At 68.0% G+C, this 114100-nt stretch carries 99 protein-coding genes (1 of these 99 cut by a window edge); 48 read left to right on the forward strand and 51 right to left on the reverse strand.

Translation table 11 applies throughout. The features are described 5' to 3' along the window. Positions 1-443: 443 nt before the first annotated feature. Positions 444-1670 (reverse strand): TerC family protein, encoded by a 1227-nt coding sequence (locus AB0O44_RS14300; protein ID WP_364138487.1) that lies wholly within the window; start codon positions 1668-1670, stop codon positions 444-446. Between the two features lie 317 nt (positions 1671-1987). Between AB0O44_RS14300 and AB0O44_RS14305 the strand changes: the two genes are divergently transcribed. After that, the gene (locus AB0O44_RS14305; RefSeq protein ID WP_364138490.1) at positions 1988-2881 is read left to right on the forward strand and encodes a glucose 1-dehydrogenase; all 894 of its coding nucleotides are present in this window, start codon (positions 1988-1990) and stop codon (positions 2879-2881) included. 107 nt (positions 2882-2988) lie between these two features. Here the strand turns inward: AB0O44_RS14305 and AB0O44_RS14310 are convergent, their stop codons facing one another. From AB0O44_RS14310 to AB0O44_RS14325, 4 genes are all read right to left on the reverse strand, one after another. Then, entirely contained in the window at positions 2989-4599 is a 1611-nt protein-coding gene (locus tag AB0O44_RS14310; protein WP_364138493.1) for an alkaline phosphatase D family protein, read from the reverse strand. Between the two features lie 143 nt (positions 4600-4742). Further along, on the reverse strand, positions 4743-4946 hold the full coding sequence (locus AB0O44_RS14315) for a cold-shock protein (RefSeq protein WP_208747914.1): 204 nt from the start codon (positions 4944-4946) through the stop codon (positions 4743-4745). A gap of 208 nt (positions 4947-5154) precedes the next feature. Next, positions 5155-6384, reverse strand: coding sequence for an acyltransferase (locus AB0O44_RS14320; RefSeq protein WP_364138496.1), 1230 nt, complete (start codon positions 6382-6384; stop codon positions 5155-5157). A 20-nt stretch (positions 6385-6404) separates the two neighbouring features. Further along, positions 6405-6893: an SRPBCC family protein gene (locus AB0O44_RS14325; RefSeq protein ID WP_364138499.1), complete on the reverse strand. Its 489-nt coding sequence runs from the start codon at positions 6891-6893 to the stop codon at positions 6405-6407. 186 nt (positions 6894-7079) lie between these two features. On the opposite strand from AB0O44_RS14325, the gene AB0O44_RS14330 reads away from it, so the two are divergent. From AB0O44_RS14330 to AB0O44_RS14340, 3 genes are all read left to right on the forward strand, one after another. Continuing rightward, positions 7080-7532: a DUF4383 domain-containing protein gene (locus tag AB0O44_RS14330; protein WP_364138502.1), complete on the forward strand. Its 453-nt coding sequence runs from the start codon at positions 7080-7082 to the stop codon at positions 7530-7532. 211 nt (positions 7533-7743) lie between these two features. Beyond that, entirely contained in the window at positions 7744-8124 is a 381-nt protein-coding gene (locus tag AB0O44_RS14335; RefSeq protein WP_364138505.1) for a TfoX/Sxy family protein, read from the forward strand. Positions 8125-8126: 2 nt separating this feature from the next. Then, the gene (locus tag AB0O44_RS14340; RefSeq protein WP_364138508.1) at positions 8127-9392 is read left to right on the forward strand and encodes an NAD(P)/FAD-dependent oxidoreductase; all 1266 of its coding nucleotides are present in this window, start codon (positions 8127-8129) and stop codon (positions 9390-9392) included. 52 nt (positions 9393-9444) lie between these two features. On the opposite strand, the gene AB0O44_RS14345 is transcribed toward AB0O44_RS14340, so the two are convergent. Continuing rightward, complete coding sequence (locus AB0O44_RS14345) at positions 9445-11976, reverse strand: DUF4268 domain-containing protein (RefSeq protein ID WP_364138511.1); 2532 nt, start codon at positions 11974-11976, stop codon at positions 9445-9447. Between the two features lie 261 nt (positions 11977-12237). Here AB0O44_RS14345 and AB0O44_RS14350 point away from each other — a divergent pair, with 261 nt between their 5' ends. After that, positions 12238-13485 carry a competence protein CoiA family protein gene (locus tag AB0O44_RS14350; RefSeq protein ID WP_364138514.1) on the forward strand — a complete coding sequence of 416 codons (1248 nt, stop codon included), beginning with the start codon at positions 12238-12240 and terminating at the stop codon, positions 13483-13485. 454 nt (positions 13486-13939) lie between these two features. Here AB0O44_RS14350 and AB0O44_RS14355 read toward each other — a convergent pair whose 3' ends face one another. The 3 genes from AB0O44_RS14355 to AB0O44_RS14365 are packed head-to-tail and all read right to left on the reverse strand — an operon-like array spanning position 13940 to position 18665. Beyond that, positions 13940-16366: a hypothetical protein gene (locus AB0O44_RS14355; RefSeq protein WP_364138517.1), complete on the reverse strand. Its 2427-nt coding sequence runs from the start codon at positions 16364-16366 to the stop codon at positions 13940-13942. Further along, a complete protein-coding gene (locus AB0O44_RS14360) occupies positions 16363-18036 on the reverse strand; it encodes an Eco57I restriction-modification methylase domain-containing protein (protein WP_364138520.1) in 1674 nt (557 codons plus the stop codon). The genes AB0O44_RS14355 and AB0O44_RS14360 overlap by 4 nt, the downstream gene beginning before the upstream one ends. Next, positions 18033-18665 carry a hypothetical protein gene (locus tag AB0O44_RS14365; protein ID WP_364138523.1) on the reverse strand — a complete coding sequence of 211 codons (633 nt, stop codon included), beginning with the start codon at positions 18663-18665 and terminating at the stop codon, positions 18033-18035. The genes AB0O44_RS14360 and AB0O44_RS14365 overlap by 4 nt, the downstream gene beginning before the upstream one ends. Before the next feature lie 230 nt (positions 18666-18895). On the opposite strand from AB0O44_RS14365, the gene AB0O44_RS14370 reads away from it, so the two are divergent. The 3 genes from AB0O44_RS14370 (at position 18896) to AB0O44_RS14380 (ending at position 21144) form a co-directional block, all read left to right on the forward strand. Then, the gene (locus AB0O44_RS14370) at positions 18896-19063 is read left to right on the forward strand and encodes a hypothetical protein (RefSeq protein ID WP_364138526.1); all 168 of its coding nucleotides are present in this window, start codon (positions 18896-18898) and stop codon (positions 19061-19063) included. Positions 19064-19211: 148 nt separating this feature from the next. After that, the gene (locus AB0O44_RS14375; protein ID WP_364138529.1) at positions 19212-19898 is read left to right on the forward strand and encodes a hypothetical protein; all 687 of its coding nucleotides are present in this window, start codon (positions 19212-19214) and stop codon (positions 19896-19898) included. Between the two features lie 244 nt (positions 19899-20142). Beyond that, entirely contained in the window at positions 20143-21144 is a 1002-nt protein-coding gene (locus tag AB0O44_RS14380) for a serine/threonine-protein kinase (RefSeq protein ID WP_364138531.1), read from the forward strand. A 479-nt stretch (positions 21145-21623) separates the two neighbouring features. Here the strand turns inward: AB0O44_RS14380 and AB0O44_RS14385 are convergent, their stop codons facing one another. Then, entirely contained in the window at positions 21624-24779 is a 3156-nt protein-coding gene (locus AB0O44_RS14385) for a DUF3427 domain-containing protein (protein ID WP_364138534.1), read from the reverse strand. 74 nt (positions 24780-24853) lie between these two features. Between AB0O44_RS14385 and AB0O44_RS14390 the strand changes: the two genes are divergently transcribed. Next, entirely contained in the window at positions 24854-25849 is a 996-nt protein-coding gene (locus tag AB0O44_RS14390; protein WP_364138537.1) for a hypothetical protein, read from the forward strand. A gap of 276 nt (positions 25850-26125) precedes the next feature. Here the strand turns inward: AB0O44_RS14390 and AB0O44_RS14395 are convergent, their stop codons facing one another. Together AB0O44_RS14395 and AB0O44_RS14400 are read right to left on the reverse strand one after the other, a co-directional pair. Next, positions 26126-26752, reverse strand: coding sequence for a hypothetical protein (locus AB0O44_RS14395; RefSeq protein WP_364138539.1), 627 nt, complete (start codon positions 26750-26752; stop codon positions 26126-26128). Between the two features lie 212 nt (positions 26753-26964). Beyond that, a complete protein-coding gene (locus tag AB0O44_RS14400) occupies positions 26965-28254 on the reverse strand; it encodes a hypothetical protein (protein WP_364138542.1) in 1290 nt (429 codons plus the stop codon). 249 nt (positions 28255-28503) lie between these two features. Here AB0O44_RS14400 and AB0O44_RS14405 point away from each other — a divergent pair, with 249 nt between their 5' ends. From AB0O44_RS14405 to AB0O44_RS14415, 3 genes are all read left to right on the forward strand, one after another. Then, positions 28504-29283: a DinB family protein gene (locus AB0O44_RS14405; protein WP_364138544.1), complete on the forward strand. Its 780-nt coding sequence runs from the start codon at positions 28504-28506 to the stop codon at positions 29281-29283. 114 nt (positions 29284-29397) lie between these two features. Then, positions 29398-30597: a TerC family protein gene (locus AB0O44_RS14410; protein WP_364138547.1), complete on the forward strand. Its 1200-nt coding sequence runs from the start codon at positions 29398-29400 to the stop codon at positions 30595-30597. 85 nt (positions 30598-30682) lie between these two features. Continuing rightward, positions 30683-31261 carry a histidine phosphatase family protein gene (locus tag AB0O44_RS14415; protein ID WP_364138549.1) on the forward strand — a complete coding sequence of 193 codons (579 nt, stop codon included), beginning with the start codon at positions 30683-30685 and terminating at the stop codon, positions 31259-31261. Positions 31262-31316: 55 nt separating this feature from the next. Here the strand turns inward: AB0O44_RS14415 and AB0O44_RS14420 are convergent, their stop codons facing one another. Continuing rightward, a complete protein-coding gene (locus tag AB0O44_RS14420; protein WP_364138552.1) occupies positions 31317-31751 on the reverse strand; it encodes a hypothetical protein in 435 nt (144 codons plus the stop codon). Positions 31752-31999: 248 nt separating this feature from the next. Here AB0O44_RS14420 and AB0O44_RS14425 point away from each other — a divergent pair, with 248 nt between their 5' ends. Next, positions 32000-32716 (forward strand): YoaK family protein, encoded by a 717-nt coding sequence (locus AB0O44_RS14425; RefSeq protein ID WP_364138555.1) that lies wholly within the window; start codon positions 32000-32002, stop codon positions 32714-32716. A 26-nt stretch (positions 32717-32742) separates the two neighbouring features. Here the strand turns inward: AB0O44_RS14425 and AB0O44_RS14430 are convergent, their stop codons facing one another. Beyond that, on the reverse strand, positions 32743-34107 hold the full coding sequence (locus AB0O44_RS14430; RefSeq protein ID WP_364138557.1) for an MFS transporter: 1365 nt from the start codon (positions 34105-34107) through the stop codon (positions 32743-32745). Positions 34108-34285: 178 nt separating this feature from the next. Between AB0O44_RS14430 and AB0O44_RS14435 the strand changes: the two genes are divergently transcribed. Beyond that, positions 34286-36070, forward strand: coding sequence for a RecQ family ATP-dependent DNA helicase (locus AB0O44_RS14435; protein WP_364138559.1), 1785 nt, complete (start codon positions 34286-34288; stop codon positions 36068-36070). A 47-nt stretch (positions 36071-36117) separates the two neighbouring features. Here the strand turns inward: AB0O44_RS14435 and AB0O44_RS14440 are convergent, their stop codons facing one another. Next, positions 36118-36435: an acylphosphatase gene (locus tag AB0O44_RS14440; RefSeq protein ID WP_364138561.1), complete on the reverse strand. Its 318-nt coding sequence runs from the start codon at positions 36433-36435 to the stop codon at positions 36118-36120. Positions 36436-36598: 163 nt separating this feature from the next. Here AB0O44_RS14440 and AB0O44_RS14445 point away from each other — a divergent pair, with 163 nt between their 5' ends. Together AB0O44_RS14445 and AB0O44_RS14450 are read left to right on the forward strand one after the other, a co-directional pair. After that, on the forward strand, positions 36599-36868 hold the full coding sequence (locus AB0O44_RS14445; protein WP_364138563.1) for a DUF1508 domain-containing protein: 270 nt from the start codon (positions 36599-36601) through the stop codon (positions 36866-36868). A 70-nt stretch (positions 36869-36938) separates the two neighbouring features. Beyond that, positions 36939-38126, forward strand: coding sequence for a mechanosensitive ion channel domain-containing protein (locus AB0O44_RS14450; RefSeq protein ID WP_364138565.1), 1188 nt, complete (start codon positions 36939-36941; stop codon positions 38124-38126). 363 nt (positions 38127-38489) lie between these two features. On the opposite strand, the gene AB0O44_RS14455 is transcribed toward AB0O44_RS14450, so the two are convergent. Both AB0O44_RS14455 and AB0O44_RS14460 read right to left on the reverse strand, forming a co-directional pair. Further along, positions 38490-39365: a glycosidase gene (locus AB0O44_RS14455; RefSeq protein ID WP_364138567.1), complete on the reverse strand. Its 876-nt coding sequence runs from the start codon at positions 39363-39365 to the stop codon at positions 38490-38492. 131 nt (positions 39366-39496) lie between these two features. Next, the gene (locus AB0O44_RS14460) at positions 39497-40363 is read right to left on the reverse strand and encodes a DUF1295 domain-containing protein (RefSeq protein WP_364138569.1); all 867 of its coding nucleotides are present in this window, start codon (positions 40361-40363) and stop codon (positions 39497-39499) included. A gap of 142 nt (positions 40364-40505) precedes the next feature. On the opposite strand from AB0O44_RS14460, the gene AB0O44_RS14465 reads away from it, so the two are divergent. Together AB0O44_RS14465 and AB0O44_RS14470 are read left to right on the forward strand one after the other, a co-directional pair. After that, positions 40506-40949 (forward strand): DUF2177 family protein, encoded by a 444-nt coding sequence (locus AB0O44_RS14465; protein ID WP_364138571.1) that lies wholly within the window; start codon positions 40506-40508, stop codon positions 40947-40949. Positions 40950-41057: 108 nt separating this feature from the next. Continuing rightward, entirely contained in the window at positions 41058-42032 is a 975-nt protein-coding gene (locus AB0O44_RS14470; protein ID WP_364138574.1) for an aldo/keto reductase, read from the forward strand. Between the two features lie 23 nt (positions 42033-42055). On the opposite strand, the gene AB0O44_RS14475 is transcribed toward AB0O44_RS14470, so the two are convergent. Beyond that, a complete protein-coding gene (locus AB0O44_RS14475) occupies positions 42056-43189 on the reverse strand; it encodes an adenosine deaminase (protein WP_364138577.1) in 1134 nt (377 codons plus the stop codon). Between the two features lie 48 nt (positions 43190-43237). Between AB0O44_RS14475 and AB0O44_RS14480 the strand changes: the two genes are divergently transcribed. Together AB0O44_RS14480 and AB0O44_RS14485 are read left to right on the forward strand one after the other, a co-directional pair. Further along, a complete protein-coding gene (locus AB0O44_RS14480) occupies positions 43238-45895 on the forward strand; it encodes an excinuclease ABC subunit UvrA (RefSeq protein WP_364138579.1) in 2658 nt (885 codons plus the stop codon). 220 nt (positions 45896-46115) lie between these two features. Continuing rightward, on the forward strand, positions 46116-46769 hold the full coding sequence (locus AB0O44_RS14485) for a transglycosylase family protein (protein ID WP_364138582.1): 654 nt from the start codon (positions 46116-46118) through the stop codon (positions 46767-46769). An 83-nt stretch (positions 46770-46852) separates the two neighbouring features. Here AB0O44_RS14485 and AB0O44_RS14490 read toward each other — a convergent pair whose 3' ends face one another. Beyond that, positions 46853-47425 (reverse strand): hypothetical protein, encoded by a 573-nt coding sequence (locus AB0O44_RS14490; protein WP_364138584.1) that lies wholly within the window; start codon positions 47423-47425, stop codon positions 46853-46855. A 144-nt stretch (positions 47426-47569) separates the two neighbouring features. Here AB0O44_RS14490 and AB0O44_RS14495 point away from each other — a divergent pair, with 144 nt between their 5' ends. The 7 genes from AB0O44_RS14495 (at position 47570) to AB0O44_RS14525 (ending at position 53144) form a co-directional block, all read left to right on the forward strand. Continuing rightward, on the forward strand, positions 47570-48472 hold the full coding sequence (locus AB0O44_RS14495) for an MSMEG_6728 family protein (RefSeq protein WP_364138586.1): 903 nt from the start codon (positions 47570-47572) through the stop codon (positions 48470-48472). 145 nt (positions 48473-48617) lie between these two features. Beyond that, positions 48618-49520, forward strand: a complete 903-nt coding sequence (locus tag AB0O44_RS14500; RefSeq protein WP_364138588.1) for a nuclease-related domain-containing protein — start codon at positions 48618-48620, stop codon at positions 49518-49520. Positions 49521-49617: 97 nt separating this feature from the next. Then, entirely contained in the window at positions 49618-50532 is a 915-nt protein-coding gene (locus AB0O44_RS14505) for an SDR family oxidoreductase (protein WP_364138591.1), read from the forward strand. A gap of 47 nt (positions 50533-50579) precedes the next feature. Continuing rightward, complete coding sequence (locus AB0O44_RS14510) at positions 50580-50969, forward strand: DUF1622 domain-containing protein (protein WP_364138593.1); 390 nt, start codon at positions 50580-50582, stop codon at positions 50967-50969. Positions 50970-51028: 59 nt separating this feature from the next. Continuing rightward, on the forward strand, positions 51029-51808 hold the full coding sequence (locus AB0O44_RS14515) for an isocitrate lyase/phosphoenolpyruvate mutase family protein (RefSeq protein WP_364138596.1): 780 nt from the start codon (positions 51029-51031) through the stop codon (positions 51806-51808). Further along, complete coding sequence (locus tag AB0O44_RS14520; protein WP_364138599.1) at positions 51808-52557, forward strand: DUF2071 domain-containing protein; 750 nt, start codon at positions 51808-51810, stop codon at positions 52555-52557. The genes AB0O44_RS14515 and AB0O44_RS14520 overlap by 1 nt, the downstream gene beginning before the upstream one ends. Positions 52558-52676: 119 nt before the next feature. After that, positions 52677-53144: a hypothetical protein gene (locus AB0O44_RS14525; RefSeq protein ID WP_364138602.1), complete on the forward strand. Its 468-nt coding sequence runs from the start codon at positions 52677-52679 to the stop codon at positions 53142-53144. A 22-nt stretch (positions 53145-53166) separates the two neighbouring features. On the opposite strand, the gene AB0O44_RS14530 is transcribed toward AB0O44_RS14525, so the two are convergent. The 5 genes from AB0O44_RS14530 to AB0O44_RS14550 all read right to left on the reverse strand — a co-directional run bounded on the left by AB0O44_RS14530 (position 53167) and on the right by AB0O44_RS14550 (position 59741). Next, positions 53167-54993, reverse strand: coding sequence for a gamma-glutamyltransferase (locus tag AB0O44_RS14530; RefSeq protein WP_364138605.1), 1827 nt, complete (start codon positions 54991-54993; stop codon positions 53167-53169). Between the two features lie 2 nt (positions 54994-54995). Further along, positions 54996-55139: a hypothetical protein gene (locus AB0O44_RS14535; protein WP_364138608.1), complete on the reverse strand. Its 144-nt coding sequence runs from the start codon at positions 55137-55139 to the stop codon at positions 54996-54998. A 1-nt stretch (position 55140) separates the two neighbouring features. Then, the gene (locus tag AB0O44_RS14540) at positions 55141-56535 is read right to left on the reverse strand and encodes an OFA family MFS transporter (protein ID WP_364138611.1); all 1395 of its coding nucleotides are present in this window, start codon (positions 56533-56535) and stop codon (positions 55141-55143) included. Positions 56536-56736: 201 nt separating this feature from the next. Next, positions 56737-59145, reverse strand: coding sequence for a Tex family protein (locus AB0O44_RS14545; protein WP_364138614.1), 2409 nt, complete (start codon positions 59143-59145; stop codon positions 56737-56739). 14 nt (positions 59146-59159) lie between these two features. Then, entirely contained in the window at positions 59160-59741 is a 582-nt protein-coding gene (locus AB0O44_RS14550) for a heme-binding protein (RefSeq protein ID WP_364138617.1), read from the reverse strand. A 136-nt stretch (positions 59742-59877) separates the two neighbouring features. Between AB0O44_RS14550 and AB0O44_RS14555 the strand changes: the two genes are divergently transcribed. Then, a complete protein-coding gene (locus AB0O44_RS14555) occupies positions 59878-63531 on the forward strand; it encodes a TM0106 family RecB-like putative nuclease (protein WP_364138619.1) in 3654 nt (1217 codons plus the stop codon). 76 nt (positions 63532-63607) lie between these two features. Here AB0O44_RS14555 and AB0O44_RS14560 read toward each other — a convergent pair whose 3' ends face one another. The 3 genes from AB0O44_RS14560 to AB0O44_RS14570 form a co-directional block, all read right to left on the reverse strand. After that, positions 63608-64678 carry an alkene reductase gene (locus tag AB0O44_RS14560; protein WP_364138621.1) on the reverse strand — a complete coding sequence of 357 codons (1071 nt, stop codon included), beginning with the start codon at positions 64676-64678 and terminating at the stop codon, positions 63608-63610. Positions 64679-64809: 131 nt separating this feature from the next. Then, positions 64810-65286, reverse strand: coding sequence for a hypothetical protein (locus AB0O44_RS14565; protein WP_364138623.1), 477 nt, complete (start codon positions 65284-65286; stop codon positions 64810-64812). A 455-nt stretch (positions 65287-65741) separates the two neighbouring features. After that, positions 65742-66443 (reverse strand): DUF6318 family protein, encoded by a 702-nt coding sequence (locus tag AB0O44_RS14570; RefSeq protein WP_364138625.1) that lies wholly within the window; start codon positions 66441-66443, stop codon positions 65742-65744. A gap of 135 nt (positions 66444-66578) precedes the next feature. Here AB0O44_RS14570 and AB0O44_RS14575 point away from each other — a divergent pair, with 135 nt between their 5' ends. From AB0O44_RS14575 to AB0O44_RS14585, 3 genes are all read left to right on the forward strand, one after another. Continuing rightward, positions 66579-67013 (forward strand): pyridoxamine 5'-phosphate oxidase family protein, encoded by a 435-nt coding sequence (locus AB0O44_RS14575; protein WP_364138627.1) that lies wholly within the window; start codon positions 66579-66581, stop codon positions 67011-67013. A 74-nt stretch (positions 67014-67087) separates the two neighbouring features. Further along, the gene (locus AB0O44_RS14580; RefSeq protein WP_364138630.1) at positions 67088-67552 is read left to right on the forward strand and encodes a very short patch repair endonuclease; all 465 of its coding nucleotides are present in this window, start codon (positions 67088-67090) and stop codon (positions 67550-67552) included. 288 nt (positions 67553-67840) lie between these two features. Continuing rightward, entirely contained in the window at positions 67841-68098 is a 258-nt protein-coding gene (locus AB0O44_RS14585) for a hypothetical protein (protein WP_290258644.1), read from the forward strand. Between the two features lie 15 nt (positions 68099-68113). Here the strand turns inward: AB0O44_RS14585 and AB0O44_RS14590 are convergent, their stop codons facing one another. The 11 genes from AB0O44_RS14590 to AB0O44_RS14640 form a co-directional block, all read right to left on the reverse strand. Then, complete coding sequence (locus AB0O44_RS14590) at positions 68114-69310, reverse strand: restriction endonuclease (RefSeq protein ID WP_364138847.1); 1197 nt, start codon at positions 69308-69310, stop codon at positions 68114-68116. Positions 69311-69383: 73 nt separating this feature from the next. After that, positions 69384-71615: an AAA family ATPase gene (locus tag AB0O44_RS14595; RefSeq protein WP_364138634.1), complete on the reverse strand. Its 2232-nt coding sequence runs from the start codon at positions 71613-71615 to the stop codon at positions 69384-69386. Positions 71616-71707: 92 nt separating this feature from the next. Further along, entirely contained in the window at positions 71708-71962 is a 255-nt protein-coding gene (locus AB0O44_RS14600; RefSeq protein WP_290258646.1) for a hypothetical protein, read from the reverse strand. A 183-nt stretch (positions 71963-72145) separates the two neighbouring features. Next, a complete protein-coding gene (locus AB0O44_RS14605) occupies positions 72146-72565 on the reverse strand; it encodes a thioesterase family protein (protein ID WP_364138637.1) in 420 nt (139 codons plus the stop codon). A gap of 53 nt (positions 72566-72618) precedes the next feature. Further along, the gene (locus AB0O44_RS14610) at positions 72619-74559 is read right to left on the reverse strand and encodes an ABC transporter ATP-binding protein (protein ID WP_364138849.1); all 1941 of its coding nucleotides are present in this window, start codon (positions 74557-74559) and stop codon (positions 72619-72621) included. A 134-nt stretch (positions 74560-74693) separates the two neighbouring features. Then, positions 74694-76427 (reverse strand): ABC transporter ATP-binding protein, encoded by a 1734-nt coding sequence (locus AB0O44_RS14615; RefSeq protein WP_364138639.1) that lies wholly within the window; start codon positions 76425-76427, stop codon positions 74694-74696. A 210-nt stretch (positions 76428-76637) separates the two neighbouring features. Further along, entirely contained in the window at positions 76638-78788 is a 2151-nt protein-coding gene (locus AB0O44_RS14620) for an MFS transporter (RefSeq protein WP_364138642.1), read from the reverse strand. 4 nt (positions 78789-78792) lie between these two features. Next, positions 78793-79278, reverse strand: a complete 486-nt coding sequence (locus AB0O44_RS14625) for a MarR family transcriptional regulator (RefSeq protein ID WP_290258649.1) — start codon at positions 79276-79278, stop codon at positions 78793-78795. A gap of 178 nt (positions 79279-79456) precedes the next feature. After that, positions 79457-81121 carry a thiamine pyrophosphate-binding protein gene (locus tag AB0O44_RS14630; protein ID WP_364138645.1) on the reverse strand — a complete coding sequence of 555 codons (1665 nt, stop codon included), beginning with the start codon at positions 81119-81121 and terminating at the stop codon, positions 79457-79459. Next, positions 81118-82209: an agmatinase gene (speB, locus tag AB0O44_RS14635; RefSeq protein ID WP_364138648.1), complete on the reverse strand. Its 1092-nt coding sequence runs from the start codon at positions 82207-82209 to the stop codon at positions 81118-81120. Before speB ends, AB0O44_RS14630 begins: the two co-directional genes overlap by 4 nt. A gap of 346 nt (positions 82210-82555) precedes the next feature. Beyond that, the gene (locus tag AB0O44_RS14640) at positions 82556-83131 is read right to left on the reverse strand and encodes a cupin domain-containing protein (RefSeq protein WP_364138650.1); all 576 of its coding nucleotides are present in this window, start codon (positions 83129-83131) and stop codon (positions 82556-82558) included. A gap of 270 nt (positions 83132-83401) precedes the next feature. On the opposite strand from AB0O44_RS14640, the gene AB0O44_RS14645 reads away from it, so the two are divergent. After that, the gene (locus AB0O44_RS14645) at positions 83402-84931 is read left to right on the forward strand and encodes a sodium:solute symporter (protein WP_364138652.1); all 1530 of its coding nucleotides are present in this window, start codon (positions 83402-83404) and stop codon (positions 84929-84931) included. Between the two features lie 87 nt (positions 84932-85018). On the opposite strand, the gene AB0O44_RS14650 is transcribed toward AB0O44_RS14645, so the two are convergent. Together AB0O44_RS14650 and AB0O44_RS14655 are read right to left on the reverse strand one after the other, a co-directional pair. Next, positions 85019-85252: a hypothetical protein gene (locus AB0O44_RS14650; protein ID WP_364138655.1), complete on the reverse strand. Its 234-nt coding sequence runs from the start codon at positions 85250-85252 to the stop codon at positions 85019-85021. Positions 85253-85450: 198 nt separating this feature from the next. Then, on the reverse strand, positions 85451-87352 hold the full coding sequence (locus AB0O44_RS14655; protein WP_364138657.1) for an FAD-binding monooxygenase: 1902 nt from the start codon (positions 87350-87352) through the stop codon (positions 85451-85453). Between the two features lie 245 nt (positions 87353-87597). Here AB0O44_RS14655 and AB0O44_RS14660 point away from each other — a divergent pair, with 245 nt between their 5' ends. The 8 genes from AB0O44_RS14660 to AB0O44_RS14695 all read left to right on the forward strand — a co-directional run bounded on the left by AB0O44_RS14660 (position 87598) and on the right by AB0O44_RS14695 (position 96349). Then, the gene (locus tag AB0O44_RS14660; RefSeq protein ID WP_364138659.1) at positions 87598-89076 is read left to right on the forward strand and encodes a fumarylacetoacetate hydrolase family protein; all 1479 of its coding nucleotides are present in this window, start codon (positions 87598-87600) and stop codon (positions 89074-89076) included. After that, positions 89069-89749, forward strand: a complete 681-nt coding sequence (locus tag AB0O44_RS14665; RefSeq protein WP_364138661.1) for a GntR family transcriptional regulator — start codon at positions 89069-89071, stop codon at positions 89747-89749. The genes AB0O44_RS14660 and AB0O44_RS14665 overlap by 8 nt, the downstream gene beginning before the upstream one ends. Before the next feature lie 32 nt (positions 89750-89781). Next, positions 89782-91308 (forward strand): 5-carboxymethyl-2-hydroxymuconate semialdehyde dehydrogenase, encoded by a 1527-nt coding sequence (gene hpaE, locus AB0O44_RS14670; protein ID WP_364138663.1) that lies wholly within the window; start codon positions 89782-89784, stop codon positions 91306-91308. Positions 91309-91359: 51 nt separating this feature from the next. Further along, positions 91360-92445, forward strand: a complete 1086-nt coding sequence (hpaD, locus tag AB0O44_RS14675) for a 3,4-dihydroxyphenylacetate 2,3-dioxygenase (protein WP_290258660.1) — start codon at positions 91360-91362, stop codon at positions 92443-92445. 2 nt (positions 92446-92447) lie between these two features. Further along, positions 92448-93233: a 2-oxo-hept-4-ene-1,7-dioate hydratase gene (gene hpaH, locus AB0O44_RS14680; RefSeq protein ID WP_290258661.1), complete on the forward strand. Its 786-nt coding sequence runs from the start codon at positions 92448-92450 to the stop codon at positions 93231-93233. After that, a complete protein-coding gene (locus AB0O44_RS14685) occupies positions 93218-94069 on the forward strand; it encodes an HpcH/HpaI aldolase/citrate lyase family protein (protein ID WP_364138667.1) in 852 nt (283 codons plus the stop codon). Before hpaH ends, AB0O44_RS14685 begins: the two co-directional genes overlap by 16 nt. Positions 94070-94220: 151 nt before the next feature. Next, the gene (locus tag AB0O44_RS14690; protein WP_364138670.1) at positions 94221-95390 is read left to right on the forward strand and encodes a VIT1/CCC1 transporter family protein; all 1170 of its coding nucleotides are present in this window, start codon (positions 94221-94223) and stop codon (positions 95388-95390) included. Continuing rightward, positions 95390-96349: a matrixin family metalloprotease gene (locus AB0O44_RS14695; protein WP_364138673.1), complete on the forward strand. Its 960-nt coding sequence runs from the start codon at positions 95390-95392 to the stop codon at positions 96347-96349. Before AB0O44_RS14690 ends, AB0O44_RS14695 begins: the two co-directional genes overlap by 1 nt. Positions 96350-96352: 3 nt before the next feature. On the opposite strand, the gene AB0O44_RS14700 is transcribed toward AB0O44_RS14695, so the two are convergent. Further along, on the reverse strand, positions 96353-97486 hold the full coding sequence (locus AB0O44_RS14700; protein ID WP_364138676.1) for a Rossmann fold nucleotide-binding protein: 1134 nt from the start codon (positions 97484-97486) through the stop codon (positions 96353-96355). Between the two features lie 6 nt (positions 97487-97492). After that, on the reverse strand, positions 97493-97996 hold the full coding sequence (locus AB0O44_RS14705; protein ID WP_364138679.1) for an SRPBCC family protein: 504 nt from the start codon (positions 97994-97996) through the stop codon (positions 97493-97495). Positions 97997-98070: 74 nt separating this feature from the next. Between AB0O44_RS14705 and AB0O44_RS14710 the strand changes: the two genes are divergently transcribed. Beyond that, positions 98071-98847 (forward strand): gamma-glutamyl-gamma-aminobutyrate hydrolase family protein, encoded by a 777-nt coding sequence (locus AB0O44_RS14710; protein WP_364138682.1) that lies wholly within the window; start codon positions 98071-98073, stop codon positions 98845-98847. Here AB0O44_RS14710 and AB0O44_RS14715 read toward each other — a convergent pair. Then, positions 98844-100130 (reverse strand): MFS transporter, encoded by a 1287-nt coding sequence (locus AB0O44_RS14715; RefSeq protein WP_364138685.1) that lies wholly within the window; start codon positions 100128-100130, stop codon positions 98844-98846. The genes AB0O44_RS14710 and AB0O44_RS14715 overlap by 4 nt on opposite strands. 169 nt (positions 100131-100299) lie before the next feature. On the opposite strand from AB0O44_RS14715, the gene AB0O44_RS14720 reads away from it, so the two are divergent. From AB0O44_RS14720 to AB0O44_RS14730, 3 genes are all read left to right on the forward strand, one after another. Next, the gene (locus AB0O44_RS14720; RefSeq protein ID WP_364138688.1) at positions 100300-100749 is read left to right on the forward strand and encodes a MarR family transcriptional regulator; all 450 of its coding nucleotides are present in this window, start codon (positions 100300-100302) and stop codon (positions 100747-100749) included. 196 nt (positions 100750-100945) lie between these two features. After that, positions 100946-101305, forward strand: coding sequence for a metalloregulator ArsR/SmtB family transcription factor (locus AB0O44_RS14725; RefSeq protein WP_364138691.1), 360 nt, complete (start codon positions 100946-100948; stop codon positions 101303-101305). Further along, positions 101302-101784 carry an SRPBCC family protein gene (locus AB0O44_RS14730; protein ID WP_364138693.1) on the forward strand — a complete coding sequence of 161 codons (483 nt, stop codon included), beginning with the start codon at positions 101302-101304 and terminating at the stop codon, positions 101782-101784. The genes AB0O44_RS14725 and AB0O44_RS14730 overlap by 4 nt, the downstream gene beginning before the upstream one ends. Before the next feature lie 4 nt (positions 101785-101788). Here the strand turns inward: AB0O44_RS14730 and AB0O44_RS14735 are convergent, their stop codons facing one another. From AB0O44_RS14735 to AB0O44_RS14750, 4 genes are read right to left on the reverse strand one after another with little or no spacing between them, the layout of a single operon-like run. Beyond that, positions 101789-102280 carry an RpiB/LacA/LacB family sugar-phosphate isomerase gene (locus AB0O44_RS14735; RefSeq protein ID WP_364138695.1) on the reverse strand — a complete coding sequence of 164 codons (492 nt, stop codon included), beginning with the start codon at positions 102278-102280 and terminating at the stop codon, positions 101789-101791. Next, entirely contained in the window at positions 102277-104028 is a 1752-nt protein-coding gene (locus AB0O44_RS14740) for a dihydroxyacetone kinase family protein (RefSeq protein ID WP_364138697.1), read from the reverse strand. Before AB0O44_RS14740 ends, AB0O44_RS14735 begins: the two co-directional genes overlap by 4 nt. Before the next feature lie 37 nt (positions 104029-104065). Beyond that, complete coding sequence (locus tag AB0O44_RS14745; RefSeq protein ID WP_364138700.1) at positions 104066-104839, reverse strand: SDR family NAD(P)-dependent oxidoreductase; 774 nt, start codon at positions 104837-104839, stop codon at positions 104066-104068. Positions 104840-104865: 26 nt separating this feature from the next. Beyond that, positions 104866-105693 (reverse strand): sugar phosphate isomerase/epimerase, encoded by an 828-nt coding sequence (locus tag AB0O44_RS14750; protein ID WP_364138702.1) that lies wholly within the window; start codon positions 105691-105693, stop codon positions 104866-104868. 184 nt (positions 105694-105877) lie between these two features. On the opposite strand from AB0O44_RS14750, the gene AB0O44_RS14755 reads away from it, so the two are divergent. The 4 genes from AB0O44_RS14755 (at position 105878) to AB0O44_RS14770 (ending at position 110009) form a co-directional block, all read left to right on the forward strand. Next, the gene (locus AB0O44_RS14755) at positions 105878-107215 is read left to right on the forward strand and encodes an MFS transporter (protein ID WP_364138704.1); all 1338 of its coding nucleotides are present in this window, start codon (positions 105878-105880) and stop codon (positions 107213-107215) included. Further along, positions 107216-108208: a transketolase gene (locus AB0O44_RS14760; protein ID WP_364138706.1), complete on the forward strand. Its 993-nt coding sequence runs from the start codon at positions 107216-107218 to the stop codon at positions 108206-108208. After that, positions 108205-109230 carry a transketolase C-terminal domain-containing protein gene (locus AB0O44_RS14765; RefSeq protein WP_364138708.1) on the forward strand — a complete coding sequence of 342 codons (1026 nt, stop codon included), beginning with the start codon at positions 108205-108207 and terminating at the stop codon, positions 109228-109230. Before AB0O44_RS14760 ends, AB0O44_RS14765 begins: the two co-directional genes overlap by 4 nt. Before the next feature lie 113 nt (positions 109231-109343). Further along, complete coding sequence (locus AB0O44_RS14770; RefSeq protein WP_364138709.1) at positions 109344-110009, forward strand: GntR family transcriptional regulator; 666 nt, start codon at positions 109344-109346, stop codon at positions 110007-110009. A gap of 90 nt (positions 110010-110099) precedes the next feature. Here the strand turns inward: AB0O44_RS14770 and sucD are convergent, their stop codons facing one another. The 4 genes from sucD to pcrA form a co-directional block, all read right to left on the reverse strand. Further along, on the reverse strand, positions 110100-111002 hold the full coding sequence (sucD, locus tag AB0O44_RS14775) for a succinate--CoA ligase subunit alpha (RefSeq protein WP_290258672.1): 903 nt from the start codon (positions 111000-111002) through the stop codon (positions 110100-110102). 10 nt (positions 111003-111012) lie between these two features. Next, positions 111013-112182, reverse strand: coding sequence for an ADP-forming succinate--CoA ligase subunit beta (sucC, locus tag AB0O44_RS14780; RefSeq protein ID WP_290258673.1), 1170 nt, complete (start codon positions 112180-112182; stop codon positions 111013-111015). A gap of 224 nt (positions 112183-112406) precedes the next feature. After that, the gene (locus tag AB0O44_RS14785) at positions 112407-113114 is read right to left on the reverse strand and encodes a hypothetical protein (RefSeq protein WP_364138711.1); all 708 of its coding nucleotides are present in this window, start codon (positions 113112-113114) and stop codon (positions 112407-112409) included. A 55-nt stretch (positions 113115-113169) separates the two neighbouring features. Next, a protein-coding gene (gene pcrA / locus AB0O44_RS14790; protein WP_364138713.1) for a DNA helicase PcrA crosses the window boundary here: on the reverse strand, positions 113170-114100 show its 3' end. 1577 nt of this gene lie beyond the right edge of the window; the window shows 931 of its 2508 coding nt (coding positions 1578-2508); its start codon lies beyond the right edge, outside the window; the stop codon is at positions 113170-113172.

The raw sequence follows: 114100 nt of genomic DNA on the forward strand, positions 1-114100 counted from the left end.
GCAATTTCAACCAATCAATAAAACAATCGGTATCAACAAACTTGGCACACTATTGAGTTCTCAAACAACAGACACACCCGGCACCACCACAACCCATTCAGGATCATGACTCGCTCCGGAGCAACTTTTCAAACTTACCCGATCACCAACCGCAATGCAAACCGGCATATTCGCCGAATCCCACGCAATGGAAAGGGTCCCCACCCGAAAAACCGGCGCACAATTCCGCACCATTTTCCAGGCTGTTCAACAAGGGGGTCGGTCGCTATCTTTCCGCTTCAGCGGCGGCGACTCGAATAACTTTACACACGAACACCGGACCACACAAATCGCACCCCGGCGGGGCCCCTTGCCCTCCAGTCCCCCGGGATTCCGGGGAACTGAAGGGTTCGGGGGGGTGCCCTGACAGCCCGCCTGAGGCTACGCGACCGGTATGAGCTGCGTCACCGCGGCGTGGCCTCGGCGCCCTCCGGGGTACCCGTACCCCCGTCGCCCGGGGCACCCGTTCCCGCGTCGCCCGGGAGACCCGGGCCGGCGTCCTCCGCGGCACCCTTGCCGGCGCCCTCCGCGAAACCCGTTCTCTCGTCGCCCCTGGCCCCGGTCCCCGACTCGCCCGTCGCGCCCGGCGGCGCCGTCGTCGTTCGAGTCCTCCCGCTTCCGCCGCGTCCGCGTCGCCACAGCGGTTCCAGTTCCGCCAGGTCCGCGTCCGTGGCCGTCCCGAAGGGGGCGACGGCCGGCCCGTCGGGGGCCTTGCGCTCCTGGCCGCGGGTGGCCCAGAGGCTCGCACCGATGGAGACGGCCAGGATGGTGGCGATGACGCCCAGGGAGAGCGGTGTGGGGATGTAGTAGATGTCGATCTTAAGGAGCATCTTGATGCCCACCCACACCAGCACCAGCGCCAGGCCGATCTTCAGGTAGATGAACCGGTGGATCAGGTCGGCGAGCAGGAAGTACATGGCGCGCAGGCCCAGGATCGCGAAGGCGTTGGCGGTGAAGACCAGGAACACCTCGTCGGTGACGGCGAAAATCGCGGGGATGGAATCGACGGCGAAGATGATGTCGGTGACCTCCACCAGGGCCAGGACTGCCAGGAGCGGGGTGGCCAGCACCACACCGCTCTTCCGGACCAGGAACCTTTGCCCGTGGAATTTGTCGGTCATGGGAACGAACCGGCGGAAGAGTGCGAGCGTCCGCGACTTCTCCGGCTCCGGGTGCTGGTTTCGCTGCCGGATCATTGTGTAGCCGGTGTAGAGCAGGAACGCCGCGAACAGGTAGAGCACCCACCCGGCGCTGGCAATGATGGCCGAGCCGGCCGCGATGAAGATGCCACGGAACACCAGGGCGCCCACCACACCGAGGAACAGCACCCGGTGCTGGAACTCGCGGGGTACCGCGAAGTACGTGAAGATGATCGCCCAGATGAAAACGTTGTCCACGGCGAGGGATTTCTCGATCAGATAGCCGGCGAAGTACTGCTGGCCGAACTCGGCCCCGAACAGCTGCCACACCAATACGCCGAAGCCGACGCCGAACGCGACCCAGACGGCGGACCACAGCGACGCTTCGCGGACGCCGATCACGTGCGCCTTGCGGTGGGCGAACAGATCCACCGCCAGCATCAGGACGATCACGCCAAGGACGGCCAACCAGGCCCACAAAGGAACATTCATCGAAGAGCACCCGCTTCCAGTCAGTCACTACCAACTGGAGGTCTCTCCCGGCCCGAAGACCTGCCCGCCGGGCCGCTCAGGGGCGGCCGTACTGACGACGGAACATGTGGGGGATACTCCCCTCCGTCCAAAAATTGAAGCACACTCCCCGGGTTTCAGACAACGGTGGGATCGGCATCGGCACCGCCCGCGTTGCGCGCTCCCCGCCATCGAACTAGGGTGATTGATAAGCATGCTTAGCATGCCGTGGGATCCACCCGCCGCCCGAGCCCGGGCCGCCTGATGGCCGGGCCGCACGCACCTATCGGAGGAGAACTATGACTGACCAGTACACGTTCAGGAACCCCGTCACGGCGTATGACCAGATTGAGCCGCCGGAGCAGAGCCAGCCGGAACCCGGCCTGGACGCGAAGATGGCCCCCAAGGCCGACCTCGGCGAGGAGACCTACCGCGGCACCGGCCGGCTGGAGGGGCGCAAGGCACTCATCACCGGCGCGGACTCGGGGATCGGCGCCGCCACGGCCATCGCCTTCGCCCGCGAGGGGGCCGACGTCGTCATGTCCTACCTCCCGGAGGAGGAAGAAGACGCCGCCCGGATCGCCGACCTAATCGAGAAGGCCGGCCGCAAGGCGGTCAAGGTCCCCGGCGACCTGAAGGATTCGGCCGTCTGCCGCGAGCTGGTCGAGACGGCCGTCCGCGAGCTCGGCGGCCTGGACATCCTGGTCAACAACGCCGGCAAGCAGATGGCGCAGAAGGCCCTGGGCGACATCACCGACGTCGAGTTCGACCACACGTACAAGACCAACGTGTACGCGATGTTCTGGCTGACCAAGGAGGCGCTGCCGCACCTGCCGGCCGGCGCGACCATCATCAACTCCACCTCCATCCAGGCGTACAGCCCCTCGGAGACGCTGGTGGATTACGCCTCCACCAAGGCCGCGATCAACAACTTCACCAAGGGCCTGGCCCAGCAGCTGGCGCCCAAGGGCATCCGTGTCAACGCCGTGGCCCCGGGCCCCATCTGGACCCCGCTGCAGCCAAGCGGCGGCCAGCTCACCGAGGACCTGCCTGAGTTCGGCAAGGAGACCCCGCTGGGCCGCGCCGGCCAGCCGGCCGAGCTCGCCCCGGCCTACGTATTCCTGGCCTCCCCCGAGTCCAGCTACGTGATCGGCGAGACGCTGAACGTCAACGGCGGCATGCCGACGCCGTAACGTCCCAGCGCCAAACGCCAGTGGGCCCCTCCCGGGATTCTCCGGGTGGGGCCCACTGGCGTTCTGGGGATCAGCGCACGACGGCGGCTCCCAGGCACCCGACGGGGTTAGCGCTGCGGCGGGAGGGACTTGCTCCAGACCACGGTGCCGTTGGCGTCGCGGAGACTGACGGTGAAAACGTCGTCCGCGCCCAGGTCCACGTGGCCGAAGAACTGGCTGGTGCCGCTGCGCGGGGACTCGTTGGCGTAGGCGCCGGCCTTGAAGAACTCCACCTTCGGGCCGAAGGTACCGTCCAGGGCATTGGGCCCGAAGCTGCCGGCGTTGATCGGGCCGGCCACGAACTCCCAGAACGGGTCGAAGTCGGTGAACGCGGCCCGGTCCGGCGAGTAGTGATGCGCGGCGCAGTAGTGCACGTCGGCGGTCAGGAAGACCACGTTTTTAACCCGGTTGCGCTTGAACGCGGAGAGCACCGCGGCGAGCTCGAGCTCCTTGCCCAGCGGGGCGCCGTCGTCGTGGTTGGACAGCGATTCCTCGTTCACCGGCCCGTCCGGGACCACCAGGCCCAGCGGCAGGTCGTTGGCGATCACCTTCCAGGTGGCCTTGGAGCGGCTGACCTCGCGGATCAGCCAGTCAGTCTGCTCCTGGCCCAGGATGTGGGTCAGGTGCGTTTCCTTGCCGTCGGTGTTCGGGTCCTTGAAGCTGCGCATGTCCAGGCAGAAGATGTCCAGCTGCGGGCCGCGGGAGATCTTGCGGTAGATCCGTTCGGGTTCGAACCCGGTGCCGCCGGCGCTCACACCGGCGATCGGCTGGTATTCCTGCCAGGCCTGCCGGCCACGGGCGGCGAGGACGTCCACGCGGCGTTCGGTGTAGCGGATGTCGGTGAGGACCTGGCCGGGGTACCAGTTGTTGTGCGTCTCGTGGTCGTCCCACTGGGCGATGACGGGTACCTCGGCGTAGAGGGCGCGGATGTTCTTGTCCATCAGGTTGTAGCGGTGCCGGCCGCGGAAGTCGTTGAGCGTCTCGGCCACCTTGGAGACCTCCTCGGTGACCAGGTTGCGCCAGATCTGCCCGTCGGGTTCGGTGACCTGGGCGCTGATGGGCCCGTCCGCGTAGATGGTGTCGCCGGAGTGGATGAAGAAGTCCGGGCGGGTGGCGTGCATGGCCGCGTAGCCGCGCATCCCACCGATCTCCTCGTTGATGCCCCAGCCCTGGCCGGCGGTGTCGCCGGTCCAGACGAAGCTCTGGCCGCGGGCTTCCCGGCCGCTGGCCAGCAGCCCGGTGTCCGCCGCGGTGCTGAAGGAGCCCTGCGCGGTATCGCCGGCGAGGCCGTCAGGGTCCTCGAAGTGCATGCTGACGGCGAAGCGGGTGCCTGCGGGGAGGTGGCTGGCGTCGATCCGGGCGGTGAAGTCGGTGGCTTCGGTGGCGGCACTCCCCCGCAGCACGCGGCGGAAGGCGCGGCCGCCTCGCAGCGGGGACCCGCCGTCGTCGACCGCCAGCAGCTCCGCCACCAGGGTGCCGGGGCCGGACGCGCGGGACCAGAGGACGCCGGAGCCGGTGGTGACGTCGCCGGTGGAGATGCCGGAGGGCAGGGTCAGGCGGTTGCGGACCAGGGCGACGCCGGACGCGCTGGCGGCGGTGGCGGCTCCGGGGACGACGGCGGCGGCACCGGCGGCGGCCAGGGCACCCTTGAGGACAATGCGGCGGCTGAATTCAGTCATGCCTCCACCGTTGCCGGTCCGGATGAACCGCTGGTGGCGCCGGCGTGAACGGGGCGCGGGTGGCCTCCTCAGGGCACAAAAAAGCAGGGCCCGTCCGGAGACGGGCCCTGCTCGAACCCTAACGGTCCCGGAACTCTAAGGAATTAGAGGCCCTGGATGTTGGTTGCCTGCGGGCCCTTGGGGCCCTGCTCGACGTCAAAGGAGACCTTCTGGTTCTCTTCGAGGGAACGGAAGCCGGAGGAGTTGATCGCGGAGTAGTGCGCGAAAACGTCCTGCGAGGAGTCATCGGGGGAAATGAAGCCGAAGCCCTTTTCAGCGTTAAACCATTTGACGGTACCAGTAGCCATTATTTATGTCCTTCGTGAAGGTGGAAGGAAAATCCCGACTTTCGGGCCTTCCGGTGTGGGGTGCTCAAAACCGCTGCTTCAGAAGAACACGGACTTTCGACCGCGCGTACTGCCTGAACTACGAACTGCAAACACAACAACAAGTTCAACACTACAGGAGTTACAGGCCGCCATTTACCACATGACGCGAAGTGCCAACGCCGGGCGGCTAGGACTGGGGCTGGGTCTGCCGGGTGTCCGCGGCCGACGGCGCCGTCCCCGGCCGGGGGTTCGACGTCACGGCAGCGGGCTCGGTTGCGGCGACCGCCGCCGCGCGGTTGCCCTTGGTGATCCGCCGCTCGACGGCGCGGCCCGCGGCGACCGAGAGCCGGTGCGCGGGGCCTTCGACGTAGCGGAAGAACAGCTCGGCGACGCCGAATGACGCCGCCACGCCCAGGACGAGCCCCAGCGGGAGCGAGACGCCGCGCAACAGCGTGGCGGCGGCCAGGATGATCGGCAGGTGCACCAGGTAGAGGCTGAAGGAGACGCGGCCCAGCCACTGGGCGAGGGCGGTGTCGCCCAGCTTCTTGGCCGAGCCGGAGAGCAGGAACACTAGCACGATCAGGGTGGCGCCCACCGTGATGACGGCTTCGATGCCGGAGATGGGCGGTTCGGGGCTGATCCACTCGGCGTTGGCCAGGTAGAGCCCGACGGCGGCCAGCAACAGCCAGATCACCCGCGGCCAGGCGCTGGTCAGCTCGCGGATCCGTTCCCGTTCGGCGCCAAGGATGGAGCCAATGGCGAAGATCGGCATGTAGATCAGGGCTTCTATGTGGAAGACGCCGCCGATGACCGCCAGGCCCAGGGCGATGGCCAGCTTGAGGTGCCAGAACCGGCGCCAGCGCAGGGCGAGGAAGACGTAGAGCGGCAGCAGCAGCGAGAACGCCACCTCCCAGCGGAGCGTCCAAAGCGGGGTGTTGATGGTGCTGGCGTTGAGCAGCAGCAGGGCGTCACGGAAGACCTGGCCCGGGTCCGGGGTGGTGACGTACATGTCCGCCCACGGGCTCTGCAGCGGCGACGGGGTGCGCGGGATCAGCAGCATCAGGACGACGGCGAGCGCCAGCGCCGCCCACGCCGGAAGGTAGAGCCGCAGCAGCCGTTTGGCATAGTACGGCGCCCAGCTCCTGCCGGGAAGTGACTTGGTGAACGGCAGGATCAGGACGAAGCCGGAGAGCACGAAGAAGACGTGCACCGCGGGGGTGCCGTTCCAGAGGACGTGGAGCGGGGAGAACACTGCCCACATCTCGGAGCTGGTGAGCCGGGTAGACCGGTCGTTCGAGACGACGCGGCCGACCCACGGGAGCGTGGAGAGCGCGTGGCAGGCGACCACCACCAGGGCGGCCAGCCCGCGGAGGCCGTCCAGTTGCGTGACTCGGGTGGATCCGTGCTGGTTTGGCATCGATCCATGTTACCAGTCCGTTACATTTGGGCGGCGGGAACGCATTCTGCGATCTGCTTGATGGCGGCGAGGGTTTTCGGGATGCCGTCCAGCGCCTGCCGGGTGCGGTCGGCGATCTGGGCGTCGGCCTTGTCGCCGAATTTCTCCTTGAACATGGCGATCCCCTCCGGCAGGAATTCCCACGACTCGGTCAGGATGGTGCCGGACTCGGCCGGGGTCATCGTGAAGCCCCAGCGGACGTACTTGCCACCCACCACCCAGGCGAACTCCCTGCCGCGGTCGGCAGCTATCACCTGCGACCGCGTTTCCCACGTCCGCCCCGGAACCTCGTTGCGTCCGGTGAACCAGGCGCCGACGTCGCCGGCGCTGTCCTCGTTGTCCCACCAGCAGGTTTTGCAGACGGGGCTCCATTCGCCGGTGCGGGTGACGTCGGAGACGAGGTCGTACAGCGCCTCGGCGGAGGCGTTGACCGTGACGGATTCCTGGTGCTGGCGGGTGTTCTGAGTCATGGCTCCATCCTTGCAGACGCTTGCGATCATCTCCGCGGGCCCCGGCGGACTCCCCCGCCCTCGGCAGAAAGCCCAAGCACCCCGGGCAATCCACGGCCAGGTGTTCTCCGAATAGTTGGCATAAGCAACGGTCCGGCCACACCCCGGCGGGGCCGCCACCGCAAGTCCGAACCCAAGGAGCCCCGCATGGCAACCCCAACCCACTCCCGCACCACTGCCCGTACCACCGTCCAGAAGGCAAGCCTCGCCGTCGGCGCCGTATTCCTGCTGGTCGGCATCCTGGGCTTCGTCCCGGGCATCACCAGCAACTACGACTCCCTGCAGTTCGCCGGCCACCACTCCGAGGCCATGCTGCTGGGCCTGTTCCAGGTCTCGGCCCTGCATAACATCGTCCACCTGCTCTTCGGCGCCGCCGGCCTGCTGCTGGCCCGCACCGCCACCGGCGCCCGTTCCTTCCTGCTCTACGGCGGCATCATCTACCTGGTCCTGTTCGTGTACGGCCTGGTAGTTCCGGAAGATTCGGCCGGTGACTTCGTGCCGCTGAACAGCCTGGACAACATCCTGCACCTGGTGCTCGGTGCCGCCATGATCGCACTGGCGGTCATCCTCACCAAGGGCCGTGCCAAGGCCCGCGCCTAACAAACCGCAGAGTTCCATCGAACGCGCCCACCGGCTTCCGGTGGGCGCGTTCGTCGTTGCGAGCCTGTCCGGCGGCGTCCCGACGCCTTTCTATGGACGCCACCACCTTGGCTGGGCGGGGCTAGCCCAGCGGGGAGCCTATCCCCCGCACAGCCGCGGGCATATCCTGCAGGAAAGCCCGCTCGTGGCCCGCAGCGTCCCGGAGGTACCCATGGAAATGCCGAAAGCATCCGACGCCGACAAGGCCCGGTTCCGCTCGCTGGTGCCGGATCTCCCGGAGGTGGTCATCAAGCCGATGTTCGGGAATCTGGGGGCGTTCGTGAATGGCAACATGTTCGCCGGCCTGTTCGGCCCCACCATCGGGGTGAAGCTGTCCGAGACGGACAAAACGACGCTCGAACGCACCGAGCCGACCGTCCCGTTCGGACCTGCCGAGCGCCCCATGGGCGGCTGGACCGGGTTGCCGGAGACTTGGAGCGGCGAGGGCGACGACGCCGAGGCGCGCGCCAGGGCTTGGGTGGAAAAGTCGTTCGAGCATGTGGCCGGGCTGCCGCCCAAGGCGCCCAAGGCTCCCAGGGTTTCGAAGAAGTAGTCATGTCCTCCCCCGGCGCAGGCCCAGTCCAGGAGGTCGACACCCTGGTCATCGGCGCGGGGCAGGCCGGCCTGGCGACCAGCTACTGGCTGGGCCGGCACGGCGTCGACCATCAACTGCTGGAACGGCGCGACGCGCTGGGCGGCGCCTGGCAGGACCGCTGGGATTCGTTCTACCTGAACACCCCGAACTTTGCGTTCCTGCTGCCGGAGCTGAGCTACGACGATCCCGACCCGGATGCCTTCCTCCCGCGGGACGAGGTGATCGAGCTGTTCCGTGACTACGCCGCGCGGATCAAGGCGCCGGTCCGGCTCGGCACGGAGGTGACCCGGGTCGGCGTCGTGGACGGCCGCTTCACGGTCGAGACCAATCAGGGCGGCTGGCTCGCACGGAACGTGGTCCTCGCGAACGGAGCCTTCCAGCGTCCGCGGATCCCGGCGTCGGCCGCCACACTCCCCCGGCGCGTCCGCCAGCTGCACAGCCACGACTACCGCAACGCGCAGCAGCTTCCCGACGGCGCCGTGCTGGTGGTGGGCACCGGGCAGTCCGTCGGCCAGATCACCGAGGACCTGCTCGACGCCGGCCGGGAGGTCCACCTGTCCGTCTCTACCTGCCCCGAGGCTCCGCGGCGGTACCGCGGCCAGGATGTCTTCTACTGGATCCTGCAGCTCAACCTGCATGGCCCCGCGTTCGGCATCAACGGCCTCCAGGCGGACCAGCTGCCCTCACCGGCCGCGCGTTTTATGTGCAACCCACTGATCTCCGGAAACGGCGGCGGCCACAGCATCCACCTCCGCGGCCTTGGCCGCCGGGGCGTCCGCCTGCATGGTCGGTTTGAGGGAACGGACGACGACGGCCTCGTCTTCAGCGACGACCTCCCCGCACGCCTCGCCCTGGTGGAGACGGGGTTCCGCGAGAGGCTGGGACGGATGGTCGACGCCTACATCGCCGCGGCAGGCATCGACGCCCCGCCCGCCGAGCCCATGCCGGCGGACGACTGGCTGCCTGCGGACTCCGGGACGCGGCTGGACCTGGAGGCCGAGGGCGTCACCTCGGTCATCTGGTGCACCGGCTACGGCCTGGACTTCGGGTTCCTCGATGTGCCGGTGCTCGACGAGTGGAACTACCCGCGCCACAGCCGCGGCGTCACCGCGGTCCCGGGCCTCTACGCCGTGGGCCTGCCCTGGCTCACGAAGCACCTGTCCGCCACGCTGTCCGTGGTGGGCGACGACGCGGAGTTCGTGGCGGGGCACATCGCGGGGCGGTGACGGGGCGTGCAATCGGTGATCCCAAGCGGATGTTCTCTTGGGGGCGCAACCGTCATAGGTATTTCGACAAGACCCCCGCCAGCCTGTCTCCCGTAGTCACTAGCCACTCGACGAGTTCTTGCGACTGAGCCTCGTCCTGGAAATCGCCAGTACGGCTGATAACCAGTTTGGACGCCTTGCGGTCCGGCTTGTCGTCCCACTCGAGGGCGAAACCGAGGTCTGCTTCGATGGCAGCGCGCTGGGACAACAACCTCTGGTAGAGGTCTTTGTCATGGTTGATCCAAAAAATCGTTGTGACGAGCTTCTTCTGCGAGTTGGCCTGAAGGGAGACCACGGCACGCGAGTCTCCGATGCCGGCGTCGTACCAATTCAGCGGGGCGGGCTTGCGCCAGGTACTGATATGGGTCGCATTCGCCAAGCCGTAGTCTCGTACCCGCTCGAAGAACGCGAGCTGGGCGTCTCTTACTGACGTTCGGATTCCGCTCCCAATGTCACCCTTGGGTTTCTTGCGGCGTGCGGCGATAGCGTCGTCGTCGACGTCCAGGCCGGCGGCTTCCGCGAGTTCTTCTGCACCAATGAACTGCTCAGGATCCGCCTGGCCGTGTGCATCGAACTGGAGCCCCTCTGCCTCAAGCACGAGGCGTGGGTCATCGTTGCAGCCTGGCTTGGTCCAGCGGAAACCAGGTGAGATCGTACCGCCGCTCTGCAAGACTCGCCATGCGTTGGCCATCGGGTAGTTCGCGATAATCGCAGCCAGCGGCTGGGCCCATGTGCCGGCCACGAGCGCGACGTCGCCGTACGTAGTCCAGCGCCCTGCTGGAATCTCGGCGACGATCGCAGCTATTTGGCTGCGCAGCGCTGACGGCTCGTCGCGGACCGCGACGATACTCTCGTCCGGTCCCGGCCACAGCTCTATGATCTTCTCCGCTAGTTCAGCGCTACGGGTGTTGATCTCGTCGACGCCCCAAGTGGCGTGCGCCGCGATTGCTAGGTTCATCGACAGGCCGCTCTTAGCCAGCATCTCGCGCTTCTCTTCGAACGGTTTGTTGCTGAGCTCACTGTTGTAGCCACTCAGAGTCAAGTTTCCGAGCGTATGAACGACGCGCTCGTGTTCGTAGTCAATGTCCGCTTCTGCGCTGAAACCCGCGGCGAACGTCTTGCGCACGGAAGCCGTCATCGTTTGCGGCAACACATGCTCAATTGTCAGGTGCCTAGGGTCGACGTCGACGATCTCTTTCGGGCGGAACGCCTGTTCGAGCCACTGCAGGATGAGCTTCTTTTGCGCTCCGCGGCCCTGCCAGTAAAACGCGATCGTCTTGGCAGCCTCGCGAACCTCCATGTCGGTCGCGAAGTGTTTGCGGCCTCGGGACAGGTATTCGCGCAGCGCGACGTCGATGTGGTCTGCGTCGCTGATGGCGCTTACCGCCTGGAGTAGCGTTCGGTTCAAGTTCGCGGTGGCGCGCCCGATAACAATGCGCCGCACGAAGTAGGATTCCAGATACGTCAGCGCGCGCACAACTTCATCGTCAGCCGCGGTGCCGGCAGCACGTCGGGCGAGGATCTGCATCACCACCGGGTACGCGGTGGTCGAGCCCCAAGCTTTGATCCTGGTGAGGCGACGGCGGATCTCAGGGTGCTTCTCCCCCGCCGGCTTGAGAATCGTTGCCAGCACGTCACCCAGCTTGGCGATACGGATCACCTCCGTTTCTAGCTCGTAGACGTTCCCTAGACTCTCGAGTCGACGCTGTTGTCCGACGTAGGTATCCGACTGCTTCGCCCGCTCGTCGCGCTGAGCGAGGTCGAGCCAGAACAACAGCTCGAGATTCTCAGCATCAAGCGTCCTCTCCAATGGGAGCCAAATGTTCTCGTAGACCGTGTCTGCCCGATCACCGAGCCGCATGAACAAATAGTTCTTGAGCAGGTCGCTCTGCGTCAGGCGGAGGCCAGTGTTGTTCAGCGATTCAAAGATGCGGTGCGCGTTGTCGGAGGGCTCGGCCGTAACAACGACAAGCGCCAGACCACGCACGACAGCGGCTTCGAGCAGCTCCAGGTTTCGTGGATCGTCCGGGTCACCGGCCGCGGCAATTTTGGAGCGGAAGAACCGGTACGCAGCGCCGACTGCATCCTCGCCGCCAGCTTGTGGCGCACGATTGAGTACCGCCATATAGGCAGGCCGATCTGTCTGGGTCGGCATGACCTTGAGCGGCTTTCCGCTGTCGAAGACATTGATCAGGTACTGCGCGTCGATTCCGTTGGCGCGTTCGGAATGCCCCGCTTCGACCAGGTGATCACGGAGCGCAGCCAGAAGGAGCGTAAGCGTGGTCAGGCGCTGCTGACCGTCGACGACGAGGAACTTGTTGACGCCGATGGCGCCAAAATCAGGACTGCTCGCCAGCACGAGGGAGCCAATGAAGTGAGAAGCCTTCGGGTCGTCTCCAATGGCGCGCTCCAGCTCGACGACGTCCGTCCACAGTTGGTCGAGCTGCTTCTTCCCCCAGGAGTAAACGCGTTGATAGAGCGGAATCTGGTACTGCTTCTTGCCTTCTAGAACACCCGCAAGCGTCCCGTTCTCCGCCCGAACCACTCATGCCTCCTCTGGATCTCAGCGGTGATGGGACCGCCTGCCACCGTTACAGGGTAACCGCGAGTCTGGAGTTCCCCGTGTGGCAGACGAGCTCGAGGCCTGAAAATTCGCCCGAGACGGGCAGAGAGCCGTAGAAGCCCTACATGCGCTGGAAAATCGAGGCTTCCAGAACCCGGCGCCCAGAATCTCGACAAACTCGATCACACTCCGGCCATCGAACAATGGAATGCGCCTATGCACTAGGCCGGAAGGTTCGTGTGATTGAATCTGTCCATTGAACGGCTTAGTGAGACGCCGAAGGAAACTGTCACGGGGGTACAGGTGCCGCTGATTGCGATGTTAGACGGCGAGCGGGTCGACGCCACGACGCATGACGCGGAATCGTGGGCAGCGCTTCAGGCATCAAGAGACCGGAAGCGGCTCTTGATGCCTGTGTGCAATATCCGGGCAGTCGCGAAGACCCGCGGACAGGCCACGAGGTTTTTCGCTCACCACCGACTAACCGACTGCGCCGCTGACCACGGCGGAGAATCACCTCAGCACCTTGCCATGAAAGAAGCCATAGCCCAGGGGATCTCAGGGACACCAGGATGGCATGCCGTCATCGAGTACCCCCATCCCTCCCGCGAGTGGATTATCGACATCCTGGCAGAGTCCGACGACATGCTCCACCGCGTCGCCTTCGAAGTACAGCTCTCTTCGCAGACGCCGGCGGACTACTTCCGCCGAACTCAAAGGTACTTCGACAGCAACGTCTTCCCGGTCTGGTTGGTACCCCGGGCCCTCGAATTCAGTCACATCCAGCTGCCCGTGGTGGTCACCGGCTTCGGCAAGACCTCAGAAGTCCCCGACACTCCCGCGCAGCTCCTTGATCTAGATACAAAGCACAACTTGCCTGTGGAACACGATGGCTTGGGCGACTTCATTAGGGACCTGTTGAGTAACGGCCCACGCTGGAGATCAGGGACCCCGAAGAAACAGCAGGAGGACTGGGAGGCCGAACAGCGCCGACGCGTCGAGGAGCAGCTGGCCGAAGCTGAACGTATCGCGAGGTCCAAGGTAGCCGTTGAGAAGACGAACCTCGGTAGTATCGCCCCCGACAAAGCATTCGAACCCCACACCGTCCATACCGAATCCGGGCCCTTTGTCTGGGCGACCTTGACTGACTGCTGGAAATGCAGCCGACAGATGATGGTCTGGGAGGCAGCCAGCAGCCGCGCGGGTGAGCAGTATTCCTCGGCGGGGCCCGTCAGCGTAAAAAGCAAGGTCGGACCAACGCGATACGAAAACCACCCAGACGTCCATCAGGCGGTGAACACATGGATTACACAGTCTGGTGCGACCGTGACAAAGGCCAGAATCGAGCTGCGAAACAGTCAGGGTAGAGGAGAGCCCTACAGCGCGTTCGTGTGCCCAAATTGCAGCGCGCTCATGGGTCAAGTTTTCGTCGCGCAGATCAATGCAGAACACTGGTCCGTCATCTGCGCTCCACTGCTCCGAAGGAACTGAACGCTGGAGCAGGTAATCCGAAAAGGCTGTAACCCCCTTAGGCCGCTGGTTCTCTCTCCCAATCCGCCCCGGGCTCTCTAATCCTTTGGGAATTGCCACCCCGAGGGCCGGGACACCCGAGCTATGAGACACCAACGCGCGCTGGAAAAGAGGTCGCCGCCCACGGGCGCCCTCCACCGGAAGGGTGGCTGTGGTTGACGGCCACCAATCCAGACGCCCACAGTTGATGTCCCTGGTGTCGCAGGAGTCCGTTTGGATGGATGCAGTTACGGCTCTCGTCATCCCACGCTGCAACTTGCTATTGCCCTCCTGGGATGCGATCGATGAGTTTTAGAGGAATTCGGTCGCAACTCTGTCAAATGACTCCATGGCACCTTGCTCCACCGCCTCGTCGATCGTCGTTACGACGCCTTCCTGGGGCAAAACCCATATGCGAAGCGTGCAGAATGGCCGCTTAACCGAGTTCGCCGCGGACCATCCCTTCGATGCTCTGCTTTTCGAAGTAGCGGAACTTCTGAATCGCGTCCGTCATGTTACCTACGTCAATGACGCCCAGCTCAGTGAGCTTGCGGTAACTCGGCAAGCTGAGGCCCGTCGAGCGGAGAAACAGCTCGGTGTCGAGGGACTCGACCACATGCGCGAGTCGCTCTTCGCGGACGTCTGTCAAATACATGAAGATGAGCACCCTTGCGCTGACTTTCTTGAGCTTCTCCCGGATGCTCCTGCGCTTCTGGGCGATCTCCTTCTTGGCCGGGCGCTGCTTGTCCTCACCGCCGCCAGCTCGCTTGATGCCTTTGAGTTTTTCGGAGTTAGTGACGATTTTCTGGGCATCCTCACGGATGGTGCGGAAATCCTCGATCTGCGCGAGTTCGGCCAAGAGCTCCTCGTCGGCCAAGAGCCGTCCCATCGTCACCCCGTTGAGGTTGTAGAGGTCTACCGACTTCCACCGGCGCGCGAGGGAGTTCGCGCTCATGCCGCCGTGCGCCCAGTCTAGGATCGCGTCAACGCTGAGGGATTCCATGTGGCCGCCGTCGATGGCGAAGATCGGCAGGAAGTTGATCAGCTCGCCGAGCACGCTACGCTGCGTTGCCTGCCGGTCAGACGAGTTATTCGCTAGCTCGGTGCCGTAGAGCGCGACGAGGCTTAGCGCTCGGTTGGGGTCGAACTCGAAGATGTATGCGGTCTTCTTTTTTATAACCCCGTCTTGCTTCCACGGCGACTGGACGCGAAAGGCAGCCTGGAAGTAGGACTCTGGCGCTTTGAGCGAACGGAGCATGAAAATCGAAGACCATTCCGGGACGGTGACACCGGTCATGAGCTTGCCGCAGGACAGCGTGATCGATCCGGACTTGCCTGTCGTCTCCGCGCGCCGGATCGCCTTCTGCAGAGGATCCAGCGCGGCGGCGCCGATTTTCGCTTTCGTCCCTGCGGCGACGTAGATTTCGTAGGACGCGAAGAACGGGTCGGACCCCAGCAATGCGGCCATTGCCTCGCATGCGGCGACGTCGTTCAAATACCAGACCGAGTGCCTGACGGCTTCCTTGAATTCGGCGGCTTCGTAGGGGAACGGCGCTGCCACTTGGTCATCGCGGAGCCGCTCTGGCAGTGCTTTCTTGCCTCGGACAAGGTCGAGGAACGAGGCGACGTAGTCGGGCTTCTCGAAGGTGTAGCCGTCGCCGACCTTCTTCGCTTTGAAGTAGGTGTTCAGGTCGAAGCCGTCGAACTCGCCGTCCTGGGACCATTCGCCGGCCGGGACGCCCATTGCGTAGGTGTACATCTTCATCTGCGGCAGCTCGTCGTACTGGTTGGGACCATTGGCCGGGTCCCAGTCGCGCTTGGCCCGCTGTTCGTCGATGTAGGTCCAGTTGTAGACCTCTGAGTCGTCGTAGTCGCCGTTGGTGATCGCTTTGAACGGAGTTCCGGACAAGTGCAGGTGGTGCTTCGTTGTGAGCCCGAAGTCGGGCTCTATGACAACGTCGGCGTCATTCTCGTTCGACTCGTCCGTAGCCTTCTGGAACATCTGGGCGATGGCGGCTTCGGCCTTGTCCTGAGGGTCATAGACCTCTCGGGCGGCCGCCGTCGAGGCGCCGAAGTGGAACTCGTCAATGACAATGCAGTCCCAGTCGATGATGTGCAGCGTCTCGTTCCGCGGTTTCGGCTTGCCCTGCGCGTCACGGCCGATGACGTCTTGGAAGGAGGCGAACCACACGGTCGGCCGCCCGTTGTCTAAGAGGGCATCGGCGTCCCTGAGTGGGGTATCCCGGTCGATGTACTGCCAGTCGACGAAGTCAACATGGCTGAGCAGGTCATCACGCCAAGCACTACGCACGGCTGGTTTATAGGTAAGGATGAGCAGCTTTGTCCAGCCCATTGCGTTCGCGAGCTTGTAGGCGGTGAAGGTCTTCCCGAAGCGCATCTTCGCGTTCCAGAGGAACTTCGGGCTGCCACTCGGGTGGGCGCGGAAGAAGGCCGCAGTCTGCTCGACCGCGTTGCGCTGCTCCCGACGCATCTCGAACGACTTAGTCCGCGTCGGATTAAACGGGACGCCGCGCTGCAAAGCGACGACGGCGCCCCGCGCCTCGTCGGGAGTCGCTTCAAACCACTCCCCGCCCGCACCCGCGACCCCGACGCCGGTCAGGACGCGATGGACGTCATGGTCGCTGAACTTTGTGCCGTCCGGCCGTGTTGCAGGCTGCGAGTGGAAAAGGATCGAGACGCCCGCAAGACCGGGGAAAGCCGTGCCAACCTGCTGGCGTACGCGCTCGATGCCTGCGTGTTGCGTCTGACCAATTTTGATCCAGTAGTCGCCGCACTGCCCCGTAGACCGCGTCCACGGCTTGGCGTGACCGACGTGCGTGTATGCGTAGATATAGTTGTTCACTCGTCCTCGTCGTCCTCATCATCCGACTCGGTAGGGTCGTCGCTGGCGCGATACTTGCGGCCGCCGGGGAGGTGTGTCGCGGGGACCGGCGAGTCGAGAGAAAGTATCGGTTCACGGGGCGCGATCACGCGCTCGATGTAGTCGACCTCCTCCTCGCTCAGCTTGAAGTGCTTGTAGAGGTCGGCGTCCGTCCAGCGGCGGGTCCAGTCCATCGCAGGAACAAACGCAAACCGGCTAGGCGTGAGATGCTGCGATATCTTTCGCTGCAGTACGAGGAATCTGCAGAACTTGGTTGTCAGAAACCACGCGTAGTTCTCGGTCTCTTCACGGGTGTCGAATGTACCCGCAACGAGGTAGCTCTGCGTGCAGGCAGAGCCCGGCGCTAGCGCGAGGGGCTCGCCGATGACGAATGAGACCTCTCGACCGTGCCCATCGCCTGCCATAGGGACGAGAACTTTCCAGCGGTCGACCCAGCCGTCGTTCCGTTCGAGCTGCCCACGTCGGATGTAGCCGACCTTGTTATTGAAGATGAGCGGGGTTGACCCTTCAAATGGGGCAGCCCGGGCGCCTTTGAAGTTGGTCTTGATCGATTGTCCAAAGGGGTCCGTGGTCGATACCACGTCGGCCAGGGTCCGCTCTGAAATGGGGTCTCCGGAGACTCTTCCCACAATACCGGCCGCGAAATTGTCGCGCAGAACGACACCCTTGCCTTGACGAAGGTCCCGCTTTACCGTGTCCCGGACTGCGCCGTCAATGCGGGTGGAGAACTCGCAGTCGCCGCTGTAGTCGCGATCCCAAAGGAAGTACGAAACGCCGCCCTTAATCTCAGCCTGGGGAAAGACGTCGTAGAGCTTAGGGTTGTCGACTATCACCCGCAGCCGCCGGTCGGCGATCATCAGATCTCTGTAAGCACCGAGTCCTTTGCCACCGGCGAACCACCTCGACGGTGTGATCATAACGATGTACCGCGGGCTCATCGCAATGGCCTTCTCGACGAAGAGATTGTAGAGCGGAGTGATGTTTGCGGTGCGGTTACCCTTCCCGTCGTCCATGCCGATCTGGTACGGCGGGTTCCCGACGATAACGTCGAACTGCATGGCGGCTAGCTCCTCTGTGGGGTAGGTGCCGTGGATAAACGAGTAGGCGAACTCTTCGCGCCGTTCGCGGATGAGTTTTGCTGGGGCACGGCAGATGGTGCAGAACTCACCCTTTCGGTCCAGCGTGTGCTCGGTTGCGACGAACGGGACGTTTCCGTTTGGGCCGTGAAAGCGCACAACGAGTTGGCGAAGCGAATCGTCCTCGATTTCGCGGCCGGTCGCATTTTTCGTCTGGTACAAGGTGCGTCGGGCGATCTCGCCGTTGATCTGCGTTGTCGCTGCGCCGTACAGCATGTTCCGCAGGATGTGCTTGCGGCGCTTTGTCCCGTCCGGCTCCCAGTCGGCGAGACCCGCCATCAGGCGCCTGTAGACCTCCCGCAAATAGATGCCCGACTTCGTTGCCGGGTCCAGCCATTTGTAATCAGGCTTCGCCCAGACTTGCTCCGGGAGAAGATCCAGCATCGCGTCGACGATCTTAGGAGGCGTGTAGACGTCGTCGTTGGGAAGCTGCGCGATCGTCTCTAAGACATCCGGCACGTGGGTCGGGTGCGTCGACTCCGTTACCGCGGTCAAACCGTCCCCAGCTCGGAATAGTGGACGGTTGACATCAACGCTGGCGGCTCATAGAAGAGGTCCATCTTCGGATCTTCCAGGTGAGAGGCCTGACGCGCGAAGTGTTCACCGTCAAGTGGCGTGTATTCGACGAAGACAATCGCTTCTGCGGCGTTCAAGGAGTCTCCAACAACGAGATTTGTCCGCAGGATCGTTTCCACCGCAGTTGAGAATCCCGCAGTCGCGGGCCTGCCGCTGAAAACATGCGCCGAATCGATCACGGCCGTCACTCGTTCACGGGCCTCAAGGACGTTCTCCTCGTTGATATCGACGCCGTATGTGGAGGCGAGGCAGCGCAGCAAGGCGAACTCGTACCAATTAGCCGTACCGCCGTGGATTGCCTCGTCGAGGAGGGCAATCTTGCGCTCCAAGATCGCAACGACAAAGTTGCCGTTTCCCGCAGCCGGCTCGAGGAATCTGGTGTCGATGCTGCGGAAGGCGTCGGGGATAAGTGCTAGCATCGCATCGACCTCGCGAGCCTGCGTGTAAACCTCGCCTAAGTCACGCTTGCGCTCACGCGACTTGATATGGCGCACCTCGATATTTGCCTCCCCACGGGGCGCGTGGCGTCGCGTATCCGTGATCGTCATCGCTCCCCCAACTGTAGTTTTCCCTAAGGTCCCGCATGGCAACAACGCCGCCCCGATCATATCGCGGAGTGTCCGCTCATCAGGTTCCAGCTGGCAACTCATACCCTTCTGGACCAGTTTCGCTCGCCGAGTCGCTGCGCGGGTCTTTCTGGCATTCATGCCCGGGCTCGTGGGCTTGGCCACGAACGTGCTGGGGAGGGCGCCCGGTCTTGTCCGATCCTGAGTTGTGCATGAACTTCCTCGCGGGCCGACAAACCTCCAAAGCCGGCAGCCAGCTCCTGGCGGCGCTCGGCCTGCCGACGAATGCCGTTCAGGGGCTGGCCGAATGGGGAACGGAAATGGTCTGCGCTCATCAGCACTTAGATTTCCACCAGTCGCGATTCGAAAACGGTTTCTGAATGTGGAATCACGTCAGCAGCGACGTTGCAGACCTAGCCCCCCCCCGCACCTCTCGCTCTACGCCATCTGCCAAGATGTTCGACAGATCTGGGCGTTTCTCCCGGCTTGACGGTGCGGTGTAATTAGTCTTGTGTGAGGGAGAGTCAAATGGACCTGTTTGAACTAATGCGGCATGGAGACGAGAAAGTCCACGCCCACGACAGCTTTGGCAATCTGGCCGAGTCCGCGCGTTCATTTCTTGCATGCGTCTCTGAGTGGAAGCACTTCACCGTCGAGCCCGCGAGCCCGGCGGCAGAACGGCTGCTGGGCGCGGCTATGATGCTGGATCCGTCGTTGCGCGGTGGCCGTTCGGCCCGCACGGTGGTGCTCGACGTCAACATCGCCAGCGGAACCTTAGTTGCCAACGCCGCCCAACGGGTTCGGGACGCTGTCGAACCCGAATGGTTGATTGCGGTCGTCATCAATTCTCTGACGGATTTGGACCTGCAGTGGGCTATTGACGGGGTCGACACCCTCATCGTCTGCGACCCCTCGTCAGTCGTCGCGGCCAAGACTCATAGCGGACAAACCAGCGATTATGGCGTCAGCGTTCGCGCCGTCCAGCGTCAACGCGAGCCTCGCAGCAAGATCGTCCAGGGCAGCGCGCTTGAGGCCAATGGCGCGAGCCGCGCCATTCGGATCAACGACACTGATGGGCTTACCAAGTCCTTCGCGGAGCACGAACAGCAAGGACCCCTCGCAATGTGCCCGCGAGAAGGCGGCCTTAGACCTGCGACCAACTGGCGTTGTGCCGGCACTGCGGATACCAGCGGCACTGATGTTCTGACTACCTAGTTTCCCGCTGAGCATCCTGGCAAGATCGACTGCCTGTTCGGATGGTTCGAGCGCTGATGTTCGGACGTCGAAGCAGCTGGTCGCAATCGGGTCATCGAGCGATCCCTCAAGGATGACTGCATGGACGCGAGGATGTTTTCCGCTAGGGACGACTACGACTCCAAGAACGCGCATATGGCACAGTATCCTATTCGATGTGGGGGACACGGAATATCCAAGCGGCACGACGGTGAACGATCGGTATGTGCTGGAGAAGAAGCTCGGCAGTGACGGTCAGGTCTACAAGGCGCACGATAAGCACCTCGACCGCACCGTGGCATTCAAGCTGCTCGAACCCACCTCCGGTGGTCAACCGCAGACGTGGGACGAGGCAAGGCGACTTGAGCGGCTTCGCAGCACGTTTATCGTTCCAGTCTTAAACGCTGACATTGTGCTGAACAGCGACCTCCGTTACATCGTCACCCCGTTAGTGGAGGGGGGCGACCTCGAATCGCTTGCGCGCCCTGACGGACTGCCTGTCAGTCTCGCCGTCCGCTACGGTCATCAAATCGCTGCCGGCATCGACACCGTGCATGCTTCCGGCATGGTGCACCGAGACATCAAGCCCGCTAACGCACTTGTGAACGGTGACAACGTTTTTGTCTCCGACGTTGAATTCTGCAACATCCTTGACGGAGATGGCCTCGCTCCCCGTAACGGTAGTTGGTGCACCCTCGCGCCAGAAGCTGCGCCCGACAGCGGATTCTGCAGCATCGCCACGGACGTGTACTCAATTGCAGCTACAGTCTTTTTCCTCCTGTCGGGCGAATACCCAGTGGATCATCGCATCCCACGAGCAGAACAACAGATCTTGATCGCTGCAGGCCGCATTCGGAACATCACCGACGCAGCTCCGCACGTACCTCGGTCCGTAGCCGCGGTCGTACGACGTGGCCTGAGCATGGCGCCGGCCGCTCGGCACGCGTCGGCTGCTGCTTTCGGCAATGCATTAGCGACGTCGCTCGGTAGTCGCCGCGACTGGCATCGTGTCCGTCACGACGGCCACGAGTACTGCGCCCTGAGCACGGCGACCCGCAGACGCGGACCGCTCGGTGTGTGTTCCGAACACATCAGCCGACGGGAGGTTATAGTCCGGGCGTTTCACATGCCAAGTGGGCGGGCAGTTTCCGGAGTCGCCACGCGAACAGTGATCAACTCGTCTCTGTCTACATCTCTGCGGTCGTTGTTCACGGACCTATCGGATTAGACGCCCCTTAGTCAGATTTCGAAGCATAGGGGTAGCTGGCAGTGGGCCGGTGAACCTTATGCAATGAAGGGCAGCGAGGGACACCTCAACGAGCGAAGCTCGCCGCGACCCTAACCACCCAATCGAATGAGTCAACCTTAGCCGCAACGAGGCTAAGACCGGTTCCCATGGGTGAATCCGTGGTTTTGATGTTGAAGATTATGCACCACGCTCTTGTAGAGACAAGCTACCCCGTTCGGCTCCCCGGGGAACGCTCACCTACTCTTTGTGCCTGCGTAGACACGGAGGGTTCTAAGAGGGCCGCGGGCCCCTCCGGCCGAGCCCCCCCCCTGCTGAAGGACGACGCGTGCCAACCGGTCGTTCGGGCCTTTCCCGGTGGGCTTACAACGGCAACCCCAGTACCTGGCGGAATCCGGAGGACTGACCTGGTCGTGCAGGAGAGGCTTAGTTTCCCAGGCGTAGAGCGGGCACGCGCGACGTTACTGCGCCACTGCGGCCGCCGTCGCGAACACATCAGCCGGCATAGGCCGGTGCAGCTTCCACGTGATAGCGATCGGCTTCTCCCCCGCGTGCTGCACGTAGTCCACCTGGCCGAGGCACGAGTACGGAACAGTCAGGCCGGTCTCGTCCTCTGAAGTATTTCGAGTGAAGATAAGGATCTTCGAGCCGTGCGCGGCCCGGTCCAGGTAACGCTTGCCGGTCGGGCTTCCGGGGGACGTCGCGTTCTGCGATTCCCAGTGGAACAGCTCCGGGCTGATGGCGTAGTCCCTATACATGGTGGTCGCGGAGTGCTTCTTGTCGTCCTTGTTGAGCGTGACGAAGAAAGCGTCCGTGGACGTCGCAGGGCACCACGCCACGCCTTCCCGGTGCTGCACGTTCTTGCCGAGCTCCAGCGAGCCGTACTGCAGCGCCGCCAGGATTTCCTCACGCCGGTAGGTGGCGTGCGAGAGCAGCGGAACGTGCTGCAGCCCCGCGCCCAAACCCTTGGCCGCATGCTTGGACGCGGCCACTCCGAGCCTCACAACTTGGCGGATCTCGTCGCAAACGAACTGGTAGCCGCGCAGATAGTCCAGCCCGGCGTCGTACGACTGGAACCCGCCGCCGTCGTCCCAGAGTATGTAGAAGAGCATGCGGGCGAACGTCTGCTCACGCATTCCGAGCTCGGCGTAGCAGGGCGCGTCGGGGCCGACGAGCATTGAGTATGCCTCGGCGCGTTCCCGATCGTCCACATGGATCAGCGCGGCCATCCGGCCGAGGAGCCTATTTTCGTCGGCGCCGGAGAGCTCCCGGATCCTTCCGCTGAGGACCCTCTCCAACGGCGAGAACCCGTCGATCAGGCCGGCCTGGCGAAGGTAGCCGGTCCACGAGTCCTTGACGGACCGGTAGATCGACTTCACATGGTTCCCGGACCGCTGCAGATAGGCTTCCAGCTCCGTCTCCGCATATGAAGCGATGTCCCGTACCAGTTGCGCACGGTTGAACCGCAGCTGCACCTTGATGTTGTCCAGCACCACCTTCTGCGCCACTCGGTCCAGCACGATCTGCGAACCCGACGGCAGGTACGGGAACTCGTCCTCGACAGCCTTTTCCAGTTCCTTGCGCCCGTAGCCGGTGAGCGCCCGGTAGCGCAGGTCGAAGCGGAACTCACGGCGCTGCTGGCCGATAAAATCCAGAACGGTTAGCACCGCCTTGTCCTCGGCGCGGCGCAGCCCGCGCCCCAGTTGCTGGAGGAAGATCGTGGCGCTCTGCGTGGGCCGGAGCATCAGGATGGTGTCCACCTGCGGCAGGTCCAGACCCTCATTGAAGAGGTCGACGGCGAAGATGCAGTTGATCTCGCGTGCGGCGAGACGGTTCAACGCCGCCGCCCGCTCGGCGTCGTCGGTGCTGCCGTCGACGGCGACGGAGGCGATCCCGGTTCGGTTGAAGACCTCCGCCATGTAGTGGGCGTGCTGGACCGAGACGCAGAAGCCGATGGCCCGCATCTGCTCGGTGCTGGTGACCTTGTCGCGGAGTTCGCGGATCACCTTTGCGGCGCGGGCGTCGTTGCCGGTGTAGAGGCTGCTCAGCTGGGCGGTGTCGTAGTTGCCGCGTTTCCATTCCAGCCGGCTGAGGTCGACGTCGTCGGAGACGCCGAAGTAGTGGAACGGCACCAGCAGATCGGCGTCCAGGGCGTCCCAGAGACGCAGTTCGCTGGCGGTGCGCCCGTCGAAGAACTGCTGAGCGACGTCGACGCCGTCGCCGCGTTCCGGCGTCGCAGTCAGTCCCAGGAGTTGCTGCGGCTGCAGGTGGTCCAGCAGCCGGCGGTAGGTGGGCGCCATGGCGTGGTGGAACTCGTCGATGACGACCACGTCAAAGAAGTCGGGTGCCAGCTGTTCAATGCCGAGGGAGGACAGCGACTGGACGGAGGCGAAGATGTGCTTCCACTGCCCGGGTTTGTGTTCCCCGACGTAGAGTTCGCCGAAGGCGCCGTCCTGCATCACGTCGCGGTAGGTGCGCATGGCCTGCTTGAGGATTTCCTGGCGGTGCGCGACGAAGAGCAGCTTCAGGGTCTTGCCGGCCGCTTTACAGAGTCGCTTGTAGTCCAGGGCGGCGATGACGGTCTTGCCGGTGCCGGTGGCGGCGACCAGGAGATTGTGGTTGAAGCCCTTGAGCCTTTCGGCTTCCAGGTCTTCGAGCATCTCTTCCTGATGAAGGAACGGCTGGAGCTCAAGTCCCGTGGCCGCGCCGGGCACCGCTGTACGCCGGCCCCCGTTGCGTTCCAGTGCGGCGTCCAGCTTTTCGCCGTCACGTTCCGGATCGTAGCTCTGGAAGGCCCGCTGCTCCCAGTAGCTGTCGAAGGTGACTTCGAACTTTTGCAGCAGGGTCGGTGTGCCGACGGAGCTGAGCCGGACGTTCCATTCGAGGCCGTCCAGGAGCGCGGCCTGGCTGAGGTTGGAGCTGCCGACGTAGGCGGTGTCGAAGCCGGAGTTGCGGCGGAACAGCCAGGCCTTGGCGTGCAGGCGGGTGGCCTGGGTTTCGTAGTTGATCTTCACCTCGGCGCCGTACCGGTTGACGAGTTCGTCGATGGCGCGGCGTTCCGTGGCACCCATGTAGGTGGTGGTGATGACGCGGAGTTTGGCGCCGCGCTCCCTGAGTTGCGCCAGCGCTGGTTCGAGAAGTCTCAGCCCGGTCCACCGGACGAAGGCGCAGAGCAGGTCCACGGTGTTGGCGGATTCGATTTCGGTCCTGAGTTCCGCAGCGAGGTTGGGATCGTCCTTGCTGTTGGTGAGCAGGGCGGAGTCGCTCAGCCTGGTGCTGGGGCGGCGCAGGCTGCGGCGCTTGAGCGTGTCCGGGCGGTGCAGGGACTGGAGTTGGGTTGGGCCCGGGGCGATGCGTTCCTCCGTGTTCAGTTCCTGGAGGAGCCTGTTCGCGAGGGCGACGCGGTCGGCTGGTTTGGCTGCTGAGAGAGCTCGGCGGACGGCTTCTGCTATGTGGCGGGAGAGGATGTCCGGGGAGTCTTCGTCGTCGATGTCTGCGAAGACTGGCTGCAGTTCGTGCACTTGGCTCAGATGGTCACCGAGGGCATCCGTGTTGAGCAGTTCGTACAAGCCTTCGGGCAACTGTTCCGCCGCCGCTCCCCCAATGGAATCAGTCACTGCGCCAGGGTATTTGGCTGGGCCGCCAAATACCAACAAGTCGTTCTGTCCGGGGTGTCCCCTAACATTGGCAAATGACCATTTCAGTGGGGGACCTCTTTATAGAATGTGGGCTCAACCCGGGCGGCGTTGTGAAGTGGGGAGATCAAATTCCATTGGATCGGCCCGGTGTCTATGTCGTCGCATCCACCCCTGATCTCGGCGATCCAATCGGACGGACGGGGACGTATCATCCCGACCCCAAGGCGTTATATTCGCTCAAGACAGCATGCCCGTCGGTAACGATCGATGGCAGGCCCGCAACCCATGATGAACTTTCAGAGAGAATCGGCTCCTTTTGGATCCCTGATACCGCAATCCTTTACATCGGCCTCGCCGGCATCTCTGTCCGGAAGCGGGTCAACCAGTATTACGTCACTCGCATAGGTCAGCGATCACCGCACGCGGGTGGTTGGTGGCTGAAGACTTTGCTCGATCTAGAGACGCTTTTTGTCCACTACGCATCAGCTGACGTCCCGAAATCTAAAGAGGCGTTGATGCTTAGGACGTTCTCCGCCTCTGTGCCGCCGTCGGTGCGGCAAAACCTTCACGATTCCGAGCGAATTGCGCCGTTTGCGACCGTCGATGTCCAAGCGGGGCTTCGGAAGAGACACGGACTACACGAGTACAAGACAAGGCGCACCAACCCGGCTTCTTCACCCATTACTGTTGAACACGAAGAACCTGTGTTTCCCCTAGCTGCCCCCATTTCCGCACGTCCGGCGCTGACATCTTCGCGTGCCGAGGGCTCCGAAATTGGGACACGCATTGAGTCGCAAGTCATTACGGAAAAGGATCGCGCCGGCTCTAATCTGCGTATTCCGTCGCGCTCAAAATTTGCGCTGCCGGCAGCCGATGGCTTCCTATCTGTGACCTATCTGGGACAGATTATCGAGGCGCGCTGGCGGGTGAACGGGTCGCGATCAGGAACCATAGGACTTGGAAGGTCCATCATGAGTTCGATCGGCAGACCAAATAGAAGCATTTGGTTGCAGGTCAACGGGAGCTCCGTCGTCATCGATGAGGCTTGATCCTATTATGCGATCTCATTCGTTCACAGCTATGGCTGATAGCTTGAATTTCCGACGTTACGCATGGCTATTGTCAATGGAATCAAGCGCTCGCGCTTAGCCGCATTGGCTCAAAACTCATCCAAACTGCGGATGCTGGCGGCATCTTCGGTTTCTGCTGAATTCCGAGAAGGGTTCACCTCGTCCGAACCACTCTTACCATGGTTGCCGGGCTCACCAATGCCTTCAGTTAATTACTCGGCGGCCGACCCAGCGCGGAGGTGGCGTCGCGGACATCTACCCTGCGAACTCAAAGTCCACGGTGACCTCGGGATCGACGCCGCTAATGATTCCCGAGTAGAACACCTTGGCCTGTTCTTTCAAGGCATCTTCATTCTGAGCGATGTACTTTTGCTTGTTCTCATCACTGAGGATGTTGTTGACCATCCGTGTTTGGACAGCTGGCTCGGCCAACCAGCCGAGAGTGTTGTTGCTCTCCACCGGGTCCTTGAAGTTGGGGTTGTCAAAGCCGATGCCAGTGAACTGCGGGATAGTCACCTGGAACGATTTGGGGCCGGTGGTTTCAATCTTCACCTTGGACCCATCGATGCCCAATTTGGCATCAAACTCATACTGAAGCATCGTCGCTTTCTCGCTCATAGGCACGACTACGCCAAAAATCTCCCTATTGCTTTCAAACCTGTCGATGCCCTCGATGTGAAGACTAAGCAAGGCGACTTCCTGAACGCGCGTGACGGCCCGAACCACTTGAGAATCGCGTTCGCTGGAGCTGCTGCTGAAGAGGGGCTTGAGAGCGAGTGCGTTAAGCCCGCCTGACGCGAATGCGCCGACCGCTCCACCGCCCAGCAACACCAAAAGCAACAAGGCCGGCCAAAGCAATACTCGTGCTTTCAAAAACTTCATGACGATTCAATCCCCAGTTTCTCTTGACATCAAGACCTTCAAATCAAGCAGGCTTGCCTGGCCGCACCAGACAGTCAAAACACGTCCCCTGGAACCATGTTTGGATCTGACGGGAAGTCGACAGGGGCCCGCCAATCCGGTCCCCTGGCCGGAGGCATCGCCGCCTTTGCGGACGCATTAGGCCCACCGCGCTCCACGACTTTATTGCAGGTTCACTCTTTAATCGGTTCCTCGACACTTACGGCGGTCCCTTCAGCAGCCTGTTCGCCGCGCTTCTTTCGTTTGAAGAGACCCGCCACGTTCCCGCCGATGTTGCCCGCCGTTCCGGCGATAGCACCGCCGACACCCTTGACTGCCGTCAGCGCCTGGGGCTCGTCCGGAATTCCGTCGCCGTCGATGTCAACGCTCCGAAATACCCTCGACACGGTGCCGGCCGCTGTAGCCACTCCGGAGCCGACCACCGCAGCGCCCGTGGCTACGCCGCCTCCCACCGTGGTGGCAGTATCCGCTATCCAGTTTCCCGTCAGCTTCGCGGCATCCTCCATGGCTGCGAGAGCACGGTTCTGATCTGGATCGCCATCCTCGCCCTCGGGCCCGGCGGGGATGTCGAGGTGTTCGGGGAATACCTCGGGGGCTTCGGCAAACGCGGCCCGGGCCGCATTCACGACTTCGCGCCCGAACACGAAGCGCGTGACGCCGCCGGTGATGGCTCCGACGCCGTATTCGATCGTGGCCTGCTGCTTCCCGCTCAAATTTTGGCGGACGGTATCCAGCTCACCGGTCTCGATGGTGCGAACCAGACTCTGAGCTGCGCCTCCCGGAAGGCTGTCTGCGAGGGTGTTCGCCCAGTGCGACCAGTCCGATCGACCAGCCGTGGCCGTGTTGCTACTCACGATGGCGCCTTCGGCCGACGCGCTCGATAGGTCCGTGGCCATCGTCGCAATTTGTTTCTGGCTAACGCGTTCGTTTGAAAGCCCGTAGACGAGAGCCAGGGCTTGATCTTTGTCGAGATCCATCCCGTGGATATCGGCAATGGCGAGCGCGAACACCGCCGTGATTTCAAATTGCAGCTGCTCATCGCCAGCTGGAAGGAGAGCCGCAGCTCGTTGAGCACCGTTCTTCGCAGTACTCATCGCCATATTCTTTGCCGCCTGTTTCGCGGCGCTCTTTGCGGCAGTCTGGAGCGATTTCTTGGCGGCCTGTTGCCCTGCGATTTTCACTCCGGCTGCAGCGGCCCCTGCCCCGGGGATCATGGAAATGCCGATGTCAGCGGCGATCGCACCGGCGCTGATAAGGGCACCAGCGGTGGTGATCGACGTCGCGTAATGACGCTCCAGCATCTGAATGACCTCGGCCGGCGTGGCCTCAGGATGCCGCCGTCGGAGCCTCATGACGTACTTACGAGCAATGGTGTGACGGGCGCTCACTGCCTTTGCGATATCACGCGTGGCGTCTTCTCCGTCGAGCTCCGCCTCCAACGTAATGTTCTCGATGTCGGGCATCGCTGACTCCTTGGGTTGCGCCTCTAAGAGAGGTGAAAGTGGTACGGACGAGCTTTCCTACGGTCCGCTTCAGATCTTTGGCGATTCTATGGGGCACCTCCGACCACCAAGGTACGGCGCGCCTTACACGCTCAAATGACGCAAGCCTCTTGTGATATCGGCGCTTTGCCTAGGGATGCGAACGCTATTTTCGACACCCCGGAAGGGTGCCCTTCCACCGCCAAGCCCAGCCGTGCCACAGTAACCGCCATGAAAACCTTCGATCACACGGACGATCTCCACGGTGCCACCTTCACCGCCACCAACCTGCGCGGCGCGAAATTCATCCGGGCGGACCTTTCCGGCGCGGTGATGCGGGGCGTGGATCTGTCCGGGGCGGATATTGACGCGCCTTGGCTGGCCGAGGACGGGAGCACGCTGCTGCTCAACGGCGTCGACATCGTGCCGCTGGTGGAGGCCGAACTCAACCGCCGCTTCCCCGGCCGGGCCGAACGCCGGGCCACGGACCCGGACGGGCTCCGGCACGCCTGGACCCGGCTGGAGGAGGCCTGGGAACAGGCGCTGGAGCGGGCAGCGGCTCAGCCGGCCAGCGCACTCGAGGTACAGGTGGACGGGGAATGGTCCTTCGCCCAGACCCTACGCCACCTGGTGATGGCCACGGACACCTGGCTGCGCAAGGCCATCCTGGAGATCGAGCAGCCGTACCACTCCCTGGGGCAGCCCAACGCAGAATTCGAAACCGACGGCTACGACCTCTCCGTCTTCGCCGCCGAACCGCCGCGGTACCAAGAAGTCTTGGGAGCGCGACAAGACCGGCAGACGATGGTCCGGGACTTCCTCGCCGCCGTCGCGCCCGCAAGACCTGGACGCAGAGCGTCGGAACCCGTGGGCGCCGGACCACGCGGTCACCGTCCGCTCCTGCCTGCACACCATCCTCAACGAGGAGTGGGACCACCTGCGGTACGCCCTCCGCGACCTCGACGCCGTCGAACACGGCGCCGGCGGCGCCCCGAGCACGGAGTCACATAGCAAACAAATCTGATGAAAAACGGGAGAAAAACCCGGCACTGACAGGGAACCGCGTTCGTTGGCCTAGGTACCACGCCCCCGCCGACCACCCCGGCCGACACCTAATGAGGCAACATGCAGGTTCCCACCACCGTCTGGATACTGACCATCATCGGAATTGTGGGCCTGCTGGCCTTCGATTTCTTTTTCCACGTCCGCAAGGCCCACACCCCCAGCCTGAAGGAAGCGACCATCTGGTCCTCCATCTACGTGGGCCTGGCGCTGCTGTTCGGCGTCGGCGTGCTGATCTTCGGCGGCGTGGACATGGGGACCGAATACTTCGCCGGCTACGTCACTGAGAAGGCCCTCTCCGTGGACAACCTCTTCGTCTTTCTCATCATCATGTCCAGCTTCCGGGTGCCGCGGGCGGACCAGCAGAAGGCGCTGCTGTTCGGCATCGTCTTCTCCCTGATCGCCCGCACCGCGTTCATCTTCCTGGGCGCGGCCCTGATCAGCAGCTTCTCCTGGGTGTTCTACATCTTCGGCCTGATCCTCCTTCTCACCGCCGGCAACCTGCTCAAGCCCGACTCCCACGAGGACGACGAGAAGGACGGCCTGATCGTCCGGCTCACCAAGAAGTTCCTCCCGGCGTCGTCCAACTACGACGGCGACAAACTCTTCACGGTCGAGAACGGCAAACGCGTCCTCACCCCCATGCTCCTGGTGATGGTGGCGATCGGCGGCACGGACATCCTCTTCGCCCTCGACTCCATCCCCGCCATCTTCGGCCTGACCCAGAACGTCTTCGTGGTCTTCACCGCCACCGCGTTCTCCCTGATGGGCCTGCGGCAGCTCTACTTCCTGATCGACGGGCTGCTGGACCGGCTCATCTACCTCTCCTACGGGCTGGCCGCCGTGCTGGGCTTCATCGGCGTCAAGCTGGTGCTGCACGCCCTGCACGAGAACAACCTGCCGTTCATCAACGACGGCGAACACGTCAACGTGATCGAGGTCAGCACCGGCGCGTCCCTGCTGGTGATCCTGGGCGTCCTCACCATCACGGTCCTGGCCTCCATCTTCAGCCCCAAGGGCAAGGCCAAGAACGCCGTTTCCGGCGCCAAGCGGCACGCCGTCGAATACCTGGACCTCAACTACGAAACCGACATCACCGAGCGCGAGCGGATCTTCGCCAAGATGGTGGCCGAGGAACAGCAGCTCCAAGCCCTGCCGGAGAAGTACAAGTCCCTGGTCCACCACGAGACCGAGTTCAAGGACCTGCTGCGCCGCGCCCACGCCGAACACGACAAGGCGCTGCAGCGGGAGGGGTTGCGGTAGGTCCCACTTCCTGCTGCCCCGCTGCCCGGCCGCTTTTCACCGGCCATTTTTCACGGGCCCAGCGGCGGCGCGGCAGAATGGAAGCATGACCCTCACAACCTTCGCCCTCATCCGCCACGGCCAGACCGACTGGAACGCCGAGCGCAGGTTGCAGGGGTCCACCGACATCCCGCTCAACGACGTCGGCCGCGCCCAGGCGCGCGACGCCGTCGCCGCCCTCTCCGCTTACCGGTGGGATGCGATTGTCTCCTCGCCGCTGAGCCGGGCCGCCGAAACCGCGGACCTGATCGCCGCCGGGCTGGGCCTCAGCGTGGCCCGCCGTGTCCCCGAGCTCACCGAACGCGCCTACGGCCCCGCCGAGGGCATGACCGACGGCCCCGAGCTGGACAAACTGCGGATCCCCAACGGCTTCCGCGGCGCCGAGAGCGAGGAGGACGCCGCCGGGCGCGGGCTCGCCGCCCTGGAGGCCCTGGCCGAGGAGTACCGCGGCGGCCACGTCCTGGTGGTGGCACACGGGTCCCTCCTGCGGGTCAGCCTCAGCCGGGCAGCCGGACGCCACCTGGACAGTGTGGAGAACGCCGCCCTCAACCTGGCCCACCACCACCCGGAAGACGGCTGGAAGCTCGAATACTTCAACGGCGAGCGCCTCAGCACCATCGTGTAATCCGCCGCGTCACACTCGTGGCTGCGGCAATCCCAATTTTCATCGTCTTCTCGAGTCAGGAGATGGACACATCGGCGTCACGTGATACCCAAAAAACTGAGATGCCTAGCCCGGAAAGTGCCGGCTGAATTTTTCCAAATGACATCCGGTGTAAGGCATTATCGGGCAGAGCGATTCCAGCTTCGGCTCCCCGGGAAGCCGCGTGCAAAGCTTTGTAGGTCGCCATGGCAACATGCGTAGTGACCTGGCTGCCGTTGAAAGGGCTCCCGAATCTCTTGCTCAGCGGATCTGAGCTTCCCTCACCCTTAGCCTCGATAATAAGAAGGCGATCAGCTTGCTGGGCAACTATGTCGTCGCCGTGTACCCGTCCCAACGCAGGAGCCCAGCTCTTCACGGTCCAGCCCTCGCCCTCAAGATGAAAACGCACGGCCAGAGAAACTTCGTCCTCGGTAAGTAGTTCAGCTGACTCCCGGCGAAAGTAAGGGCTCATGACTCGAGTATGGCCCAAGGCTCCGGCTCGGACGGTGGTCAACTTCCAGTGGAAACCTGATTACCGCCCAACACGCGCCGGCCCTCTCCCTGCCACTCGTCACACCCGGCGGGCTGCCCTGCGGCGTGAGTATTGTGGGACCCGTACACCGTGACCTGGACCTGCTGCGCCTGGCCCGCCGGCTCGGCCCCCGCTGAGCCCGCCACCCGCACGCCGCCCGACCGGCCACCGCACCGAAAGACAACACCATGCTCAAGCGACTGAAATCCACCGAACCGGACCGGCTGAACCTGACCCTGATGCTGGTCCTGACCTTCTCCACCGGCATCATCGACGCCGTGGGTTACCTGGGCCTGGACCGGGTGTTCACCGGCAACATGACCGGCAACGTGGTGATCCTGGGCATGGCGCTGATCGGTGCGGACAACCTGCCCGTGGTGGGCCCGTCGATCGCGCTGGCCTGCTTCATGGTGGGCGCGGTGATCGCGGGCCGGACGCTTCGTCCCGAGGCCGCGGGCTGGAGCCGCCGCACCACCGTGCTGCTGGCCGCCGTCGGGCTCACCATGAGCGCGATCGCCGTCGTTCTCACCGTCCACGCCCCGCACGCCGGGGACCCGGTGACCCTGACCATCACCGGCGCGCTGGCCGTGGCAATGGGCATGCAGGCCGCCACCGCCCGGCATCTGGCCGTCAAGGACGTCACCACCGTGGTGGTCACCTCCACCCTGACCGGTCTGGCCGCCGACTCCCGGCTGGGCGGCGGCACCGGCGCGCACACCGGCCGCCGGCTGGGCGCCGTGGTGCTCATCCTGGCCGGCGCCACCGCGGGCGCGGGGCTGCTGCACATCCACCCCGGCCTCGGCGTGATGGCGACGGCGGCGCTGACCCTGCTGGTGGCGCTCACCGGGGAGATCGCCCGGGAACGCGCCGTCCACGACGCCGAGCTGGAGCCGGCCCCGCGCTGACCGTTTCCGGGCCGCGGGCCTTGGGCTTAGCGGGTCTTGGGTTCCCGCCAGGCGAGCGAGACCATCAGCACCACGGCGCCGAGGCCCAGCATCACGAACACCATCAGCCCCCAGTTGGCCTGGTTCACGCCGCTGCCGTAGAAGATGCCGATCAGCACGGTGGCGGTGATCGCGCCCAGGTACCGGCAGGTCTGGTAGATCCCGGCCGCGACGCCGCGCTCCTCCAGCCGGGTGGACGAATACATGCCCTGGCTGGAGGCGATGCTGACCACGCAGTACGGCACGCCCAGCAGTGCGGTCATGGCGAGGACCAGCGGGACGGCCAGGGACGCGGTCAGCAGCCACATGGCCCCGGACGCGGCGAGCAGCAGCACGACGCCGGCGATCAGCACCCGCCGCACGCCGTACCGGTCGATGCCCTTGACGGCGGCGGGGGTGCCCACCACGGAGATGGCCGCCAGCGGCAGCATCAGCAGGCCGACGACGCCCGGGTCGTACCCGCCGGCGGTTTGCAGCAGCTGCGGCAGGCCGAAGAACGCGAAGTAGTAGACGCCGCTGAACAGCACAAAGCCCAGGTACACCAGCAGCAGCGGCCGGTTCCGGCCGAGCAGCCGCAGGTCCAGGAACGGCGGGCTGAACCGCAGTTCCCGCACGGCGAACAGCACCGCCAGGACCACTCCGGCGCCCAGCAGCCACCAGCGGTAGCCGGGCAGCACGTTCAGCAGCGCCATCATCACCAGCGTCAGGGCGCCGATGAACGCCCCGATGCCGGGCAGGTCCGAGTCCCGCACCAGGTCCGCCACCTTGCCGCGTTCCCGTTCGCCGTCCGCGGGGGCGAAGCGGCGGACGATCAGGATGGAGGCCAGGGCCAGCGGCACGTTGATCAGGAACAGCGCCTCCCAGCCCACCAGGCTCACCAGCAGGCCGCCCACCACCGGGCCGACGGCCGCGGCGGAGGTGTTGGCCATCTGGATCCGGCCCAGCGGCCGGGTGGAGGGCACGTTGGCCTGCTTGGCCAGGGCGGCGACCATGACGACGGCGCTGGGATAGGCGCTCGCGGTGCCGAGCGCCATGAAGGCCCGGGCCACGCAGAGCAGCGCGAAGTTGGGCGCGAACGGGGCGAAGGCGCAGGTGGCCGCCACCAGGACCATGCCCAGCAGGAACAGCCGGCGCGGGCCGAACCGGTCCGCCAGCTTGCCCATCAGCGGCTGCCCGGCGGCGGACGTGAGGTAGAACGAGGTCACCACCCAGGTGACGGTGGCGACGTCGAGCTGGAAGTCGGCCTGCAGCACCACCAGGGCGACGGCGATCATCGAGGAGTTCAACGGGTTCAGCGCGGTGCCAAGGCTGAGCCCTGCGATGGCCAGACCGGTCCGGGGAGAGTTGCTCACGGCAACAGTCTGTCCCATGCGGGGCGCTGATTCGAAACGGTGTCCACGGGCGGGTTCGGCTTGCCGCGGGCCGTCCCCGTTGCGGCGGCACGGTCCCCGGGTGGGCCTTGCGGGCGGCGTTACGCTGGGAGTGCAGCTGCAGCAGCCGGCCGCCGGAACCGTTCAGCGTGGAGCATCCATGACCCAGGCCACCGCAGACCCGCCCGCCGACGCGCCCGGCGCCCACGCCGTCGAGCCCGCTGTGACCGGCACGCCCGCAGCTCAAGCCAGCCCCGGCACGCCGGGGCCCCGCGACGCCGACCTCCAGCGGATCGCGGCGGAGACCTTCGGCATCGGCACCCTGCGCGGCGGCCAGCTCGAGGGCATGGCCGCCCTGGCCGCAGGCCGCGACCTGCTGGCCGTGATGCCCACCAGTTACGGCAAGTCGCTGACCTACCAGGTCCCCGGCCTGCTGCTGCATCGCTCCGGCACCCGCTGCGGACCCACCCTGGTGATCTCGCCGCTGATCTCGCTGCAGGAGGACCAGCTGGAAGGGATCAACGGCGCCGCCGGGCCGGGCACCGCCGTCGCCATCAACTCCGCCCACACCGCCGCGGAACAGGACCGGGCCTGGGCCGCGGCGGAGGACGGGACCGCGGCCTTCCTCTTCCTGGCCCCGGAACAGCTGGCCAAGGACAGCACCGTGGAGCGGCTCGCCACGCTGGGGCTTCCGCTGCTGGTGGTGGACGAGGCGCACTGCGTCACCTCCTGGGGCCACGACTTCCGCCCCGACTACCTGCGCCTGGGCGAGGTCCGCGGGCGCCTGGGCAACCCGACGACGGCGGCCCTCACCGCCACCGCGGCCGCCCCGGTCCGCGAGGAGATCCAGCAGCGGCTGCACCTGGACCGGCCGCTGGTGCTGGTCCGTGGCTTCGACCGGCCGAACATCCACCTGGCCGTGACCCGGCATCACGAGGACAAGGAAAAGCGCCGGTCCGTGACCGCGCAGGCTGCCGGATTCGTGGCGGAGCTGCGCGGCCCGGGCCTGATCTACGCCGCCAAACGCAAGGACACCGAAAAGTACGCGGCGAAACTGACCCGGACCGGGATCCGGGCCGCCGCGTACCACGCCGGCATGCCCGCCTCCGAGCGCACCCGGGTGCACGAGGCCTTCCAGGCCGGAACCCTGGACGTGGTGGCGGCGACCACCGCGTTCGGCATGGGCATCGACAAGCCGGACGTCCGCTTCGTGCTGCACGCGGACATCCCGGAATCCCTGGACAGCTACTACCAGCAGTTCGGCCGCGCCGGACGTGATGGCCGACCCGCCCGGGCGGTGCTGCACTACCGGTCCGAGGACCTGGGCCTGCGCCGCTTCTTCACCACGCACACGCCGAACCAGCCCTCCCTGCGGGTGCTGCTGGCGGTCCTGGCCGCCAAGGACACGCCGCTCGCCCGCGACGAGCTCGCGTCCCGGACCCACTTCCCGTCCCGGCGGATCACCGCCCTGCTGAACCAACTGCAGGACACCGGTCTGCTTAACGCCGACGACGGCGGTGTGCGGCTCACCGGAGACCCGGAGGCGGCGCTGGCGCTGGCCGTCGACCTCGCCGAGACGCGGGGGCGGGTGGACCGGTCCCGGGTGGAGATGATCCGCGGCTACGCCGAGACCCACCACTGCCGGCGGCAGTTCCTGCTGGGCTACTTCGGCGAAGAGCTGCCCGGGCCCTGCGGTAACTGCGATACCTGCCAGTCAGGAGAGGCTGCTCCGGGTGGGGCCGCGGACGACGGCAAGGATTCCGGGGGCGGCGAGTCCGGGGACGGCTTTCCGGTGGGGTCCGCGGTGGTCCACGCCGACTGGGGTCCGGGCCAGGTGATCCAGTGCGACGGCGACGTCCTCACCGTGCTGTTCGATTCCGAGGGCTACAAGACCCTCTCCCATCGGGCCGTCCTGGAGCGGGGCCTCCTGAAGCGTGCCTGCTGACACCGGGCAGCTGAACATGAACGCGGCCGAAAAGCCCACTCCAAGTCTCAGTACGTAACGTCGAAGCCGGTGAACTCGCCGGTGGCCGGGGAGAGGGACTCCTCCACCTGGTCGACCCGGCCGGGCGCGTCCGGGGACCGCAACCAGGCCCGGAGCTCCAGCACCACCGACTGCGGCCCCTCCGCCACGAGCCGCACCGAGCCGTCGTCGTCGTTCCGGACCGTGCCGGTGAGCCCCAGCTTGGCGGCCTTCCGCACCGTCCAGTACCGGAAGCCAACCGCCTGGACCATGCCCGTGACCCGGGCCGTGAGCCGCACGCCGGCGCCGCCGTCGGGCCCGGACCGCTCCCCCGCATTCTCCGCCATGGACCCAATCTAGCCCCGCCCCGGAGTGTCCGGTATCCGGGACCTTCGCCCCTTTCAGCCCCCGCACGGCATTGCGGAGGGTGGAAGAAGACCCTCCGGCGGGGTCCCGGGGACACCATCCGACGTCCCGCGCACGCCCCGGATCGCCTGAAAGGAAAAGACAATGGCAGGACAATTCGAGATCTTCACCGACACAGATTCGAACGTCCGGTTCCGGCTGTTGGGGGCGGACGGCACAGTGCTCGCTGTCTCCAAACCCTTCACGGACAAGCGCTCCGCCGCGGACGGCATCATGGCCGTCCGCGAATGCGCCGGAACCGGCCTGATCCGGGAATCACACGCCACCCCCTGGGGCGGCACCACGTGGACCAAGAGCAGCCAGGCCGCCCGGGCCGGGCACCACCACCTCCGGAGGCACCTGCCCGCCGTGTAAACCGTGAGCGGACCCACGTTGACAGGGCCGCGATTTCAACCGGAGCGGGAATCCTTGCTACACCTTGACGATGCAAGAGTTCCTCTCCTCCGCAATGCCCTTCCTGGCCGTGGCCCTGGCCATCATCGCCGGGCTGGCCGCCTCCTGGCTGGTGCGCCGCATCGTCCTGCGGCTCAACCGCAAGCAGGAGGCGCTCCGGGAAACCTCCCGCGTGGCCCGGCTGCCGCTGCGCTTCGCGCTCTGCCTGATCGGCGTGCGGATCGCCCTCGCCGCCACCACCAACGACGCCGACTGGCGCCGCACACTGGACCACGGCCTCGTGATCGCGTTGATCGCCTCCGTCGCGTGGCTGGCAATCGCCGTGCTGCTGATCATCGAGACCCTGGTCACCACCCGCTACCGGGTGGACGTGGCGGACAACCGGCGGGCCCGGCGGCTGCGCACCCAGGTGATCCTGGCCCGGCGGATCGGCGCGGCCCTGGTCGCGATCGTGGCGCTGGGCATCATCCTGCTGACCTTCCCCGCGGTCCAGGCCCTGGGCGCCGGGCTGCTGGCCTCCGCGGGCCTGATCTCGATCGTGGCCGGCCTGGCGGCGCAGACCTCCCTGGTCAACGTCTTCGCCGGGATCCAGCTGGCCTTCACCGACGCCATCCGGGTGGATGACGTGGTGGTGGTGCAGAAGGAGTGGGGCCGGATCGAGGAGATCACCCTCACCTACATCGTGGTGCACATCTGGGACGACCGGCGGCTGATCCTGCCCTCGACCTACTTCACCACCACCCCGTTCGAGAACTGGACCCGGCGGCAGTCCGAGGTGATGGGCACGGTGGAGTTCGACCTGGACTGGCGCGCGCCCGTGTCCGCCATGCGGGCCGAGCTGAAGCGGGTCCTGGCCGGCACGGAGCTCTGGGACCAGCGGGTGGGGATCCTGCAGATCACCGACGCGACCGCCGGCTACGTCCGGGTCCGGATCCTGGTCAGCGCCGCGGACAGCGCCGCGCTGTTCGACCTGCGCTGCCTGATCCGGGAGGAGCTGGTGCTCTTCCTCCAGGAGAAGCACCCGACGGCGCTGCCGCACTTCCGGCTCGAGTCGCTGCCGGCCGCGATCGTGGCACCGGATGCCCGGACCCCGGCCGACCCGCACGATTCCCAGCTATTCACCGGATCCCTGGAGGCGGTGGAGCGCTCCAAGGCCTTCTCCGGCCCGGGCGAGGACGTGTTCGAGGACCGGGACAAGTCCGCCGCCTCGCAAAACTAGGGGCTCTTCCCAGCGAAGGTGTACGGGCAGATAATCGGGGGCATGACCATCCCCCCGCCGCCCGGACCCGATCCGTTCCCGCCGGAACCCGGCCCCACCTCGCCGGAACCGCAGCCCGGGGACCCGTTCCCGCCCGAGCCCGGTCCCACGCCGCCGCCAATCCCCCAGCCGACGCCGAGTCCGGCTCCCGGGCCCGCCCCGGAGCCGGGACCGACGCCGCCGGGGCCCTTGCCGATCCCCGACCCGGGACCGGTCCCGCCGCCGTCACCGATTCCGCCGGGGCCTGACCCCACGCGGTTCTAGGCCATAAAGAACAGGCCGAGGCCCTGTGCGGGACCCCGGCCGGTTCATGGTTCTTGCGCGTTACTCCGTGACGATGTCGCGGGTGCGGTGGTCGTAGCGGATCACCAGGGGTCCGCCGCGGTGGTGCACCTCGTGGTTGGCGCCGTCGAAGGCGCCGAACCGGCCGTAATTTTCGTCCCAGGAGCGGTTGATGGCGATCTTGAAGCTGTAGGCACCGGCCGGCAGGTCCGCGGCGAGCTTCCACAGCTGGTCCACCTCGTCCAGCTGCATCTGGGACTCGTCGTACTGCGGGGCCCAGTTGGCCGGGGCGCCGAGCAGGACGTTGAAGTCACCGGCGACGGCGACCTCGGCGGGCTGCTCGACGGCGGGTTCAGCGGGGGGCGCCGGGGCTTCGGCAGGAGCCGCCTTGTCCGCGGCCTTGCGCTTCCGGACGGCCTTCGCCACCGGGGCCACGGCCTCCTCAACCAGCTTCGCGGCGGTGTCCGCCACCTTTTCGGCAACCTTTTCGACAGCCTTCACGGCCTTCTCCGCCCCATGCGGGGCAGCCTTCGGTGCGCTGTGCCCGGCCGGTGCCGCGGGAAGCGGGGTGTCGGCCGGGACCGGGGTGCCGGCGTCGAGCGCGGCCGTGAAGGCGGCCGGGTCCGCGAAGGCGACCGTGGCGCGCTGGCCGTCCTCGGTAATGGTCCAGCCGGAGCGGCCCTTGATCAGCCAGCCGGCCTTCACCAGCTTCGCGGACGCGGTGGTGAGCGCCTTGTGCCCGCGCGGAATGCCGCCGCTGAGCAGCTCCCGCTCCTTGTCATTCAGCGGGACCCGGGCGATCGCCTCGCCGAGGACGACGCCGGCGTTCAGCTTCTCCCCGGACCACACCCCCTCGGTCAGGACGTCCAGCACAGCTTTCAGGCGAAGGTTAGTGTTTTCCGCAGCGTTCGCGCCCATGGGTCTCCTCTAGCAGCTATTGATCCACCTGCATTTTGCCAAGGTTCCACGGCATCCGCGACCGGGCGCGGCGATTGGACCGTTGCTGTGACCGGATATGACGCGGCGAAGCGACGTGGACGGGAAGTGGATCAGAGCTTGGGGATGAGCACCGGGGTGTTCTTCTTGTACTCCTCGTAGTCGGCCTGGCCGCCCCATTTCTTGTCCGCCTTCTTCTCCAGGTGTGGGACGCCGCTGACCTTGGTGATCAGGAGCGCGACGAACACCGGGGAGATCAGGGCCACCCACTGCCAGCCCTGCAGCACGGGCAGGGCGATGATGGCGACGCCCACCCAGAGCAGGATCTCGCCGAAGTAGTTGGGGTGCCGGGATTTCGACCACAGGCCGGTGGAGATGAACTTGCCCTTGTTGGCCGGGTCCGCGCTGAACCGGCCCTTCTGCCGGTCCGCCACCGCCTCGATGCCGAACCCGGCGATCCAGACCAGCACGCCGATCAGGGCGAACCAGTCCAGCCCCACGCGGTTGGCCGAGGTCATGGCCACCCAGGCCGCGGCGGCGGTGAAGGCCACCCAGATCCCCTGCATGGTCCAGGTGGTGAGGAAGCGGATGAATGAGGGCTTGATCTCGTCGAAGCGGTCGTCCTTGCCGGCCTTGCTGATCCGGCGGAACAGGAAGGAGCCGAGCCGAGCGGCCCACACCAGCACCAGCAGTGCCAGCAGGAAGCCCCGCGCGTCGATGCCGGGCGTGAGCAGCACCAGCAGCAGGGTGACGGCGATGTAGGTCAGGGAGCCGGTCAGGTCGTAGAACCGCTCCGTCTGGCGGAGGTAGGCCGGGATGAACGCGAGCCACTGGATGATGAACGCGGCCGCCACGGCCAGGGCGAACACCGGGATGCCACCGGCCGTGGCCCCGTTCTGGCTGCCGGCCCAGGCGAGCCCGGCTCCGAGCAGCACCACCACCGGAATGACGGCGAGGGCCTTGCGTTCGGACTCATTCATGGAGCATTCCTTCCCTAGGCGGCCCGGGTCCCGGTGCCGGCACTGACTACTAAGCCTACGAACTAGTATTGAGGAAAGTTCCGTATCCACCGGCCATGCCCCGCCCACCGTCGACCGCGCACCACGCCCCGAAGGAGCTCCCATGACCCGTCCGCTCAGGAAGTGGCTGCTGGCCTACGCCGTGACCGCCGTGATTTTCGCCGCCGTCGACGCCGTCTGGATCCTCACCGTGGCCACCCCGCAGTACCGCAGCCAGATCGGCCATCTGCTTCCGGCCAGCTTCAACGCCGCCGGCGCCGTCCTGTTCTACGTCGTCTTCGTCGCCGGGATCGTCCACTACGGCGTCCGCCCGACGGACAGCCGCGCCAGCCTCCGGAGCCGGGCCGGGTCCGGAGCGCTGTTCGGCTTCTTCACCTACGCCACCTGGGCGCTCACCGCCTTCGCCGTGCTCAAGGACTTCCCCGCCGTCGTCGCCGTCACGGACATCGCCTGGGGCGCCGCCGTGTGCGCCGCCGTCAGCCCGCTGGTGGCCCTGATCCTGCGGCTGCACCACCCCCGCGCCGGCGCCGTGACTCCCGGGGACTGAACGACCGTTGCTCCGGGCAATCAGGCTGGCTACAGTGGCCTGATCGCCGCCACCCCCGCTCCCCAGGGGGCCGATCCGCGGCCCTCCCACTGTGTCAGGAGAACCCCCATGGAACACCGCACGCTTGGTTCGCTTACCGTCTCCGCCCTGGGCCTCGGCTGCATGGGCATGAGCGAGTTCTACGGCAAGGGCGATGAGCAGGAATCCGTCGCCACCATCCACGCTTTCCTCGACGCCGGCGGCACCCTGCTGGACACCGCCGACATGTACGGGCCCTTCACCAACGAGAAGCTGGTGGGCGGCGCGATCAAGGGGCGCCGCGACGACGTGGTGCTGGCCACCAAGTTCGGCAACGAACGCCGCGAGGACGGCTCCTGGGTGGGCATCAACGGCAAGCCCGAGTACGTCCGGGCCGCGTGTGACGCGAGCCTGCAGCGCCTCGGCGTGGACCACATCGACCTGTACTACCAGCACCGGGTGGACAAGACCGTGCCGATCGAGGAGACCGTCGGCGCCATGGCCGAACTGGTCCAGGCCGGCAAGGTCAAGTACCTGGGGCTCTCGGAGGCCAGCGCGGACACCATCCGCCGGGCACACGCCGTGCACCCGATCACCGCGCTGCAGACCGAGTACTCGCTGTGGGAGCGGGAGCCGGAGACCAAGGTGTTCCCGGTCCTGGCCGAGCTGGGCATCGGCTTCGTCCCCTACAGCCCGCTGGGCCGCGGCTTCCTCACCGGGCAGCTGCGCAGTGAGGACGACTTCGCGCCCGACGACTTCCGCCGCCACTCCCCGCGCTTCCAGGGCGAGAACTTCACCCGCAACCTGGAGCTGGTGGACCGGGTGACCGAGCTGGCCACCGCCAAGGGTTGCACCCCGGCGCAGCTGGCGCTGGCGTGGTTGCTGGCCCAGGGCGAGCACATCGTCCCGATCCCCGGCACCAAGAAGCGCGACCGGCTGCAGGAGAATCTCGGAGCCGTCGACGTCGAACTCACCGCCGAGGACCTGGCCCGGCTGGAGGAGCTGGCACCGGCAGGGGTGGCCGCCGGCGGACGCTACCCGGACATGGGCAGCATCGACGCCTAGGCTCTCCCGGCCCCGCCTCCGGCTTAGCGGCCGGAGGCGGCGAGTTCGGCCAGCAGCTCGGTCTTGCGCTCCTCGCTGGCGAACGAGGACCGGATGGAGTTCGCCGCGAGCCGGACACAGTCGAACTCAGAGAGGCCGATCACGCTCCGGAGCTGGGTGAAGTTGTCGTCCACGTACCCGCCGAAGTACGCCGGATCGTCCGAGTTCACGCTGACGTTCAGGCCCGCGGCCAGCATGCCCGGCAGCGGGTGCTCGGCCAGGGTGTCCACCGCGCGAAGCCGGACGTTGGAGAGCGGGCACACGGTCAACGGCATCAGCTCCTGAACCAGGCGCTCCACCAGGTCCGGGTCCTCCATGCAGCGGATGCCGTGATCGATCCGCTCAACGTCCAGGACATCCAATGCCTCGACGATGTACGACGGCGGCCCCTCCTCGCCGGCGTGCGCGATCCGGTGCAGCCCGGCGTCCTTGGCCCGGGCGAAGAGCCGCTCGAACTTCGACGGCGGGTTGCCCACCTCCGCGGAGTCCAGGCCGATCCCGGCGATCGGGGCATCCATCGCCAGCAGCTTTTCCAGCACCTCCAGCGCGGACTCCTCGGAGAGGTCCCGCAGGAATGCGGCGATCAGCAGGGTGGAGATGCCGAACTCCTCCTGCGAGGTCGCCAGCACGGCGGCCACGCCGTTGACGCAGGTTTCCAGGGCGACGCCGCGGGAGAGGTGCGCCTGCGGGTCCAGCATGATCTCCGCGTGCCGGACCCCGGCGGTGGCGGCGCGGGACAGGTAGGCCCGGGTCATGTCCGCGAAGTCCTGCTCGGTCTGCAGCACGGCCATGTTGGCGTAGTAGAGGTCCAGGAACGACTGCAGGTCCGTGAACTCGTAGCGGGCCCGCAGCTCGTCCAGGTCCGCGTACGGCAGGGGGATGTTGTTCCGCTCCGCGAGCGCGAAGATCAACTCCGGCTGCAGCGTTCCCTCGATGTGCAGGTGCAGTTCTGCCACGGGCAGCGGGCCGTGGACCTCCTCCGGGACCTCCGCGAAGTCGGGGACCCCCTCGGGCCGGGCCTCTGCTGGGTTCTCCGCTGCCTGTCCCGTTGGCTCCTCCGCCTGCGGCGCCCCATCAACTGCCTGCGGCGCCCCAGCGCCGCCGTCGTAACTTTCCATTCGGTAAGGATATGCCCGCCGCGGGCCGGGCCGGATAGAGTCAATACAATGCAGAATGATCAGCAGGCTTCCGATTTCCCCGGCCTCGCGCCCGAGGCGCCCTCGGACGGGTTCGTCCGGGTCCGCGGCGCGCGTGAGAACAACCTGCGCAACGTCGACGTCGACGTCCCCCGCGACGCGATCGTCGCGTTCACGGGGGTGTCCGGCTCGGGCAAGTCCTCGCTGGCCTTCGGCACCATCTACGCCGAGGCCCAGCGCCGCTACTTCGAGTCGGTGGCGCCCTACGCCCGGCGGTTGATCCAGCAGGGCCACAATCCCAAGGTGGAGCTGATTACCGGGCTGCCGCCCGCCGTCGCGCTCCAGCAGCGCCGCGGCACGCCCAGCTCCCGCTCCACCGTGGGCACGGTGACCACCCTGTCCAACTCGGTGCGGATGCTCTTCTCCCGCGCCGGCACGTACCCGGCCGGTGCCGCCCCGCTGGATTCGGACGCGTTCTCGCCCAATACCGCCGCCGGCGCCTGCCCGGAATGCCACGGCCTGGGCATCGCCCACACCGTTTCGGAGTCCTCGCTGGTCCCGGACGCCGACCTGAGTATCCGCGACGGCGCGATCGCCGCGTGGCCGGGCGCCTGGCAGGGCAAGAACCTCCGCGACATCCTCAGCCACCTCGGCTACGACATCGACACCCCCTGGCGGAAGCTCCGCAAAAAGGACCGTGACTGGATCCTCTTCACCGAGGAACAACCCGTGGTGGAGGTGACGCCGCAGCGGGACCGCGTCGCCAAGCCGTACAAGGGCCGGTTCTGGAGCGCCCGCAGCTACGTGCTGCACACCCTGGCCGACTCGAAGAGTTCCACCATGCGCGAGAAGGTCCTGAAGTTCATGGAGACCGGTCCGTGCCCGCGCTGCGGCGGCAGCGGCCTGCGGCCCGAGGCCCTCGCCGTGACTTTCGCGGGCCGCACCATCGCCGAGCTGAACGCGGTCCCGATGAGTGAACTCGCCGACATCATCCGGCCCACCACCGAGCTGACCGGCGCCGGGACGGCGTCACGGAAACAGTCGTCCGGGGAAACCAACGAGGTGGCGGTCGCGATCACCCGCGACCTGTTGCAGCGTGTCACCGTGCTGCTGGACCTGGGCCTGGGCTACCTGGCGCTGGGCCGCTCCACCCCCACCCTCTCCCCCGGCGAGATGCAGCGGCTGCGGATCGCCACCCAGCTGCGGTCCGGGTTGTTCGGTGTGATCTACGTCCTGGACGAGCCCTCCGCCGGACTGCACCCGGCCGACGCGGAGCCGCTGCTGGCCGTGCTGGACCAGCTGAAATCCGCCGGTAACTCGGTGTTCGTGGTGGAGCACAACATGGACGTGGTGCGGCGGGCGGACTGGCTGGTGGACGTGGGTCCGCGGGCCGGCGAGGGTGGAGGCGAGGTGCTCTACAGCGGGCCTGTGGACGGCCTCGCCGGGGTGGACGCCTCGGTCACGCGGCCGTACCTGTTCCCCGACGCCGCTTCGCCGACCGACGACGGCGGTGCGGGTTCGCGCGGCGACGGCGGCGCACGCGACGGCGACGGCGGTGGCTCCAGGGAACCGAACGGGTGGTTGAAGCTCCGCGATATCAGCCGCCACAACCTGCAGCACCTCGACGCTGACTTCCCGCTGGGCGTCCTGACTGCCGTGACCGGCGTCTCCGGGTCCGGTAAATCCACGCTGGTCAGCCAGGTCCTGGCCGGGGTGACCGGCCGCTGGCTGCACGGGGACAACGGCGGTGCTGACGGCGACGGCACGTCCGGCGGCGCTGCCGGCACCACCGTCGGTTCCGCCGCCGACCCGGAGGACGCCGGGGACGCCGGGGACGCCGGGGAGCTCACCGAACCGCTGACCGTCGGGCCCGTGACCGGCCTGGAACTGATCGACCGTCTCGTCAAGGTGGACCAGAAGCCGATCGGCCGGACGCCGCGCTCCAACCTGGCCACCTATACCGGCCTGTTCGACGCGGTCCGGAAGGTCTTCGCCGGCACGGACGAGGCCAAGGCCCGCGGCTACGGCGCCGGCCGGTTCTCCTTCAACGTCGCCGGCGGCCGCTGCGAGACCTGTCAGGGCGAGGGCTTCGTCGCCGTCGAACTGCTCTTCCTGCCCGGCAGCTACGGCCCGTGCCCCGAATGCCACGGTTCCCGGTACAACCCGGAAACCCTGGAGGTCACCTACCGGGGCAAAAACATTGCGGAGGTTTTGGGCATGACGGTGGACGCCGCCGCCGAATTCCTTGCCCCCGTTCCGGCCGCGGCCCGCGCCCTGCAGACCCTCCGCGAGGTGGGCCTGGGCTACCTACGCTTGGGCCAACCCGCCACCGAACTCTCCGGCGGCGAGGCGCAGCGGATCAAGCTCGCCACCGAACTCCAGCGTGCTCAGCGCGGGCATTCGCTCTACCTGCTGGACGAGCCCACCACCGGGCTGCACCCTGCCGACGTCGAGCTGTTGATGGCGCAGCTGCACCGGTTGGTCGACGCCGGAAACACGGTGGTGGTGGTCGAGCACGAGATGGACGTGGTGGCCGCCGCCGACTGGGTGATCGACCTCGGCCCGGCCGGCGGGGACGCCGGCGGCAAGATCATCGCCGCGGGCGAACCGGCCGCCGTCGCCCGCTCCGCCAAGAGCCGCACCGCGCCCTACCTGAAGTCCGCCCTCGGAAGCCGCGCCCGGCGCTAAGGGAAGCGCCGGGGCAGGCGGCCGGGTTGAAACCTGCTGCGGTCTGTCCTAGCGTGGGCGGATGCCCGAAATCGGGCGATCGCATGCCCGGTGCTGCCACCACCAGAACTGCCCGACCGGCAGACACCGCAGATGACCTCTATTGTCAGGGGCGGGCAGTGGCGCGACAACGCCCGGGGACGGGCCGAGCGCAGGTGGCCCTCAGGAGCAGCTGAACCACATGAAGACCTCAACCCTCACCACTGCCGCGCGCCGCGGCGCCGCCCTGGCCGCCATCTCCGCCGCCGGCGTCGCACTTTCCGCCACCGCCGCCAGCGCCGCGACCCCCGCCGCCACGTCCACCTCCACCTGGGACGCCCTGGCCCAGTGCGAGAGCGGCGGCAACTGGAGCACCAACACCGGCAACGGCTTCTCCGGCGGCCTGCAGTTCACCCAGAGCACCTGGGCGGCCAACGGCGGCACCGGCTCCCCGGCCAACGCGACCCGCGAGCAGCAGATCGCCGTCGCCCAAAACGTCCAGGCCAGCCAAGGCTGGGGCGCGTGGCCGTCCTGCGCCGCGCAGCTTGGCCTCAGCGGAGGCGGCGGTGCCAGCGTCCCCGTCCAGTCCGCCCCTGTCCAGAGCACCCCCGTCAAGGCCGCACCCCAGGCCGCCCCGATCCAGGCACCCGTGCAGGCACCCGTTCCTGCCCGGCACGCGGCCCCGGTGGCCCTCAGCGGCGAGACCTACACGGTGCAGAGCGGCGACAGCCTCAGCACCATCGCCGAGCACCTGAACATCAAGGGCGGCTGGCAGGCCCTGGCCGACGCCAACACGGACACCATCAGCGACCCGAACCTGGTCCTCGCCGGGCAGGTCCTGCAGCTTCCGGCCTAGCTTTCAGGGCGAGACAAAACGACGACGCCGGCGCGGCCTTGGGGGGCCGCTCCGGCGTCGTCGTTTGTTGTCTTTGTCGCCGTTCAGGCGGTGCGGGGCAGTTCGCGGATGATGCGGACCTTCCACGCGGCGTCGTCGCTGGTGTCCAGCAGCGCCACCGTTCCGTGGGCCAGGTTCAGGGCCACGCGCTTGGCGGCGAGGAGCTCGAGGTAGAGCTGTTCGTTCATCCGGGCGGGGGTGTCGATGACGTACTTCACGGCGTCGCGGACCTTGCGGTAATTGTCGCTGCGCTCCCGGTGCAGGTGCAGTTCCAGCATCCGGCGCTGCTTCAGCCGCGGCTCGTGCCGGTTCAGCCAGGTCACCGCGGCGTGGACGGCCACCACCAGGGCCACGGACACCACGTAGATTTCCCAGCCGCTGGAGAGCAGGAACAGCGGAAGGTTGGCGATGGCGACCAGGGCGATCAGCATCCGGAACGCCAGGATTCTGCGCATCGTCAGAGCCACCGACGCCAGGGCCGCGCGGAAGCCGTGCTGTTCCTTGCGGGCCGCGGCCGGATCCAGGGTGAATTCCTCGAGCACCAGGATGCCGTTGGCTTCCGGGCTGAGCATTTGTCCGTATTTGGGCGCAAAAGGCGCCGTCGTTTCAGGGGTCATGGCGGATCTTCCGTGAAGCGGGGTGGTTCCGATCCATGATAGAACTCCCGGCTGGGAGCTGTCTGTAGGCGCCCGGCATGTGAACACGCTCACCCCGGGCGGCCCGCAATTGGTGATGCGGGCCCGCGGCCTCAAACTGGAGAGATGCAAACTTTCCTGCCCTACTCCGATTTCCGGCAAAGCGCCGCGGCCCTGGACCGTGCCCGGCTGGGCAAGCAGCGCGTCGAGGCCCTCCAGGTGCTCCGCGCCCTGGTCATCCCCCAGTACGGCTGGCAGACCCACCCGGCCGTCCGGATGTGGATGGGCCACGTCCCCGCGCTGACTATGTACGGTCTGGCGATGGTGGATGAATGGGTGGCCCGCGGCGGGGAAGACACCACCCGCGGCCGGATCCTGGAGTTCGCGCCGCAGGCCGGCCACCCGGACTACGCGGACCGGATCCAGATGCCATACTGGCTGGGCGACCCCGGGTTCCACCTCGCCCACCGCTCCCGCCTGCTGGCCAAGGAGCCCTCGTTCTACGCCGACGTGTTCCCCGGCACGGACCCGGACCTGGAGTACCTCTGGCCGGAGCCCAAGCTCGAGCTGCTGCCGGAGGACCCCGAGGGCGAGAAGATGTGGATCCTGCGGCTGCCCGTCGAGGGCACCGATCCCTCGGACCTGTTGACGGTGAGCCTGCCGCCCGGGCGCGGCAAGGGCGCGGCCCCGGACGACGGCGAGTACCAGTTCGTCTACGCCGAGCCCACCTCCCGCCGGCCGGAGAAGAACGCCAAGAAGCGGCCCGCGAAGGCGCAGCCGAAGAAGCCCACCCGCAAGCGTCTGGCCCAGGAGGAGGCGTTCACCACGCTCCCGGGCAAGTCCGTGGTGGCTGTCCCGTTCGACGCCGGCCGCACCTTCGCCGTCGGCAAGGTCGTGGGCCGTCCGATCGAGGTGGAGGGCCGGTTCGCCCGCGACTTCGAGGTGGACGAGGTCATCGCACGCGAGGAGTTCGACTACCCGGCCCTGCTCCAGGATCCCCGGCTCTTCTTCCCGATCCCCGCGCGCTAGGCGGGCGGGGCGGCTCGCGCGGGCCGAACCCGCGAGCCAGTCCGTTGATGTGACTGGTGGGACCAGCCCCTGTGACGTATGGTGTCAGCCACCGTCCCATCGCTTCGGCGACGGGCATCACGCCAGACGCTGCTTGGGGGAAGTCATGGCTGCAGGAGAAGGAGCCGCGGAGAAGTCGCGGCTCGCAGCTGAACGGGTTGCACGTTTGCGACGGGAGCTGGAGCACGCCGAGCGGAACGCCCACGCCTGGTCCCTGGGTGCGGCGGGCGAAGCAATTCTCGCTGAGAAACTCAGAGAGATTGCGCCGCTTGGCTGGCAGGTCATCCACGATGTCCACTGGCCGGGGCGGCCCCAGGCTAATCTTGACCACGTCCTGATCGGTCCGGGCGGCATTGTGGTGGTGGACGCCAAGAACTGGAACGGGGAGGTCACTCTCTCCGGCGGAACTCTCCGGCAAAACGGATACGCCCGACACCACAGCGTCGCCGGGGTCGGTCAGCAGGCGGCCGCCGTGGCGGCGGTCCTGGAACCGGGGCATCGGCGGTTGGTACAGGGATGGATCTGCCTGGTAGGCCAGCCGGAGCTCAGCGGTACGGCGAGCGGTGGAACACGCATCGAGGGTCTCAACACCATCGCGCGGGCGGTCGCCGAGCTGCCGACGGTCCTTGATGCGGCCCTGATTCCAACAATCCATGCCTATCTGCAGTCTCTCCTGGGTGGCGCCACCAGCCCGCAGCTGCTTTCCACGGCGCAGTTCACAGCGTCCAGCACCACAGCATCGCGGCCGCCCGGTGCCGCCACCGTGCAACCCAAAAGCCGGGGCTCCCGGCGACCCCAATCTGCGCGGCCGAAGGCGCCAGCACGGAGTCGACGCCGCGGTGGCCAACAGAAGGTGAGCTGCATCGGGGCGCTCTTCAGGTTGGCCGTCCTCATGATTCTGCTGTCCTTCATCTTCAGCTTTCTCTCCGGCCTCAGGCCTACAGCGCCGGCTGGCCCGCCAGCTCCACAGCCGACACCTACCGTGGTCCAGCCCGTTCCGAAGCGCTAACCTCGTCCACTCGCCGAGTCCCCGCAGCGGCGCGTTCCCAACCGGCCCGATCCGACCCGGCACAGAGCCCCTCCGATTTGCTGGCAGACTTGCCGGTATGACTGTTCTGCTTGCCGGATGCGGCGACCTGGGGACTGAGGCCGGGCTGCGGTTTGCCGCCGCCGGACACCGCGTGGCGGGCTGGCGACGCTCGCCGGAGAAGCTGCCTGCCGGGATCGAAGGCTTTGCGGCGGACCTGACCCGTGGTGAGCTGCCGCCCGTCCCGGCGGACACCACCGCCGTCGTCGTGGCCGTCGCCGCCGACTCGCCCACCGAGGAGGCCTACCGCGCCGCCTACGTGGACGGCCTGTCCCGGGTGCTCGACGCCGTCCTCGCCTCCGGGGCTCCCGTGCGGCGGGTGTTGTTCGTCTCCTCCACGGCGGTCTACGGCGATGCCGACGGCGGCTGGGTGGACGAGGCCTCCGCACCGAACCCCGGCGGCTTCTCCGGGCGCATCATCCTCGAGGCCGAACGGCTGCTGGCCGACCGGCTCGAGGGCACCGGCATCGCCCCGGTGGTGCTGCGCCTCGGCGGGATCTACGGCCCGGGCCGGACCCGGCTGATCGACATGGTCCGCGGCGGCAAGGCCACACTGCCGGCAGGTTCCAAGCTCACCAACCGCATCCACCGCGACGACGCCGCCGCCGCGATCGTGCGCCTCTGCACGATGGAGGCCGAACCAGCTCCGCTCTACCTGGGCGTCGACAACGAACCGGCCGAGATGGCGGACGTCCTGACCTTCCTCGCCGCGGAGCTGGGCCTGCCCGCCCCGCAGCCGGCGGACCCCGACGGCGGCGGCCGCACCGGCAGTGACCGCCCCACCTCGGGCCGTTCCTCCGGGGAACCGTCCCGCGGCGGCAACAAGAAGGTCAGCAACGCCCTGCTGCGCGGCACCGGCCTGGAGTTCACCTACCCGAGCTACCGTGAGGGCTACCGCGCCGTGCTGGCCGGCGTCGGCGTCCGCCACCCCTAACTCGGACCGCAGCAGAACCACGCCACCCACCCGTCCCAAGGAGCAGCATGGACTTCAGGAGCATCATCGAGGCCGTCGGCGGCTTCATGGACTTCGCCGGGGTGGCGGTGATGGTGGTGGGCGCCCTGGTGTCGCTGCCGATGGCGCTGCGGGGCGTCCAGCCCCGCGGTCTGCCCGCGGATTCGGAGCCGCTCTCGAAATACCGGTCCTACCGGCAGCTGCTGGGCCGCTCGATCCTGCTGGGCCTGGAACTGTTGGTCGCGGCGGACATCATCCGCACCGTGGCCATCACCCCCACCTTTGAGAGCGTCGCCGTCCTCGCCATCATCGTGCTGATCCGGACGTTCCTGAGCTTCTCGCTGGAACTGGAAATCACCGGCCGCTGGCCCTGGCAGAAGCCCTCCTCCGGCAGCCGGGCCGAGACCGGCGCTGCCTGACCGTTCCTCCCTGAGCAAAACCCCTTCTCCGGCCAGCCGCACCCGGTTAGGCTCGCGAAATGACGGAAACCACAGCCTCCAAAGCCACCGAACTCCTCCGCCTGCACCAGGCACCCGAGATCCTCCAGGTCGTCAACGTCTGGGACGCCATCAGCGCCAAGGTCATCGGCGACGTGCCCGGCACCCGGGCCCTCGCCACGGCCAGCCACTCCATCGCCGCCTCGCTCGGCTACGAGGACGGCGAGAACATCCCGCTCGATGAGATGATCGCCGCCATCGGCCGGATCACGGCCGCCACGGACCTGCCGGTCAGCGCCGACCTCGAATCGGGCTACGGCACCCCCGGCGAAGCCGTGCGGAAGGCGATCGGCGTCGGCGTCGTCGGCGCGAACATCGAGGACCAGATGCGTCCCCTCGCGGACGCGGTCGCCCAGATGCGCTCGGTGACGGAGGCCGCCGCGGACGAAGGCATCGACTTCGTTCTCAACGCCCGCACGGACGCGTTCCTCAAGGGCAAGGACCGGGACCAGCGCGAGGTCCTGACCGACGCGATCGAACGCGGCCGCGCCTTCCTGGACGTCGGCGCCACCACCGTGTTCGTGCCGGGGCTGCTGGACGAGGGGACCGTCGCCGCGCTGGTGGACGGGATCGGCTGGAACAAGGTCTCCGTCATCAACGTCCCCGGCTCCCTGGCCCCGGCCCGGCTGCAGGAACTCGGCGTCGCCCGGATCTCCTACGGCCCGTGGACCCAGCGGGTGGCGCTGACCGCCCTGGCCGACACCGCCGCCCAGCTCCTCGCCGGCGGCGCCCTGCCCGACGGCACCCGGCCGCTGAACTGATGGATCCCTGGCCCGCGGCGCCGGAGCTGCCCCGCCCGGTCATTATGGACCAGCGCTGGAGCCACGCCGTGTTCCTGCACTGGCGCATCCCCCGGCCCGCCGCCGCGCGCTTCATGCCCGCGGGGGTGGAGCCGGACGAGTTCGACGGGTCCGCCTGGGTGGGCCTGATCGGCTTCCGGATGCAGGGCGCTGGCATCGGCACCGGCCCGGCCATCCCGTATTTCGGCAGCTTCACCGAGATCAACGTCCGGCTCTATTCGCGGGAACCGGACGGCACCCGGGGCGTGGTGTTCCTGTCCCTGGACGCTTCCCGGCTGGCGGTGGTCCTCGCGGCGCGGGCCGCGGGCATCCCCTACGTCTGGTCCCGGGACGGCTACCGCCCGCAGACCCCGGAGGACCCCGCCACCGGGTACACGGTGCGGCGGTTCCGGGGCGGCGCGGCCAGCGACTTCGCCGTGGTTCCGGACTACGACGGCGCCGCCGGAGACCCGCTGTCCGTGCACCTGACGGCGCGGTTCGGGCTGCACTCCCGGTTCCACGGCCAGACCCTCTACATCCCCAACACGCACACCCCCTGGCCGCTGTACCCGGCGCGGATCGCGCGGCTGGAGGACGGGCTGGTGGCCGCGGCCGGGATCGCGGTGGACGGGCCGCCGGAGTCGGTGCTGTACTCCCCCGGGGTCCGGACCCAGTTCGGCCGGCCCCGGGCACTGACGGGTTCCGGCCGGGCGAGCTCCGGCCGCGGCTGAGGCGCTCCCCGATCCGTCCTGACGGGCTTCAAGGGTCTTTCTTCCCTGTCCGTCGCGCCCGGGGAGGCGTGTAGTGGATGGGGTCCGGTCTCCACCCCGGGAGCCAAGGCAGGCACATCATGGAGCACATCTCCCCACCTCTTAGACGCCGCATGGTCGCCCTGACGGGAGCAGCCGTCCTGTGCGGATCATTATTCGCGGCCGCGGATCCCGCCCGGGCCGACGACGGCGGTCCGGTCAGCATCGAGGCGGCGGCCCTCCGCAGCCACGGCGCGGACGTGAGGGTCAGGCTCAGCTACCGGTGCGACGAGGGCCGGAGCGCCGGCGTCGGGATCGTCCTCAGCCAGGCAACACCGTCCGGGCCGGATGTCGTCGGCGGCGCCGGTACGGGCCAGCGCCCCTGTACCGGTGAGACAGAGACCGTCACGCTCACGTTGCCGGCCGCAGGCGGCCGCTTCGCTTCCGGAGAGGCCTCGGCGGCCGTGTCGCTCTTCACCAACGCGCCCGGGACACCGGACACTATCGAGCAGTTCACGACGACGGTCTGCCTGGAGCACGGCGGCCCCGGTAGCCAGACCGGTCCTTGACCGTCCTGCCGCCGCGTCCGGGTTACCGTCCCGCGGCGTACCCTTGCGCGCCCCGCGGGTTCGCGGCCGCCTGCAGCACGCCGGTTTCCGGGTCCCGCGCGACAGCAGAGATCCGGCCCAGGCTCCAGCCCGGCGCCGTCGTCACCGCGTGTCCGCGGCGCTTCAGCCCGGCGATGACCTCGTCGCCCAGCCGTTCCTCGACCACCGCGCCGCCGGGTTCCCAGGTGCGGGGCCAGAAGGAGCCCGGCATCGACGTCGTGTGGAAGGTGGGCGCGTCGATGGCCTGCTGCGGCGTGTACCCGCCCACGATGGTGCGCAGCAGGTACGGCAGCTGCCACTGGTCCTGCTGGTCGCCGCCGGGTGAGCCGAGGGCGGTGACGGCCTGCCCGTCGCGGAGCACCAGGGTGGGCGTCAGCGTGGTGCGGGGCCGCTTCCCCGGCGTCAGGGTGGAGGGGGTGTCCTCCTCGAGCCAGGTCATCTGCAGCCGGGTGCCCAGGCAGAATCCCAGCTCCGGGATGGCCGGGGAGGACTGCAGCCAGCCGCCGGAGGGGGTGGCGGAGATCATGTTGCCCCAGCGGTCGACGACGTCCACGTGGCAGGTGTCGCCGCGGGTCTCGCCGGTGCGGGCCACCGTCGGTTCCCCGGCGCCGAGCCCCGCCGGGCCCGGCCCGGCGCCGTCGTGGACCAACGCGGGCGGCGTGTACTCGGTCCGCAGCGGCGGCAGGTAGGGTTCCCGGCCGGGCACCGTCCCGGGGCGGAACTCGTGGGAAGCCCGCTCGGTGATCAGCGCCCGCCGCTCGGCGCAGTATTCGGGCGAGAGCAGGTAGTCCAGCGGCACCTCGGTGTCGCCGTAGTAGGCCTCCCGGTCCGCCAGCGCCAGTTTCTGCGCCTCCAGGATGGTGTGGGCGCCGAGCTCGGTGGACGGGTCCAGGTACCGGTCCTCGAAGCCCTCCAGGATTGCGAGCGTCTGGAGCAGCGCCGGCCCCTGTCCCCAGGGACCGGTCTTGGCGATGGTGTAGCCGCGGAACTCTACCGTGGCGGCGGGCTCGTACCCGGCGCGGAATCCGGACAGGTCCCCGGCCGCCAGCACGCCGGCGTGGTCCGTTCCGGAGGAGTGCCGGTGCGGGAGCTGGACGGAGGCGACCATGGCGCTGGCCACGAACCCCTCGCTCCACTCGCGCCGGGCCGCGTCGATCCGGTCCTCGCGGGAGCCGCCGTCGGCCTGCCCGGCCGTGACCAGGCGCTCCAGGGTGCGGGCGTAGGCCGGGTTGCGGAACAGCTCCCCCTCGGCGGGGATGGTGCCGCCGGGCATCCAGAGCTCGGCGGAGCTGGGCCAGTGCTCGCGGAACAGCTCGGCCACGGTCGCGATCGTGGCGCCCACCCGGCTCAGCAGGGGGTGTCCGTCGCGCGCGTAGCCGATCGCGAACTCCAGCACCGCGTCCAGTTCCCACGTGCCGTGGTCGCGCAGCAGGAGGAGCCAGGCGTCGACGGCGGCGGGCACGGCCGCGGCGAGGGCCCCGGACCCGGGAACCAGGTCCAGGCCCTCGCTGCGGTAATGCTCCACGGTGGCGGCGGCCGGCGCCGGGCCCTGACCCATGAGCACCACCGGGGTGTCCGGGTCCGCGGCGGTGACCAAGACGCCGGTCATGTCCCCGCCGGGACCGTTGAGGTGCGGCTCGACGACGTGCAGGACGAAGGCGGCCGCGACGGCGCCGTCGAACGCGTTGCCGCCGCGTTCCAGCACCGCCTGCGCGGCCGCCGTCGCCAGCCAGTGCGTCGAGGCACTCATGCCGAAGGTGCCCTGCAGGGTGGGCCGGGTGGTGAACAGATCCGGAGCGGTAAACGTCATGCTCAGCCGAACAGCGCCGTCACTTTGGTCAGCGTCTCGTAGACGCCGTAAGCCAGCGGCAGGCCCACCAAGGCCCACGCGATGGTCAGCCGGGCGGGGGACGCGTTGACGGGGCTGTCGGCTCCGTGCGGGTGCTGGGTGCTCATCTCAGGCCTCCATGGCGGGTTCGGTGGAGCGGTTGCTCTCGGGACGGGGTTCGTGGAAGCGGGCGGCGACGGGCTTGACCATCAGGTTGGCCACGAAGCCCACCACCAGCAGGGCCACCATGGTCAGCAGCGCCGGCTGGTAGGACGCGGCGTTGAGCTTGCCCGGGGTGCCCTGGGCGTCGAGGAACGCGTTGACGATCAGCGGCCCGGCGACGCCGGCGGCGGACCAGGCGGTCAGCAGCCGGCCATGGATCGCGCCCACTTGGAAGGTGCCGAAGAGGTCCCGCAGGTAGGCCGGGGCGGTCGCGAAGCCGCCGCCGTAGAAGGAAATGATCAGGAACGCCAGCGCTACGTAGAGGATGGTGGTGGAGGACCCGGCCAGGGCCAGCAGCACGTACAGCACGGCGCCGACGCCCAGGTACACCATGTAGATGCGCTTGCGGCCGGTGACGTCGGAGGTGGCGGACCAGGCGAAGCGGCCGGCCATGTTGCCGATGGACAGCAGCCCCACGAAACCGGCGGCGACGGCCGCGCTGACCAGTGAGGTGCCGCCGGGCTGGCGGAAGAAGTCCTGGATCATCGGGGCGGCCTGCTCCAGGATGCCAATGCCGGCGGTGACGTTGCAGAACAGCGCCACCCAGACCAGCCAGAACTGCGGCGTCTTCACCGCGTTCTTGGCCGAGACGTTGTCCGTGGTGACCAGCTTCGCGGCCTTGACCTTGGACGGGTCGAAGCCGACGGGCTTCCAGCCGTCGGCGGGGACCTTGATGGTGAACGCGCCGAAGAGCATGTAGGCGAGGTAGACGACGGCGAGGGTCAGGAAGAGCTTGCCGACGGCGTCGCCGCTGGCCACCCAGCCCTGGGCGCTGGAGTTGGGGTCGTAGGCCTTCAGCAGGGCGGTGGAGACGGGGCTGGCGATCAGCGCGCCGCCGCCGAAGCCCATGATGGCCATGCCGGTGGCCAGGCCCGGCCGGTCCGGGAACCACTTGATCAGGGTGGACACCGGCGAGATGTAGCCGATGCCCAGGCCAATGCCACCCACCACGCCGTAGCCCAGGTAGACCAGCCACAGCTGGCGGGTGAAGATGCCGAGGGAGCCGATCAGGAAGCCGCTGGCCCAGAACATGGCCGAGGTGAACATGGCCTTGCGCGGGCCGTTCTTGTCCACCCAGGTGCCCATGATGGCGGCGGAGAGGCCCAGCATCACGATGGCGATGGAGAAGATGATACCGATCTCAGTCAGGCTGGCGCCAAAGTGTTTGACCAGGGCGGTCTTGTACACGCTGGTGGCGTAGGCCTGGCCGATGCACAGGTGCACGGCGAGCGCGGCGGGCGGAACCAGCCAGCGGTTGAACCCCGGAGGGGCGATTGTGCGGTCACGGTCCAGCCAGCCCATTGGTGCTCCCCTTGCTCAGTCGGGGACGACGCCGTCCCCGCAGTTTGATCTGCGCCTCCCCGGGGCACAGAGGCGAAAGGCCTCACTTGGGCCGTTGCCTCCGGCAATCATGGTGCAGATCACACGTCGGCGTCGAGGTTCCGAAGTCACGACGGGCGGTTTCACGATGAGCGGTAGCATTTTCGCGACGAACGGTAGGCGCTACTTCCCGAGTCCCGCCCGCCGCAGGGCTTCGGCCATCGCGGTGTTCCCCGGCGCCGGGGCGGCAGGTCCCTTGGGAGCCGACGTCGGGCGTGGCCCGTGCTGGCCCCGGCGGTCGCCGTCGGCCGCGCCCCGCCGGTCGCCGCCGCCCTGGCGCGGTGCACCGCCGTGCCGGCCCCCGCGCTCGCTCCCGCCGCCCTGGCGCGCGGCACCGTCGCCGGGTTCGTCGTCGAGCCGCAGGGTCAGGGAGATCCGCTTGCGGTCGGGGTCGGCCTCAAGCACCTTGACCCGGACCACCTGGCCGGACTTGACCACCTCGTGCGGGTCGGAGACGAACCGGTTGGCCAGCGCGGAGACGTGGACCAGCCCGTCCTGGTGCACCCCGACGTCGACGAACGCGCCGAACGCCGCCGCGTTGGTGACGGTCCCCTCCAGCACCATGCCCGGCACCAGGTCCGAGATCTTCTCCACGCCCTCGCGGAAGCTCGCCGCGGCAAACTCGGGCCGCGGGTCACGGCCCGGCTTTTCCAGTTCGGCGATGATGTCCCGCACCGTGGGCAGGCCGAAGCTGCCGTCCACGAAGTCCTGCGGGTTCAACGCCGAGACGCTGCCTGCACCGGCGGCGGCCTTGATCCGGCGCGCCAGCGGGTAGGACTCCGGATGGACGCTGGAGGCATCCAGCGGCTCCGCTCCCCCGCTGATCCGGAGGAAGCCGGCGCACTGTTCGAAGGCCTTGGCACCCAGCCGCGGTACCTTCTTCAGCTCGCTGCGCTTAGCGAAGGGCCCGTGCTCGTTCCGGTACGCCACGATGTTCTCGCTCAGCAGCGGCCCGACGCCGGCCACCCGGCTGAGCAGCGCCGGGGAGGCGGTGTTGACGTCCACGCCGACGGCGTTCACGCAGTCTTCGACGACGGCGTCCAGGCTGCGGTCCAGCTTCGACGCCGTCACGTCGTGCTGGTACTGGCCGACGCCGATCGACTTGGGTTCGATCTTCACCAGCTCCGCGAGCGGGTCCTGCAGCCGCCGGGCGATCGAGACGGCGCCGCGCAGGGAAACGTCCATTCCGGGCAACTCCGCTGCGGCGAGCGCCGAGGCGGAGTAGACGGACGCACCGGCTTCGGAGACGACGAGCTTCTGCGGGGAGGCGCCTCCGGCACCGAGCTGCTTGATCAATTCGGCCGCGAGCTTGTCCGTCTCCCGGGAGGCGGTGCCGTTGCCGATCGCGACCAGCTCTACCTCGTGTTTGCGGGCCAGGGCGGTGAGGGTGCGGAGCGCCTCGTCCCATTTCCGGGCCGGTGCGTGCGGGTAGACCGTGTCAGTGGCGACGACCTTGCCGGTGCCGTCCACGACGGCGACCTTCACACCGGTCCGCAGTCCCGGGTCCAGGCCCAGGGTGGCCTTGTTCCCGGCCGGGGCGGCGAGCAGCACGTCGCGGAGGTTCGCGGCGAAGACCCGCACGGCCTCGTCCTCCGCGGCGGCGAACATCCGGCTGCGCAGGTCACCGCTCAGCCGGGTCAGGACCCGGGAGCGCCACGCCTGCTGCGCGGTCTGCAGCAGCCAGGCGTCGGCGGGCCGGCCGCGGTCGGCGACGCCAAGGAACCTGGCCACGGCGGCCTCGTAGCGGGCGCGGGCGGCGGCCAGGGCGGCGTCGTCGTCCGGGGCCGCCTCGCTCAGGTCCAGCTCCAGCACGCCGTCCTTCTCGCCCCGCAGCAGCGCGAGGACCCGGTGGGAGGGCATGCCGGCCGGAGCCTGGGCGAACTCGAAGTAGTCCTTGAACTTCTGGCCCTCCGCCTCCTTGCCCTTCTTCACGCGGGAGACCATCCGGCCCTGGGTCCAGAGCCGCTCCCGCAGCGTCTCGGCCAGATCGGCGTCCTGGGCGACGCGTTCGACCAGGATGGACCGGGCGCCGGCGAGTGCGGCGGCGGCGTCCCCAACGGCGTGCTCGGGGTTGAGGTAGCGGGCCGCCTCCCGCTCCGGGTCGCGGTCCGGGTGCCGGAGCAGCGTGTCCGCGAGCGGCTCCAGACCGGCCTCGCGGGCGGCCTGGGCCTTGGTGCGGCGCTTGGATTTGAAGGGCAGGTAGATGTCTTCGAGCCGGGACTTGGTCTCGGCCCCGACGACGGCTGCCTCCAGTTCCGGGGTGAGGGCGCCCTGGGCGGCGATCGCTTCGAGGATGGTCCGGCGGCGGTCCTCGAGTTCGCGCAGGTAGCGGAGGCGCTCCTCCAGGGTGCGCAGCTGCGTATCATCCAGGGTTCCCGTGGCTTCCTTGCGGTACCGGGCGATGAACGGCACCGTGGAGCCGCCGTCGAGCAGGGCCACCGCCGCCGCCACCTGCCAGGCTTTGACGCCCAGCTCCTCGGCAATCAGGGTCTCGATGGCGGTGACTGGACGGTGCTGGGAGCTGGAGTTCACCCAGCCATTTTGCCCTATCCGGGCTCCCGCACGTCCTGGACCACCTCGTTATGGCGGAGGAACCAGGGCTTGAACGGCGGGTCGAACCGGGCGAACCGCGGCGGTCCCACGGTGGTGAGGCCGGCGAGGGCCAGCGCCGCGTGCAGGCCCTCGAGGCGGCGCCGGAACGCGTCCTCGGTGCCCGCGCCGGAGAACCGCACCGCCGCGGCCAGGGACCCGGGCACGGAACGGATGTGCACCTCGGGGCTGGTGGGCACCGGCGCCGTCTCCGCCGTCATACCGGCCGGGAGCACGAACGCCACGGCGAAGTCCGCCGGGCCGTCGCTGCCCGGCAGGGGACCCTGCTGCAGCACGGGTGCGGTCATGGCGATTTTCTGCCCGGATCCGGAAGCCTGCAGTACCGGGGCGGTCATGGCCACCTTCTGCCCGGCGGTGTTGGCGCCGCTGATGTAATTGAAGAGGTAGCGGAAGGCCGCGTTTCCGGCCCGGTCGAACCGGGCGTTGACCTGGACCTCGGCGACAACGTGGGCTGGGTAGCGGCGGAGTTCGAAGTGCGGATAGCTCCGCACCAGGTCAAAGGGCTGCTGTTCGGTCATGGTCATCCGACCCTACGCCGGTCCTCGCGGCGCGGCCAGACCTGGCGGCGTGCCAGGGGCCCGGAGGCCTTGTTGTCGGTGGGCTTTGGTAGCTTGGCAAAAGAGGCACGGCGGACAGAGACGAGGTGGGGACACAGTGTTTTTCCTTGAACCGGGAGTACCCGGCGCGGCCCCGGACCTGGTCTACTCTGCGAGCGACCTGGTGGTGGCCGCAGAGTGCGAGTATCAGTTGCTGCGCAAGCTGGACGAGAAGCTCGGCCGGGCGGCGAAGGCCGACTTCGGCGCCGACGAGATGCTCCGGCACGCGGCTGCGCTGGGCGACGTGCACGAACACACGGTGCTGGATACCTTCGTCGCGGAGTTCGGCCCCTGGGATGCTGCCCGCGGGGCCGGGGTGTACGACGTCGTTGCCGCCGAGGGCATGGAGCGCGCCACCCTGGTGGCCAAGCACGAGGAGTCGATCGCAGCGCTGCGGGCCGGCGCCGACGTCGTCTTCCAGGCCGCCTTCTTCGACGGGCAGTTCCACGGCCGCTCCGACTTCCTGGTCCGTCAGGACGACGGCGCCTACGCGGTGTTCGACACCAAGCTGGCCCGCCACGCCAAGGTGACCGCCCTGCTGCAGCTGGCCGCATACGGCGACCAGCTGCTCAAGGCCGGGATCGACGTCGCCCCGAACGTCACCCTGGTCCTCGGTTCCACCGTGCCGTTGCCCGGCGGCGGCTTCGACTACGTCCGCAGCCACCACAAGCTGGCGGAGATCCTGCCGGTCTTCCGGGAACGGCGCGAACGGTTCCTTACCCTGACCGGGGCGCACGCGGCCCGGCCCGGGACCGTCGCCTGGGGCGCGGAGGGGATCAGCGCCTGCGGACGCTGCGACTACTGCCGGGAGCAGGTGGCCGCCACGGACGACCTGCTGCTCGTGGCGCGGATGAACGCGGTGCAGCGGAAAAACCTGCACGCACTGGGTATTTCCACGGTGGCGCAGCTCGCGGAGGCCAACCTGACCGGCGCCTCCTCCACGCTGCTGCGGCTGCAGGAACAGGCCCGGATCCAGAGCGGGCGCGGCCCGGTAGACGGGGAAGTCACTTACCGCAAGGACGGCGAGGAGCACACGCTGCGCTACGCCGTGCTGGGTCAGAACACGCTGGCGGAACTGCCGCCGCCCAGCCCCGGGGACATCTTCTTCGACTTTGAGGGCGACCCGCTCTGGCAGGACGCGGCCACCGGGATATGGGGGCTGGAATACCTCTTCGGCGTCATCGAGGCGCCCGTCTCGCCCGGCGTACCGGGGGTCTTCCGTCCGTTCTGGGCACACAGCCGGGAGGCGGAGAAGCAGGCGTTCCTGGACTTCCTGGACTACGTCGAGAAGCGCCGCAGCGAGTTTCCCGACATGCACGTCTACCACTACGCGCCGTACGAGAAAACGGCGCTGCGGAAGCTCTCGGTGCAGCACGTCGCCGGCGAGGACACCGTGGACCAGTGGCTGCGCGACGGGCTGCTGGTGGACCTGTACCAGACGGTCCGCAACAGCATCCGGATCTCGGAGAACTCCTACAGCATCAAGCGGCTCGAGCCGCTGTACATGGGCAGCAACCTCCGCACCGGGGACGTCAAGGACGCGGGCGCCTCCGTGGTGGCCTACGCCCACTACTGCGAGGCGCGCGACGCCGGCCGGGACGAGGAGGCGGCGGCGATCCTGGCCGGAATCTCGGACTACAACGAGTACGACTGCCTCTCGACCCTGGAGCTGCGGGACTGGCTGCTGCGGCGGGCGGCCGAACGCGGCATCTCCCCCGCGGCGGACGGTACGGACGGTCCGGCGACGGCTGCCGACAGCTCGGCTGCGGGGTCCGGCTCCGCCGGAGCGGTAGCTGCCGACGCCGGCGGAGATGAGGCGGGTGCCGCGGAGCCGGTGGGACCGGCCGAGGCCACACTCCTTCGTTTCGCCGCACCCGACTCGGGGCTGGCCGAGGACGACCGCAAGGCCGTCGCCATGCTGGCCGCCGCCGTCAGTTACCACCGGAGGGAACGGAAATCGTTCTGGTGGGCTCATTTCGACCGGTGCGAACTGGGACCGGACACCCATGGTGAAGACCGGAACGTCTTCCTGGTCGAAACCGCGGAGATCCTGGACGACTGGCATCGGGAAGGCCGGAAACTGCCGGAGCGCCGGGTGAAGTTGACCGGCACCATCAGCCCGGGATCGGACCTGCGCGAGGGCAGCAAGTGGTTCCGGATGTACGGCCACCCGCTGCCCGCCGGACTTGAAAGCACCGGCAAGAGCGGGACCGGCCGCAACGGCTGGTTTGGCACCGAAGTCCTGGAACTGGGCGACGAGGACGGCAAGGACACGGTCATCATCCGGGACCGGCTGCACCGAAACATCGAGCCTTACGCTGACCTGCCGATCGCGCTCACCGAGGACCAGCCGATCGCCACCAAGAGCCTGGAGCAGGCGCTGGAAACGTTGGCCGCCGACGTCGCCGCGGGGCTGGAGTCGGGAACCCTACCGCGGCACCCGGCCCTCGATCTCGTCCGCAGGCTGCCGCCCCGGCTGGCTGGAGGCTCACCGTTGCCGCAGCCCGGGGAGGGGCCGGACCGGTTTATCGACGCCATCACCGGCGCCGTGCTGAGCCTGGACCGCTCCTACCTAGCCGTGCAGGGCCCGCCCGGGACGGGAAAGACCTACGTGGGTGCCCGCGTCATCGCCCGGCTGGTCGAGCGCGGCTGGAAAATCGGCGTCGTCGGACAATCCCACTCCGTCGTGGAACACCTCCTCGGCACCGCCGTCGCCGCTGGCGTCAGCCCCGCCCTCGTGGCCAAGGACGTGAAGCACTCCGAGCCGCTCCCCTGGGAGGCCCGGAGCGCCAACGACGTGTCCGCGCTACTCGCCGCGCGGGGTGGGGCACTGATCGGCGGCACCGCCTGGACCCTCACCGGCTCCACCGTCCCGGCCGGAGCCCTGGACCTGCTGGTGATCGACGAGGCCGGGCAGTTCTCGCTGGCCAACACCCTGGCGGTGGCGCAGGCCAGCAGCAGACTCTTGCTGCTCGGCGACCCGCAGCAGCTGCCGCAGGTCAGCCAGGGCCAGCACCCGGAGCCCGTGGACGAATCGGCGCTCGGCTGGATCTCCGCGGGGCACGCGACACTCCCGCCGGAGCTCGGCTACTTCCTGGCCGACTCTTGGCGGATGAACTCGGCGCTCTGCCGGGCCGTCTCGGAGCTCGCCTACGACGGCCGGCTGCGGTCGGCTCCGGCAGCCGACCAGCGCCACCTCGACGGGGTCCCGGCCGGAATCGAGACGGTCATGGTCCCGCACGCCGGCAACACCACTTCGTCCCCGGAGGAAGCGGCGGAAGTCGTCCGCCAGGTCCGGCGGCACCTCGGCCTGATGTGGCACTCCCCGGAGGGCGGCAGGCCGTTGGGCACCGAGGACATCCTGGTGGTGGCCGCCTACAACGCGCAGGTCAACCTCATCCGAGAGGCGCTGGGCTGTGCCGGCCTGGGCGGGGTCCGGGTGGGCACGGTGGACAAGTTCCAGGGCCAGGAGGCGGCGGTGGTGCTGGTGTCGATGGCCTGCTCGGCCGTGGCCGACGCACCGCGCGGCATGGAATTCCTGCTTTCCCGCAACCGGATCAACGTGGCTGTGTCCCGGGGGCAGTGGCGCGCCGTGATCGTCCGGGCGCCGGAGCTCACCCACTATCTGCCGCCGCAGCCGGCGTCGCTGGAGCAACTGGGAAGCTTCATTGCCCTGTGTCAGCGCTCGGTCGGAACCGGTACCGGGGGTTAAACGCCAGGCGGCGGGGAGGAAGGCAATTCCTCTCCGCCGCCTGCTGGCGCCCCGTTGCATTCGGGGCCGCCGGGATTTAGTTCTGGTAGAACGGGTAATCCGTGTAACCCTCGGCGCCGTCGGCGTAGAACGTGGACTGGTTCGGCTCGTTGACCGGCAGCCCTTCACGCCAGCGGCGGGCCAGGTCCGGGTTCGCGATGGCCGGGCGGCCCACGACGACGGCGTCGGCGTGGCCGTCGGCGACCAGCGAGACGGCCTCGTCACGGGTGGTGATGACGCCGAAGCCCGTGTTCAGCAGGAACGGGCCGTCGAAGCGGGCGCGCAGGTCCTTGACCAGCTCGCTGTCGGCGTCCTTGTGCAGGACGCTCAGGTAAGCCAGCTTCAGCGGCGAAAGGGCGTCCACCAGGATGCCGTACGTTTCGCGGACGTCGGCTGCATCGGTCTCGGTGGCACCCTGGACGTTGTGCTCCGGGGAGATGCGGATGCCCACGCGGTCCGCGCCCACGGCGTCGACGACGGCCTGGGCCACCTCGATGACGAAGCGTGCACGGTTCTCGGGGGAACCGCCGTAGTTGTCATCGCGCTGGTTGGCGGCGGGGGTCAGGAATTCGTGCAGCAGGTAGCCGTTGGCGGAGTGCAGTTCGACGCCGTCGAATCCGGCCTCGATGGCGTTGCGGGATGCGCGGACGAATTCGTCGCGGATAGACGGCAGTTCGTCGGTGGTGAGGGCGCGCGGTACCGGGAAGGACTGCTTGCCTTCGTAGGTGCGAGTGACGCCGTCGATCGCGATGGCGCTGGGGGCGACGACCTCGTGGCCGCCGGTGGTGGCCTCGTGGGTGACACGGCCGGCGTGCATGACCTGGGCGAAGATGCGGCCGCCCTCAGCGTGAACGGCGGCGGTGACGTCGGCCCAGCCCTTGAGCTGTTCCTCGGTGACCAGGCCGGGCTGGCCCGGGAAGCCGCGGCCGGCTTCGCTGGGGTAGGTGCCCTCGCTGACGATCAGGCCAAGCGATGCGCGCTGCCGGTAGTGCTCAGCCACCAGCGGGCCCGGGACGCCTTCCTTGCCGGAGCGCAGGCGGGTCAGCGGCGCCATGACGAGTCGGTTCGGGAGCTCCATTTGGCCAACGGTCAAAGTGGAAAACAGCATGCGCGGTTCCTTTCGCTGTGGATGATGTCCACGTAGAACAGCAAGGAGGCGCGTGCAACTATTCCGGCTGAGACTCGAATCACTTTCCGGCCGGACTCGGGTTACAGGTCGATCAGGGGGACGGCGGCCTGTCAGGGGGACGGCGGGGCTCCGGCGGGACAGCCCTGGCCCTGCGGGTTGCGGAGGCAGTCGTCGGCAAAGTTCCGGGTGATGGACCGCCACACGCTGACGGTCTGCGAGGGACCGCTGAACTGCCCCTGCCCGGGGATGGGCAGCGGGGGCCCGCCGTTGACGGAGTACGTTCCCTGGAAGTGGGTGGTGAGGACGACGCCGAAGTCACCGGTCTCGGCGTACGCGTGACTGGTGGAGGTCTTCTCTCCCCAGCGTTCCTGCGGCAGCGGGCCGCCGGCCGCCGGGGTGGGTCCCAGCGAGGTGCCGTCGCCATACGTCCAGGTGTACTGGACGGGGGTGGCGGTGACATGTACGGACTGGTTCAGGATGGTGATGTCGAATTGTTGAGCCGCCGACTGGGCGAAGAAATTGGTCTCGGCTCCGCGGAGCGTATGCGGGCTGGGTTGTGCGGTGGCCTGCCCGGGATTGATCGGCAACTTTTGAAACTCGGTTTGAATCATCGCGGCGATGCGCGGCAGCAGATCCTCCGGTTTTGGATCGAAGAGGCAGGTCGGCCCGGAATGGAAGCTCCACGTCGGGTTGGGCACCCCCGCAGGAGCCTTGAGCCACACCACGGGAATTCCCGGTTTGCCGTCGGGCCCGGATTTGCAGTCAACCAGATCGCCCAGGCAGACGGTATCGAACTCTCCACCGCCAAGATGACATTGGAGTTCGTATTTGTATTGGTAGGGGTCGTTTGCGGGGATACCCGATCCAAGTGGTGCGAATTGCCCCGTTTCAGGGTCCAGCCGCCAGCCACCTACATTTACCCCCTGATTTCCAAATCCTGCGTCCGTCCCTTCGTCGGCAAATGCCGCGCCGGGAGCCTGGCAGAGCAGAGTTAGACCCAGCGCCAGCAATATGAAGAGCCGGAATCGGCGTCCCCTTGGTCTCATCGGATCGGGTGCAAGCCCGCCACCCGCCACGCGGCGTCCTTATAGACGGCGAGCATCACGTTGCCGGTGTCGGAGGGCGGGGTGGCGGCACGGAATTCCGAGCCATCACTTTTGTAATAGGCGATCGCGGACTGCCGAACCTGCACCACGACCTGAAAATTGGCGTTCGTATCCGGACCAGCGTTTGCGGTGACAGAGGGAGTCGCGATTTTCCCTCCGACGAGCCACCTATCGGTTTGATAGTTAGTGCTTATGGACTTGGAAACATTCGCGCAAAGCTGGCAGTCGGCGGCTGTGATCGCATCCAGCCGGCTCACGTCTCCGGTCTCGTAGCCGTAGCTGAGCACCTCGAACCAATACTTCGCGAAGGCCTCGAGTCCTTCCTTGGTCTCAGCTTTGGCGGCCTCGGGCAAGACCGGGACGGGGACATTCTGGGCGCGGCCGGAGGCATCGGCCGGTTTGTAGGCGGGAGCGGCAGTGGGCGTGGCCGACGTCGTTCCCGGCGATGCGGACGCGGTCGACTCCACGGGGGCCGCCGTCGTCGGCGCCGGCGGGGACTGTCCGCCCGAGCAGGCCGTCGTACCGACCAGGGCGGCAAGAAAGAGGGCGACTGCGGCGCAGAGCCGGCGGGTCTTTGGACTATGAAATGGCATGTTCAGCTGATCCCCCAATAGAAAATCATGACGCCTGAAATCCAAACAATGCCTAAGGGTAACTGAACCGCAGGCCCCCGGTAAGAGTTATCCACAGATCAATCGGACCGCCCCACATCCCGGCCAAACAGTTCCTTTCGGCCTCTGGCGCCCCTCTACACCGGATAGAAGAATGGGCCCATGATGTTCGAACACGCTGAAGGTCAACCGATCCTGACTCTGACCGAGGATCAATGTTGGAAACTCGTCGAGGGCACTAAGCACGGGCGTCTGGTGGTCACCGTCGGCGGCGAGCCGGACATCTTCCCGGTGAATTACGCCGTCGCAGACCGAAAGCTTTATCTCCGCACCGCCCCCGGCAATAAACTCGCCGAGCTGACCATCAACGCCAAGGTCCTCTTCGAAACAGACGGCATCCTCTCCGAAGAAGCGTGGTCGGTGGTGGTGCGCGGCACGGCCCGCACCCTGGAACACTCCGCCGAGATCGCCGCCGCAGAGGCCTTGGAGCTCAAGCCCTGGGTCCCCACCCTCAAGGACTTCTACGTCGAGATCGCCCCCACCGCCGTCAGTGGACGCCACTTCCAGTTCGGCGAACATCCGGAACGGGACATCTAAGGCCGAGTCGCAGGAAGAACCAACCACCAGAGGCAGGGCCGGCCGCAGCCGGCAGCCCTGCCTAGACTTAACGCATGGCGGACAGTCTGACCCCGGAGCGGCGCAGCTGGAACATGTCCCGCATCCGGGGCAAGAACACCAAACCAGAGCTCCTGGTCCGCAGGCTGCTGCACGCCAAGGGCTACCGCTACCGCCTCCACGGCACCGCCCGGGGCGGCAAGCTCCCGGGCAACCCGGACCTCGTCTTCGCGGGCCGGCGCAAGGTCATCTTCGTCAACGGCTGCTTCTGGCATTTCCACGACTGTCGCGTGGGACAGCACGCGCCCAAGAGCAACGCCGAATTCTGGGACACCAAACGCAGCCGCACAAAGGCCCGCGACGCCGAACAGCGCCAGCGGCTCGAAGAGCTGGGCTGGGAGGTCCTCACCCTCTGGGAGTGCGGCATCAAAGATCTCCCCGCGCTGGAAGCCGAGCTGGAATCCTTCCTCGGCCCGGAAACGGCCGGCACCACAAAGCACCGCGCCCCGTTGCCAACGTGACGCACGACACGCCGTCGAACCCTTCGCGCACCGCCTCCGCGTCCTAGGCCCTACCGGCCGGTAATCTCGGCTTCGCCGGCACTGCCCCAGCGCCGGTTTGCTGCAACCCGCCGTCGTGGATTCGTGACGATTTCGGGGGAACTGATCTGTGCCGGTATGCTCGCGACGGAAATATCTGGGCTATGCCCAGAGACAGTCCTGCGCACCTGGGCTAAACTCGGCATTCGGGGAACTAGGACTCTATCGGTCAGTACGTGGGGGTACTACTCACTCCTCAGGAGAAGCACGATGCCACACCTATTGTTGTCCACCGAGGCCCGCCCGCTGCACGCGGTTCGCAGTCCGGAGGCCGCGTCGGAGCTCGATCCCCTCCGCAGGCAGGTGACCGACATCATCGACGCCATTCTTTCCGACGAGAACCCCGATGAGGCACTCGTCCGCGAACGTCTCCGCCAGCACGTGGCGGACAATCCGGGCCAGCCTGAGAAGGCCCTGCTGAACCACCTGCTCTCGGTTTCCACCACCGTGCAGGACGGCACGGCCTAAGCACAGGCCACCGGCCTAGCGGCTGATGGTTGCCTGACGCACGACTTCGCCCCAGGACTGCTGGGCCAGGTCTGCCACGGAGGCGAGAATCTGCGCCGGCGGCTGGGACAGGTCAAGCGGGAACTCCACGACGTCGATGTCCGTGTTCAGGATCCGACGCAGCTTAATTTCCCCCGACCCGGGGTAGATCAGCCACGCGGTGGGCACCCGCAGGGACGTGCAGTAGGCCAGCATCCGGTAGTGGTCCCCCGAGAGGGACGCGCCAACGTCGGAAGCGGCCTGGTACTTGGCGTCGTACACCATCACGGGGCGGCCGCCGAGCAGGTGCACCGCGCCTGGCTGGACCATGATCCGGTCCGCGTCGTCCACCGCCTCGTTCAGCATGGCGTTGTACCGCAGCCGCATCTCCCCCGGGAATGCACCCATCGCCTCGCGCAGGGCGACGCCCACGAAGTCGGAAAACACCTTGGACATGTCGACGACGAACGACGCCGCCTGCTGCTTTCCGTCGCCGGCCTCGGCCGAGGCGTTGCGCAGGATGAGTTCGGCCAGGCGCAGCGCCGGGTGGTAGCGGACATTCATCCGACTGGCCCGCCACGGCGGCAGCGGCGCCCCGGACTGCAGCCGGGTGACCGCGTCGAGCTTGCCCTTCAACCGCCGCAGCCGGCTCAATACGTCCGCCCGGACCCCCGGCACCTGCGACATCCGCTCCAACGCCGCGCGCAGGATCCGGTTTTCCGGGATGTCCTCGGTGAATTCGTCGTAGGAGACCTCCAGCGGCACCAGCATGCCGGGCCGGCGGGAAATCTGGTCCGAGATCCTGATCCGGCCCTTGACCGTCCGCAGCGATTCGTCCACGTTCAGGTACCCCTGCAGGACACCGCGACTCAACGCCCGGTCGGCGAGCTGGGCCAGGGACTCGGCCAGGGCGCTCCATAGTTCGGCGTCCTCCACCGCGGCGACGGCGTCATCGCGGAAGCCCTGGTTCTCGGTGTAGCCGAGCAGGAACAGCAGCCGGGCCAGGCCGAGGCGCTCCTTGGGCCGGACCTCCAGCTGGACGGTGGGGGTCCGGACCGAGCCGACCTTCCCGACCGGTTCGATCCGGAACAGGCCCATGCCCAGCGGCGACGCCTTGGCCAGGCCGCTGCCGTTGATGTACGCGGCGCTGCCGGGATCGAGGCGCTCCACCACACCCTGGGACAGCTCGTCCATGGCGATGTGCCGGACGGCCGGCTGCCCGGCGGCCAGCCCGGCTCCCGGCTTGGCGTACCCGTCCCGGAGGGCGCTAGACGCGGGCAAGGCGACCCATCAACTGCTCGAGCCCGAACCGCTCCTGCAGCTGGGCGCGGTTCAGCTGACCGTGGTAGTGCTCCTCGAGCAGCGGCATCAGTTCGTACTTCCAGATCCGCCGCAGCCCGGCGGGGGTCTGCGCAGCCTTCTTCATGAAGTAGGACGGCCCGATCATCAGGTCCCGGTCCCACTCGTCGATCGCGTTGTTCAGCTCATCGAGCAGCAGCGCCGGCGTCGTGTCGAGGCCGCGGGCCTGCAGGAACCGCAGCAGCGTCCCCTTCACCGGTTCGGTGCTGGGGTGCAGCTCGATGAAGGAGAACCGGCGCCGGATCGCGGCGTCCATCATGGCGATGGAGCGGTCTGCCGTGTTCATGGTGCCGATGATGTAGAGGTTGTCCGGCAGCGAGAACGGCTCGGTGGGGCTGTACTGCAGGTAGATCCGGTCGTCGCGGTACTCCAGCAGGAAGTACAGCTCGCCGAAGACCTTCGCCAGGTTGGCGCGGTTCATCTCATCGATGATCAGGAAGTAGGGCTTCTTCTCGTTGCCCGGCTTCGCGGCTTCCTCGGCCAGCCGGCGCAGCGGACCGGCCACCAGCTTGAAGGAGACCTGGCCCTCGTCGGTCTTGTCCGGCCGGTAGCCCTCGAAGAAGTCCTCGTAGGCGTAGGAGGGGTGGAACTGCACCAGCTTGACCCGCTCGTCCCCGGTGTCGCCGGCGAGTTCGGCGGCGAGGTGCTTGGCCAGGTAGGTCTTGCCGGTGCCGGGCGGGCCGTACAGCACCAGCTGCCGGTTCTCCTCCAGCATTTCGGCGATTTCCTGGAGCGGCTCCAGGTCCATGTGCAGGGTCGCGGCGAACTCCGGGGTCAGGGGACGGAAGCCCTCGCACGGGGGTTCGACGACGGCGGCCGGCTCGGCGCCGTCTGCGGCATCGCCCTCCGCCTCGGCCGGGAGCAGCGCCTCGAGCGCCTGGATCACGCGGGTGACGTCCACGACAACGCCGGAGCTGGCCAGCTGCCGCTGCACGTGCCGGGGCAGCTCGGCGAGCTGGTGGTCGCCGTCGAACCAGCGGACCTTGCGGCGCAGCCGGCGGTTGTCCTCGTTCTGTTCGGGTTCGCCCAGCACCACGCCCACGCGGACCGCGCCGGCGCTTTGGTAGAGCGTGAGGTCGCCCGGCTTCATGACGGTCAGAAAGGCGAAGACGGCGGTCTTGGTGTCCTCGCGCTCGACGTAGCTCAGGTGCTTGTAGTCCTCGTCAACGGCGTGCTGGACCAGGCCCGCGGTGACGCCCGGGTCGAGCTGGCGGAGGTGTTCGACGTCGAGCGTCACCGCTTCCTCGTCCTGCCACGCGGCGAGCAGCTCGGCATTGTCGTGGTGGCTGCGCAGCAACCAGGCGCGGCGGCCGGGGTCCCCCACCTTGCGCCACTGGCTGACCAGCTGCCGGGAGTACCAGTCGATCCGCTGGCCGGCCTGTTCGTCCAGGTGCAGGCGGATCCGGTGGATGTCGGCGGAAATCTCCTCATCCGTATCGCCCTTCGCGCCGCCGACCAGGGAGGCGAACGCGTCGCGGATCTCCTGGCGTTCGACGTCGGCCACGATCGGTTCGAAGTAGGCCGGCCAGACCAGGAATTCGATGCTGCGGCGAATCGCCGGCTGGTCATCCGGGGTGCCCATGGTCAGCTCGTGGAACGCCAGCGGGTCCTTGATGGCGGCCTGCACGACGCCGGCGGGACGCTGCGCGACGTGGCGGACGAAGCGGCAGAGCCACTTCAGGTGGTCCCAGATGGTCCAGTTGAACTCTGCGGTGCGGTCCCGGATCACACCGTGGTCCGTCATGCCGGCGTAGAGCTCCTCCGGCAGGTCCAGCGGAGGCTCAAGCCAGGACGCGGCCTCGGCCACGCGGGCACGCTTGACCTTGAGGGACTTCACCTCGTGGGCCAGCGGGAGGGACTGAAGGAAGAGCAGTTCGACGGCGAGCTGCTTCGCGCCGCGGGTAGCCCCCTCAAGGTTTTCCCGCAGGTTGGTCATCATGGGTGCCTTGGGGTCCGGGATGCCCCGTTCCAGCCGCTCCAGCAGCTCCGAGGCGGCGGCCACGGACCAGGTCCGGGTGCGGCCATCCAGCGGGGAGGCCTTGCCGAGCAGACCCGGGCCGAGCACAAACCACGCCGCGTCTTCGATTTCCTTGGAGATGCCGAGGGCGCGGTGCATGGCAGGCTTTTTGTGGGGGGTCATGCCCTCCAATTTACAGGCCTAAGCTGAACGCCCGCATCACGGGCCGGCCCGTCGCCGGGCCGTCCGGGGCGTTCTCCAGGCGCCCGGGCGGGCTACTTGCCGCCGGCCCTGCGCTTCACGCCGAAGGTGAAATAGCTGCCGGGTCCGACGAAGTTCACCAGCGTGGCTACCCGCCAGAGCGCCTTGCTGCCGCGGATTTCCTCCGCCGGCCGGCGGGAGATGTCCCGCTGCGCCGCGACCAAAAGGGAAAGCTGCACGAGGGCCGCCGTGACGGTGCCGAACTTCGCCATCGGCGAGAGTTCCTTCCACGTCTTCTTTTTGCCCGCCGCCTTGCTGCGCTTGGCCATGGTCCTGCTCCTCGCTCTGGTCGGTTCTGTGCCGATGCCCGTGGGGCGCGTCCAGTCTAGGGCGGGGCGGGCGGCCGGGGTAAGGGCCTCCCGCCCCATCCCTCTTGGTCAACTGACTCGCAGCCGGGGCCGTTCCGGAGCCTCAAAACGGCCTGAGGTGCGAGTCAGTTGGGGTCCGCGCGGTCAGCGGGCGGTGAACTGCTCCAGCTTGGCCTTCTGCTCCGGGGTCAGCCGCACCACCCGTCCGGTGGCTTCGTCCACGAAGGCCAAGTGGCTGCTGGCCTTGACGCAGTCCTCGCCGGTGACGGGGTCCTGGACCAGGTAATGGATGTCGAAGCTGGCACCCTTGACCGCGCCGATCCAGAGCTGCACGAGGGCCGGGATGTTGCGGTACTCCAGGGTCCGGACGTAGCGGATGCGGTGTTCGACCACCAGCGCCAGGATGCCGGCGGGGACCTCGCTGAAGAGCGGGACCACCGGCTCCAGGCCGGGCAGCCCAGTGCCGCCGGGCGGCCCGAAGGCGGCGATGCGCGCCTCCTCCAGGATCCGGACCAGCTGGACGTTGTTGATATGGCCGTAGGCGTCCATATCGCCCCAGCGCATCGGCACCCGCACCTCCAGCCGGCGCGGCTCCGCTCCCCCGGCCGCCGCGGCGCTCAGCTGCGCACCGGCGTCGGGCCGCCCGCGGCGTCGGCCAGGGCCGCCTCCGCGTCCTCACCGGCGAACTGGGACATGTACAGCCGGTAGTAGGCACCCTGGCTCTCGAGCAGCTCGGCGTGCCGGCCCTGCTCCACGATCCGGCCTGCCTCCATCACCAGGATGGTGTCCGCGTCCCGGATGGTGGAGAGCCGGTGCGCGATGACAAAGCTGGTCCGTTCGGTCCGCAGCGCGGCCATGGCCTTCTGGACCAGGGCCTCCGTTCGGGTGTCCACGGAGCTGGTGGCCTCGTCCAGGATCAGCAGCAACGGGTCGGCCACGAAGGCGCGGGCGATGGTGATCAGCTGCTTCTCGCCGGCGCTGACGTTGTTGCCTTCCTCGTCGATGACCGTGTCGTAGCCGTCCGGCAGCGCCCGGACGAAGCGGTCCACGAAGGTGGCCTTGGCGGCGGCCATAATCTGATCCTCGGTGGCGTCCAGCTTGCCGTAGCGGATGTTCTCGTAGATGGTGCCGCCGAACAGCCAGGCGTCCTGCAGCACCATTCCCACCTTGGAGCGCAGCTCGGCGCGGCTGAGCCGGGTGATGTCCACGCCGTCCAGGGTGATGGTGCCGGCGTTGAGCTCATAAAAGCGCATCACCAGGTTCACCAGCGTGGTCTTGCCGGCGCCGGTTGGTCCGACGATCGCGACGGTGTGGCCGGGTTCGGCGGTGAAGGACAGGTCCTCGATCAGCGGCTTGTCCGGCGTGTAGCTGAAGGTGACGTGGTTGAACTCCACGTGACCGTCGGTCCTGGCCGGCAGCTGGTCTGTGGCGGTCTCCGGATCCTGCTCGTCGGCGTCGAGGAACTCGAACACGCGCTCGGCGGAGGCGACGCCGGACTGCAGCATGTTGGCCATGCCGGCCATCTGCCCCAGCGGCTGGGTGAACTCGCGCGAGTACTGGATGAACGCGGTGGCGTCTCCCAGGCTCATCCCGCCGGAGGCCACGCGCAGGCCGCCGACGACGGCGATGCCCACGTAGCTGAGGTAGGAGACGAACTGCATGACCGGCATGATCATGCCGGAGACGAACTGGGCGCCGAAGCTGGCCTTGTAGAGTTCCTCGTTCCGTTCGTCGAAGCGGGCCAGCATGTCCGCGTCGCGGCCGAAGACCCGGACCAGGTCGTGCCCGGAGAAGGACTCCTCGATCTGGCCGTTGAGTTCGCCGGTGTTCTTCCACTGCGCGGCGAAGAGCTTCTGGCTGCGCGCGCCGATGACACCGGCGGCCACCCCGGAGAGCGGCAGCGCGATGAGGGCGATCAGGGCCAGCTGCCAGGACACGATGAACATCATGATGACGATGCCGATCACGGTCAGTGCCGAGTTCACCAGCTGCGCGAACGCCTGCTGCAGGGCCTGCTGGATGTTGTCGACGTCGTTGGTGACGCGGGAGAGGATGTCGCCCCGCTGGCGGGTGTCGAAGTAGTTCAGCGGCAGCGCGTTGAGTTTCTCCTCGGTGTCATCCCGCAGCCGGCGCACCACCCGCATGACCAGGACGTTGAGGACGTAGCCCTGCAGCCAGAGGAAGATGTTGGCGACGAAGTACATCACCAGCACCACGCTGATGAGGAACGCAAGCTTCTGGAAGTCGATGCCGACGCCGGGGATCACGTCCATCCGGGAGAGCATGTCCGCGAAGTTGTCCTGGCCCTGGGCGCGGAGCCCGGCGATGAACTGGTCCTTGGTGGCCCCGGCCGGCAGTTGCTTGCCGACGACCCCGCCGAAGATCACGTCCATGGCCTGGCCGAGGATCCGGGGTGCGACGACGTTGAGGACGACGGCGACCGTCACCATGGCCAGGACGGCGATGATGCCGGCGCGTTCGGGTTTCAGCAGGCCCATCAGGCGCTTCGCCGAGGGCCAGAAGTGCTGGGCCTTCTTTGCCGGGACCGCGCCGAACATGCCGCCGTCGGCCTCGCCGGGGGTGAATTCCTCCTCGACGAAGTCCTCGTCGGCGGTGTCCGGTGCGTCCTGCGGGCCGGTCACAGCGCCGGCCGTTTCGTCGGGCGCGTTGCGGCCGAGCTTTTCGTTGGTGCTCACGCGATGGCCTCCGCGGTCAGCTGGGATTCGACAATTTCCTGGTAGGTGCTGGAGCTCTCGAGGAGCTCCTCGTGGGTGCCGCGGTCCACGATCCGGCCCTTGTCCAGCACCAGGATCTGGTCCGCGTCGGCGATGGTGGAGACCCGCTGACCGACGATGATGACTGTGGCGTCAGCGGTCTTGGCCTTGAGGGCCTTGCGTAGCCGGGCGTCGGTGGCGACGTCGAGCGCGGAGAACGAGTCGTCGAAGAGGAAGACCTTGGGTTCGGTGACCAAGGCCCGGGCGATGCAGAGCCGCTGGCGCTGGCCGCCGGAGACGTTGGTGCCGCCCTGGGCGATCCGGGCGTCGAGGCCGTTCTTCTTCTCGCGGACGAAGTTGGCTGCCTGCGCCACGGTGAGGGCGTCCCAGAGCTCGGCGTCGGTGGCTTCGGACTTGCCGAACCGCAGGTTGTGCCCGATGGTTCCGGAGAACAGGTAGGGCCGTTGCGGGACCATGGCGACGCGGCTGGTGATCTCGGCCCGGTCCAGGTTGGTGACGGGGACGCCGTCCAGCAGGACCTCGCCCGAGGCGGCGTCGAACAGGCGGGGCAGCAGGGCCAGCAGGGTGCTCTTGCCGGCGCCGGTGGACCCGATGATGGCCACGGTCTGGCCGGGTTCGGCGGTGAAGCTGATGTCGCTGAGCACGGGGGCCTCGGCGCCGGGGTAGGCGAAGGAGACGTTCCGGAATTCCACCCGGCCGGCCCGGGCGGCGGGAGCCACGGGGGTGCCGGGCTCGTGGATGGAGGGTTCGACGTCGAGCACCTCGCCGATGCGGTCCGCGCAGACGGAGGCGCGCGGGATCATCATGGCCATGAAGGTGCCCATCATGACCGCCATCAGGATCTGGAGCAGGTACTGCAGGAACGCGGTCAGCGACCCGACCTGCATCTCCCCCGCGTCCACCCGCTGGCCGCCGAACCAGAGCACGGCCGCGGTGGAGATGTGCAGGATCATGCCGATTGCCGGGAACATCAGGACGAACAGCGAGCCGATCTTGAGCGAGACGTTGGTCAGGTCCTGGTTGGCGGCGCCGAAGCGCTGCTCCTCGTGCGGTTCGCGGACGAAGGCGCGGACCACGCGGATGCCGATGATCTGCTCCCGCAGGACGGCGTTGAGCCGGTCGATCTTGGCCTGCATGGAGCGGAACAGCGGCATCAGCCGGACCACCAGGTAGCCGACCACCACCACCAGCAGCGGGACGGCGACCCACACCAGCCAGGAGAGGTTCAGGTCCTCGCGGAGGGCCATCACGATGCCGCCGATGCACATGATGGGGGTGGCCACCATGAAGTTGAGCGCCATCAGCATCAGCATCTGCACCTGCTGCACGTCATTGGTGCCGCGGGTGATCAGCGACGGCGCCCCGAAGATGTTGACGTCGCGGGCGGAGAAGCTGCTGACCTTGCGGAAGACCCCGCGGCGCAGGTCGCGGCCGAAGGCCATAGCCGCGCGGGAGCCGAAGTAAACGCCGGCGATGGCCGTGACCACCTGGACCAGGGCGACACCGAGCATCAGGGCGCCGGTGCGCCAGATGTAGTCGGTGTCGCCGCGCGAGACGCCCTCATCGATGATCTGCGCATTGAGGCTCGGCAGGTACAGCGCGGCGATGGTGGAGGCCAACTGGAAGACGACGACGGCCGCGATGAACGGCAGGTACGGCCTCGAGTAGCGCCGGATGAGGGTGAGAAGCATGCCCACTGGTCCTTCTGGAAGAAGCGGTTAATCCAAATACATGACAAAAGTAAAGCAGCAGGGGCCGACAGCCTTAGCCGTCCAACTCTACGAGGTCTTGGGCGCCGGCGGAACAGCGTCCGGAAAGGGAGACCAACGGCCCCGCACCTCCCCTCGCGGGAAGGTACGGGGCCGCCGGATCCTGGCTGCGACGCCTGGCGGTGCGCGGGGCTATTCGCCGCGGTGCCGGCCGTGCGTGGCGATGTAGTCCGCGGCGGCGCGCTGCAGCTTCCGTTCCTTGGCCAGCTGGCGGCGGAGCGTGGTGAGCTGCTCGGCCACGCGGGCCTGTTCAGCGGCGATCGCGCGCTGCTCGGCGGCCTGGTCATGCACCGTGCGGAGGGCGTCCGCGAGCTGGACCTGCTGCTCGGCGAGCAGCCGCTGGGTCTGCATGAGCAGCTGCAGCACGTCGGCGTCGTCGGCCTTCGCGTCCGCCACCATGGTCCGGGACCGGAGGCGGGCACCCTCACGCTCCGCGCGGGCGTCGGCGTCGTCGGCCGGGCCCTGCTCGCGGGCCGCGGCGGGGAACCGGGTTCCGCCGTTCCGCTGCCGGCTCAGGACCTCGATGAACTCGCGGTCCAGGTCCACGATCCCGGTGGGGGTGGTGTCCGTGGACGGCTCGCCGGGACCCTGGGCGGAACCCCCGCCGGCAGGACCGTGGGCGGCGACGGCGTGGGCGGCAGCCCCGGCGTCGATGTCCGCACCGGATCCGGTGATGGCTCCGGACGCCGCGGTCTGGGCGGCGGGCTCGGGCTGGACATCCACGGTGCGGCGCAGCGGCTTCTCCTTGATGAACAGGACGGAAACCAGCGCTAGGATGCCCACGATCGCCGAGATCATGAAGATTTCCGCCGTGGCATCACCGTAGGCGGCGCGCATGATGTCGCGGATCTGCGGGGGCAGGTCCTTGAGGTCCAGGCTGCCACCGGAGGAGCCGCCCTGAACGGGGATGCCGGCCGCGGCCAGGCCTTGGGTGGCGAGTTCCTTGACCCGGTTGCCCAGGACGGCGCCGAGGACGGAGACGCCGATCGCGCCGCCGACGGAGCGGAAGAACGCGACCGAGGCGCTGGCGGTGCCGATGTCCGTGGCCCGGACGGTGTTCTGGACGGCGAGGACGAGGTTCTGCATCAGCAGGCCCAGGCCGAGGCCGAGGACCGCGGTGTAGAGGCCGGTGATCCAGAGTTCGGTGGTGTGGTCGATGGTGCCGGCGAGGCCCAGGCCGCCGATCAGCAGGATGGAACCGGCGATCAGGTAGCGCTTCCACTTGCCGGTGCGGCTGATCAGCTGGCCGGAGAGGACCGAGCCGATCAGGTTGCCGGCGATCATCGGCAAGGTCAGCAGGCCGGCCTCGGTGGGGCTAGCGCCGCGGGCCACCTGGTAGTACTGGCCCAGGAACGCGGAGGAACCGAACATCGCGACGCCGACGGCGACGGAGGCCAGGATGGCCAGGGCCGTGGTGCGCTCGGAGATGATCTTGAGCGGGATGACCGGCTGCGCGACGCGGCCTTCGACGAAGACCAGCAGGGCCAGGAGGGCGATGCCGCCGCCGACCATGGCGACCGTCTGCCAGGACCACCAGTCGTAGTAGTCCGGGTTGCCGGCGAAGGAGACCCAGATCAGCAGCAGGCTGACGCCGGAGGTGAGCAGGATCGAGCCCAGCCAGTCGATCTTGGCGGGGCGCTTGACGTGCGGGAGCTTCAGCGTGATCTGCAGCAGGATCAGCGCGATGATGGCGAGCGGGACGCAGACAAAGAAGGTCCAGCGCCAGCCCAGCGGGCTGTCCACGATGAAGCCGCCCAGGAGCGGGCCACCCGCGGTGCCGACGGCCATGACGGCACCCATGTAGCCGGAGTACTTGCCGCGGTCACGCGGCGGGATCATCGAGCCGATGATGGCCTGGGCGAGCGCGGTCAGGCCACCCATGGCGATGCCCTGGATGACGCGGGCTGTGAGCAGGAACGGGATGGTCTGGGAGAAACCCGCCATCACGGAGCCGGCGACGAAGACAACGATGCTCAGCTGGACCAGGAACTTCTTGTCGAAGAGGTCCGCGAGCTTGCCCCAGATGGGGGTGGTGGCCGCGTTGGCCAACAGCGCGGCCGTGATCACCCAGGCGAAGTCGGTCTGGGTGCCCTTGAGCTCCGACATGATGGTCGGCAGGGCGTTGGCGACGATGGTGCTGCTGATGATCGCGGTGAAGAACGCTGCCAGCAGGCCGGTGAGGGCCTCCATGATCTGGCGGTGCGACATCACCACCTGGGGTGCGGGCTGGGGATTCTGCGTGGCTGTCGGGGATGGCCCGGCGGCCGCTGCGTGACTGGCCATATCTTTACTCCTCAACAAAGGTGGTGGTATCGGTGGATCCGGCCGTCTTTGCCCGGGCCGAGTTCCGAAGGGACTCGGCAAGTTTTTTCAGTGAGCGGGCGGTCTCTTCAACGTCGTCCTCGCTCCAGTCCTGCAACAGGGACTGCAGGCTGGCCGCCCGGTGTTCCTCGATGACGCGGAGCTTCTCCACGCCCGCCGGGGACAGCGCCACGAGCTGGGCGCGGCCGTCCTCGGGATCGGGCCGGCGTACGACGTAGCCGTGGTCGACCAGCTCCGAGAGGTGCCGGCTGAGGACCGGGGCGCTGACGCCGAGCCGTTCCGCCAGGTGGGTGGCGCGGGTCTCGCCCTCCCCAACGAAGCGGAGGACGCCCTGAAGCGCGACGCCGGTATCGTCGCCGCGCAGGCTCGCGGCGGCAACGCACCGGACGGCGCGCTGAAGATCAAAAATGTGGTGGACCAACTTGGCTGCAGTGGTCGATGCGACTGACATGTGAGGATGCCCCCTTATTTGCTTGCCCGAAGCAACAATACATGAAAATGATTGCTTTGGGAAACTAAGGGCGTTCGTGATGGGCTTCGCGGACCTGCCATGGGGCTGCCATGAGGGTCCTCCGGAGACGGCGAAAGGCCCCGATCCGGGTGGATCGGGGCCTTTCGTTCTGCTGGTTTTAGACGTCCAAGTGGGTAGGGGCGAACATCTTGAGCAGGGTCTCGACGACGACGACGTTGGGGCCGTCCGCGGCGAAGCCGGCCTTGAGCGCCTCCCCCACGTTCTCGGGGGCCACCCGCACCGCGGGAACGCCGAACGCCTCGGCGAGCTTGACGAAGTCCGGCCGCGCGAGTTCGGTGGCGGTGGCCTTGCCGAAGGCGCCCACCATGTACTCGCGCAGGATGCCATACCCGCCGTCGTCGACGATCAGCCAGGTGACCGGGACGTTGTGCTGCTTGGCCGTGGCGAGCTCGGAGATGGAGTACATTGCCGAGCCGTCGCCGGAGACCGCCAGGACCCTTGCCGAGGCGCCGGACCGCCCTGTCGTCTCGAGGCCCACCGCCCCGCCGATCGCGGCGGGGAAGCCGAAGCCCAGGCCGCCGGCGCCCTGCGCGGAGTGGAACTGGCCCTCGCGGGCGTCCCAGCAGCTCCAGGCCCAGTAGGCGGAGATGGTCATGTCCCAGAAGGTCTGCATGGTGGCGGGGACCGCCTCGCGGATCTCCGCCATGAACTGCAGTTCCTTGCCGAGGTCCTGGGACTCCAGCCGGGCGCGGACCTTGGCGAGGGTGTCCTTGACCAGGGTTTCCGGCGGGGTGCCGTGCCAGTCGGCGCGTTCCCCGTGGGGTTCGGTCAAAGCCTCGTCCAGGGCGGCGAGGGCCTGCCCGGCGTCGGCCCGGATGCCCAGGCCCGGCCGGTTCGACTCGAGCACGCGGGGTTCGGCGTCGATCTGGATGATCCGGCCGCGCGGCTCGAAGGTGAAGTAGTTGGAGGTGACCTCGCCCAGCGAGGAGCCGATGACGATCAGCACGTCGGCGTCCTCGAGCAGCTCGGTCATGTGCTGGTCTTCGATCCAGGACTGCAGCGAGAGTTCATGGGTCCAGGGGAAGGCACCGTTGCCGCCGGGGGTGCAGATCACCGGAGCGCGGAGCTTCTCGGCCAGCGACAGCAGGGACTTCTCCGCGTGGCCGCGGCGGGTGCCGCCGCCGGCGATGATGGCCGGGCGTTTGGCGTCCTCGAGCCACTTCACGGCCTCGCGGACCAACTCCACCCGGGGCGGGTTATCGGCGGCCTCGGCGAGGGCGTCCTCCACCGGGGGCACCATGATCGGGTCCAGCAGCACGTTCTGCGGGATTTCGATCCAAACCGGGCCCTGCGGGGAGGAGATGGCCTCGGTCCAGGCGTCCTGGATGGCGGAAGGAATGCCGGAGGCGTGCTGGATCAGCCGCTGGCTCTTGGTGACGTTGGCGGCGGAGGCCTTCTGGTCATCGAGCTGGTGAAGCATGCCCTTGCGCCGGGCACCGAGTCCCTCCAACGGGATCTGGCTCGCGACCACGACCATCGGCACGCCGGTGGCGTAGGCCTCCTGCAGGCCGGCCAGGGAGGTCAGGGCGCCCGGGCCGGTGGAGAGGAAGAGCACGCCGACCTCGCCGGTGGCGCGGGAGTAGCCGTCCGCGGCGAAGGCGGAGTTGTTTTCCACCCGGGAGGAGACGAACTGGAGGTTGCCGCGGCCCATGGCGTCGAACAGGCCCAGGGCGTGCTGGCCGGGGATGCCGAAGACGGTTTTGGCGCCGAGCGCTTCCAGGGTTTCGACGACGAGGTCGCCGCCGTTGCGGACGCCGCTCATCGGGCCGCCTCCGCGGATGCGGCCGGGGCCTGGGCGGGAGCGGCAGCAAAGCCGGCCGGGCGGCGGTTTTCGCGGCCCAGCGCCTGCGCCCCGTAGCCGTTGCCCGACGTCGGGCCGCCGTCGGCCGCGTTGTCCGCCATCAGGGTCACCAGTTCGTAGGCGACGTGGCTGCCGGCGACGCCGGTGATGTCCGCGTGGTCGTAGGCCGGGGCGACCTCGACGACGTCGGCGCCCACGAGGTTCATGCCGCGGAAACCGCGGATGATCTCGATCAGCTCGCGGCTGGTGAGGCCGCCGGCCTCCGGGGTGCCGGTGCCGGGGGCGTGGGCCGGATCGAGGACGTCGATGTCAACGGAGATGTAGAGCGGGCGGTTGCCGATCCGGTCGCGGACCTTGGCGACGGTTTCCAGCACGCCCTGGTAGTAGACGTCCGCGGAGGTGACGATGCCGAAGCCGAAGCGGTGGTCGTCGTCGAGGTCCTTCTTGCCGTAGAGCGGGCCGCGGGTGCCGATGTGGCTGATCGCCTCGGTGTCGAGGATGCCCTCCTCGACGGCGCGGCGGAAGGGGGTGCCGTGGGTGTACTCGGCGCCGAAGTAGGTGTCCCAGGTGTCCAGGTGGGCGTCGAAGTGCAGCATGGCGACGGGCTGGCCGGAGCGTTCGGCGGCGGCGCGCAGCAGCGGCAGGGCGATGGTGTGGTCCCCGCCGAGGGTCAACAGCTTGCTGCCGGCGGCGGTCAGGTCCAGCGCGTTCTGCTGGATGGACTCGATGGCCTCGTTGATGTTGAACGGGTTGACAGCCATGTCGCCGGCGTCGGCCACCTGGAGGTTCTCGAACGGGCTGACGTCCCAGGCCGGGTTGTAGGGCCGCAGCAGGCGGCTGGCCTCGCGGACGTGGTTGGCGCCGAAGCGGGCGCCGGGCCGGTAGGACACCCCGGAGTCGAAGGGCACGCCCACCACCGTGACGTCCGCCTTGGCCACCTGGTCGAGGCGGGGCAGGCGGGCAAAGGTGGCCGCGCCGGCGTACCGGGGGATGCGGGCGGAATCGATGGGGCCAAGGTTTCCGTTGGCCTCGATGCGCAACTCTTCCAAGCGGGCGTCTCCTTCTGGATACAGGGGTGGATGTGACTGCCATCATACACTCGGAGTTGCCTGCTGCGCACCTGTTGTTTACTTCTGACTGGCTCCGGGTGGCTCCGCGCATCGCACGCTGGACCGGGCGGAGGAGGCCCCGGAGTTGTCCAGATAGGCCCGCTCCCCCTTTCCGGGCTGGCTCGTGGTCCGCGGGAGGCGCGCTCAAACAACGTACGCTCCCGCCCGGTTACCCGCTCCCGCGCCAGAGACCACCCGCGGAGCGGCGGGCGCCACCCATGACCGCCGCCCAACCCCAAACCCGGCCGGGAGGAGGTAACCGGGGAGGAACGTACGGGGAGGGGAGCTACTGGCTGGCGGCAGGGACCAGCACCCAGAGCACCTCGACGGGCTCGTCGGTGGGGTTGATCCAAGTGTGCGGTTCACGGCCCGGGAAGGTGACAGTGTCGCCGGCCGCCAGGTCGAAGGACTCATTGGTCAGGACCAGCCGGATGCTGCCCTTGACCACGTGCAGGACGTCGACGTCGCAGTCCACGGCGTACAGTTCGGACTCTCCGCGGCCGCGGGGTTCGATCACGGCCTGGATGATCTGCAGCCGCCGCTCGGAGCGGGCCGTGAGCAGCCGCTCAACGATTCCCTCGCCGCCGAGGGAGATCCGCGGACCCTCGCCTCGTCGGGTCAGGTGCGTCTCCGGGGCGGCGAAGAGGTCGCCGATGGAGATGGAGAGGACCTGGCAGAGCGTCACGAGGGAGCTCACCGACGGGGAGGTCAGGTCCCGCTCCACCCGGCTCAGGAAGCCCTTGGTCAGGCCGGTGGCGTCGGCGACCTGTTCGATGGTGAGCCGCTGGGACTGCCGCGCGGCGCGGATTCTGGAGCCGATGGCAACCGGAACGTTGCTCGGTTCAACAGGGAGAGCCTTCATTTGGGAACCTTTCACGGCCGGCCGCGCGGCCCCAGCATTGGTGCCAATCCTAGCCGTTGCCCCGAGGCCGTTCCCCGCTGGGACACACGGCGTTCACAGGTTGACTGTAAGCACCATCACAATCTAGCGTTTGGCAACAGGTGTTGCCTATTTGGCAATGAACGTTACACCTCGCACCCTCCGCATGTTCTTCCGTCCAGCAGATCCGGCGGCCGCTTCGCAGTGCCGCGGCCGGCCCGCGGGCTGCCACAACCGCTCCAAGGAGCCTCTATGGATGCACAATTCCTCAACATCGCCATCGTGGTGGTGTATCTGATCGCAATGCTGGCGTTCGGCTGGTGGGGCAAGTCCCGCACCAAAAACAACAGCGACTTCCTCGTAGCCGGCCGCCGGCTCGGACCCTTCCTCTACACCGGCACCATGGCCGCCGTCGTCCTGGGCGGCGCTTCCACCGTCGGCGGCGTCGGCCTCGGCTACAAGTTCGGCATCTCCGGCATGTGGCTGGTGGTGGCGATCGGCGCCGGCGTCCTGCTGCTGAGCCTCCTCTTCGCCGGGACCATCCAGAAGCTGAAGATCTACACCGTCTCCCAGATGCTGACCCTGCGCTACGGCAGCCGCGCCACCCAGGCCTCGGGCATCGTCATGCTGGCCTACACCCTGATGCTCTGCGCCACCTCCACGGGCGCTTACGCCACCATCTTCGTGGTGCTCTTCGGCTGGGACCGGGCGCTCGCGATCGCCGTCGGCGGCGCAATCGTGCTGATCTACTCCACGATCGGCGGCATGTGGTCCATCACTCTGGCGGACCAGGTCCAGTTCGTGATCAAGACGGTCGGCATCTTCCTGCTCATGCTCCCGTTCACCCTCAACGCCGCGGGCGGCCTGGACGGCATCCGCAGCCGCGTGGATGCCAGCTTCTTCCAGATCGACGGCATCGGCGTGCAGACGATCATCACCTACTTCGTCGTCTACACGCTGGGCCTGCTGATCGGCCAGGACATCTGGCAGCGCGTGTTCACGGCCAAGACCCCCTCCGTCGCCCGCTGGGGCGGCGCCACCGCGGGCATCTACTGCATCCTCTACGGTGCCGCCGGCGCCCTGATCGGCCTCGGCGCCCGCGTGGCCCTGCCCGCCATCGACGTGAAGGCGCTCGGCAAGGACGTGGTCTACGCGGAGGTCGCCACCAACCTGCTGCCGATCGGCATCGGTGGCCTGGTGCTCGCCGCCGCCGTCGCCGCCATGATGTCCACCGCTTCCGGCGCCCTGATCGCCGCGGCCACGGTGGCCCGCGCCGACGTCGTGCCCTTCGTCGCCGGCTGGTTCGGCAAGACCGTCAACACTGACGACACGGACAACCCGGAGCACGACGTCAAGGCCAACCGCGTCTGGGTCCTGGGCCTGGGCGTCGTGGCGATCGTCATCGCGATCATCACCAAGGACGTCGTCGCCGCGCTCACCATCGCCTACGACATCCTGGTCGGCGGCTTGCTGGTGGCAATCCTGGGCGGCCTGGTCTGGAAGCGCGGCACCGGGATCGCCGCCGCCGCGTCCATGGCCGTGGGATCGGTCATCACCCTTGGCACCATGATCATCCTCGAGATCAACGCAGAGGTCCCGCTGGACGGCATCTACGCCAACGAACCGATCTACTACGGCCTGATCGCTTCGGCGCTGGTCTACGTGGCGGTCTCGCTGCTGACCAAGCCAACCGACGCCGCCGTGATGCGCTCGTGGCAGCAGCGGGTCGCCGGCGGTTCGGCGGAGCAGGAACCGGACGAGGTCCCGGTTCTCACACACTAAGGGTCCGCGTGCACTAAAACGACGGATTAAGAACGACGGCGGCGCCTCCCGTGGGGGGCGCCGCCGTCGCGCTGTGTGGGGCCGGGGCTACCCGCCGTCCTCCGGGCCGCGGAACTCGTCCGCGTCCGGCGACCCGACGGGCTGGTCCTCACCCAGGAAGTCCTCCGTGTCCAGGGGCAGTCGCTGGTCGGCCTCCTCCAGCAGCTCCTCCTCGACGGTCTCCGAGTCCTCGACCGGTGCGTCGTCGGCGAAGTCGTAGTCGGGGTCGGACTCAACGGAGTCCCTCGACGGCCGGGCGGCCTGTGATCCGGTGTTGTCCATGGTGCGACCTCCGTGCGCTCGGGCTGGCAGCGGTGTGCGGTTGCTCCGCTCACGTTTCCGGGAGCGGCTGGCGGGCCTGCCGGGAATCCCGCCTGGCGTTTTCATTCGAACACCGGCCGCGCTTCCGGTCAAGGAAACGCCGCCGGTGCCGTAGGGGCGCCGGCGGCGGTTCGCGGGACTGCGCGGCTGGCGCCGCCCTCAGGAGACCGGGAGGGCCGACTGCCGGGGAAGGAGCGGGGCGAAGAAGGCGGCGAGTTCCGCCGTCGCCGTCAGCGGCAGCACCGTGGCGACGTACTGGTCCGGCCGGACCACGACGACGGCGCCGTCCCGGCTGATGCCGCGCAGGTCGAAGATGTCCGCGGACGGGTCCGTGCCGTAGACCTTCTCCAGGTAGGTCAGCGCGAAGGGGCCCACCTGTGGCTTGAATACGTCCGGGACGGCGGTGATGTCCACCTCCGTGTGGGGCTGCTGGTAGATGACCTTGACGTCGAACCAGGCATCCCGGTCCAGGCCTTCGGGCGTCGCGGCCACGGGCGATTCCGGGGCCCCGGCCAGCCAGGCCGCCAGGTCCGTGGTGGGCGAGGGGGCGCCGGCCACAGCGGGATCTGCGAAGACGTAGATCCGCCAGCGGCCGTCCGCCGTGGCCTGGTGGCCCAGGTGCAGGGGGTTGGTGTCGCAGACCCGGACGACGGGCGCGGATTTGAAGCGCTTGCCGATCGGGAACCCGGCGGCGAGGTCCTGGTGCACCGGCTCGCCGATCAGGATGGACGGGGCGTACTGGGTCATGAAGCCGGCCGGGAATTCGGCGGTGCTGACGTAGAAGTCCTCCAGCTCGGAGGGGCTGTTGAACTCCTCCGGCTTCTTGGCCATCAGGGTGGACCATTCCTTGTCGAAGTCGATGAGGTTCTTCGCCACCACCTGGCGCTCGGCCGAGTAGGTCGCCAGCAGCTCCTCCGGGCTGCGTCCCTCGAGCACGTGGCCCAGCTTCCAGCCGATGTTGAAGCCGTCCTGCATGGACACGTTCATGCCCTGGCCGGCCTTGGCGCTGTGGGTGTGGCAGGCGTCGCCGGTGATGAACACCCGCGGGGTGCGGGTCCCGCGGTCCGCGGGGACGACGTCGTCGAACCGGTCGGTGAGCCGGTGGCCCACCTCGTAGACGCTGTGCCAGGCGACGTTGCGGACGTCCAGCGTGTAGGGGTGGATGATGGCGTTGGCCTTGGCGATGATCTGCTCGATGCTGGTCTGCCGGACGGCGCCGGCGTCGCCCTCGGGGACCACACCCAGGTCCACATACATGCGGAACAGGTGTCCTCCCTCGCGCGGAATCAACAGGATGCTGCCGCCGGAGCCGGAGGTGATGGCGCACTTGGTGCGGATGTCCGGAAAGTCGGTGTTGGCCAGCACGTCCATGACGCCCCAGGCGTGGTTGGCCTTGTCCCCGGCCATGGTGCAGCCGATCGAGTCGCGGACGCGGCTGCGGGCGCCGTCGGCACCGACGACGTATTTGGCCCGGACGGTGCGCTCGGTGCCGGCGTCGGGCCCGGCGGTGCGGGTGAGGGTGACGGTGACGGGGTAGTCGCCCTCCCCCACCTCGAGGCGGACGAAATCCCAGCCGTAGTCGGGCCGCATCCGGGCCGGGGAGTTAGCCATGAACTCGGCGAAGTAGTCCAGGACGCGGGCCTGGTTGACGATCAGGTGCGGGAATTCGCTGATGCCGGCGGGGTCGTCCAGGGCGCGGGCGGAGCGGACGATCCGGGTGGCGTCGGCCGGGTCCGGCTTCCAGAACGCCATCTCGGTGATCCGGTACGCCTCGGCGATGATCCGCTCGGCGAAGCCGAAGGCCTGGAACGTCTCGACGCTGCGGGCCTGGATGCCGTCGGCCTGGCCGATGGCGAGGCGGCCCGGACGGCGTTCGATGATGCGGGTACTGACGCCGGGGAACTGGGCAAGCTGCGCGGCGGCCAGCATGCCGGCGGGGCCGGTACCGACGATCAGCACGTCCATCCGGTCGGGCAGCTCGTCGGGGCGGTCGAGGCCGACGCCGGCGGCGGGCTGGACCCGCGGGTCACCGGAAACGTATCCGTGGTGGTGGAAATGCACGGGCTGTCCTCACTTCGTTGTGTGGCGTTGGGCTTCGGGCGCCGGCTACGGCTCCACACCCAGGGTGTTCGATAATAGAATTTTGCGTTCGATAATAGAACGCTTCTGTCTGCTCATTGACTGTACGGCAGGTATGACGCAGCTTACAAGTGGCTCGAAATATCCCGCGGTGACGGGGTTGACAGGGCCCCACCCCCAGGGGGACAGTGATCGTATACGATTTCGTACTCGATGAGGAGTAGCTCTTGGAACAGGTCACCGACCACACCCTGGCCGCGGCACGGAAGGTCATTGCGGTCCACCTCAATTACCCCAGCCGGGCCGCCCAGCGCGGCCGCACGCCGGAGCAGCCCTCGTACTTCCTGAAGCCATCGTCCTCCCTGGCCCTCTCCGGCTCAAGCGTCGAACGTCCGGCAGGCTGCGAACTGCTCGGCTTCGAGGGCGAGGTGGCCCTGGTCATCGGCAAGGACGCCCGCCGCATCGGCATCGAGGACGCCTGGAGCTACGTCGCCGCGGTGACCGCCAGCAACGACCTCGGCGTCTACGATCTGCGCTACGCGGACAAGGGCTCCAACGTCCGTTCCAAGGGCGGCGACGGGTTCACCCCGGTGGGCCCGGCCCTGATCCCGGCCGACGCCATCGACCCGGCCGGGCTGCGGATCCGCACCTGGCACAACGGCGAGCTGGTCCAGGACGACACCACCGCGGACCTGCTCTTCCCCTTCGCCCGGCTGGTCGCGGACCTCTCCCAGCTGCTCACGCTGCAGGAGGGTGACATCATCCTCACCGGCACCCCGGCCGGAGCCTCCGTGGCCCGGCCCGGCGACGTCGTCGAGGTCGAAGTCAGCGGCGGCGCGCACAGCACCGGCCGGCTGCGCACCACAGTGACCGAGGGAGCGACGCCGTTCGCCGACTTCGGCGCCGGGCCCAAGGCCGACGACACCCAGCGCGAGGAGGCGTACGGCTCCCGCGCGGCGGCCGGCCTCCCCGAGTCCGGTACCGCCGAAAACACCGCACCTGCCCTGCCCCCGGAGCTGAAGGCGAAACTCGAGAGCGTCTGCACCGCCACCCTGTCCTCGCAGCTGCGCAAGCGTGGCCTGAACAACGTCAGCATCGACGGGCTCCAGTCCACCCGCCCCGGAAAGCGGATCGTGGGCCTGGCCCGGACCCTGCGCTACGTGCCCAACCGGGAGGACCTCTTCAAGACCCACGGCGGCGGCTTCAACGCCCAGAAGCGCGCCATCGACACGGTCAACGACGGCGAGATCCTGGTCATGGAGGCCCGGGGCGAGAAGGGCACCGGCACGGTCGGGGACATCCTGGCCCTCCGCGCCCAGGTCCGCGGCGCGGCCGCCATCATCACCGACGGCGGCGTCCGCGACCTGTCCGCCGTCGCCGCCCTGGAGATGCCCACCTACTTCGCCAACCCGCATCCCGCCGTCCTGGGCCGCCGGCACGTCCCCTGGGACACGGACATCACCATTGCCTGTGGCGGCACCACCGTCCAGCCCGGGGACATCATCGTCGCCGACGCCGACGGCATCCTGGTGATCCCGCCGGCCCTCGCCGAGGAACTGGCCGAGGACTCCATCGCCCAGGAACGCGAGGAGGCCTTCATCGCCGAGATGGTGGCGCAGGGGCACAGCGTGGACGGCCTCTACCCGCTCGACGCCGCCTGGCGCGGGAAGTACGAAGCCTGGGACGCGGAGCAGCCCCGTGACTGAGACCGCCGCTCCAGGCGCCGGAACCACCGCTGCCGCCAGCAAGTCCCAGCTTGCCTACGAGGCGGTCAAGGCCAGGATCGTGGACGGCAGCTACTCCCCCGGCTACCGGCTGGTGCTCGGCGCCATTGCCAAGGACCTGGGCGTCAGCGTGGTCCCGGTCAGGGAGGCGATCCGCCGGCTCGAGGCCGAGGGACTGGTGACGTTCGAGCGGAACATCGGCGCCACCGTCGCCGGGATCGACCCCACCGAGTACCTCTACACGATGCAGACCCTCAGCATCGTCGAGGGTGCCGCGACCGCACTGTCCGCTCCCCTGATCGGCGCCGCGGACGTGGCCCGGGCCCGGGCGGTCAACGCCGAGATGCGCGAGTGCCTGGAGCACTTCGACCCCGTCCGGTTCACCCGGCTGAACCAGGACTTCCACAGCGTCCTGTTCGAACACTGCCCCAACCCGCACATCCTGGACCTGGTGCACCGGGGCTGGAACCGGCTCGCCGCGCTGCGGTCCTCCACGTTCCGCTTCGTCCCGGGCCGGGCCAGCGAATCGGTCGAGGAGCACGAGGCGCTGCTGCGGCTGATCGAGGACGGTGCCGACGCCGACGAGATCGAGCAGGCTGCCCGCCGGCACCGCAGCGCCACCCTGGACGCCTACCTCGCCCAGACCAACCACTGACTGACCACCGATCACCAGATAGGACCTCAACGATGACGACTCCTTCAGAAACCACCGTCACCCGGCACGTGCCGGCAAACCTTCCCACCACCATCCAGCACTACATCAACGGCCGGTTCGTGGACTCCGTCTCCGGGAAGACGTTCGACGTCCTGGACCCGGCCTCCAACCAGACCTACGCCACCGCGGCCGCCGGCCAGAAGGAGGACATCGACCTCGCCGTCGCCGCCGCCCGCGAGGCCTTCACCAACGGCCCCTGGCCGACGATGAAGCCCCGCGAGCGCGCCCGGGTACTGAACAGGATCGCCGACGCCGTCGAGGCCCAGGAGGCCCGTCTCGCCGAGCTGGAAACCTTCGACACCGGCCTGCCGATCACCCAGGCCAAGGGCCAGGCCCTCCGCGCCGCCGAGAACTTCCGCTTCTTCGCGGACCTGATCGTGGCCCAGTTCGACGACGCCATGAAGGTCCCGGGCGCGCAGATCAACTACGTCAACCGCAAGCCGATCGGCGTCGCGGGCCTGATCACCCCGTGGAACACCCCGTTCATGCTCGAGTCCTGGAAGCTCGCCCCGGCCCTGGCCACCGGCAACACGGTGGTGCTCAAGCCGGCCGAGTTCACCCCGCTCTCGGCCTCCCTGTGGGCCACGATCTTCAAGGACGCCGGCCTCCCGGACGGCGTCTTCAACCTGGTCAACGGCCTGGGCGAGGAGGCCGGCGACGCCCTTGTCAAGCACCCGGACGTCCCGCTGATCTCCTTCACCGGCGAGACCACCACCGGCCAGACGATCTTCCGGAACGCCGCTGAGAACCTCAAGGGCCTCTCGATGGAGCTCGGCGGCAAGTCCCCCTGCGTCGTCTTTGCCGACGCAGACCTGGACGCCGCGATCGACTCCGCCCTGTTCGGCGTCTTCTCGCTCAACGGCGAGCGCTGCACCGCCGGGTCCCGGATCCTGGTCGAACGCCCCGTCTACGAGGAGTTCTGCGAGAAGTACGCCGCCCGGGCGAAGAACATCGTCGTCGGCGACCCGCAGGACCCCCGGACCGAGGTCGGCGCCCTGGTCCACCCCGAGCACTTCGCGAAGGTGGCCTCCTATGTCGAGATCGGCAAGACCGAGGGCCGGCTGCTGGCCGGCGGCGGCCGGCCGGAGAACCTTCCCGAGGGCCTGGACAACAGCAACTACATCGCCCCGACCGTCTTCGCCGACGTCGCCCCCAACGCGCGGATCTTCCAGGAGGAGATCTTCGGCCCCGTCGTCGCCATCACCCCGTTCGACACGGACGAGGAGGCCCTCGCCCTGGCCAACAACACCAAGTACGGCCTCGCCGCCTACATCTGGACCCAGAACCTGACCCGCGCGCACACCTTCTCACAGAACGTCGAGGCCGGCATGGTGTGGCTCAACAGCCACAACGTCCGCGACCTGCGCACTCCGTTCGGCGGCGTCAAGGCCTCCGGGCTGGGCCACGAGGGCGGCTACCGCTCGATCGATTTCTACACCGACCAGCAGGCCGTCCACATCACCCTCGGCAAGGTCCACACCCCCAAGTTCGGCGCCTGAGTCTTCCAGCCAGCGCTCACCTGCCCCCCCTTTCAACGAAGAGAGACCCCCATGACCGATTTCATCCCCACCCCCACCGTCCCGGCGCCGGACATCGTCCGCTGCGCTTACATGGAAATCGTCGTCACCGACCTCGCGGCATCCCGCGCGTTCTACGTGGACCTGCTCGGCCTGCACGTGACCGAGGAGGACGAGAACGCCATCTACCTGCGCTCCCTCGAGGAGTTCATCCACCACAACCTGGTGCTGCGCAAGGGACCGGTGGCCGCCGTCGCCGCCTTCGCCTACCGGGTGAAGTCCCCCGCCGAGGTGGACGCCGCCGAGGCCTACTACCGGGAGCTCGGCTGCCGGGTGGAGCGCCGCAAGGAGGGCTTCACCAAGGGCATCGGCGACGCCGTCCGGGTCGAGGACCCGCTGGGCTTCCCCTACGAGTTCTTCTACGAGGTGGAGCACGTCGAGCGCCTCACGCAGCGCTACGACCTGTACTCCGCCGGCGAACTGGTGCGCCTGGACCACTTCAACCAGGTCACCCCGGACGTCCCCCGCGGCCGCAAGTACCTGGAGGACCTGGGCTTCCGGGTCTCCGAGGACATCAAGGACTCCGACGGCGTCACCTACGCCGCCTGGATGCACCGCAAGCAGACCGTGCACGACACCGCCCTGACCGGCGGCAACGGCCCGCGCATGCACCACGTCGCGTTCGCCACGCACGAGAAGCACAACATCATCCAGATCTGCGACAAGATGGGCGCCCTGCGGATTAGCGACCGGATCGAACGCGGCCCCGGCCGGCACGGCGTCTCCAACGCCTTCTACCTCTACATCCTGGACCCGGACGGGCACCGGATCGAGATCTACACCCAGGACTACTACACCGGCGACCCGGATAACCCCACGATCACCTGGGATGTCCACGACAACCAGCGCCGCGACTGGTGGGGCAACCCGGTGGTCCCGTCCTGGTACACCGAGGCGTCCCTGGTCCTGGACCTGGACGGCAACCCTCAGCCGGTCATCGAGCGCACCGACGCCTCGGAAATGGCCGTCACGGTCGGCGCCGATGGCTTCTCCTACACCCGCAAGGACGGCTCCCCCGAGGGTGACCGGACCGGGTTCAAGCTCGGCGCGCAGCTCTGACCATGATGGAGCAGGCGGCGATCGAGGCGATCGCAGACGAACTGGTGGACGCGGGCCGGACCCGCACCCCGGTGCCCCGGCTGACGGCCCGGTACCCGGAGATGACGGTGGAGGATTCCTACGCCGTGCAGCGGCTCTGGCGGCGCCGCAACGAGGACGCCGGCCGGACCCTGGTGGGCCGGAAGATCGGCCTGACCTCCAAGGCGATGCAGGCGGCCACGGGCATCACCGAACCGGACTACGGTGCGATCTTCGATGACATGGTGCTGGAGACCGGCTGCTCCGTGCCGTGGGACCGGTACACCCACCCGCGGGTGGAGGTGGAGCTCGCGTTCGTGCTCAAGGACGGGCTCAAGGGCCCCGGCGTGACGCTCTTCGACGTGCTGCGGGCCACCGAATACGTGGTGCCGGCACTGGAGATCCTGGACTCCCGGATCGAGATGGAGGGGCGGACCATCGTGGACACCATCGCGGACAACGCCGCGATGGGCGCCATGGTGGTGGGCGGCAACCCGGTGAAGCCGGGCGACGTCGACCTCCGCTGGGTCTCCGCCATCCTCTATAAGAACCAGACCGTCGAGGAAACCGGCGTCGCCGCCGGCGTCCTGGACCACCCGGCCAACGGGGTGCACTGGCTGGCGAACAAGATCGCCGCCCACGGGGACGCGTTGGAAGCCGGGGACATCATCCTGGCCGGGTCCTTCACCCGCCCGCTCTGGGTCTACCGGGGCGACACCGTCCACGCCGACTACGGACCGCTGGGAGCCGTGACATGCCGTTTCGACTAGAAGAAACCTTCCGCGACGCCCTCCACCGCCGGGCCGAAGGGGTCCGGCCGCTGGCGGGCATGTGGGTCTGCTCCGGCAGCCCGCTGATCGCCGAACTCTGCGCCGGCTCCGGCCTGGACTGGCTGCTGGTGGACGCCGAGCACAGTCCCAACGGGCTGGAATCCATCCTGGCCCAGCTCCAGGCCATCCACGGCTACCCGGTCCACACTATGGTCCGGCCGCCGGTCAACGACACCGTCCTGATCAAGCAGTACCTGGACCTGGGCGTGCAGAACCTGCTGATCCCCATGGTCAACTCCGCGGCGGAGGCCGAAGCCGCGGTGGCCGCCACGCGCTACCCGCCGCAGGGGGTCCGCGGGGTGGGGTCCGCCCTTGCCCGCGCCGCGCGTTGGAACCGGGTCCCGGACTACCTCGCCCGGGCCGGGGAGACCATCAGTGTCACCGTCCAGATCGAGTCGACCGCCGCCGTGGACGCGGTGGCGGACATCCTCGCCGTCGACGGCGTGGACGCCATCTTCCTGGGCCCCTCGGACCTCGCCGCCTCGATGGGGCTGCTGGGACAGCAGGAGCACCCCGACGTCGTCGCCGCCGTCGAACGCTGCCTCGCCGCGGCGCGGGAGGCCGGGAAACCCGCCGGCGTCAACGCCTTCAACCCGGCGACGGCGGACCGCTACCGGGCGGCCGGAGCTGCCTTCATCCTGGTGGGCGCCGACGTCGCGCTCCTGGCCCGGGGTTCCGAGGCGCTCGCCGCACGGTTCTGCGTAAACGGCCCGCCTGGGGAACACACGGGGGCGGACGACGGCGCCGCGGCGGGCGGCGGGACGGCCAGCTACTGAGGCCGCCGGAGGGGGGCCGCCGGAGCCCGCAAATTTTACGGCGGCCCTAAACTTTTCGGTGAGGAATACCGGCCGAAAATCCGCGGAATACCGGGGTACGCTGGGAGCTGATCCGGGCCCGACGAGGCCACATCCAGCCAGGAGTTTTTCCGTGTCCCAGCACGCACCATCCAACCAAAACCACGCCCACGGCGACGCCCGGCCGGCCGGCTCCGGCCACACCCCGGCAGCGTCGATGACGGAGCACAAGCCCGCCGACATCCGGCGCTGGCGCCAGTACCTGGCCGACGAACGCGCCGAGGCCCGCGTCTACCGGGAACTGGCCCAGAACCGCAGCGGCGAGGAACGCGCCATCCTGCTGTCCCTGGCCGAGGCCGAGGGCCGGCACGAAGCACACTGGCTGCAGCTGCTCGGCGAGCACGCCGGCCGGCCGCGTCCGGCGTCGCTGCGCAGCCAGCTGCTGGGCTTCCTGGCCCGGCACTTCGGCTCGGTGTTCGTCCTGGCCCTGGCCCAGCGGGCCGAGAGCCGCTCCCCCTACGCCAACGACCCGTCCGCAACCCCGGCCATGGTCGCGGACGAACAGATCCACGAGGAGGTGGTCCGGGGCCTGGCAACCCGCGGCCGCAACCGGCTCGCCGGCAGCTTCCGCGCCGCCGTATTCGGCGCCAACGACGGACTGGTCAGCAACCTCTCCCTGGTCATGGGCATGGCGGCGTCCGGCGTCGGCAGCTCCGTGGTGCTGCTCAGCGGCGTCGCGGGCCTCCTGGCCGGTGCGCTGTCCATGGGCGCCGGCGAGTTCATTTCCGTCCGCTCCCAGCGTGAGCTGCTGGCCGCCACCCGGCCCACCCAGATCACCCTCGCCGCTGCGCCATCCCTGGACATCGAGCACAACGAACTCGTCCTCGTCTACCTGGCCCGCGGCATGTCCCGGGAGGCCGCCGAGCACCGCGTCGCCGAGCGGATGGGCCTGCTGGACTGCGACTGCGATCCGAGCCTCTCGCTCCAGCCGGAACTGCCCGAGGCCGAGGACCAGCACGAGGCCGTCGGCACGGCCTGGGGCGCGGCGGCCTCGAGCTTCTGCTTCTTCGCCTCCGGCGCGATCATCCCGATCATCCCGTTCGTCCTGGGCATGACCGGCGTCGCCGCCCTGGTGGTCTCCGCCGGCCTGGTGGGCATCGCGCTGCTGCTCACCGGCGGCGTCGTGGGCCTGCTCTCCGGCACCTCCCCGGTCACCCGCGGCCTGCGCCAGCTGGCGATCGGCCTGGGCGCCGCCGCCGTCACCTACCTGCTGGGCCTGGTCTTCGGCGCGGTGGTCGGCTAGTGGAAGACCCGGGCCCCCGGAACCGGCCGCCGCGGCACAGCCGTGCCGCCGGCGGCTTCCGGGCGGCCCGGAACCTGGCGGCCGTCGCGTTCATCGCGGTGGCCGCTTTCGCTACCGCCGGGCTGGTCTACAACGATCCCCGGCTGACCGAGCTGCTGGGGCTCTCCCACGACTCCACCGCCCGACGCGTGCCGGGGACCGGGCTGGGCACCGGGCCCGGCGCCGTCGGACACGCCACGGCCAGCAGCCCCGCCCGGCAGGCCGGGGTCCCGGCCGACGGCACGGCCATGGCCGTCCCGCCGCCCGGCTACGAGGAACAGGACCAGCCCCTCGGCCAGGCCCGAAAACCCGCGGCGGCCAGCAGCTCCTTCAAGTTCCTGGCCACGAACCCGGACGGCGGCCCCGTGGGCTACTCGCCCTGCCGGCCGCTGCACTACGTGGTCAACGCCGCCCTGGCCCCGGCCGGCGCGGAAACCCTAGTGGAGGACGCCATCAAGACAGTCGCCGCCGCGACCGGGATCAGGTTCGTCAGCGACGGCGCCACCACCGAGCTGCCGTCCCAAACCCGCGCCCCGTACCAAAAGGACGCCTACGGGGACCACTGGGCACCCCTGCTGATCGCCTGGACGACGCCGGAGCAGGCGCCGCAGCTGGAGGGCCCCGTGATCGGCACGGGCGGCAGCACGCACTTCAGTTTCGGGGGCGGCCCCAAGACCTACGTCACCGGCAGCCTGGAACTGGACGCCCCGCAGATCACCGAGGAACTGCGGCGCGGCGACGGATCCGCCTACGCCACCGCGGTCATCCTGCACGAACTGGGCCACGTCATGGGCCTGGAGCACGTCACCGACCCGGACCAGCTGATGTATCCGGAGATCGGCGCCCCGGACGGGCTCGCCGCCGGCGACCTGAACGGCCTCTACGAACTCGGCCGCGTCCCCTGCCGCAAGGACCTCTAGGGCTCAGGAGTCCAGGACGGCCAGCGCCTCTTCGACCGAGTCCACCAGGAAGATCCGCCGTTCCATCTGCCGGCCCGAGGCGATGCTCTGCAGCAACGGCCATGCCGGGTAGCGGCGCAGCCAGTGCTCCCGCCCCACCAAGACCATGGGCGTGATGGTTTCCGGCGCCCCGTAGTAGTTTTCGCAGGCGTCCTGGAAGATCTCCTGGATGGTGCCGCCGGAACCGGGCAGGAACACGATCCCGCCGTTGCACAGCTCCAGCAGGACCGTCTCGCGGATGGAGTTCGCGAAGTACTTGGCGATGTGGGTGGCGAAGTAGTTGGGCGGTTCGTGCCCGTAGAACCAGGTGGGAATGCCCAGCGACGGCGTCCCGTCCGGGTGGCGTTCGACGACGGCGGCGGCCGCCCGGGCCCAGGCCGACACGGAGGGCCGGAAACCCGGCACCGCGGCCAGGTCCGCCAGCGCCTGACGGAAGTCGGGTTCGGCCGCCCCGCTGAGGTAGGCGCCCAGGTTGGCGGCCTCCATGGCGCCCGGGCCGCCGCCGGTGGCCACCAGCCGCCCGGCGCGGGCGAGCAGCCGCCCGAGCAGCGCGGCCTCCATGAAGCCGGCCGATCCCCGGGTGGCGGCGTGGCCGCCCATCACCCCAACCAGGGTCTTTCCCCGGGCCGCGTCGGAGCGGGTGAATTCTTCCAGGGCGTCCCCGATCGCGTGGTCGTGGAGGGCGGCGGCGAGGGTGGCATCGAGGCGGCGGCGCTGCCCGGAGTGGATGCTCCAGTGGTAGATCCGGGCGTCCGGGGTGTCCTCGTAGCGGGTCTCCGCGATGCCGGCGTAGAGCTCCTCCGGGGTGTACAGCGTTCCGCGGTAAGGGTTGAACGGCACCTTTTCCAGCCTGGGGAAGATCAGCGCGCCGCCGGCCCGGAGCATGGCCTCGACCCCGTCGTCGAAGGTGCAGCCCAGGAAGACGGCGCCCTGGACGTCGGCGGCTTCCAGCGCCGCGCGCCGGCCGCGGAGGTCCAGGGACTGCAGGTGCCAGCCGTGGAGGGATCGGGCGCCGCCGGACACCAGCCGGTCAAAGCTCTCCAGGCTCTCGACCTCGAGGGTGCGGGGGCTGGGGTGCAGGCTGCGGGCGGCGCTCATCCGGCACTACGCCCGGACGTCCGGGGCGGGTACGTCCCGGGCGGGTACGTCCTGGGCGCGCCGCTCGGACAGGTACCGGTCCAGCCGGGCCAGGGTCTGCTCCAGGTTGGCGGGGTGCCGGCGCAGGTAGCCGGCCAGGCGCAGCAGGAACCGTCCCCGGACCGCGCGGGCGTCCCACTGTTCGGTGACCAGGGTGCCCGCGACCCCGGACTCGGTGGCCGGTTCCAGCAGGTACCGCCAGATGTGGCCGTAGAAGTGCCGCCAGGCGATGCGCCGGCCCTCCTCAAACTCACAGACGGTATTGAGGATCTTGTAGTCCACCCCGATCTTCATCTCCATGCCGAACCGGGCGCCGGGTCCCAGCCGTTCAGGGCCGCGCGGCTGGGCGCCCTTCACGGTGCCGGAGCCGTCGATCTCGCTGTGCAGGGCGGGAGTGGCCAGCACCTCGAAGATCTCCTCCGGGGAGGCGGCGATGAAACGGCTGCGGGAGACCAGGTACCGGTTGTTCATCCGGCAATCCTAGCCTCCGGCGCGCGGTGGGACGGGCGCCGCGGCGGGGCCCGAAACGTGGTGCAAAATGAGGCATGCAGATTCCGACCTCATCCGCCGGAGGACCCCGCATCGGGGTGCCCGTCCGGCTCAGCAGTTCCTCCGACCCGGACCCCAGGGTGGGCGAGGCGAACGACCTCTTCGACTACATCGTGGCGCTCCTGCGCGGGGCCGGCGGAGAGCCGGTGCTCCTGACGGATGCGACGGGCGTGCGCGGACTCGACGGCGTCGTCCTGCCCGGCGGCGGGGACCTGGACCCGGCGCTCTACGGGCAGACCGACGGCGGCACCTGCTACGACGTGAACGCGGCCCAGGACGAGCTCGACCTCGCGGTGGCGCGGGAGGCGATGGACGGCGGCGTTCCGGTGCTGGGCATCTGCCGGGGGCACCAGCTGCTGAACGTGCTCTACGGCGGCACCCTGGTCCAGGACATGGACCCGGGCGCGGTGCCGCACCGGGAGGCCGTCCCGTCCGACGATCCGGTCCACGACGCCGGGCCGTGGGCCTGGCACGACGTGGACATCGTGGCCGGTTCGAAGGTCGCCGCCCTGTACGCGGGCTGGAATCCGCAGCGGGTCAGGATCGCCTCCGGACACCACCAGGCCGTCGCCCGGGTGGGCAACGGCTTGGTGGTCACGGCACTCGCCGATGACGGGACCGTGGAGGCGCTGGAGGATCCGGCGCGCTGGTTGGCCTCGGTGCAGTGGCACCCCGAAGCCGCAGAACTTCCCGCGGGCGAGCGGCTGGCGCCGTTCGCGGCGTTCGTGGCGGTGTGCCGGCAGCGGCTGCCGGCGGACCGGACGGGAGCCTAGGCCCGGCCCGCGGCCACGGGTTCGGCGGTTTCCGCGGGGGCGGCGGCACCGGCGTCGTTCACGACGCCGTCGTTCATGGCCCCGTCGTTAGTGCCCGCGGTCCGGGCGGGGGCGTTCCGTGCCCGCTTCGCGGCGCCGGCGGCGGCGACGGCCATCACCACGAGCCCGGCCAGCGTGGTGGCCGCACCTGCCCAGATCGGGGAGGTGTAGCCCAGTCCGGCGGTGATGGTGACGCCGCCCAGCCAGGCGCCCAGGGCGTTGCCGACGTTGAACGCGCCGATGTTGGCGCCCGAGGCCAGCGTGGGGGCGCTGTCCGCGTACTTCATGACGCGCATCTGCAGGCCGGGGACGGTGGCGAAGCCGAAGCCGCCCAGCAGCACCATGGAGGCGATGGTCATCGGCTGGTTGGCGGCAGTGAGAGCGAAGACCACGAGCACCACTACGAGGGCAGCGAGCACCACCAGCAGGGTGCGGTCCACGTTCCGGTCAGCGGCCTTGCCGCCGATGGTGTTGCCGATGAAAAGTCCCACGCCGAAGAGGATCAGCAGCCACGGGACGGTGCCGGCGGAGAAGCCGGTGACCTCGGTCAGCGTGAAGGCGATGTAGGTGAAGGCGCCGAACATGCCGCCGTAACCCAGGATGGTGACCAGGATGGACAGCCAGACCTGTCCGGACCGGAAGGCACGGAGCTCACCGCGCAAACCGCCTGCGGTAGAACCAGCGCCGGTGTCGCCGGCACCGGTCCGCGGGACCAGGGCCAGGATGCCGGCCAGTGCCAGGACCCCGATGACGGTGATGGCCCAGAAGGTGGAGCGCCACCCCGCCGCCTGGCCCAGCATGGTGCCGAAGGGGACGCCCAGAACGTTCGCGGCGGTCAGGCCGGTGAACATGATGGCGATGGCGCCGGCCTTCTTGGTGGGCGCGACCATGCTGGCGGCGACCACCGCGCCGATGCCGAAGAAGGCACCGTGCGCGAGTGCGGCGATGATCCGGCCCACCATCATGACGGTGTAGCCGGGTGCGAGGGCGGAGATGAGGTTGCCGGCGATGAACAAGACCATCAGGGCGGCCAGCACGGGCTTGCGCTCGAACCGGGTCACGGCGGCGGTCAGGGCCAGCGCCCCCACGACGACGGCGAGCGCGTACCCGGAGATGAGCCAGCCGGCGACCGCCTCGGTGACGTGGAAATCCGCGGCGACCTGCGGCAGCAGGCCCATGATGACGAACTCGGTGAGTCCGATTCCGAACCCGCCGAGGGCGAGTGCTATCAGGCCGATAGGCATGGATGACTCCTTCGAAAACTGTACTGAAAGTGGGGGGACGCGTAAGCTATTAGTTGCAGACGCGTTATTTATTGTTGCACACGCAACTATAGCGCGCAAGCAACTACTTTAGGTTGGCCGGGCACGGGATGGCGCCGCGGGCGGTCCTATTGGGAAAGGAAGCACACGAATGGGCATCAAGGACGACGCCGTGGAGGTCCGCGCACAAGGCTGGCGCACCCTCGCGGCCCTGCATGGACTGATCGAGACGGAGCTGGAACGGGCCCTGCAGGCCGAGGCAAAACTCTCGGTGGTCGAGTACACCGTTCTGGACGCACTCAGCCGCCAGGACGGCTGGCACATGCGGATGCAGCAGCTCGCCCGCGCGACCGCACTGAGCGCGAGCGCCACCACCCGGCTGGTAAACCGACTCGAGGACCGGGCCCTGCTGACCCGGATCCTCTGCGACGACGACCGACGCGGCATCTACACCGAACTCACAGCCAGCGGCATCGCGCTCCTGGAGCAGGCCCGGCCCGTCCACGACAGCACACTGGAGCGCGCCCTGGCCGCGGCACAGGACATCCCGGAACTTGCCCCGCTGGTGGACGCCCTCCCCCGGCTGCACGCCGTCGCCTGAGGCCGGGGATTGACACGGCTCGGAGAGCCGGTCCCGCGCAAGGCATCCGCCACTCTGGGTCTGGCGCATGCGCCCTTGCAGCGGTACCGTTAAACAACCATCTGGTTGATCAAGCGTTGAGTTGATTACTCCTCGGTGACCAGTCGATGGCATGCCACGCACCGCGGCTGCACCTCCGTCTTTGAGGGGGCACTTCATGGTCCACGACGACGACCAGCTCGACTCCGCCTTCCTGGCGCTGGCCGATCCCGTCCGCCGCAGGATCATCGCCCGGCTCAGCCGGGGGCCGGCCACGGTGAACGAACTGGCGGAACCCTTCGCGATCACCAAGCAGGCGGTCTCGAAGCACATCCAGGTCCTCGAACAGGCGGGGCTCGTCACGCGCACACGCGACGCCCAGCGCCGGCCCGTCCACCTGGACCCCGCACGGCTGGAGGCACTCACCGCATGGATCGACCAGTACCGGCTGGTCCGCGAGGAGCAGTTCCGCAGCCTCGACGCCGCGCTCCACACCCAGGCCGCAGCACGCGGCACCCAGGCAAAGGACTCATCATGAGCAACGCCCTGAAACTCAGCGTCCCGGAAGGGTTGCCCTTCATCGACTTCGAACGGGACTTCGACTTCCCCGTGGCGGACGTGTTTCGCGCCCACAAAGACCCCGCCCTGATCGTGCAGTGGCTTGGCCCGCGCGGGATGAGCATGGAGGTGGACCACTACGACTTCCACACCGGCGGCAGCTACAGCTACACCCACACCGGGCACGACGGCGTCCCGCACGTTTTCAGCGGCGTCTTCCACACTGTCCGGGAGAACGAGTTCGCCATCCAGACCTTTGAATTCGACGGCTACCCGGACGTGGTCAGCATCGAATTCATGACCTTCACGGATCTCGGCGACGGCCGCACCCGGCTCAGCGCCCATGCGGTCTACCCCAGCATGGAGGCCCGGGACGGCATGGCCCAGTCCGGGATGGAGGGCGGCCTGAGCGAGGGCTACGAACGGCTCGAGGAACTGCTGGCCGGCGCCAGGGTCTGACCGCCTAGCAGCCCTCGAAGTCCGTCAGCACCCGGACCTTGGCCGCCGAGGCGGACTCCGGATCGAAGGTGTACCCGATCCACTCGGCGGCCAGGCGGCGGGCGAGTTCGATCCCGACGACACGCTGGCCCATGGTCAGGACCTGGCAGTCGTTGGACAGGATCGAGCGTTCCACGGAGAACGAGTCGTGGGCGGCGGTGGCGCGGATTCCCTCGACCTTGTTCGCGGCGATCGCCACCCCGATGCCCGTCCCGCAGAACAGGATGGCCCGGTCGGCGGCGCCGTCACGGATCATTTCGCCGGCGGCGATGCCGACGTAGGGGTAGGGCCTGGTGAAGTCGTCGGGGGCGTCGCCGCGGCGGACACCGATGTCGATGACCTCGCTGACCCGCGGATCGTTGCGCAGGTCCTCGAGGACCCGGTCCTTGTAGTCCACGCCGGCCTCGTCCGCGCCCACAATCAGTCGCAGTCCCATGCTGTGCTCCTTCGGTGTCATTGTCCGGCTCCCGCGGCGGCGGGGCTGGTGCTGTTGGTGGTGAGGTGCGGGCCCATCACGGCGAAGACCATGGCAAGGGAGGTCGCACCGGGGTCGGCGGTGCCGAGGCTTTTCTCGGCCAGCGGACGGGCGCGGCCCTTGAGCGGCAGCAGGTCCGCGGTGGCCTCCGCCGCCGAGGCCGCGTCGCGGGCCGCCGCCTGCCAGGCCCGGCCCGGGTCGGCGCCGCCCTCCACCGCGCGGGTGAAGGACGTGGCGAACGGCAGCAGAGCGTCCACCATGGTCTTGTCGCCCGGTTCGGCCTTGCCAAGCTGGATGATGCGGTCCGCGAAGGAATTCACCGCGGCCGCGACGGCGGCGGCGTCGGGTGCCGCGGTGTTTCCCACTGACTCGCCGAAGGCGCGCAGGCCCGCGCCCCAGAGCACCCCGGAGGTTCCACCGGCCTTGTCCGCCCACGCGTCGCCGGCGGCGGCTAGGACGTCCCCCGCCCCCGCGCCGCGCTCGGAAGCCCCGGTGGCGGCGGCGACGGCGGCATCGATGCCGCGGACCATGCCGCGGCCGTGGTCCCCGTCCCCGGCGACGGCGTCCATCCGGCCCAGGCGCTCCTCGGCCCCACGAAGCGACGCTTGGGCCGATGTCAGTGCTTCCACGCAGGCGGCGGCGAAGCCGCGGGAGGCGTCGGTGGCCTCAAAGGCGGCGGCCTGGGTGCCGGCGTCGTCCGTGTCCTCGTCGGCGACTTCCCCGGCGCCGGCGGCCACGGCACCGCGGCGGAAGGCCGGCGTTTCCGCCGGAGCCGCCCACAATGGCTCCAGCTCCTCGTCCAGCCAGGTGACCGTGAGCGACACCCCGGCCATGTCCAGGCTGGTGACCAGCTCCCCCACCTCCGGCATCACCAGGGCGTAGCCCTCGGCGCGGAGCAGCGGCGCTACCGCACCCCACAGCACGAAGAGCTCCTCGTGCTTGGTGGAGCCGAGCCCGTTGAGAATGACGGCCAGCCGGTTGCCCGCACGGTCGGGCGCCTCGGCCAGGACGCGGGCCACGAGTTCCCGGCCCAGTTCAGCAGCCGACGGCAGGTCCGTGTCATGCAGTCCGGGTTCGCCGTGGATCCCAAGCCCCAGCCCCATCTGGCCGGCCGGCAGGGAGAACAGCGGTTCCCCGGCGCCCGGGAAGGTACAGCCGCCGAACGCGCTGCCGATGGTCCGCGTCCGGTCATTGGCCTTGCGGCCCAGGCGAACCACCTCGGCCAGGCTGGCGCCCGCGTCCGCGGCCGCGCCCATCACCTTGAAGACGGTGAAGTCACCGGCGATGCCGCGGCGTTTGGCGGCCTCCGCCGCGGGGGCGCTGGCAATGTCATCGGTCACCAGGACGTTCTCCACGGCGATCCCCTCGGCGGCCAGGCGGTCGCTGGCCAGGCCGAAGTTCATCACGTCCCCGGCGTAGTTGCCGTAGGCGAAGACGACGCCGGCGCCTGATTCGGCGGCCTTCGCCACCGCGTAGGCCTGCTGGGCGGAGGGCGAGGTGAAGATGTTCCCCACCACGGCGCCGTCGGCCAGGCCCGCGCCGATCAGCCCGGCGAATGCCGGGTAGTGGCCGGAGCCGCCGCCGGCGAGGACGGCGACCTTGGGCTTGGCCGGGCGTCGCCGCCGGACCGCTCCGCCGGCAACGGGCCGGACCAGGTCCGAGTGGACGTCGCAGAAGCCGGCCAGGGCTTCCTCGGCGAACGCTGAGGGGTTGTTGAAGATTTTCGTCATGGTGGTCTCCGGCGTCCGGGTCGTGGGGTGGGGGCTGCTAGTGCAGGTGGCTGCCGCCGTTGATGTCGATGGTGGTGCCGGTGAGGTAGGCGGAATCCTCCGAGGACAGGAACGTGATGACGGAGGCGACCTCCTCGGTGGAGGCGTTGCGGCCGAGCGGGATGCCGGCGTTAATGGCTGCTTCCTGCTCCGCGGTGCTGCCCACCCGGATGTTGGTATCGACGGCGCCGGGGGTGATGGCGTTGATGGTGACCCCGGTGGTGCCCAGCTCGCGGGCCAGGGCCTTGGTGAAGCCCAGGATGGCCGCTTTCGCAGCGGAGTAGGGCACCTTGCCGAAGACGCCGCCGCCGCGCTGGGCGGAGACGGAGGACATGTTCACGATCCGGCCCCAGCCGTTGGCGATCATGTCCGGCAGGAATGCCCTGGTGACCAGGTAGGTGCCGGTGGCGTTGACGTCCATGATTTTGTGCCAGAGCTCCAGGGTGGTCTCCAGGAACGGAACCGGCGAGGTGATCCCGGCGATGTTCGCCAGGGCGCCCACCGGCGGGAGGTTCCCCGCAGCCACCTCGGCGGCGACCGCGGCCTGCGCGGCGGTTACGGAGGCCTCGTTGGCGACGTCGATCTCGTGGCCGAAGGCGGGGACGTCGAAGTCGTTGCCGATCTCGGCCGCGACCTTCGAGGACTTCTCCCCGTCGAGGTCGAGAATCACCACCGCCCAGCCTTCACGGGCGTAGCGGCGGGCGGTGGTGATGCCGATGCCCCGGTCGGAGGTGGCTCCGGTGAGGACGGCGGTGCGCTGGATGGTGGTCATGGTGGTGCTCCTTGGGTGTGTGCAGGTCAGATGAGGTCGGTGATGAAGCTGGCCGCCTTGGCGGTTGCGGCGGGGCGTTCGTCGTTGGTGACGTCCCGGGTTTCCAGTTCCAGGGAAAAGTGGCCGGCATAGCCGTCGGCGGCGAGCCGGCGCAGGCCGCCGGTGAAGTCGGCCGCGCCGTTGCCGATGCTGAGGTTGATGTTCCCGGGCACGGCGTCGCGCAGGTGGACATGGCTGATCCGTCCGCGGTGCCGGTCGAGGTAGGCGCCGAGATCCTCGCCGGCGGCGACGATGTGGCTGAAGTCCATGACGATCCCGACGCCGGAGCCGGCCAGGCGGTCGGCCAGCCGGCCGGCACGGTCCAGATTCCAGCAGAGCCGCAGGAAGTGCAGGGATTCGGTCCAGAGCTCGACGCCGAACCCGGCGGCACGCTCGGCGGCCTCGGCGAGCCGGGCAGCCACGAGGTCCAGGTCCCGGTCCAGGCTGCCGCCGATGGGCGCATGGCCCAAGGCGCCACACGGCAGGACCAGGGCCGTGGCTCCGACGGCGGCGCTGAGCGTGAGCAGGGCGTCGAGGTGACGATGCCGCCGTTGCTCCCCCGCCGCGTCCAGGACAGCGCTCAGGTCGCCGATGTCCCCGTTGACCGAGCGGGTCCGAAGCCCGGAGCCATTGACGGTGGCCGCGACCGCCGCCACCGCGGACGCGTCCAGGTCGTAGGGCACATGGTCGCAAACGCCGGGCAGGGCGCCCAGGTCAATCTCCTCGAAGCCCAGGTCCCCCATGGTGGCCAGGGCCGGCCCGAGCTTCAGGTGCCGGAAGCTGATGGATGAGCATCCGAGTCTTGTGTGGAACATCGCTGGTCCTTTGATGTGCGGCTGTCGTAGTGACGGGCACCACACTAACCCTGTCTACTGTCGACAGTCAACCGTCATAGTTGACTGTTGACAGTAATCATGATGAAGGTCACACTTGCCATATCATTTGTTAACAGTCGACAGCGGCGGACCTCCTTCAGCCGCTTTTCGAAAGGGAACCACCATGAGCAAAGATGCTCTGAGCATGCGAGGCCCGGTCCACGGCACCAAGGACGCCCGGCGGGTGGCCATCGGATCCGGCGTGGGGGCCGTGATTGAGACGTACGATTTCATCGGTTTCGGCACAGCTGCGGCGCTGTACTTCGGCACCGCCTTCTTCCCCGGCACGGATCCGGTGACCGGCACCCTCGCCTCCTTCGCCACCCTCGGCGTCGGCTTCGCCGCCCGCCCGCTCGGCGGCATCATCGGCGGGCACCTCGGTGACAAGGTCGGCCGCAAACCCGTCCTCGTGGCCTCCCTCATCCTGATGGGCCTCGCCACCTTCGCCATCGGCCTGCTGCCCACCTACGCCGCGGTGGGGCTGATGGCTCCGGCGCTGCTGGTGTTCGTCCGCATCGTCCAGGGCCTGGCCTTTGGCGCCGAGTGGGGCGGGGCCATCCTGATGAGCTACGAGCACGCGCCGTGGAAGGCCAAGGGCAAGTACACCGGCATCGTCCAGGCCGGCTTCCCCGTCGGCCTGCTGCTGGCCAACCTGACGTTCCTCTTCAGCGTCCAGCTCGGCGGCGAACTCGCCTGGCGCATTCCGTTCCTGGCCAGCATCCTGCTGGTGGCCGTGGGCCTGGTCATTCGGTCCAAGGTTCCCGAGTCCCCGGTCTTCGATGAGGTCAAGGACAGCGGGGCAATCGTGAAGGCCCCCATCGTGGAGGTCATCCGGACGGACTGGCGCAACATCGTCAAGGGCATCGGCCTCCGGATCGCCGAGACCGCCGGCTACGCCGTGTCCATCACGTACATGATTTCTTACCTCAACAGCCAGCACCTGGCGGATAAGAGCCAGACACTGATCGCTCTCTGCATTGCCTCGGCCATCGGCATCTTCGCCACCCAGGCCTGGGCGGCGCTGACCGACCGGATCGGCCGCCGCCCGCTCTACGTCTGGTCCACCGCCTTCGCGGCCCTGTTCGCGATCCCGATGTTCCTGCTGGTCAACACCGGCCTATTCATCGCCATCATCCTCACCATCGTCATCTCCTACGCGGTGTGCCAGAACTCGCTGGCCGGCGCCCAGGGCGCCTGGTTCCCGGAGCTCTTCCAGGCCAAGACCCGCGCCTCCGGTGCCAGCCTGGCCTACCAGATCTCCGCCATGGTCTCCGGCTTCACCCCGTTCATCACCACCCTGCTGTTCGTCAGCTTCGGCTGGATGGGTCCAGCGCTGCTCTTCGGTGCCTACGCCCTGATCGGCCTCTGGGCCGCGATAGCCACCCGCGAAACCTGGGGCAAGCGGGAACGCGAACTGGCCGACGAGGCCACCAAAAACACCCCCAGTACCGTCAACGCCTGAATGACCGGCACGGACCACACCACCACGGAGTCAGCAATGCCTACAGAAACCCTCCAGGACGCCGCCCCTCCGGGACAACCACAACAGGGACAACCACAGCAGGGCCAAACACCGCAGCGACACACACCGACCACCGCGGTGAGCGCCGAGCGGGCGCAGAAGATCGCCGCCGCCGCCTACCGGATCCGGCACCACGCCCTCATGATGGGCGAGGTACAGGGCCAGGGCTACGTCGGCCAGGCCCTCGGTGCCGCCGACATGCTCGCCACCGTCTACCGCGACCAGCTCCGGTTCCGGCCCGAGGACCCGCATTGGGAAGCCCGCGACCGCTTCCTGCTCTCCACCGGCCACTACGCGATCGGTCACTACGCGGCCCTGGCCGAGGCCGGAGTCGTCCCGGTCGAGGAACTGGAGACCTATGGCTCGGACGACTCGCGGCTGCCCATGTCCGGGATGTCCACCTACACCCCGGGGATGGAAATCTCGGGGGGCTCCCTGGGCCACGGCCTGACCATCGCCGTCGGCATGGCCCTGGGCCTGCGCTACCAGGGATCCACCGCCCGGATCTTCAACTTCCTCTCCGACGGGGAGCTGGATGAGGGCTCCACCTGGGAGGCCGCCATGGGGGCGCACCACCACCAGCTGGGCAACCTCACGGCCATGGTCGACATCAACGCCCTGCAGGCGGACGGCAAGACCGACACGGTGCTCCGCACCGAACCGGTCACCGAGAAGTGGGAAGCCTTCGGCTGGTACACCCAGCGGGTGGACGGCAACGACGTCGGCGCGCTGCTGGGGGCGTTCGACAACGCCGCCGCCCAGGCCGCCGCCGTCGGACGCCCCTCCGTCATCCTGTGCGACACCAAGGTGGGCCGCGGAGTCCCGCTGCTGGAGAACCGCGAAAAGGCGCACTTCATGCGCATCGAGGAACACGAATGGCAGATCTGCCGCGAGCAGCTCACCGCCGGATACGAAGGAGAAGCGTCAGCATGAGCACCACCACCCCTGCCGCCCCGGCGTCCGCGGCCGGCACGGCCAAACCGAAACTGAAGACCTCGGCCATGATCGCCTCCTTCGCCGACCCGGGCCAGAAGACCGCCAGCGCCCCGTTCGGGCACGCCCTGGTCAAGGCTGCACAGGAGAACGACAGGATCGTGGGCCTCACCGCGGACCTGGGCAAATACACGGACATGCACATCTTCGCCCAGGCGTTCCCCGAACGGTTCTTCCAGCTGGGCATGGCCGAGCAGTTGCTCTTCGGCGCCGCGGCCGGCCTGGCCGAGACCGGGCTGGTCCCCTTCGCCTCGACGTATTCGGTGTTTGCCGCCCGCCGCGCCTACGATTTCCTGTGCCTCGACGCGGCCGAACCGAACCTTAACGTCAACATCGTCGGCGGCCTGCCGGGCCTGACCACCGGCTACGGCCCCAGCCACCAGGCCACCGAGGACATGGCAATCTTCCGCGGCATGCCGAACCTGACCATCGTGGACCCCTGCGACTCGGTGGACATCGAGCAGGCCGTCCCGCAGCTGGCCGCCTCGGACGGGCCCACCTACCTGCGGTTGCTGCGCGGCAACGTGCCCACGGTGCTGGATGAGTACGGCTACACCTTCGAGCTGGGCAAGGCCAAGGTGCTGCGCGGCGGCAACGACGTCGTGTTCGTCTCCTCCGGCCTGATGACCATGCGGGCGCTGCAGGCGGCGAAGGCGCTGGCGGCGCACAATGTGGACGTCGCCGTCGTCCATGCCCCGACGATCAAGCCGTTCGACGCCGCCACCGTCCTCACGGAAATCAACACCGATCGGCTCGCCGTGACGCTGGAGAACCACTCGGTGGTGGGCGGGTTGTTTGAAACGGTGGCCTCCGCCGTCGTCACCGCCGGGCTCGGCAAGCGGGTGGTTCCGGTGGCCCTGCCGGACCAGTTCCTCGACGCCGGCGCGCTGCCCACCCTGCACGAGCGCTACGGCCTCGCGGTGGACCGGATCGTTGCCAAGGTGCTGGCGGAACTCGGCTGATACCCGGCGGGGACAAGGGGCACGGCGTCGGGAGGTCCCGATCCGTGCCCCTTGTCGTACTATCGGAGCACAGGCAACTGTAGACAGTCGACCATTAACACAGAGGACCCCCCATGACCGGAGCATCCACCTCCCTCCCCCTCCTCGGGCTGGAGAAGAAGAGCCTGCGGGAACAGGCCGTGTCCTCCCTGCGCACCGCCATCACCAGCGGCGACCTGGAGCCGGGCCGGCATTTGGTCGAAACCGAGCTCTCCGAGATGCTGCACATCAGCCGCGGAACGCTGCGGGAGGCGCTGCGGCAGCTGGAGCAGGAGGGCCTGCTCTCGGCCGGCCCGCGGGGCCGGCTGTCCGTCCGCCACCTGGACGAGAAGGAAATCCGGGACATCTACGCCGTCCGCGCGGCGCTGGAAAGCCTGGCCGCCCGCAGCCTCTGCGAACTCCATGACCGTGAGCAGGTGATCGCTGCGCTGCGGACCGCGGTCGACGCCATGCGCACCGCCGAGGCGGAAGGGCTGCAGGCCCGGGTGGAGCGGGATCTCGACTTCCACCGCACCCTCTGCCGCCTCACCGGCAACGAAACCCTGCTGCACACCTGGGAATCCCTGGAGGGATCCATCCGGATGTCCATCATGTTCGCCGGCCTGGATAAGGGCGTGCGGAATATGAGCGTGGACCGGCACCACGACATCGTCGCCGCCATCGAGACCGGTGACGCGTCCCTGGCCCGAAAAACCATCCGCGAGCACATGGACCAGGCGGCAGACAACCTGGTCGGCTAGGACCCGCCGCTTAAACCACAAACGCGGGGCCACCCCGGCCCGCCCGGCGAAACCGGACGGGCGGGTGGCCCCGCGTTGTGGTGCTGTGGCCTAGAGCGCGGCGAACACTTCGCGCAGCAGCTTGGCGGTCTCGGACGGCGTCTTGCCGACCTTCACGCCGGCAGCCTCGAGGGCTTCCTTCTTGGCCTGCGCCGTACCCGCGGAGCCGGAGACGATGGCGCCTGCGTGGCCCATGGTCTTGCCCTCGGGGGCGGTGAAGCCGGCCACATAGCCGACAACCGGCTTGGTGACGTGGGCCTTGATGTAGTCGGCCGCGCGCTCCTCGGCGTCGCCGCCGATTTCGCCGATCATGACGATCGCCTTGGTCTCGGGGTCGGCCTCGAAGGCCTCGAGAGCGTCGATGTGGGTGGTGCCAATGACCGGGTCGCCGCCGATGCCGATGGCGGTGGAGAAGCCCAGGTCGCGCAGTTCGTACATCATCTGGTAGGTCAGGGTGCCGGACTTGGAGACCAGGCCGATCGGGCCCTTGCCGGTGATGTTGGCCGGGGTGATGCCGACCAGGGCCTCACCCGGGGTGATGATGCCGGGGCAGTTCGGTCCGATGATGCGGGTGACCTGCTTGCCGTTGGCGTCCACCTTGGACTGGGCCAGGGCCCAGAATTCGGCGGAGTCCTGAACCGGAACGCCCTCGGTGATGACGACGACCAGGCCGATGCCGGCCTCGATGGCTTCGACGACGGCGTCCTTGGTGAAGGCCGGCGGTACGAAGACGATGGAAACGTCGGCGCCGGTCTCCGCCATGGCTTCCTTGACGGTGCCGTAGACGTTGATTTCCTTGTCGCCGTGGACGACGGTGGTGCCGGCCTTGCGGGCGTTGACGCCGCCGACGACGTTGGTGCCGGCCTTGAGCATCAGGGCGGTGTGCTTGGTGCCTTCGCCGCCGGTGATGCCCTGGACGATGACCTTGGAGTCCTTGTTGAGGTAGATAGACATGTCGCGTCCCTTACTTCGCTGCGTTGGCGAGCTCGGCGGCCTTGTCGGCGCCCTCGTCCATGGTGGCGGCCAGGGTAACCAGCGGGTGGTTGGCCTCGGCCAGGATGCGGCGGCCTTCCTCGACGTTGTTGCCGTCGAGGCGGACGACCAGCGGCTTGTTCGCGGAGGAGCCCAGTTCGGCGAGAGCGCCGACGATGCCCTTGGCGACGGCGTCGCAGGCGGTGATGCCGCCGAAGACGTTCACGAACACGGCCTTGACCTGCTCGTCACCGAGGATGACGTCCAGGCCAGCGGCCATGACCTCGGCGGAGGCTCCACCGCCAATGTCCAGGAAGTTGGCGGGCTTGACGTTGCCGTGCTTCTCGCCGGCGTAGGCGACGACGTCGAGCGTCGACATGACCAGGCCGGCACCGTTACCGATGATGCCCACCTCGCCGTCGAGCTTGACGTAGTTCAGGTCCTGCGCCTTGGCCTTGGCTTCCAGCGGGTCCGCTGCGTCCTTGTCCTCCAGGGCGGAGTGCTTCGGGTGGCGGAAGTCGGCGTTCTCGTCCAGCGAGACCTTGCCGTCCAGGGCGACGATGTCGCCGGCGCCGGTCTTGACCAGCGGGTTGACCTCGACCAGGGTGGCGTCTTCCTTCTTGAAGACGTCCCAAAGCTTGAGGATCACGGCGGCGACCTTGCCGCGCAGTTCCTCGGCGAAGCCGGCGGCGTTGACGATTTCGTCGGCCTTGGCCTGGTCGATGCCGACGGCCGGGTCGATGGCAACCTTGGCCAGCGCTTCCGGGCGTTCGACGGCGAGCTGCTCGATTTCCATGCCGCCCTCAACCGAGCACATGGCCAGGTAGTTGCGGTTGGCTCGGTCCAGCAGGACGGAGAAGTAGAATTCCTCGGCGATGTCGGCACCCTGGGCGATCATCACCGTGTTGACGGTGTGGCCCTTGATGTCCATGCCGAGGATGTTGGTGGCGTGTTCCAGAGCCTCGTCGGCGGTCTTGGCGACCTTAACGCCGCCGGCCTTTCCGCGGCCACCGACCTTAACCTGTGCCTTGACGACAGTTACGCCGCCGATCTTCTCGGCAGCTGCCTTTGCTTCTTCAGGGGTGTGCGCCACGATGCCAGCAAGCACGGGTACACCGTGCGCCTCGAACATATCGCGCGCCTGATATTCAAACAGGTCCACGGTTTAGTGTCCTTCTACGTCGAAGTAGTTTCTGTACAGCCGCTCGCCGCGGATTCGCGGTGACCGGGCTGCGGATTAAAGGCACCCTGCGACAGGTCCGGAGACGAGCCGCACGACGCAATGCTCCTTGTGGAACTCTAGTCCTTTGGAGCGGGCAGCCCGACCCACAGTACAGGTTATGTGAGTAACGACACTATTCTATTGAGCGTAGAAAAACCCCTACATTACGGGGATTTTGAGGCCTTCGGAGCCGCCGCGGAGGGCGTCGCGCCGGGTCCCTTAATGAGCTCGTAACGGTCGCGGGAAACGAAGAAAGCGACCTGCGCGGAGACGTTTCCGCAGGCCACGCCACCGTCGTAGGCGGAGCAGCGCAGGCCGTTCCGCTCCACGTTGCCGCCCTCCGGCAGGACCGCCAGCTGGGAGATCGGCCCGGTGGGGCTCCCCTTTGGCCCGTATTCGGCTTCCTGGGCGGTGACGCCTGAGCGGCATTCACCGTAGACGGCCTTGTCCGGGATGAGCAGCGCCGTGCCGCCGAGGTAGCCCAGCCCGGTGCCGGCGCAGTCATCGGTGATGTCCTGGGCGGCGGGGCGGGGGTAGGCGGAGAGTTCGCAGTGCGCAACGGGGACGGTGGCCAGCTTGGCGTTGGCCGGCGCGGTGAAGCTGTTGGGCTCGTAGGGGAGGTTGATGCTGGTACCCCGGGCCGAGGTGAGGCTGCAGGCGACCGTGTGGTCCGCAGTCACGAAGCTGACGGCGTCCGTGGCCGCCCCGAGGGTGGCCGGGTCCGTCAGCGGCGCCTGGCGGAGCTGCTCGAGGACCGGCAACGGCGCCGGCGGGACGTAGTCCGGGTCCTGCCGGGTGACGCTGCAGCCGCTGGCCGCGAGCAGCACCAGGGCGGCGAGGGCGGCCTGCTTGGTTCGACGCATGGGCTTCATTATGCCAATCACGGGAGCCGGCGCCGGGCGAAGCCCCGCCGGACTGTGGCGCCGGTCAGGCCGTGATCTTGGTCAGCGGCGCGTAGCGGAGCAGGAGGCGCTTCTCCCCCACCGCGAAGGTCACCTTCGCGACGGTCTTGTCCCCGGCGCCCTCGACGGCCAGCACGGTGCCGTCGCCGAAACTCGTGTGATTGACCCGGTCCCCCACGCTGACGGCCACGATCTCCTTCTGCGGCTGGACCCGGTTCCGGGCGATCGCCGCCGGGACATCCGCATTAAAACCGGCAGCGGAGTCGGCCCCGGTACCGCGGGCTGTGCCCGCGCCCCAGAAGGATCCGCTGTAGCGGCTGGAGCCGATGGACCCGCCGCCCCAGCTGGCCGCCTGGCGGCTGGTGCCCTCGCGTTTCCACTCGACCAGCTCGGCCGGGATCTCCTCGATGAACTGGCTGGCGGGGTTGTACTGGCTCTGCCCCCACATGTTCCGGACCTCGGAGCGGGTGAGGTAGAGCCGCTTCCGGGCCCGGGTCAGGCCCACGTAGGCGAGCCGGCGTTCCTCCGCCAGTTCCTTGGGGTCCGTGGCCGAACGCTGGTGCGGGAACAGCCCGTGTTCCATGCCGGTCAGGAACACCACCGGGAATTCCAGGCCCTTGGCGGTGTGCAGCGTCATCAGGGTGACAACGCCGAGCCGCTTGGCCTCGGCGACCGCGGCGTCAATATCCGCCCCGGGGGCGTCCGGGATCTGGTCGGCGTCCGCCACCAAAGAGACCTGCTCCAGGAAGGCACCGAGCGAACCTTCCGGGTTGTCGCGTTCGTATTCACGGACGACGGCGACCAGTTCGGCGAGGTTTTCGACCCGGGATTCGTCCTGTGGGTCCGTGCTGGAGCGCAGGGTGGCGAGGTATCCGGTCTGTTCCAGCACCGCCTCGAGCGCCGCGGCCGCACCGGAGCCGGCGGCCACCTCTGCCAGGTCATCCAGCATCTTCACG

The organism is Arthrobacter sp. NPDC080082 (assembly GCF_040686595.1).
Classification (GTDB): Bacteria; Actinomycetota; Actinomycetes; order Actinomycetales; family Micrococcaceae; genus Arthrobacter.

What these genes read in the sequence shown, in the direction of transcription:
- AB0O44_RS14300 (WP_364138487.1), bottom strand. Translation starts at nt 1,670, where the DNA reads ATGAATGTTCCTTTGTGGGCCTGGTTGGCCGTCCTTGGCGTGATCGTC.
- AB0O44_RS14305 (WP_364138490.1), top strand. Translation starts at nt 1,988, where the DNA reads ATGACTGACCAGTACACGTTCAGGAACCCCGTCACGGCGTATGACCAG.
- AB0O44_RS14310 (WP_364138493.1), bottom strand. Translation starts at nt 4,599, where the DNA reads ATGACTGAATTCAGCCGCCGCATTGTCCTCAAGGGTGCCCTGGCCGCC.
- AB0O44_RS14315 (WP_208747914.1), bottom strand. Translation starts at nt 4,946, where the DNA reads ATGGCTACTGGTACCGTCAAATGGTTTAACGCTGAAAAGGGCTTCGGC.
- AB0O44_RS14320 (WP_364138496.1), bottom strand. Translation starts at nt 6,384, where the DNA reads ATGCCAAACCAGCACGGATCCACCCGAGTCACGCAACTGGACGGCCTC.
- AB0O44_RS14325 (WP_364138499.1), bottom strand. Translation starts at nt 6,893, where the DNA reads ATGACTCAGAACACCCGCCAGCACCAGGAATCCGTCACGGTCAACGCC.
- AB0O44_RS14330 (WP_364138502.1), top strand. Translation starts at nt 7,080, where the DNA reads ATGGCAACCCCAACCCACTCCCGCACCACTGCCCGTACCACCGTCCAG.
- AB0O44_RS14335 (WP_364138505.1), top strand. Translation starts at nt 7,744, where the DNA reads ATGGAAATGCCGAAAGCATCCGACGCCGACAAGGCCCGGTTCCGCTCG.
- AB0O44_RS14340 (WP_364138508.1), top strand. Translation starts at nt 8,127, where the DNA reads ATGTCCTCCCCCGGCGCAGGCCCAGTCCAGGAGGTCGACACCCTGGTC.
- AB0O44_RS14365 (WP_364138523.1), bottom strand. Translation starts at nt 18,665, where the DNA reads ATGACGATCACGGATACGCGACGCCACGCGCCCCGTGGGGAGGCAAAT.
- AB0O44_RS14370 (WP_364138526.1), top strand. Translation starts at nt 18,896, where the DNA reads ATGAACTTCCTCGCGGGCCGACAAACCTCCAAAGCCGGCAGCCAGCTC.
- AB0O44_RS14375 (WP_364138529.1), top strand. Translation starts at nt 19,212, where the DNA reads ATGGACCTGTTTGAACTAATGCGGCATGGAGACGAGAAAGTCCACGCC.
- AB0O44_RS14390 (WP_364138537.1), top strand. Translation starts at nt 24,854, where the DNA reads ATGACCATTTCAGTGGGGGACCTCTTTATAGAATGTGGGCTCAACCCG.
- AB0O44_RS14395 (WP_364138539.1), bottom strand. Translation starts at nt 26,752, where the DNA reads ATGAAGTTTTTGAAAGCACGAGTATTGCTTTGGCCGGCCTTGTTGCTT.
- AB0O44_RS14400 (WP_364138542.1), bottom strand. Translation starts at nt 28,254, where the DNA reads ATGCCCGACATCGAGAACATTACGTTGGAGGCGGAGCTCGACGGAGAA.
- AB0O44_RS14405 (WP_364138544.1), top strand. Translation starts at nt 28,504, where the DNA reads ATGAAAACCTTCGATCACACGGACGATCTCCACGGTGCCACCTTCACC.
- AB0O44_RS14410 (WP_364138547.1), top strand. Translation starts at nt 29,398, where the DNA reads ATGCAGGTTCCCACCACCGTCTGGATACTGACCATCATCGGAATTGTG.
- AB0O44_RS14415 (WP_364138549.1), top strand. Translation starts at nt 30,683, where the DNA reads ATGACCCTCACAACCTTCGCCCTCATCCGCCACGGCCAGACCGACTGG.
- AB0O44_RS14420 (WP_364138552.1), bottom strand. Translation starts at nt 31,751, where the DNA reads ATGAGCCCTTACTTTCGCCGGGAGTCAGCTGAACTACTTACCGAGGAC.
- AB0O44_RS14425 (WP_364138555.1), top strand. Translation starts at nt 32,000, where the DNA reads ATGCTCAAGCGACTGAAATCCACCGAACCGGACCGGCTGAACCTGACC.
- AB0O44_RS14435 (WP_364138559.1), top strand. Translation starts at nt 34,286, where the DNA reads ATGACCCAGGCCACCGCAGACCCGCCCGCCGACGCGCCCGGCGCCCAC.
- AB0O44_RS14440 (WP_364138561.1), bottom strand. Translation starts at nt 36,435, where the DNA reads ATGGCGGAGAATGCGGGGGAGCGGTCCGGGCCCGACGGCGGCGCCGGC.
- AB0O44_RS14445 (WP_364138563.1), top strand. Translation starts at nt 36,599, where the DNA reads ATGGCAGGACAATTCGAGATCTTCACCGACACAGATTCGAACGTCCGG.
- AB0O44_RS14450 (WP_364138565.1), top strand. Translation starts at nt 36,939, where the DNA reads ATGCAAGAGTTCCTCTCCTCCGCAATGCCCTTCCTGGCCGTGGCCCTG.
- AB0O44_RS14455 (WP_364138567.1), bottom strand. Translation starts at nt 39,365, where the DNA reads ATGGGCGCGAACGCTGCGGAAAACACTAACCTTCGCCTGAAAGCTGTG.
- AB0O44_RS14460 (WP_364138569.1), bottom strand. Translation starts at nt 40,363, where the DNA reads ATGAATGAGTCCGAACGCAAGGCCCTCGCCGTCATTCCGGTGGTGGTG.
- AB0O44_RS14465 (WP_364138571.1), top strand. Translation starts at nt 40,506, where the DNA reads ATGACCCGTCCGCTCAGGAAGTGGCTGCTGGCCTACGCCGTGACCGCC.
- AB0O44_RS14470 (WP_364138574.1), top strand. Translation starts at nt 41,058, where the DNA reads ATGGAACACCGCACGCTTGGTTCGCTTACCGTCTCCGCCCTGGGCCTC.
- AB0O44_RS14475 (WP_364138577.1), bottom strand. Translation starts at nt 43,189, where the DNA reads ATGGAAAGTTACGACGGCGGCGCTGGGGCGCCGCAGGCAGTTGATGGG.
- AB0O44_RS14480 (WP_364138579.1), top strand. Translation starts at nt 43,238, where the DNA reads ATGCAGAATGATCAGCAGGCTTCCGATTTCCCCGGCCTCGCGCCCGAG.
- AB0O44_RS14485 (WP_364138582.1), top strand. Translation starts at nt 46,116, where the DNA reads ATGAAGACCTCAACCCTCACCACTGCCGCGCGCCGCGGCGCCGCCCTG.
- AB0O44_RS14490 (WP_364138584.1), bottom strand. Translation starts at nt 47,425, where the DNA reads ATGACCCCTGAAACGACGGCGCCTTTTGCGCCCAAATACGGACAAATG.
- AB0O44_RS14495 (WP_364138586.1), top strand. Translation starts at nt 47,570, where the DNA reads ATGCAAACTTTCCTGCCCTACTCCGATTTCCGGCAAAGCGCCGCGGCC.
- AB0O44_RS14500 (WP_364138588.1), top strand. Translation starts at nt 48,618, where the DNA reads ATGGCTGCAGGAGAAGGAGCCGCGGAGAAGTCGCGGCTCGCAGCTGAA.
- AB0O44_RS14505 (WP_364138591.1), top strand. Translation starts at nt 49,618, where the DNA reads ATGACTGTTCTGCTTGCCGGATGCGGCGACCTGGGGACTGAGGCCGGG.
- AB0O44_RS14510 (WP_364138593.1), top strand. Translation starts at nt 50,580, where the DNA reads ATGGACTTCAGGAGCATCATCGAGGCCGTCGGCGGCTTCATGGACTTC.
- AB0O44_RS14515 (WP_364138596.1), top strand. Translation starts at nt 51,029, where the DNA reads ATGACGGAAACCACAGCCTCCAAAGCCACCGAACTCCTCCGCCTGCAC.
- AB0O44_RS14520 (WP_364138599.1), top strand. Translation starts at nt 51,808, where the DNA reads ATGGATCCCTGGCCCGCGGCGCCGGAGCTGCCCCGCCCGGTCATTATG.
- AB0O44_RS14525 (WP_364138602.1), top strand. Translation starts at nt 52,677, where the DNA reads ATGGAGCACATCTCCCCACCTCTTAGACGCCGCATGGTCGCCCTGACG.
- AB0O44_RS14530 (WP_364138605.1), bottom strand. Translation starts at nt 54,993, where the DNA reads ATGACGTTTACCGCTCCGGATCTGTTCACCACCCGGCCCACCCTGCAG.
- AB0O44_RS14535 (WP_364138608.1), bottom strand. Translation starts at nt 55,139, where the DNA reads ATGAGCACCCAGCACCCGCACGGAGCCGACAGCCCCGTCAACGCGTCC.
- AB0O44_RS14540 (WP_364138611.1), bottom strand. Translation starts at nt 56,535, where the DNA reads ATGGGCTGGCTGGACCGTGACCGCACAATCGCCCCTCCGGGGTTCAAC.
- AB0O44_RS14550 (WP_364138617.1), bottom strand. Translation starts at nt 59,741, where the DNA reads ATGACCGAACAGCAGCCCTTTGACCTGGTGCGGAGCTATCCGCACTTC.
- AB0O44_RS14560 (WP_364138621.1), bottom strand. Translation starts at nt 64,678, where the DNA reads ATGCTGTTTTCCACTTTGACCGTTGGCCAAATGGAGCTCCCGAACCGA.
- AB0O44_RS14575 (WP_364138627.1), top strand. Translation starts at nt 66,579, where the DNA reads ATGATGTTCGAACACGCTGAAGGTCAACCGATCCTGACTCTGACCGAG.
- AB0O44_RS14580 (WP_364138630.1), top strand. Translation starts at nt 67,088, where the DNA reads ATGGCGGACAGTCTGACCCCGGAGCGGCGCAGCTGGAACATGTCCCGC.
- AB0O44_RS14585 (WP_290258644.1), top strand. Translation starts at nt 67,841, where the DNA reads ATGCCACACCTATTGTTGTCCACCGAGGCCCGCCCGCTGCACGCGGTT.
- AB0O44_RS14590 (WP_364138847.1), bottom strand. Translation starts at nt 69,310, where the DNA reads ATGGACGAGCTGTCCCAGGGTGTGGTGGAGCGCCTCGATCCCGGCAGC.
- AB0O44_RS14595 (WP_364138634.1), bottom strand. Translation starts at nt 71,615, where the DNA reads ATGACCCCCCACAAAAAGCCTGCCATGCACCGCGCCCTCGGCATCTCC.
- AB0O44_RS14600 (WP_290258646.1), bottom strand. Translation starts at nt 71,962, where the DNA reads ATGGCCAAGCGCAGCAAGGCGGCGGGCAAAAAGAAGACGTGGAAGGAA.
- AB0O44_RS14605 (WP_364138637.1), bottom strand. Translation starts at nt 72,565, where the DNA reads ATGCGCTGGGGCGATATGGACGCCTACGGCCATATCAACAACGTCCAG.
- AB0O44_RS14610 (WP_364138849.1), bottom strand. Translation starts at nt 74,559, where the DNA reads ATGTTCGGCGCGGTCCCGGCAAAGAAGGCCCAGCACTTCTGGCCCTCG.
- AB0O44_RS14615 (WP_364138639.1), bottom strand. Translation starts at nt 76,427, where the DNA reads ATGCTTCTCACCCTCATCCGGCGCTACTCGAGGCCGTACCTGCCGTTC.
- AB0O44_RS14620 (WP_364138642.1), bottom strand. Translation starts at nt 78,788, where the DNA reads ATGGCCAGTCACGCAGCGGCCGCCGGGCCATCCCCGACAGCCACGCAG.
- AB0O44_RS14625 (WP_290258649.1), bottom strand. Translation starts at nt 79,278, where the DNA reads ATGTCAGTCGCATCGACCACTGCAGCCAAGTTGGTCCACCACATTTTT.
- AB0O44_RS14630 (WP_364138645.1), bottom strand. Translation starts at nt 81,121, where the DNA reads ATGAGCGGCGTCCGCAACGGCGGCGACCTCGTCGTCGAAACCCTGGAA.
- AB0O44_RS14640 (WP_364138650.1), bottom strand. Translation starts at nt 83,131, where the DNA reads ATGAAGGCTCTCCCTGTTGAACCGAGCAACGTTCCGGTTGCCATCGGC.
- AB0O44_RS14645 (WP_364138652.1), top strand. Translation starts at nt 83,402, where the DNA reads ATGGATGCACAATTCCTCAACATCGCCATCGTGGTGGTGTATCTGATC.
- AB0O44_RS14650 (WP_364138655.1), bottom strand. Translation starts at nt 85,252, where the DNA reads ATGGACAACACCGGATCACAGGCCGCCCGGCCGTCGAGGGACTCCGTT.
- hpaE (WP_364138663.1), top strand. Translation starts at nt 89,782, where the DNA reads ATGACGACTCCTTCAGAAACCACCGTCACCCGGCACGTGCCGGCAAAC.
- hpaD (WP_290258660.1), top strand. Translation starts at nt 91,360, where the DNA reads ATGACCGATTTCATCCCCACCCCCACCGTCCCGGCGCCGGACATCGTC.
- hpaH (WP_290258661.1), top strand. Translation starts at nt 92,448, where the DNA reads ATGATGGAGCAGGCGGCGATCGAGGCGATCGCAGACGAACTGGTGGAC.
- AB0O44_RS14685 (WP_364138667.1), top strand. Translation starts at nt 93,218, where the DNA reads ATGCCGTTTCGACTAGAAGAAACCTTCCGCGACGCCCTCCACCGCCGG.
- AB0O44_RS14700 (WP_364138676.1), bottom strand. Translation starts at nt 97,486, where the DNA reads ATGAGCGCCGCCCGCAGCCTGCACCCCAGCCCCCGCACCCTCGAGGTC.
- AB0O44_RS14705 (WP_364138679.1), bottom strand. Translation starts at nt 97,996, where the DNA reads ATGAACAACCGGTACCTGGTCTCCCGCAGCCGTTTCATCGCCGCCTCC.
- AB0O44_RS14710 (WP_364138682.1), top strand. Translation starts at nt 98,071, where the DNA reads ATGCAGATTCCGACCTCATCCGCCGGAGGACCCCGCATCGGGGTGCCC.
- AB0O44_RS14715 (WP_364138685.1), bottom strand. Translation starts at nt 100,130, where the DNA reads ATGCCTATCGGCCTGATAGCACTCGCCCTCGGCGGGTTCGGAATCGGA.
- AB0O44_RS14720 (WP_364138688.1), top strand. Translation starts at nt 100,300, where the DNA reads ATGGGCATCAAGGACGACGCCGTGGAGGTCCGCGCACAAGGCTGGCGC.
- AB0O44_RS14725 (WP_364138691.1), top strand. Translation starts at nt 100,946, where the DNA reads ATGGTCCACGACGACGACCAGCTCGACTCCGCCTTCCTGGCGCTGGCC.
- AB0O44_RS14730 (WP_364138693.1), top strand. Translation starts at nt 101,302, where the DNA reads ATGAGCAACGCCCTGAAACTCAGCGTCCCGGAAGGGTTGCCCTTCATC.
- AB0O44_RS14735 (WP_364138695.1), bottom strand. Translation starts at nt 102,280, where the DNA reads ATGACACCGAAGGAGCACAGCATGGGACTGCGACTGATTGTGGGCGCG.
- AB0O44_RS14740 (WP_364138697.1), bottom strand. Translation starts at nt 104,028, where the DNA reads ATGACGAAAATCTTCAACAACCCCTCAGCGTTCGCCGAGGAAGCCCTG.
- AB0O44_RS14745 (WP_364138700.1), bottom strand. Translation starts at nt 104,839, where the DNA reads ATGACCACCATCCAGCGCACCGCCGTCCTCACCGGAGCCACCTCCGAC.
- AB0O44_RS14750 (WP_364138702.1), bottom strand. Translation starts at nt 105,693, where the DNA reads ATGTTCCACACAAGACTCGGATGCTCATCCATCAGCTTCCGGCACCTG.
- AB0O44_RS14755 (WP_364138704.1), top strand. Translation starts at nt 105,878, where the DNA reads ATGAGCAAAGATGCTCTGAGCATGCGAGGCCCGGTCCACGGCACCAAG.
- AB0O44_RS14760 (WP_364138706.1), top strand. Translation starts at nt 107,216, where the DNA reads ATGACCGGCACGGACCACACCACCACGGAGTCAGCAATGCCTACAGAA.
- AB0O44_RS14765 (WP_364138708.1), top strand. Translation starts at nt 108,205, where the DNA reads ATGAGCACCACCACCCCTGCCGCCCCGGCGTCCGCGGCCGGCACGGCC.
- AB0O44_RS14770 (WP_364138709.1), top strand. Translation starts at nt 109,344, where the DNA reads ATGACCGGAGCATCCACCTCCCTCCCCCTCCTCGGGCTGGAGAAGAAG.
- sucD (WP_290258672.1), bottom strand. Translation starts at nt 111,002, where the DNA reads ATGTCTATCTACCTCAACAAGGACTCCAAGGTCATCGTCCAGGGCATC.
- AB0O44_RS14785 (WP_364138711.1), bottom strand. Translation starts at nt 113,114, where the DNA reads ATGAAGCCCATGCGTCGAACCAAGCAGGCCGCCCTCGCCGCCCTGGTG.